Here is a 110,710-nt window from a genome sequence, read left to right on the forward strand (position 1 = left end):
ACACTTTCGGACATGGGTACTGTCGCACTGGCCGTCACCGACGGCATGCTGCACTTCGAACTGTCGATGGCGTACGAGGTGTTCGGCGCCGACCTGACGGCCATCGCCGACCCCTGGTACGAGCTCGCCGTCTGCGGGCCGGGACCCGTCCGGGTCGGCCGGTTCCGGCTGGAGCCGGACCACGGCCTCGACCGGCTCCCGTACGCCGACACGGTGATCGTCCCCGGCTGGGCCGACGTCGACGTGGACCCGCCCGCCGAACTGGTCGACGCGGTCCGCGCCGCCCACGCGGCGGGCGCCCGGGTGGCCTCGCTGTGCACGGGTGCCTTCGTCCTGGCCGCCGCCGGGCTGCTGGACGGCCGGCGCGCGACCACGCACTGGGCGCATACCGCTGCCCTGGCCGCCCGGCACCCCCGGGTGGAAGTGGACCCGGACGTCCTCTACGTGGACCACGGCAGCGTGCTCACCTCCGCGGGCAAGGCCGCCGCAATGGACCTGTGCCTGCACCTCGTCCGCCTCGACCACGGCTCCGCGGTCGCCAACACGGTCGCCCGCCGCCTGGTCGTGCCCCCGCACCGGGCGGGCGGCCAGGCACAGTTCGTGACCGCCCCCGTCCCCGCCCAGGACGACCACCCGCTGGGGGGCCTGCTGCCCTGGGCCGTGGAACGGCTCGACATGCCGCTGACCGTGGAGGATCTGGCCCGCCGGGCAAACATGAGCTCGCGCCACCTGGGCCGCCACTTCCGATCGGTCACCGGCACCACCCCGCTGCAGTGGCTGCTGACCCAGCGGATCCGGCGCGCGCAGGAACTGCTGGAAACCACCGGCGACAGCGTCGACGCGATCGCCGAGGCCACCGGGATGGGCACCGCAGCCACACTGCGCCGGCACTTCAACCGCACCATCGGCGTGCCCCCGGACAGCTACCGCCGTACGTTCCGCAGCACCCGGCCCGCACCCCCCACGGCGCCCGCCCCCCAGGCGTGAACACGAGGCGCCCTGTCACTGCCGTGGGATGGAAAACGACCCACACCACGTGGGGGATCCCTGAACAAGACATTCACGGCCGGGTCGCCACCGGAGCCGCAACGCTCCTCGGAGGAACCGGGGACGCTCCAGACCGCGGTCGGTTCGGACAGCGACGTCACCGCGCTGGACGCGTTCGGCAGCTGCTCCGTGCAGGTCGAGGCGACGGACGCCGACGGCGACCGGGCCCGCGGGTCCGGCGGCCTCGCCTACCTCCCGCGACGGCCCTCGTCGAGGACGTGCGCACGGACCGCACGAAGATCGACGCGGACCACCGGGACGTCACGGTGCAGGGCGTGCTGAAGCGCCGCCGGCCGGGTAGGGGCGAGGCCAGGCCGCTGGCGGGCTTCCCGGTGGACCTCGACGTCCGGTCCCGTGCACAGGCCACCCCGGCCACCGACGCGCAGGGCCGCTTCTCGGCGAGCGTCACCCTGGAAGGGGCAGCGGAGGTCCGTGCCGTCTACCGCTACCGCTCCGACCACACGGAGGTGCTGGACGGGGAGGCGCCGGGCACCCGGATCGATGTCAGGCAGACCCCGACGCCCTGGACGTCCGTGCGGACCTCCGCCGCCGTCGTCGACCTGGGCGGGCCGGTGACCGTCACGGCGAAGCTCGAACGCAGGACGTCCAAGGGCTGGGAGCCCTTCGTCGGCCGGCACGGTGCGACGCTGTTCGCCCGCGGGGCGGCCGGTTCCGGGCCGAGCGAGTGGCTGGGGGAGTCAGCGGGCACCTCGTGCTCATCAACCGGGCAGGGGACGAGGACCCGTTCACAGCCTTCGTCAGCGCCGGGAGCAAGCAGGTCGAAGTGCGGAACCCGGGCGCATTCTCCCGCTTCGGCGCCACCCGCACGGACACCGGGATGGTGCACGTCGAAGGGGCGTTGGAGTTCGCGTCCACCATCCCGGCGACGGCCGGCCTGGGCGGACGCGGCGACGGTTGAGGTCCAGTGGAGCGGTGCCGGGCACGCCTTCTCGGTGGACGTGGCGAAGAACGGCGCTGGCTGGTTGCGGGCCCGGTTCGCGCTGCCGGCGGGCTACCGGACGGCCACGACGGCCGCCGTCCAGATCGGCGGCTGACCACCCACCAGCCGGCCGGTACCCCGAGCGGCGGGTCTACGGCTCCTCGGGGAGGGTAGGGGCGCAGCAGCCCGTCGCCGCACCGGGGCGCGGGCCCGACGAGAGGAACCGCTGTGGGCACACCCCCCGACGATCCCGTACCTCCCCACCCCACCCCGGCGCCGGGGCCCGGCCCGGGTCCGGTCCCGGGCCCGCTGCCCGGGCCCGCACCGGGTGGACCGGACCCGGTGCCTCCGGCCCCCGCCCCGGCACCCGGACCGGGCCCCCTGCCGGGCCCCGCACCGGGCCCCGCGCCGGGCCCCGCGCCGGGGCCGGGGCCCCTGACCTGACGGCCGGCCGACCCCGGCGAGAGCCCGGCAGGGCGTGATTGTCCGGGAGCGGGAAACCCGCTCCCGGACGCTCGTCGCAGCGGCGTCAGACCTGGCCGAGGTCCGAGCTCACCCAGCGCTCCGGCCGCATGTGGATCACGACCTGCTCGCCGTGCTCCTTCCAGGCGAAATCCACGTACCCCGCGACCTTCTCCGCGGGCAGATACCGCGCCGCCAGCTCCGTGAGCAGCTCCCGGCGCGCCGGTACGGTCGACAGCACCGGGCCCTCGACGGACACGTACCGGATCGTCGGCTCCACCCGGTCCACCATGAGGCTGAAGCGGCCCGCCGCCGCGATCAGCGCGGCCTTCCGGGAGTCGCGGCCCGTCATGATCCACAGGTCCCCGCCGGGTGCGTACTGGTACCAGATCGGCACCGTCAGCGGCGCCCGCCCGCCCTCCGTGCCGGCACTCACGGCCAGCGCGGCGACATGGGGTTCGGCCAGGAACTGCTCGCGTTCGCCAGTGGACAGGGCCATCGTCGCTCCTCGGGTCGAAAAGGCCTACACCGCGTCAACTCCAGCCCCCGCCCGCCGGTTCCCGGGTTCACCCGGACGGCTCACGGGTGCGCGGAGAGACGCAGGTCACACTGACGCGTGCACGGGGCCCGTCACATTCCGTGCGGCCGTTTCGTCAACACAGTGGAACCGATCGCAACGGCAAGGAGCCCACCATGGAAGCGCGACTCAACCTCTACGGCAACGCCGTCTCCCCCCAGTTCAGCCGGTACATCAACTCGGCGGGCAAGGTCCTCACCGACTCGACGCTGCCCGCCGCGACCCAGGAACTGGTGAAGATCCGAGCCAGCCAGATCAACGGCTGCGGGTTCTGCACCGACATGCACACCAAGGACGCCGCGCACGCCGGGGAGACCTCGATACGCCTCAACCTGATCGCGGCGTGGCGCGAGGCCAAGGTGTTCACCGACGCCGAGCGGGCCGCCCTGGAGCTGACGGAGCAGGGCACGCGCATCGCCGACGCCGCGGGCGGCGTCACGGACGAGGCCTGGGCGAATGCGGCCAAGCACTACGACGAGGAGCAGCTCGCCGCCCTGGTGTGCCTGATCGCCCTGATCAACACCTACAACCGGATGAACCTGATCGTCCAGCAGCCCGCGGGTGACTACCAGCCGGGCCAGTTCGGCTGACCCGGCCCCCGGCCCCCGCCCCGGCCTCCGGCCCCCGGCGTGCGCAGCAGCCCGGCTGTACCCGCATCCGCGCCGCTGCCGCCGCGGCGTGCCCCGCAGCCGCGCCGCTGCCGCCGCGGCGTGCCCCGCAGCCGCGCCGCTGCCGCCGCGGCGTGCCCCGCAGCCGCGCCGCTGCCGCCCCGGCGCGCCCCGCAGCCGCGCCGCTGCCGGGCCCGCCCGGTGGCTCGCCCCGTGGCTCGCCGGGTGGCTCGCCGGGTGGGCCGCCGGGTGGGCCGCCCGGGCCTCGGCGGGGACCCGTAGGAGGGGTCGTCCGGCGCGGAGGGTTTCGAGGGGGCCGATCGCGGCTAGGCGCGACCCATGGTGCGAATCGGGTACACGATGATGACCGAGCAGGCCGGCCCGCGTGAGCTGGTCTCCCACGTGGTCGGGGCGGAGCGGGCGGGGTTCGACTTCTCCGTGATCTCCGACCACTCCTTCCCCTGGCTGGAGGAACAGGGGCACGCACCGTACGCCTGGAGCGTCCTGGGAGCCGCCGCACAGGCCACCTCCCGCATCCCGCTCATGACGTACGTGACCTGCCCGACCTTCCGGTACCACCCCGCGGTCGTCGCGCAGAAGGCGGCGACCATGCAGATCCTCTCCGAGGGCCGCTTCCGCCTCGGCCTCGGCTCGGGCGAGAACCTGAACGAGCACATCGTGGGCAACGGCTGGCCCGCCGCCCACGTCCGCCTGGACATGCTCGAAGAGGCCGCCGACATCATCCGGCGCATGTTCGACGGCGGGTACGTCAGCCACCACGGCACCCACTTCGACGTGGAGAACGCCAAGCTGTGGGACCTCCCCGACGAGGCGCCGCCCATCGGCATCGCCGTGTCCGGGCCCCGCTCCTGCGAGGTCGCCGGCCGGTACGCGGACCTCGTGATCGCCACCGAGCCCAAGCAGGAACTCATCCAGGAGTTCGACGCGCACGGCGGCGCCGGCAAACCGCGCATCGGCCAGCTCCCCGTCTGCTACGACACCGATCGTGACGCAGCGGTGGCCCGGGCGCACGAGCAGTTCCGCTGGTCACTGGGCGGCTGGAAGGTCAACTCCGAGCTGCGCGGCCCGGCCGGCTTCCACCAGGCGTCCGAGCACACCCGGCCCGAGGACGTCGCCGAAGCCGTCCCGTGCGGCGACGACGTCGACACCTTCGTCGAGGCGGTCCGCCCCTACGTGGAGGCGGGCTTCACCGAAGTCGCCCTCGTCCAGATCGGCGGCGACCAGCAGGAGCCCTTCCTGCAATGGGCCGAAGCCAAACTCCTGCCCGCGCTCCGGAACCTCTGAGGGCCGCCCCGTGGTCCGCGCCGCACTCTTCGACGTCGACGGCACCCTCGCCGACACCAACCACCTCCACGTCACCGCCTGGTGGGAGGCGCTGCACCAGGCCGGGCACCGCGTGCCCATGCACGCGATCCACCGGGCCGTCGGCCTGCCCGGCGAGGACCTCCTCGACCACCTGCTGGGGGAGGACCGCGACCGCAGCGGCGACGACGCGATGAGCGCCGCCCACGACACCCTCTACGCCACCTGGTTCGACCGGCTTCCCGCCCTGGACTCGGCCGCCGAACTCCTGCGGGCCCTCGCCGGGCAGGGATGGAAGGTCGTCCTCGTCACCTCCGCCAAGGACCGCGAACTCACGGCCCTGCGCGCGGCGATCGACGCCGACGACGCCATCGACGCCACGGCCACCTCCGACGACGTCGACCAGGGGAAACCGGCGCCCGACCCGGTGCGGCACGCCCTCGAACTGGTGCAGGCCGCCCCGAAGGACGCGGTGTTCGTCGGCGACACGGTCTGGGACATGGAGGCCGCCGCCCGCGCCGGTGTCACCGGTGTCGGCCTGCTCTGCGGCGGGATCCCCCGAGCGGACCTGGAGGAGGCGGGAGCCTCCGCCGTCTACCGGGATCCGGCGGACCTCCTGGCCCACCTGGACGACAGCCCGTTCGGATCGGTCCCGCCCCGATGAGCCGCCTGTGATGACGCACGCGTGATCATGACGGAACGGGGTAGCGGCACCACGTGATCACGGTTGGTGTGGAAGAAGAGTATCTGCTGGTCGACCCGGTGACGGGGCTGCCCGTACCGCTGGTGGAGGACGTGCGCCGCACCGCGGGACTGGGGCCGATCGCCGAACGCGACGAGGTCCAGGACGAGCTCCTGCAGGCCCAGATCGAGGTCGCCACCCCCGTCTGCTCCAGCCTGGAGGAGGTCGGGGGCCACCTCCTGCGCCTGCGGCACGCCGTGGCCGCCGCCGCGGAGGCCAGCGGCTGCAGGATCGCCGCCACCGGGGCGGCGCCGCTGCGCGGCACGGATCCCGTGCCCGTGACACCCACCGCGCGCTATCTGCGCATGGAGGGCGAAGCGAAGCAGCTGGTCGACGAGCACCTGATCAGCGGCATGCACGTGCACGTCGCCGTCCCCGACCGGGAGACCGGCGTGGCCGTCCTGAACCGGATCAGGCCGTGGCTCCCCACCCTGCTGGCCATGTCCGCCAACTCACCCCTGTGGGACGGCCTGGACACCGGTTTCGCCAGCTGGCGCACCATCGTCTTCAGCCGCTGGCCCGTCAGCGGCCCGCCGCCCCACTTCACCGGCGCCGTCGACTACGAGGAGCGGCTGGACGCCCTGGTGGCGTCCGAGGTGATCGCCGACCGGGGGCAGGTGTACTGGCAGGCCCGGCTCTCCGACCGCTACCCCACCGTCGAGGTGCGGTGCATGGACGTCCAGCTGCGCGCCGACGACGCCGTCATGCTCGCCGGAATCGTCCGCGCCCTGGTCACCACCGCGATCACGGAGGAGAAGGCAGGCGTCCCACAGGTGCCGTGCGCCCCCGAACTCGTCCAGGCCTCCACCTGGCACGCGGCCCGGTACGGACTGAACGGCACCCTGGTGGACCCCGGGGGACTGGCCCGCAGTAGCGGCGACGTGCTGTGCGCGCTCCTGCACCACCTCACGCCCGCCCTGGAGGACTCCGGGGACCTGCGGCAGGTCAGCGGCCTCGTCCACCGGCTCCTCCAGGAAGGCACGCCTGCCGACCGGCAGCGCCGGGCCCTGGCCGAGGACGGTCTGCCCGGACTGGTCTCCCTGATCAACGGGGCGGCCGGCCCCGCCTGAGACGCGTACGCCCGGCCCTCAGGGCCGGGCGTACGGAAGCCCACTCTCAGAGCGGGGCGCAGGCAGGCCCACCCTCAGGGCCGCTCCCCGTCGGCGAGCGGGGTGCGCAGAGCCGACCGCCCCGCCTCCCACTCCGTACGGATGTGGTCCGCCAGCCGGTCCTCCAGCAGGACGGTCGCCGCGCAGCCGAAGGCCACGTCGGCCTCCAGGTCCGGCTCGTCGGCGAGAAGGCCGCCGATGACCTCGTGGCGGACGACCTGCTCGTGCACGGCGTCCGCCTCCACGTGCTCGGCGTAGAAGTGCTCCGCGGCCGGCCCCGCCCCGCATCGGCGCATGGCCTCCGCGAGACGGCGCGAACCGGGCGAGGACGTCACCTCCACGCAGGCGAAGTGACCGACGAGGGCGCCGCGCAAGGCCCGGTGCAGCCCGAACAGGGACATCAGATTGACCACGGCGAGCAGCGGCGCGGGCGCCTGGTCCACATAGCGGCCGTACGCGGTCTCCAGGCCGAGGTCGGCCATCAGGTCGGCGAACAGCCGGGCGTGGATCCGCTCGGGGCGGCCCGCACCGAACTCGTCGTACTCGATCGCCACCATCGCGGCCTTGGCCCGCCCGGTCAGCCGCGGCACCACCCAGACGTGCGGGTCCGCCTCCTTGAGGTGGTAGAGGGAGCGCAGCGCCGCGTACTCGCGCAGGTGCCACAGCTCGCCCTCCGTGGCCAGGTGGTGGCTGAGGCTGCCGCTGAGGTCCACGGGCTCGACGAGCAGCGGGGCGAAGGCCTCCGTGACGGACCGCGGGGCGTCCGCCAGATCCGTCCGCAGGGCGTGCAGGAAGCGGGCCTCCAGACCCTGGCGCAGCCGGAGCAGGTCCGGATCCCACTCCCGGTCGTCCTCGACGCCCGCGAATCCGCGGTAGTGGAGTTCGTACAGCAGGTACAGCGCCAGCTGGAGGTCTTCGCCCCACGGATCGGCCTTCAGCACGGCGGCCGTGGCGACGTCGGGGGCCCGGCCGGTACGCAGCGCCTCGACGACGGCCCCGGACAGGTCGCCGCGGCCCGGGACCAGCTCGGGAGCGGCCACCGGGGTGGCGACGGCGGTGGCGGTGGACTGCGCGTTCATCGGCGGTTCCTGTCCTCGTGCGGTGGCGCGGAGCGCTCTCGGGGGCGGTGGCTCGTATCGCACCACGGATAGGTGCGGCTGCGCCGGCAGGTGCACACGGCGACGACGAACCGGTCGGAGCGGGCCACGGTGCCGTCGTCCAGCACGATCTCGACGGGGCCGTCCACCAGGACCGGCCCGTCGCGTTCGACGGAGACCCTGCGGGCCGCCGGGCACGGGGGCTCCGCACGGCCCGGTCCGGGGGCGGACCCGGCTGCCGGGCCGGGCATACGGTCGTCAGGGGCGTTCGGCACGGATGACCACCAGTTCCTCCAGCTCGGGGCCCTCGCCTGCGAGTCCCTGCTTGCGCAGCCACGCGGCGCGTGAGCGCAGCACGGGGCCCCACGGGACCGACACCCGGCGGACGACCTGCGGGGCCAGCCCCTGCCGGGTCAGGAGCTCCAGCGTGGTGTCCGGCCCGCACATCCCGGAGTGCACCATGAGCAGCACACCGCCGGGGGCCAGCAGGGCCGGAGCGGCCGTGCAGATCCGGTCGATGACGTGCCGCCCGTCGGTGCCGGCGTCCCAGGCCCGGCGGGCCCCGCGGATGGGCACCCGGGCGTCGGGCGAGGGCACGTACGGCGGATTGGCCAGGACGAGGTCGAAACCGCCGCCGCCGGCGTGCGCGGCGAAGTCCCCGTGCCGTACACGCAGCGGAAGGCGCTCGCGCAGCCCGTTCAGGCGGGCGGCCAGCACCGCCCGCCAGGACACGTCCACGGCGGTCACCCGGGCACCGCGGGCCGCGGCGTGCAGGGCGAGCGCGCCCGTCCCCGTGCCGATCTCCATGACCTGGGCTCCCGGCTCCAGCGGCTCCTGTGCCAGGGCGTCGGCGAGCAGCAGGGTGTCACCCTGCGGGCGGTACACCCCGGGCGGCGCGATCAGCCGCGGTATGCGGATCCCGTACGCGGAAGCGGTACTCGACACGGTGTACCTCCTGGTTCGGTGTCGTGGAGGTCGGGGTCAGGGGCGGGGGCGCTGCGGGCCCGGGGCCGTGTCGCCTTCGTCGGGGGTCTGCCAGGAGTCCTCGCGGGCGCGCGCGGGAGGACTCTGGTCCGCGGGCCGGGCGCCGGGATCGGTTCCGGCAGCGGTACGCCTGCTGCCGTACCAGAACGCGGCGATGAGCAGCCCGGCCACGACCACGCCGGCCACGATGAGGAAGAGGGACGAGGAGCCCGCGGCGGCGAGCGGGAGGGAGGTGATCATGGCCTGCGCCTACCCGCTATCGCGCCCTGCACGCACGGGACCTGTGGCGGGCGTGGGGCCCGTGCCGCAGACGGCTCAATCGCCCACCCGTTCGGGTGAGCCGGCGGCGTCCGCCCCTAGGGGGCGAGCGGGCGGTGGTACGGCCGTCCCGCAGGATTCCCCGCGCGGCGGGGCTGCGTGAGGCGCGGGATCCGGGGCAGGCGGAGTCCCAGGCGGACGCAGGGCCGCCCGGCACGACATACGGAAGAGTCACGACAGGACCAGAGGAGCGGGCGGGAGGACCGCCGCCCTCCTCGCCATACCGGAGGAGTTGTTTTCGCGTGACGGAGCATGTGTGGAGCTACACGTCGACCGCGGGCCACCTGGCCGGTACCGACCTGACAGGCTACAAGGTCGAGGCGACCGACGGCAGCATCGGCAAGGTCGACAAGCACTCCGACGAGATCGGTGACGCCTACCTGGTGGTGGACACCGGCGTGTGGATCTTCGGCAAGGAGGTCCTGCTGCCGGCCAGCACCGTCGTACGGATCGAACCCGACGAGAAGAAGATCTTCGTCGACCGCACCAAGGAGCAGATCAAGAACGCTCCCGAGTTCCACCGGGACCAGCACCTCGGCGACACCGAGTACCGGGCCCAGCTGGGCAGTTACTACGGCATCGGCGGCCCCTTCGGCGGCCCGATCATTTGATCCGGCAGCCGGTGACGGAACGCGCGGGTGGCCCCGGAACCCCACCGAGGGGTTCCGGGGCCACCCGCGCGTCGCGCCCGCCCCGCCCCGCGCGGCCCGACCCGCGGCCGGCCGTCTGAGCCGGACCGGGCGGGGTAGTCGCTGGAGACCGAAGCACACGATCGAGGAGGACACGATGGCGGAGCACAAGAAGTCCCCCACCCCGCGCGACCTGCACCAGCGCCGGACCACGCCGTCCGACGCCGAGGGCGAGAGCGGCGACCGGGAGGCCCGCAAGCAGGCGGACGAAGCCGTCGTACGCAACCCCGCGGAAGGGGACGCGGATGCGGGAGGCCACTCGGCGAAGAGCCAGCGCCCCGGCATCGGCCGCGAGGAGCAGGACCGCCCGGACCACTGAACCCCCGGCCTCGCGATGCGCCGCCCCCGGCGTGGGCAGACGGGCCCGGCCCGCTGCCCGCGCCGGGGGCGGACTGCGTACGGCCGGATCCCCGGGGGGCGGGGCGCCGCCGCGCGCAGGCACCCGCCCGTCAGGGCTCCCGGATCGCGGAGACCTCGAACTCCAGCACCACCTTGTCACCGACCAGGACGCCGCCGCCCTCCAGCGCCGCGTTCCAGGTGATGCCGAACTCCTTGCGGCTGATCGGAACCGAGCCCTCGAAGCCCACCCGCAGGTTCCCGAACGGGTCCGTGGCGCTGCCCTGGTACACGAAGTCGATGCTCAGCGGCCGGGTGACGTCCTTGATGGTGAGGTCCCCGGTCAGGCGGAAGTCCGTGTCGCCGAGCTGCTCGACGGCCGTGGACACGAAGGTGATCAACGGATAGGTCGGTGCGTCCAGGAAGTCGTTGGTGCGCAGGTGCCCGTCGCGCTGCTCGTTGCGGGTGTCGATGCTCGCGGCCTTGATGGTGAGGGACACGGAGGACTTCGACGGGTCGGCGCCGTCGAAGTGCCCGCTTCCCTCGAACTCGTTGAAGGCACCCCGGACCTTGGTGACCATGGCGTGCCGGGCCACGAACCCGATCTGGGTGTGGGCGGGATCGATGGTGTACTTCCCGGTCAGTTCGGCGAGGGGAGTGGTGGTCATGGGCCTGCTCCGTGGAGTTCGGGGGCGGACAGCGGACACGCGCGTCCACGCTAGTCAGGCCTGCCCGGCCCGCCCTCCGACCGCGCCCGTACGTCACCCGATCGGCCGGGGCGGCGCCGCCCCGGGGGCCCGTACGCGATCCGGCACACCGGCCTCCCGGACGGCGGGCCGTGGCGCTAGCCTGCCTCCGTGATGGATGACGAAGACCGGATCCTGACGGACGCCCTCGGCGCGGCCGGTTCGCTCGGCGGGGGGAGCGGCGGTCGGGCCGGCGCCCGCTTCATGGCGAAGCGCCTGCGCAAGAACGTACTCGACCTGCCCCTCACGCTGCCCGCACCCCCGGACGCGGTGGCCGTGCACGTCACCGAACTCCTGGCCGGACTCGGGAACCTGCTGCACACCGGCAGCCCGACGGCCCCGGAGGCACCGCGTACGCTCCGGGCCGTGGTCGGCGGTGGGTTCGGGGGCCTGAACCCGGTCGTGGTCACCGTGACCCTGTCCGCAGCCGGCCGGCCCGGCGAGGGGACCGCGGTCTCCGTGCGGGGCGCGGCGAAGGAAGGGCTGATCAAGCAGCGGGCGGGGGAGAAGACGGCCCGGCAGGTCGCTTCCGAGCTGGTCCGACGGGTGTCCTGAGGGCCGGACCGGCGCACGACCCCTCCGTGGTCCCGGCCGTCAGGCGTAGGTGACCGTCACCTTCTCGAACCCGAGGGACCGCAGCAGACCCTCCAGCATCGCGGTGGTGTTCTTCTCGGCGCGCTGGGTGAGCCCGCTGGCACCGGCCGCCTCGTCGATGCGCTGCACCGCGAGCTTCTGCACGGCCTGCTCGCCCCCCGGGTTGTCCGAGAACAGGTCGCCGAGCCGGTCCAGCAGCCCGCGCTGCTTCGACACGGCGTACGAGCGCCCGGGGTCCAGCGCCGTGCTGCCGAGGGCGGCGCGGGGGAGTGTGAGGACGGCCTCGGTGCGGTCCTCGTTCACCGACACCGCCTGCTCGCCGAGCCCGCCCAGGTCCACGTACGCCGAAACCGAACCGGCCGCCACGTACAGGGTGCGGGTGCCGCGGATCGCGTCCGGCAGGAACGGGGCGTCCTTCTCCAGGTCCACCACGACCTGGTAGTCGCCGGCGGCGCCCTCGAACCTGCTCATGTCGCGCAGGGACTTCAGGACGGCCGGTCCGGTCCGGTCGTGGGTCCGGGTGCCGAACAGGTCGCCCAGCCCCGGGAGGGGAAGGAAGCGGGCGACCAGGACGAACAGGGCGGCCACGCACACCAGGGCGGCGGCCACCCGGCCCGCCGTCCGCCGTCTGCGCTGCCCTGCGGCCGGCCGGGCGGACGGCGCGGTGGCGTTCTCTTGAGTCTCCATGCACAGCGGATGCCCCGTCAGACCATGGTCACCCGCGGCTCCTTGAGGCCGTCATGTCCGCGCGCGCGTGGGCGCGGCATCGGGGGGTATGCGGGCCGCCAGGAGTCGACAGGTTCCAGGAGGAGCACCCATGGACGAGCGCAAGAACCCTCCCATGCCCCCGGGGCGGGAGGAACCCCTTCGGGATGTACGGGATCCGGCGCGCCCGCCGGTACACCCCCTGGTACGCGGCCTGGCCATGGTGGCCGCCTTCGCCGGCATGGTGCTGTTCAGCATCGCACTGGCCCGCGTCACGCTGGAACCGTCCGCGGCCTCCGTCGACCTCGTGCACAGCAACGTCCATCCGGGGGCCTCGATCGAGGCCTACCTCAACGGCGGGTCCGCGCGGGACGCCGTGAAGCAGCTCGGCGGGAACCTGCTGCTGGGCGTCGCCTTCGGTGTGCTGCTCCCCGTGCTCGTGCCGCAGGCGCGCGGCCTGCTGCGGGTGGCGGTGCCGACCGCCGTGGTGATGACGCTCGTGGAACTGATCCAGGGTGCCCTGGTGGCCGGACGTGCCTTCGACGTCGACGACATCATCCTCAACACCGCCGGCGCCCTGCTCGGCTACCTCTTCCTCGGCCGTCGCATGGGCCGGGCCGTCCACCCGCGGCGCCGGCACTGGTGGCACCGCTGGACCCGCCGCGAGCGCACGGTCCGCGAGCCCGTCGCCCCGGTGGTCTCCCCGCCCGAAGCCGTCCCCGCCGGAGCGGGCGCCTCCAGCGCCCCGGCGCCGGGCCGCACCCTGACCACCCGGCTGCGCGCCCTGCGCTCCCGCGGAGCCGGCAGCCCGGTGGACTGAACGCCACTGCGGAACGGCACACGTGCTCCCCGGGCCCTGCTGCGGCGGGCACGGGGCGCAGAACATGGCGGGGCGCCGGTGGGACGCGGTTCGGTGATCATCGCGGTGGCAGGCGTCGCGGGAACCCTGGAACGCGGTGTTACGGGCCAGGTCAAGCGCCTCGAACGGAACGCCCCCGGACCCGACGAGACCCCGGAGGCGGCAGCCCGGGCCCAGCACGAGGCCTGGGGGCTGCTCCGGGCGATGAGGACCGCCATGCGCCAGGACCTCGGCGTATCGGAGGCCGGGGCGGGGTGACGTGGGTGCCGCCGGATCGTTTCAGCTGATGTGAACCACAGATTCCGCTTTTGGGCGCCCACACCATGCCACCCGACGCCGACCACCGGTGCAGCAGCGGCCGCTCCCCTGGGGAGGGCGGCATGAACGCAGGACGGTCCTTCTACTGGTGCCGGGCCTGCCGCCAGCCCCTGTACGCCTCCAGTACGGCCACCGCGACGGCCGCGGCGGCGTCGGCCCCCACCGCCTCGTCGCCCGTGACCCAGGCTGCGGCCCACCGCGACTGGGAGATCGACCACCAGGACTACGGAGACTGCGCCAACGGCCCCCTGATGCCCCTGTCCGGTACGGCCGCCACCCCCGAAGACCTGCCCCACGCCCCGAGAGTCCTGCGCCTGTTCGGTTCCTGACCCGGCAGGCGGCTCTTCTCCCTGCGGGGCACCCGCCCGGCCGCGGCGCCCCCGCCGCGGCCGGATGCGCGGCGGGGCCCGTTCAGTGGCCGGCGGCGGCCTTGACCAGGGCGACAGCCAGGCCGATCGCAGCGTCGAGGGCGCCGGCCAGCAGGGCGACAGGGGCTCCGCTGCCCATCCGGACCCCGCCGTACCAGCCCCAGCCGAACAGGCTCGCGACGCTGACCCCGGCGGCGGCGTACAACGCCGTCTGCAAGCCCATGGCCCCCAGGGCCGCAGATCCGATCAGGATCAGCGGACCCACCGCGGACAGCAGCAGGGGGCTGCTGACCCACAGCATGTGCCGCAGCTCCCTGCCCGAGGCCAGCCGGCCGTGGACCACGCGATGGGCCTGCTGGTCGGCGACGAGCGTGGCCAGCCACAGCCCGACGGCCGCGGTCAGCACCGTGGCGGCCGCCCCGGCGGGATCCGCGTGCGCGGAGACGCCGAGACCGACCACCACGGAGATCATGGTGATGGTCGCGTACAGCCGCTCCTTCAGCCGGGCGACGGCGTCCCGCGCGCCCCGGCCCGCCTCGGCGGCCGAGGCGTCCGCGCCGGCGCCGGCCCGATCCGATCCGGAGGCCGCGCCGTGGCTTTCCTGGTGGCCCATGCGGTCAGCGTAGGCCGCGTTCCGCCGCCGCACCCCCCCCGCTTCCGGACGACGGCAAGGTCGCAACGGCACGGTCGGGACGGTGTGGCGCTGCGGCCGTACGGCCGGGTGACGCGGGCCGCCTGTGCCCGCCCGACGCTCAGGACGGCTGCCGGAGCCAGGAGTCGAGCGCCGTGAAGTCGGCGGCGGTGAGACCGCGCCGGGGATCGACACGGTGCAGCAGGGCGGGGCCCGGATGGTGGGCGGCGACCCAGACGCGGTCGCGGTCGGTGATCTCGTCGTCGACCCAGGCGAAGGGGCGCCCCGCGGCGCGCTCGATCAGCAGGCGCGTCTTCGCGTGCAGACCGTTGCGCAGGTCCAGTGCCTCGTCCGCAGCCGTCGCCTCGGGCCAGGACAGCACCTCCAGCTCCGGCAGGCCCAGACGCGGCGCGACGCACGCGTTCGCGTCGTCCCCCCACGTCGTGGCCCAGACCACCTCGCAGGGGAGCGCCACGAGCCGGGCTCCGTGGGCGGGATCGATCCTGGCCAGCAGGGGATGCGCGCCGGCAGCACCCGGCCCGGCGACGGAATCCGGCCCGGCCGCATACGTCGGATGGTGCCCCGCCTCCCCGCCGAACGGGATGAGCGGTCCATCGACGTCGAGGAACAGCAGCGGACGCGGCGGCACGGATCCGGTCATGGCAGCACCCTAACGACCCGGCAGGACGGAATGCGCCCGGGCAGCCCGCCAGGCCGATGCTCCGCCCGCCCCGCGACACGCCGCCCCGCGACACGCCGCCCCGCGGGGCGGCGGCATGTCCGCCGACCGGGGGTGGCGGCGCGCGCCGCGGCGCCCACGGCGCGCGCGGCCTGCTAGGCAGGCAGGTGCACCGGCCGGTGTCGCCGACCCCGGCCGCCCCGCCGCACCCCGGGAGACACGCACGTGCTGACCCGCGCCCGCGGAAGCCGACTCCGCACCGGACTCTCCGCCGCCGCCCTGACCGCCGCCGCACTCGGCGGGCTGCTCCAGCCCGCGCAGGCGGCGGCCGACCCCGGCCCGGCCGGCGGCCGCCCGCCCCACGAACGGCGCCTCCAGCAGCAGCTTGAGCGGCTCGTGGCCCAGGACGACGGCCCGCCCGGCGCGATCGCCCTGCTGACCCGTGGCGACCGCACGGAGGTGTACACCGCCGGCGTCGGTGACATCGGGACCGGCCGCCCTCCGCGCCCGGACGACCACATGCGCATCGCCAGCATCAGCAAGGCCTTCAGCGGGGCCGTCGCCCTCCAACTGGTCGACCAGGGCGCCCTCTCCCTTGACGACACCATCGGCAAGCGCCTGCCCCAGCAGCCCGCCGCCTGGCACGCGGTGACCCTGCGTCAGCTCCTCCAGCACACCAGCGGTCTGCCCGACTACACGGCGGACCCGGAGTTCGTGGACATCCTCACCGCCGACCCCCGCCACGTCTTCGACCCGCGCGGCCTCCTCGACTTCGTGGCCGACGAACCGCTGCACTTCCGCCCCGGCTCCCTGTACGCATACTCGAACTCCGACAACATCGCCGTCGCCCTCATGACCGAAGCCGTCACCGGACGCCGCTACGAGGACCTGCTCAAGGAGCTCGTGTACCGCCCGCTGGGCCTGCGCCGCACCAGCCTGCCCCTGGGCTACCGCCTCCCGCGGCCCTACCTCCACGGCTACGACGTGGTACCGCCCGCCGCACCCGAGGACGTCAGCGAGGCCCTCGGGGCCTCCGGCGTCTGGGCCTCCGGAGGCATCATCTCCACGCCCCGGGAGCTGGGCGCCTTCATCCGCGGCTACGGCGGACCCGGTCTGCTGTCGGAGAAGACCCGCAAGGAGCAGCTCACCTTCCTTCCCGGCGGATCCTCCGAACCGGCCGGCCCCGGAACCAACGCCGCCGGCCTCGCCCTCTTCCAGTACACGACCCGCTGCGGCGTGCTCTACGGCCACACCGGAAACTTCCCCGGCTACACCCAGCTCGCCGCCACCACCCCCGACGGCACACGGTCGCTGACCTTCTCCCTCACCACCCAGACCAGCAAGAGCAACAAGCCCGCCCTGCTCGCGCGGCTGCGCACGGTCCAGGAGAACTTCGCCTGCGCCCTGCTGAAGGACCACTGACCCGCAACTCCTACGGACCCCGCCCAGGCGCCACGCAGGCGCCACGCAGGCGGACATGGCGAAAGGGCCCGATCCTGATCAGGATCGGGCCCTTCCGGTGAGTAGCGGGGACAGGATTTGAACCTGCGACCTCTGGGTTATGAGCCCAGCGAGCTACCGAGCTGCTCCACCCCGCGTCGGTGGACACCACTGTACGGCACCCGCAGTCCGCCCTTCACCACGCACGGAACCGCGGTCCCGCTCACTGCCCGGCGATGGCGATGAGCTGGATGTCGAGCTGGTCGGCCTGCGCGGAGAGGATGCGCGCGACGGTCCGCATGGTCGCGGCGTCCAGGGGCACGGCCGCTTCGCCTTCGCTGGTCCAGGTGAGGTCTCCGTCGTGGGCATGGAGGGTGATCGCGCCGGCGATGTCACGCAGCATGCCGGTGACGTCGGTCGCGGCGAAGTACAGCTGGCCGTCGACCGCCCGCCGTACGGGCATCGACTCGTTGGGTTCCCAGGGGTTCACTGCGCCCACCTCATCCCGAGCACATCCGACGGGGCGATGCGCTCACCGGTTGGCGACATCTTCCCCGCTCGGGCGGTCCGCGTCGATCACTGCGGGTTTGATCGTCGGTACTTCCCGACCTCGACGGGCGCCGCCGGCGCGCCGCGCCGCGTCCGGGGACCGCTGGAGGGCGCGCCGGGCGCACGGGGACCCGGGGCGGGGGCCCGGGTGCGGGGCACGCACCGTCGTCAGACCGTGATCACCGCCTTGCCGAGGAGCTCCCGGGATTCGATCGCCTCGTGCGCCGACGCGGCGCGGTCGAGCGGGAAGGTGCCGCCGATCACCGGCCGCAGGACGCCATGCGCCGTCGCGCGAAGGGCCTGCGCGACGAGCCCGGCATGCTCGCTGTCGGACAGCCGGACGTCTCCGATGCCGAGCAGCCGGACCCCGCGGGCCGCCGCCTGCGCCGGGTCCACCGCGGCGAAGCCGCCCGTCGGTGCCCCGTGGGCCGAGAACCGGCCGCCGTCGGCGACCAGGGAGAACGCGGCGAGGCCGACCTCGCCGCCCACCCCGTCCAGTACGACCTCCGCGCCCCCGCCACCGAGCGCCCGGCGGGCCTGCTCCACCCAGTCGGGCACGGTCGCGTCGACCACGGCGTCCGCACCCAGCTCCCGTACCAGGGCGGTCTTGCGGTCACCGCGGGCGACACCGACGACGGTGGCGCCCGCCGCCTTCGCCAGCTGGACGAGTACGGTCCCCATGCCGCCCGAAGCGCCCGTGACCAGCACCCGCTCGCCCGGCGCGAGCGCGGTGGCCCCGAGCAGCTTGGCCGCTGTCGCGCCGTCGTGCACCAGGGCCGCGGCATCGGTGAGGGAGACCTCGGGGGGTACGACGGCCAATGCCTCGACCGGCGCCACCGCCAGCTCCGCGTAGCCGCCGGTGAATCCGATGGACGCCACGACACGCCGCCCCGTCCACGCCCGGTCGACTCCCTCGCCGGTCGCACGGACCGTACCGGCCATGCCGCCGCCCGGGACGTACGGCGGGACGACCGGGAAGAACGCCCGACCCCAGCCGCTGCGCACCTGTGTCTCCACGAAGAGCGTGTCCACGGCGGCCACGGCGACCAGCACCTGGCCGGGGCCCGCCACCGGCTCGTCCACCTCGGCGGGAACCAGTACCCGAGGTCCACCGAATTCGATCACTTGTGTCGCGCGCACGCCGACCACCCCTCCGCTGCGGCTGCCGGACTCCCCGGCGGCCATGCCCTCACCCTCCGCCCTCAAGCGCGGTTGAGGTCAAGTGATCACGTCAGACCTCGGCTTCCCGGCCGGCCCGGGGCCCTGCGCCCGCGACATGCGCACCGTGCCGCATCGGCCCACACTGACCGCATGAGGTGCACCCGTACGGTCTTCCTCTCGCTTGCCGGCCTGGCGGCCGCGCTCCTGCCGGCTGCGGGGACGCCCGCGCTCACGGAATCCGCCGCCGGGCCGTCCTCGCAGACCTGCGTCAGCTCTGCCGGCCCCGCCCGGGGCCCGGCGCGGCAGGTCCTCGACATCGCCGAGCGGGCCCGCCGGGAACTCGGTCTGAACGCGGTGACCCTGCGGGTCTCCTCCCGGGGCCGGGAGGTGGTCACCGCATCCCGGGGCGAATCGATGACGGGGGTGGCGGCGGATCCCTCGATGCACTTCCGGACCGGTTCCGTGGCCATCGTCTACATGGGCGCCGTCCTGCTCCAGCTCGTCGAGGAAGGCAAGGCCTCCCTCGACGATCCGGTGTCCCGCTGGCTGCCCGAGGCGCCGCACGCCTCGGAGATCACCCTGCGGATGCTCGGCAGTTCCACCTCGGGCCTCCACGACTACGTCACCGACCCGAAGTTCCTCGCCGAGTTCGAGGCCGCACCCTTTCGCCAGTGGACACCGGACGAGGTCATCGCGATCGCCGCAGCGCACCCCCTCTGGTACGAGCCGGGCACCAACTGGAGCTATTCACACGCCAATTTCCAACTCCTCGGCGCCGCCCTGGAGAAGATCAGCGGCCTCTCCCTGAACCGGCTGCTCACCGAGCGCGTGTACCGCCCGCTCGGGCTGGACCAGACCGGCAACCAGTCCACGCCGCAGATCCCGGACCCCGTGCTGCACTCCTTCAGCAGCGACCGCGGCACCTATGAGGAGGCCACCTTCTGGAACCCCTCGTGGACCACCGCACCCGGCGCGGTGCTCGTCCAGGACATCTGCGACCTCGAACGGTCCGCCCGTGCCATCGGGACCGGTGAGCTGCTCTCGGGCCAGTCCTTCCGGACCCAGCTGAACCCGGGCACCGTCGGTCTGGGGCACGCGACGTCCACCTGTGCGGCCTCGGTCTGCCTCGCCAACACCGAGGCCCGCCACTTCGGCCTCGGGGTGATCGTCGTGGACGACTGGATCCTGACGAACCCGTCGTTCGGCGGCTACGCCGCGATCCAGGCCTACCTGCCGTCGCAGCACCTGTCGATCGCGGTGACCGTGACCAAGGGGCCCAAGAGCCCTGAGCACAATTCCGCGGAGACCATCGCCGAACGCATCAGCGCCGCCCTGGCTCCGGATCACGTCCTGACGATGCGCTGACCGTACGCTCTCCGCCGCACGTGCCGGTCGTACCCCTGCCCGTCGAACCCCTGCCGGCCTTACGCCGGCGTCCGCCTCCCCGCCGAACGGCCGGCCACCGGCGAGCGGCGGTGCGGTCAACGGGTCCGGCCGTAACGGACGTCCTTGCTCCAGATGCGTTCCAACCGGACTTTCGTCCCCGGCCGGGGGGCATGCCAGATCTTGTTGTCGCCCGCGTAGATTCCCACGTGCTCCACGGTGGAGCCCTGCGCGAAGAACACCAGGTCACCCAATGCGCGTTTGTCGCGGGACACGTGAGAAGTGTGCTCGTACTGCTGCTCGGCGGTACGGGGAAGCATTTTGCCCGCCTTCCGGAAGGAATACAGCATCAGGCCCGAGCAGTCGAACCTTCTCGGCCCGGTGGCACCGCGCGCATAAGGGGCGCCTTCCTTGGAAGCGGCCACGGCCACGGCTTTTGCCCCGAGTGAAGTGGCCGCGCCGGCCGGGGACACCGGGCCGGCCAGGGGGCCTGCCGAGAGCAGACAGAGGAGCAGAAAGAGGCGAGGGGGACGGAATCCGGTGGTGCGTCGGACAACTCGGTGAACCCGTCTGGCTGTCGGGGAGTCGCTCCTGCAGATGGACATCGCAATACCTCCGCGTTTCGGATGGAACTGTCGGCCGATCGGATACCTGGTCGGGTCCTGCTTTCTCGGGTGCCGGCAAGGGTGCGCAACGGCCGACAATTTTCCCCGACCTCGTCCCGAATTCCGTTGAGGACATGGGTCGATAGGTATCGATTCTGCAAAAAGTTCCACGCAATGCGGAAAAGCCCTGGTCGAGGCCCGTCCGCAGACGATTCCACCCCGCTCGGACTCCTGTGCTCCCGCGCCCTATGTCAGACCTTCACCCTCTGTCACTGGCCAGCCGGTGTCTGGTCGTCCGCCACCGCGGAGGAGCGGGAGGGCGGGACCGGGGTGCGCGCCCCGTCCACGTACTGCGCCGCCCGGGGCCGCCCCACCTGCGTCCATTCGGCGAACCACCAGGCGCCGGTGACCACACCCGCCCACAACAGCCCACTGAGCAGGGCCGACCGCCAGGGTGCGTGCTCACCCCAGCGCTCGACACCCGTCAATGCCACCCAACTGACCACGAGAACAACAGCCGTACGAACGCGTCGATGCCTGAACATGCGGCCCGCTTACCCCGATGGCGTGCGCTGAACGGAAGTGGCGCCCATTGATTCGGAAAGGCCGATGCATGCCGTCCCGGCCGCATACAACCGCTGATTGCGGTCAGGCGAGCGGAGAAGCATCCGGCGAAGCGAACGGAGTCACGACATGGACTGGCGTCACGCGGCCGCCTGCACGCAGGTGGACCCGGACCTGTTCTTCCCCATCGGCAGCGGAGGCCCGGGGCTGCTCCAGGTCGAGCGGGCGAAGGCGGTGTGCCGTGCGTGCCCGGTCCTGGACGACTGCCTGAAGTGGGCCCTGGAGCAGGGCAACGACATGGGCGTGTGCGGCGGCCTCACCGAGGAGGAGCGGCGCGCCGTCAAGCGCCGGACGGCCAGGACCATCCGAGCCCGCCAGGAAGCCTGAGCCGCTCCCCGGCCGACCGGCCGGCCGGCCGGCTCCCCGGCCACCGACCCCTCGACTGACCGTCTCCCCGCCTGACGCTGCCCCTCGCGGAGGTCAGAGCCGGTCGACGTCAACGACGGCGCCCCGCCCTCACCCTCCTGTGACCGGAGGATCGGCGCGGCCGGTCCGCCGGACCGCACCTGCCCCGCACCCCGGCGCATCACGGCCCGACCCCGTTCGGCCGAGTCGGCCAGGGGCCGCCGGAGACGCCCAGGGCCTCCGGCACACCTCGACGCTGTACGGAGTGGATCACTCCGGATGTCACGATGCCTGGCGGAATCGGCCCGGGCGGTGACGCGGCCGCACAGCGACGAGAGGGAGACCGTGACGTCCCATCAGGTGGTCGACGAAACAGCCCAGCCCATTCCGGGCCAGAGCAGGCCGGCCGCCGACTCGCCCCCCGCGATGGCCGGACCGTCGGGGCCCGCGGCGGCGCGGCCGGACGCCGAACTCCTGATCGCGGCCTCCGTATTGCTGGCGGACGCGGCCCTCGCCGCCAAGCAGGCCGGCGCGGAACTGACGGGAGCCCTGACCAGCTGGCGGCTCGGGCTGCGCGCCCTGCGCCGCCCCGAGTGGGCGTTCGGTGCAGCCTTGTCCTGCGCCAAGGCCCTGACCAGCCCGTCAGGACTCGGCTTCGGCCCCAACGGCGGATTCGCCGGGGAACTGGCCCGGATGGCCGGGAACATGACGTACCGGCGTCCGGCCGCCGTGGCCATGGCCGTGGACGCCTTCGCCCTGCGCATCGAAGCGGCCGCCGTCGAGCACCCGAACCTCACCTCCCCCCTGGCCCGACGTCTCACCGACGCCATGGTGGACGGAAACCGCTGGGAAGCGCTGCGGGCCCTGCACGCGCTGGTGGAGCGGCTGGGCGTGACCCGGGCCCTGACCACCGTCAGCCCCGTGATCATGGAGCTGCTGGCGTTGCTGGGGCTGCTCGACGAGAACCCCGTCAACGACAGCTTCTCCTGGGTGACCCTGGCCGGAGGGGTACCGGACACGGACCCCTTCTTCGGGCTGCCCAGTTCGGTGCTCCGCCACCTCAACCCGGGTCCGGGACGCGCGGAGCGGGTCGAACCGGACTCCATCCTGGCGAAGGTCCTGCGGTCCTCCTGCAACGACATCGTCAGCTACATCAACGACATCGGCACCCTCGGCAACCACGGGCTGGTCCTGCTGCGCCGCGTACGGGGCGCCGACGGCCTCGACCGGTACGTGCTCCTGCTGCCCGGTACGAGCTTCGGACTGCCGAGCAACAGCACCCCGCAAGACCTGATCGGCGCCTTCGACGGCTGCCTGCGCTCCGACACGACCTACACGCGCGCCGCACGGCAACTGCTGCGCCGGGCCGGGGTGCCGGCCGGTTCGGAGCTCATGTTCGTCGGCCACAGCCTGGGCGGGCTGACGGCCATGAACCTGGCGATGGACGTGGACCTCGCCTCCACCTACCGGATCACCCACGTGGTCACCCTCGGCTCTCCCATCGACAACAAGCGCCCCGCCGACCACACCACGCAGGTCATCAGCCTGGTCAACAAGCACGATGTGATCCCCATGCTCGACGGACGCGGACCGGCCTCCCCCCACGACGTCCCCGCCGACTGGGTCGAACTGACCTGGCTGGACGAGTCCTACGACTACCCGCTGTCGCACGCCCCGCAGGCCTATTCCGACACCCTGCGCGGGGAGATGGCGCACCACCGGGACCGGGTGAACGCACTGATCGCGGCCTACGACGGCGAGGTCGTCGGGAACCAGCCGTACATGCTGCGCGACAAGTGACCCGCGCCACCGGCCCGGCAGGCACACATCAGGGCCCGGTACCCGCACACCGTGACCTGTGACCACGAGGGAGACACCACCGATGACCACCCGTCACGACGGTCCATCCGCGACCGCTCTGCGCCGTGAGACGGCCTCGCCGCTGGAGAACATCCTGTTCAGCGCCGCGCTGGCGGCCCGTCGCCTGCCCTGGGCGGACCTGCCGACGCGCACGCTGGGACTGGACGCGCTGACCCGCGAAGGCCTCACCCACCGCCTGATGGCCCACCTCCAGCGTCACCGGCACGGCCGGCCGGCGCGGCTGCGCACGCCCTACGGCACCTTCCTCGTGCCGGCGGACCGGGCGGATGCCGAGAGCCTGCTGGCCGCCGCCGACGGTGCAGGCGCGCTGGGCAGCCCGTACGCCCTCGCCGCCGACGGGAGCCGCCGCGGCCTGTCCCCGCACGCACTGCCGACCACAGCGCCCGACGCGCTCACGGAGGACGAACTCGACCTCCTCGCCGCCCAGGTGACCGAGCACCTGCTGCCCGTCCTGGGAGCCCGCCGTGAGGACGGCACCCTGGACCGCGACCACTGGCACGCCGGCATGCTGCGGCTGAGCCGTCGCGTCGTGGTGGGCGCCGCAGCCACCGAGGACTCCCTCCTGAGCGAGATCGTCACGGCGGCGGCCGCCGCCGCGGGCAGCCGTACCCACGAGGAGCGGACCGCGGCCGTACGCCGGCGCCTGGCCCCCTACCTCGCCGAGCCCGACCCGGCCTCCCTGGCCGGCCGACTGGCCGCCGACGCCGAGGACGCCGAGCAGGCCGACCTGGTGGTCGCGCACGCACTGGCCCTGGTGTCGACGGCCACCAGCGTGTCGGCGCTGCAGGCCCTGGCCCTGCTCGCCGCGGGAGCCGCCCCCGCGACCCCGCCCACGGCCTCGCCGGAGGCGGCCATGGAGCTGGCGTTGACGCGCTACCCCCCGCTCGCCACGGTGGTCCACCCGGTGCGTGCAGCGTTCGGTGGGCAGGACCGGCCCCCGCTCGCCCCGGGGGACGAGATCCTCCACGACGGGCAGTTGTGGGCGCAGCACGCACCGGGTGAGCGGACCGACCCGGCGTGGGCGCTGTGCGGCAGCCCCTCCGGCTGCGGCACCGCGCGGTTCGCCGCCCTGGTCGGCCGGGAGGTCGTCCGCATGGCCACGACGGGGATGCGACCCCTCCTCGTCGCTCCGCGGTGCGCCGCGGAACGGTTGCCGGACACCCTCGACCCCCGGACCCTGACCGTCACCCTCACCGCGTCCGACGCCCCCTGCGGGGTACCGCTCGGGCACGGCGGCCCGCATACCGCGCACGGGGCGCGGGGCCAGGCCGACGCGGACCGGCTCGAACTGCACGCGCAGCGGCTGTCGGCCTGCGCCGCCGATCCCGGATGGAACGGGAACGAGACCGGCGAGCGGTTCCGCATGACCCTCCTCGCGCACGCCGACCGCTGTGCGAACGCGGCTGCCGACGTACGGCGCGCCGCGCGGCGGCTCTCCGACTGACCCGGCCGCGCACGAGGCGTCCGCTCCTGCGTCCACGGGGCGGACGCCTCGGTACGTTCCGTCCCGGCCAGCCGTGATCAACAGCCCGCGCGGGCGTTGAACCGGCAGAACCGTCCCGTCGACATATCCGTCGACATCCCGTCGAGTGACGTGCGATGCGAGAGTGAGGTCCCCGTGAGGGACAACGTGGCCGAGATCATCAGGGCGACCGGAGCCGAGTTCGGCTCTGCCCGGCGCCTGCTCGGCGAAGCCGGGGGAGTGGCATGGGACCGCCTCCTGGAATGGCTCGTCGACGACTACTTCCGGGTGGTCGCCCTCGGCCTGGAGAACATCCCCGCCGAGGGCCCGGCCGTGATCGCCGTCAACCACTCCGGCGCCTGGGGCCTCGACGCGTTCGTCCTGGACAAGGTCCTGGGCCGGGCACTGGACCGGCGCGTACGCTTCCTGGCGGCCCCCTTCGTCTTCCGCACCCCCATCCTGGGCCGCCACGCGCGCCGCCACGGCGCACTCCCGATCGGCCCCACGGCGGGCGTCGACCAGCTCAACGCGGGAAAGCTCGTCGGGGTGTACCCGGAGGGCATCGCCGGTCTGGAGAAGCCGTTCACCGAGCGGTACCGGCTGCGCTCCTTCAGCCCGGGCTTCGCGGTCGCCGCGATCCGCTCGGGCGCCCCCGTGGTGCCGGTCGGCATCGTCGGAGCGGAGGAGGCGTGCCCCAAGCTCGGCGAGGTGCCCACCCTGGCCCGGCTCCTCGGGGTCCCGTACTTCCCGGTCACCACGCCGTTCCCGCTGCCGTCGAACTGGACCATCACCGTCGGGGAGCCCATCCCGGCGCCGGCCCGGCCCGAGGGCCTGGCCGCCCGCCGGGACGCGGCACGGCAGCTCAGCGAGAGGACGCGGTACGCGGTCCAGGAGCTGATCGACCGCGAACTGGCCGAACGGGAAAGCCTCTTCGACTGACCACGGTGTCCCGCGGAGTTCGCCTGCGCCACCCCGCTCGGCCCCCTGCGGCAGGGCGCCCGACCGGCCGGCCGCCCCTCCCGCCCACCCGCCGCCCGTCCTAGGCTGGTCCGGAGTCGGGGACGGCGCTGTGGAACGCGGCGTCGAACGAGGACGCCGGCGGGTCGAAGTCGTACCGCTTGAGCGTCGCGAGCGCTTCCGGTGCGCCCGCCAGCCGGTTCATGCCGGCGTCCTCCCACTCGACCGACACCGGGCCGTCGTAGCCGATCGAGCGCAGCATCCGGAACACGTCCTCCCACGGCACGTCCCCGTGCCCGGCCGAGACGAAGTCCCAGCCGCGCCGCGGATCCCCCCAGGGGAGGTGCGAGCCGAGGCGGCCGTTGCGGCCGTCGAGCCTCTTGCGCGCCTCCTTGCAGTCCACGTGGTAGATCCGGTCCCGGAAGTCGTACAGGAAGCCGACCGGGTCGAGGTCCTGCCACACGAAATGGCTCGGATCGAAGTTCAGCCCGAATGCGGGCCGGTGCCCGACCGCCTCCAGGGCCCGCTGCGTGGTCCAGTAGTCGTACGCGATCTCGCTGGGGTGGACCTCGTGGGCGAACCGCACCCCCTCCGCGTCGAAGACGTCCAGCACGGGGTTCCACCGTTCGGCGAAGTCCTCGTAGCCGCGCTCGATCATGTGCTCGGGCACCGGCGGGAACATGGCGACCAGGTGCCAGATCGAGGATCCGGTGAACCCGACGACGGTACGGACGCCGAAGGCGGCCGCCGCCCGCGCGGTGTCCGCCAGCTCCCGGGCGGCCCGCTGCCGCACCCCCTCCGGCTCTCCGTCCCCCCACACCCGGGTGGGCACGATCGCCCGGTGCCGCTCGTCGATGGGGTGGTCGCAGACGGCCTGACCGACGAGATGGTTGGAGACCGCCCAGCACTCCAGACCGTAGGTGTCGAGCAGCTCCCGCCGCCCGCGCAGATAGGCAGGGTCGGCGAGTGCCTTGTCGACCTCGAAGTGGTCGCCCCAACAGGCGAGTTCGAGCCCGTCGTAGCCGAAGTCGCGGGCCAGTCGGCAGACCTCCTCCAGGGGCAGGTCGGCCCACTGGCCGGTGAAGAGGGTGAAAGGACGTGGCACGGCGGGAACTCCTCAGTCGGCGACGGGCGTGTAGACGGCGTTCTTCGCGGCGCTCTCCTCCACCGCCGCCAGCACCTGCTGGACCTGCAGTCCCTCGGCGAAGGAGGGGGAGGGCGCGGTGTTCCCCGCGGCGACGGCCTGTACCAGGTCGTGCGCTTGGTGCACGAAGGTGTGCTCGTAGCCGAGGGCGTGGCCGGGAGGCCACCAGGCCTGCAGGTACGGATGGCCGGGCTCGGTGACCAGGATCCGGCGGAAGCCGGCCGACACGGCGGGCTCGGTGTGGTCGTGGAAGGACAGCTCGTTGAGCCGCTCCAGATCGAAGGCGAGCGAGCCGCGCTCCCCGTTGACCTCCAGCCGCAGGGCGTTCTTACGGCCCGCCGCCATCCGCGTCGCCTCGAACGAGGCCAGCGCCCCGGACGTGAACCGCGCCGTGAACAGCGCGGCGTCGTCCACGGTGACCCGGCCCCGGCGGCCCGGCCCGTACGCCGCGGACTCCGTGGCGGCGCCGGCGGGCAGCGGACGCTCCCGGACGAAGGTCTCGGTGAGCGCGGACACCCCCACCAGCGCCTCCCCGGTCACGTACTGCGCAAGGTCCACGGCGTGCGCCCCCAGATCGCCGAGCGCCCCCGACCCCGCGTGCTCGCGTTGCAGCCGCCAGGTCAGCGGGAACTCCGGGTCGACGAGCCAGTCCTGCAGGTAGGTGACCCGTACGTGGCGCAGCGCGCCGAGCCGGCCGTCGGCGACCAGCCGCCGGGCGTACGCCATGGCGGGCAGGCGCCGGTAGTTGAAGCCGACCATCGCCACCTGCCCCCGCGCCGCGGCCGCCTCGGCCGCGGCGGCCATGGCCTCGGCCTCGGCGACCGAATTGGCCAGCGGCTTCTCGCACAGGACGTGCTTGCCCGCCGCCAACGCCGCGACGGCGATCTCCGCATGGCTGTCGCCCGGGGTGCAGATGTCGACGAGCTGCACATCGTCGCGTGCGATGAGGGCCCGCCAGTCGGTCTCCGCGGCCGCCCAGCCGTGCTGCTGCGCGGCCGCCCGGACGGCAGCCGGGTCGCGGCCGCCGATCGCGGCGAGGACCGGCCGCAGCGGCAGGTCGAAGACCCGACCCACGGTGCGCCAGCCCTGGGAGTGCGCGGCTCCCATGAACGCGTATCCGACCATGCCGACGCCGAGTGTCGGCACCGGCCGCGGGGATGCCCCGGCTGCGTCGCCGTCCGTCGGTTCCATACCGGCCATACGCTTTCCTCCTCGTCGGTTGCGCGGATGCGGACGGACCGTCAGTTGAAGCCCGTGGGCAGGTACCGGTCGACGTTGTCCTTGGTGACGACGGCCGAGTACAGGGTCACGGAGCCGGGGATCTCCAGCTCCGCCAGGCCGCCGACGCCCTTGCCCTGACCGAGGGCGCGCGCCAGGTCGATGGCGGAGGCGGCCATCGTCGGCGGGTAGAGCACGGTCGCCTTGAGCACGCTGTTGTCGGCCTTGATGGCGTCCATCGCGGACTTGGCGCCCGCCCCGCCCACCATCAGGAAATCGCTGCGGCCCGCCTGCTGGACTGCGCGCAGCGCCCCCACACCCTGGTCGTCGTCGTGGTTCCACAGTGCATCGAACTGCGGTTGCGCCTGGAGCAGTTGCGCCATCTTGGCCTGGCCGGACTCGACCGTGAACTCAGCCGCCTGGCGGGCGACCTTCTTGATGTTGGGGTAGTTCTTCAAGGCGTCGTCGAACCCCTGGGTGCGCTGCTGGGTGAGCTCCAGACTGTCCAGCCCGGCCAGCTCGACGACCTTGGCGTTCGGCTTGTCCTTGAGCCGTTCGCCGATGAACCGGCCGGCGTTGAGCCCCATGCCGTAGTTGTCGCCCCCGATCCAGCAGCGGTACGCCTGCGGGGAGGCGAAGATCCGGTCCAGATTGACCACCGGGATGCCGGCCTTCATGGCCTGGAGCCCGACCTGGGTGAGGGCCTTGCCGTCGGCCGGCAGGATCACCAGGACGTCGACCTTCTTGTTGATCAGCGTCTGGATCTGCCCGATCTGGGCGGCGGTGTCGTTGGAGCCCTCGGTGATCTCCAGGGTGACCTCGGGGTACTTAGCGGCGCGCTGCCGGGCGTTCTCGTTGATCGCATTGAGCCAGCCGTGGTCGGCCTGCGGTCCGGCGAAGCCGATGGTGACGGCCTTGCCGGGCTGCTCGGTGCCGGCGGCCGGGGCGTTGTCGGCCGCGGCGCCGCCCTTCGAAGGCTCGTTGGAGGTGCAGCCGGCGAGGAGGGCGCCGGCGGAGACGGCGGCGGTGCCGAGGAGCAGGCGTCTGCGGCTGGTGGGCGGGAGTTCGGGCATGGCGGGGAACCCCTTTCGGGTCGGACGGGGCAGGGCGGGGGTGGGAGCAGGGGCGGGGAGCGGCCCGGGTCAGGTCGCGGCGGAGCGCTCCGTACCGCGTTGGACCAGGACGGCGGCCACGATGATCGCCCCCTTGGCGATCTGCTGCACGGCGCTCTCCAGGTTGTTGAGGGCGAAGATGTTGGTGATGGTGGTGAAGACGAGGACGCCGAGGACGGAGCCGGTGATGGTGCCGCGACCGCCGCTCAGCAGGGTCCCGCCGATGATCGCGGCGGCGATGGCGTCGAGTTCGTACAGGTTGCCGTTGGTGTTCTGGCCCGAACCCGACAGGACGACCAGCAGGAAGGCGGCGATGCCGCAGCACAGCCCGGAGAGCAGGTAGAGGTGGAGCCGCTGGCGGCGTACGTCGATGCCGGCCAGCCGGGCCGCTTCCGCGTTGCCGCCGACGGCGACGGTGCGCCGGCCGAACGTCGTGCGGTTCAGCACCAGCCAGCCCGCGAGGGCGACCGCGGCGAACACCAGCACCAGCGGGGGCACCCCGAACAGGTAGGAGTCCGGCACGCCCAGGTCGAGCACGGGCTGCACGGTCACGATCTGCGTCCGGCCGTCCGTGATCTGCAGGGCGAGGCCGCGGGCCGCGGCGAACATCGCCAGGGTGGCGATGAAGGGCACCAACCCGCCGTAGGCGACGAGCAGCCCGTTCACCAGCCCGCAGCCGGCTCCGACGAGGACCGCGGTGAAGAGGATGCCCGCGAACCCGTACTCCTGGGTGGCCACGGTCGTCGCCCACACCGAGGCCAGCGCCACGATCGCCCCGACGGACAGGTCGATGCCGCCACTGGTGATGACGAAGGTCATGCCGACGGTGACGACCCCGATCACGGAGGCCTGGGTGAGCACCAGCTGGAGGTTGGAGGCGGCCAGGAAGGTGGCGGGGCTGGTGATCCCGCCGACCGCGACGAGTACGGCCAGCACCCCGAGCAGGGACAGGTTGCGGACGTCGGCGGTCCAGCCCGGGGCCGGTCTGCCGGCCGGGACGGACGGGGGCTGGGCTGCGAGGGGCGGCGGCCCCTGCGGGGCCTTGGAGGCGGGCTGCGTCATGAGCTCGGACTCCCTTCCATGACGAGGTCGAGTACGCGGTGCTCGTCCAGCTCCCCGGCGGGCGCCGTGTGCAGGACGCGGCCTTCGCGCAGGACCAGCACCCGGTCGGCGAGGCCCAGCACTTCGGGTACCTCGCTGGAGACGAGGAGGACGGCCAGTCCGTCCTCGGCGAGCTGCCGGATCACCGCGTACAGCTCGGCGCGGGCGCCCACGTCGACGCCGCGGGTCGGCTCGTCCAGCAGCAGGACGCGGCAGCCGCGCAGCAGCCAGCGGGCGAGGACGGCCTTCTGCTGGTTGCCGCCGGACAGGGTGCGGACCAGCGCGTCCGGGAGGTCCGGGCGGAGCGAGAGCGTACGGGTGGCCTGCTGTGCGGCCCGGCGTTCCGCCCCGCGGTCGAGCCAGCCGCCGCGGGAGAAGCGGGCCAGCGAGGACAGCGACACGTTGCGGGTGACGGACTGGAGCATCAGCAGGCCCTGCGCCTTGCGCTCCTCGGGCGCCAGACCGAGGCCCGCCCGGACGGCGGAACGGACGCTGCCGGGCGTGAGGGTGCGGCCGTCGACGCTGACCCGGCCCGCGGTGGGACGGCGGGCGCCGAAGACGGTCTCCAGGATCTCGGTGCGGCCCGAGCCGACCAGGCCGGCGAGGCCCACGATCTCCCCGGCGTGCAGCTCCAGGTCGAAGGGGGCGAACTCGCCGGTGCGGGCGAGCCCCTCGATCCGCAGGACGGGTGTCCCGCCGGGCGGCGCGGCCGGCCGGGCGGGGAACACGTATCCGACGTCGCGTCCGGTCATCATCGCCACCAGGTCCCGGGTGCGGGTCTCCTCGACGGGGACGGCGCCCGCCACGGCCCGGCCGTCCTTGAGGACCGTGACGCGGTCGCCGATGCGCCGGATCTCCTCCAGCCGGTGGGTGATGTAGACGACGGCGACACCGGCGGCAGTGAGGTCGGCGACGATGCGGAAGAGGTTGTCGGTCTCGTCGGGGTCCAGTGCGGCGGACGGCTCGTCCATGACGATGACGCGCACGTCGTGTGAGAGGGCCCGGGCCATGGAGACGATCTGCCGCTGGGCGGCGGACAGCCGGCCGACCGGTCGCGCGGGATCGATCTCGGGGTGGCCGAGGCGGCGCAGCAGCGCCCCGGTGGCCTTCCGGGCCTCCCGGCCGCGGACCAGGAATCCGGCGGTGGTCGGTTCGTGCCCGAGGAAGACGTTCTCGGCGACCGACAGGCCTTCGACCAGGTCGAGTTCCTGGTGGATGGTGGCGATGCCCAGGCGCATGGCGGCGACGGGCGACTTCAGGGACACGGCCCTGCCGCGCCAGGTGATGCGGCCGGCGTCGGGCTGGTGGACTCCGGCGAGCACCTTGATCAGGGTGGACTTCCCCGCACCGTTCTGGCCGAGGAGGCAGTGGACCTCGCCGGCCTGCACGTCCAGGTCGACGCCGGCGAGGGCGCGGACACCGGGGAAGGACTTGGTGATGCCGGACATGGTGAGCAGGGGTGGCGGCGGCAGGTGCGGAGCAGGTGGTTCCGGTTCCATGGCGGATCCCCTCGGCGGGTGCGGTGGCGCGTGCGCGGGCGGGTGGTGCCCTCGGCGTCCGGGGCGGGGGCCGTACCCCCGGCGCCCGGGGGAGGGGCCCGGGCGCCGGACGGGCCGGTTCAGGGCGAGGAGAACAGGTGGTCGCTGATGAGGAGGGCCGCGCCGGTGACTCCGGCGACCGGACCCAGTTCGCCCAGCACGATGGGGAGGTTGCGTGTGGCCAAGGGCAGTGACTGCCGGTAGACCTGGGTGCGCACACTGGCCAGCAGGTTGTGGCCCAGACCGGTGACGCCGCCGCCGATCACGACCAGCCCCGGGTTGAAGAAGCTGACGAGTCCGGCGATGACCTGGCCGACGCGGTTGCCGCCCTCGCGGATCAGGTCGAGCGCGGTGGAGTCGCCGGCCGCCGCCGCTGCGGCGACATCGGTGGCGGTGAGCCGGCCCGCCGCCGCCAGCCGCACGGCGAGCTCCGCAGAACGGCCGGAGCGGGCCGCCTCCTCGGCATCGCGGGCGAGCGCGGCCCCGCTGAAGTGCGCTTCCAGGCAGCCCCTGTTGCCGCAGGCGCAGGGCCGCCCTTCCGCCTCCACCTGGATGTGCCCGATGTCTCCGGCACTGCCGGTGGTGCCCCGGTACACCTCGCCGCCGACGACGATCCCGCAGCCGATCCCGGTACCGATCTTGATGCAGAGGAAGTCGCCGACGGACCGGGCGACCCCTGAGTGCTGCTCGCCCATCGCCATGAGGTTCACGTCGTTGTCGACCATGACCGGACAGCCGAGTTCCTGGCTGAGCGCTTCGCGGACGGGGAACCCGTCCCAGCCGGGCATGATCGGCGGTGCGACGGGGACGCCGTCGGGGAACCGGACCGGGCCCGGTACGCCGATGCCCGCTCCGTCGACGTGCTCGGCGAGGCCGGTGGCCCGGAGCTTGGCCGCCATGGCGAGGACCTGTTCGAAGACGGCGACCGGACCCTCGCGGACGTCCATCGGGTGGTTCAGGTGGCCGAGGACCTCCAGTTCGGCGTTGGTGACCGCCACGTCGACGGAGGTGGCCCCGATGTCCACGCCGAGGAAGCGCAGGTTCGGCGCAAGCCTGATGTTGTGCGAGCGGCGGCCGCCGCGGGAGGCGGCCAGGCCGTCCGCCACGACCAGCCCGGTCTCCAGCAGCCGGTCGACCTCGACGGCGAGCTTGGAGCGCGAGAGGTCGACCTGGTCGCCCAACTGGGCTCGGGAGCGGGGGCCTTCGTCCCGCAGCAGGCGCAGCAGTCGTGTCTGATGCGCGTTGGCCGGTCGAGCCGTCATCCGTCTCACGCGCCCCTCCGTCCCCTGACCATCCGCATGGGAACCCCAGTCAGCTGCTTGCGTCGGACTTTTCGAGGGGGAACCTAGCAGCGCTTTCACCGGCTGGGAAGAAGTTGCGCCGAGATCTGCGCCAACTTTCGCCCCTCTCAGGACAAAGTGCTGGCAGGCGGCTTTCGCAAGCCCAAGTCGGCTGGCAGAAAAGCCCGTTGGGACTTTCGTCCGAGCCGGGTAAAAGTCTGCACCTGCCCTGCCGAAGGTATTGGCGAGCCCACACAAAGCCTCTACTTTTGCGGCGGAACACCCTCCACCGGCACCGCCGCAGGTCCTGCTCCTCCCCGGCATCCGGCGCCCCACGCGCCCTGCCCGGGCCCCCGCAGTCAGGAGATAGGGGACATCCATGTCTACATCCCGCAGATTTCGCGCGCCCCGTCCGTGTCCGCGCCGCCGCAGGGCCGGCGCCCTGTGGTCCGCCCTGGTCGTGCTGGCGGCCGCAGCCGTCACGGCCGTCGTGCCGCCCAATCCCGCACGGGCCCACGAACCCGTCGACCCCACCGACTTCCAGCAGGTCCAGATGGCGCGCGGCGAGGCCACCATGGGGGAGCCCATGTCCCTTGCGGTGCTCCCCGACAGCTCGGTGCTGCACACCTCACGCGACGGGACCCTCCGGCGTACCGACGGCTCCGGGGCCACCACCGTGATCGGCACCCTGGCCGTGTACTCCCACGACGAAGAAGGCCTCCAGGGCGTCGGCGTCGACCCCGGGTTCGCCGCCAACCGGGCGATCTACCTCTACTACGCCCCGCCGCTGTCCACCCCGGCGAACAGCGACGCACCCGCAGACGGCACCGACTGGTCGGCCTGGCAGGGCGAAAGCAGGCTCTCCCGCTTCACCCTCGACGCCGACTGGAAGCTCAACCCCGGCAGCGAGCGGATCGTGCTCAGGGTCCCCGCCGACCGCGGCCTCTGCTGCCACGTCGGCGGAGACATCGACTTCGACGCCGCGGGCAACCTCTACCTCTCCACCGGCGACGACAGCAACCCCTTCGACTCCGGCGGCTTCGCCCCCCTCGACGAACGCGCCGGCCGCAACCCGGCCTTCGACGCGCAGCGCACCGCCGGCAACACCAACGACCTGCGGGGGAAGATCCTGCGGATCAAGGTGAACGCGGACGGCAGCTACTCCGTCCCCACCGGCAACCTCTTCGCACCCGGAACCGCCAGGACCCGCCCCGAGATCTACGCGATGGGCTTCCGCAACCCGTTCCGGATGAGCGTCGACAAGGGCACCGGCACCGTCTACGTCGGCGACTACGGTCCCGACGCCGGAGCGGCCTCCACCACCCGGGGACCCGGCGGCCAGGTCGAGTTCAACCGCATCACCGCCCCCGGGAACTTCGGCTGGCCGTACTGCACCGGCACCAACACGGCGGCCGAGACGTACACGGAGTACACCTTCCCGTCCGGCCCGGCCGGCGCGAGGTACGACTGCGCCGGCGGACCGGTGAACAACTCGCCCCGCAACACCGGCCTGGCCACGCTGCCCGCCGCCAAGCCCTCCTGGATCCGCTACGGCGGCGAGGCCGGCACCCCGCCGGAGTTCGGGACCGGCGGCTCGGAATCGCCGATGGGCGGTCCCGTCTACCGGTACGACGCCGCGAGCAGCTCCGAGGTGAAGTTCCCCCGGGAACTGGAGGGCCACTTCTTCGCCGGCGAGTTCGGACGCGCCTGGATCAAGACGATCGACGTCGACGCCGACGGATCACCGGGCACCATCGGAGCCTTCCCCTGGACGGGCACCCAGGTGATGGACATGGCCTTCGGCCCCAACGGCGCGCTCTACGTGCTGGACTACGGCACCGGCTACTTCAACGGCGACGACAACTCGGCCCTCTACCGCATCGAGTACGTCGGCGGCGCCAACCGCTCGCCCGTCGCCAAGGCCTCGGCCGACAGGACCTCGGGCGCGGCCCCCCTGTCCGTCGCCTTCTCCTCCGCCGGCTCCGCCGACCCCGAAGGGGGAGCGCTCACCCGCTCCTGGAACTTCGGCGACGGCTCCACCTCGACCGCAGCCAACCCCAGCCACACCTACACCGCCAACGGCCGCTACACCGCCGTCCTCACCGTCCGCGACCCCGACGGCAACACGGGAACGGCCAGCCTCCCGGTCACCGTCGGCAACACCGCCCCCACCGTCACGGTGAAACTGCCGGTCAACGGCACCCCCTTCGCCTACGGCGACAGCATGCCGTACGAGATCACCGTCACCGACCCGGAAGACGGGACGGTCGACTGCTCCAAGGTCAAGATGACCTACGTCCTCGGGCACGACAGCCACGGCCACGCGATCACCTCGAAGAACGGCTGCACCGGCGCCATCACCGTCCCCGTCGACGGCGAGCACGACGACGCCGCGAACATCTTCGGAGTCTGGGACGCCGAGTACACGGACAAGGGCGCGAACGGCCAGCCCGCGCTCACCACCCATGCGCAGAGCATCGCCCAGCCCCGCCACCGCCAGGCAGAGCACTACTCCTCGTCCTCCGGCATCGACGTCATGACCAAGCCGGCGGCCCAGGGCGGCAAGACCGTCGGCAACATCCACCACGGCGACTGGACGGCCTACACCCCCTACGCGCCGGGCGACACGAAGAAGTTCACCGCCCGGGTCTCCTCCGCCGGCGCAGGCGGCACCCTGGAAGTCCGCGCCGGATCCGTCACCGGCACCCTGCTGGGCACGGCAACCGTCCCGGTCACCGGCTCCTGGGAGACGTTCACCACCGTCACCGCCGCCCTGAACGGCGCCCCCTCCGGCACGACCACGCTCTACCTGGTCTTCAAGGGCAGCGCCACGGCGGCCCTGTTCGACCTCGACAGCTTCGACCTCGGACAGGCGGGCCCGATCACGGGCCTGGCGGGCAAGTGCGTGGACGTCCGCGATGCGGCCTCGGCGGACGGGACTGCGGTGCAGCTGTACGGGTGCAACGGGACCGGGGCGCAGAGGTGGAGCCGGGTGGGTCAGAGCCTGCAGGCGTTCGGGAAGTGTCTGGACGTCGCGGGTGGGGCCACGGCGAACCGGTCGCCGGTGCAGCTGTACACGTGCAACGGGACGGGTGCGCAGAAGTGGGAGGTGTCCACGGGCGGCACGCTGCGCAATCCGCAGTCCGGCCGGTGTCTGGACGTGCCGGGCGGCAATTCCGCCGACGGCACCCGCCTGGCCCTCTACGACTGCGTCCCCACCTCCCCCAACCAGCAGTGGGTGATCTCATGACAACCGCCAGGATCCGCACGGCAGGGATGGCACTCGCTCTCGCCGCGGCGGCGCTGACCGGCCTCGGAGGAACCGCGGCCACGGCCGCACCAGCCGCCGACACCCCCTATGACGTACTCGTCTTCAGCAGGACCTCCGGATTCCGGCACGACTCCATCCCCGCCGGCATCCAGGCCGTCAGGGACCTGGGCGCGGGCCACGACTTCACCGTCACCGCCACCGAGGACCCCGCCGCCTTCACCACCGCCCATCTCGCCGGCTACGAGGCGGTGGTGTTCCTCAACACCACCGGCGACGTCCTGGACAGCGGCCAGCAGGCCGCATTCGAGACGTACGTCCGCGGGGGCGGCGGATTCGTCGGCGTGCACGCGGCAGCCGACACCGAGTACGCCTGGCCCTTCTACGGCCAACTGGTCGGCGCCTGGTTCGACTCGCACCCCGCCATCCAGCAGGCCACGGTCCGCACCGAGGACCGGGCGCACCCGGCCACCGCACACCTCGGCCGGAACTGGGTGCGCACCGACGAGTGGTACAACTACCGCACCAACCCCCGCGCCACCGCCCACGTCCTGGCCACCCTCGACGAGTCCTCGTACAGCGGCGGCGGCATGGGCGCGGACCACCCGCACACCTGGTGCAAGACGTACGAGGGCGGCCGCTCCTTCTACACCGGCGGCGGCCACACCCAGGAGTCCTACGCCGACCCCGCGTTCCGCGCCCAACTGCTCGGCGGAATCCGGTACGCCGCCGGGCAGGCCGCCGCGGACTGCCGTCCGGAGAACGGCTACACCGCCCTCTACAACGGCTCCACGGCCGGCTGGTCGCAGGCCGGCCCCGGCTCCTTCACCGAATCCGACGCCACCCTGACCACCAACGGCGGCCTCGGGATGCTCTGGTACAGCGCCCAGGAGTACACCTCCTACTCGCTGAAGCTGGACTGGATGCTGCCCGGCGACGACAACTCCGGCGTCTTCATCGGCTTTCCGGCCAGCTCGGACCCCTGGTCGGCGGTGGACCACGGCTACGAGATCCAGATCGACGCCACCGACACGGCCGACCGGACCACCGGCGCGGTCTACGGATTCCGATCGGCCGACCTGGCCGCCCGGGACGCCGCGCTGAACCCGCCCGGTGAATGGAACACCTACGAGCTGCTCGTGGAAGGCGAGCACCTGCAGGTCCTGCTGAACGGCGTGAAGATCAACGACTTCACCAACACCGACCCGGCGCGCTCCCTCCAGCAGGGCCACATCGGCCTGCAGAACCACGGCGCCGGCGACGACGTCCGCTTCCGCAACGTCCGGATCAAGGGCCTGTCGGGCCCGATCACGGGCCTGGCGGGCAAGTGCGTGGACGTCCGCGGTGCGGTGTCGGCGGACGGGACTGCGGTGCAGCTGTACGGGTGCAACGGGACCGGGGCGCAGAGGTGGAGCCGGGTGGGTCAGAGCCTGCAGGCGTTCGGGAAGTGCCTGGACGTCGCGGGCGGGGCCACGGCGAACCGGTCGCCGGTGCAGCTGTACACGTGCAACGGGACGGGTGCGCAGAAGTGGGAGGTGTCCACGGGCGGCACGCTGCGCAATCCGCAGTCCGGCCGGTGTCTGGACGTGCCGGGCGGCAATTCCGCCGACGGCACCCGCCTGGCCCTCTACGACTGCGTCCCCACCTCCCCCAACCAGCAGTGGAGGACCACCTTCTGACCGTCGGCTGCGGTACGTCCGGGACCCGCGGGCCCCGGGCGTACCACACCCCCCGGCGCTCCGGAGCCGTGGCGTGAAAGGGATCATCGATGCTCCTGCCGGGCGCCCGATCCCTATGCTGGCGCCATGGTCGACATACCTCTCTCCGCGCTGGAAGTCGCAATGGTCCAGACCGGCACCCGGGCCCTGGACACCCTGCGCGACACCACGGCGTTCGCCCAGGGGCTGGAACGGCTCGGCTACCACCGGATCTGGTACGCCGAGCACCACCACTCGCCCGCGATCGGCGCCTTCCCACCCGTCGTGCTGACCGCGCACACCGCCGCGTCGACCTCGCACATCCGGCTCGGCTCGGGCGGCGTGCTCGCGCCCAACCACGCTCCGCTCGCCCTGGCGGAGCAGTTCGGGACCCTGGCCGCCCTGCATCCGGACCGCATCGACATCGGCATCGGCCGGGGCCCCGGCACCTTCGACGAGGGCATTGCGCGGGCCCTGCGCCGCGGCGCCGGACCGACCACCGACGCGGAGTACCGGGCCGACGTGGAAGCCGTCCTCGCCTTCCTGACCGACGAGGTCGCGCTCGGCCCCCTGCCGGAGCCCTGGCTGCTTGCCTCCAGCAGCGCCGGCGCCGCCCTGGCCGCGGCCCTCGGCCTGCCGGTCGCGATCGCCCACCACATCCGGCCGGACAACACGCGGGCCGTCGCCGCACGGTACCGGGCGGACTTCACCCCCTCCCCGTGGTGCCCCCGGCCCCGGGTGATGCTGTGCGTCGAGACGGTGTGCGCGGAGACGGAACAGGAAGCCGCGCGGCTCGTCGCCCCCATGGACGTGGTCAAGGCCGGGCTGCTCAAGGGCGTGAGCGACACGCCCTTCCCCACGCCCGCCGACGCGGCCGCCCACCCCTTCACCGGGCAGGAGCGCCAGGCACTGGCCGGCTTCCGCGCCCAGCAGGCCGTGGGGACGCCGAAGACCGTGGCGGACCGGCTCGACCGCCTGGCCGACGCGACCGGGGCGGACGAACTGATGCTCACCACGCCCGTCTACGACCTCGCGGCGCGCCTGCACTCCTACGCCCTCGTGCAGGCCGAAGTCGGGGCCGCGAGGGTGTAACGCCAGGTGTGCGCCGTTCGTGTCCGTCCCGTCCCCGTTCCGGGGCCGGAGCGGAGACGGCGGGAAGAAGGGGGAGGAGCGGTTGATGACCGTGCCCACGGGCGCTGCCGTGCGCACCGCCCGGACCTGCCTCACGTACCGGGCCGCGGCCTGATCCCTCGACCGTAGCGTCGCCCTCCGGCCGCGTCCGCCGGCAGGGGCGGCTTCCCGCACGAACGACTCCCGGAACGGATCCCTCCCTGCCATGTCCCAGACCTGGACCACGCGCGCCGAGACCGGCGCCGACATCCCCGCCGTCCGCCGCATCCACCTCGCCGCGTTCGACACCCCCCTCGAAGCCGACCTCGTGGACGCCCTCCGGACCGACCCCGCGTGGCTCGACGGCCTGTCCGTGGTCGCCGCCGACCCCGCCGGCCGGGCCGTCGGGCACGCACTGCTGACCCGCTGCCACGTCGACGAGGTCCCGGCCCTGTGCCTGGCTCCGGTGGCCGTCCTGCCCGCGTACCAGAGGACGGGCGCCGGCACCGCGGCCGTCCGCGCGGTCCTGGACGCCGCACGGGCGAGGGGAGAGCACTGCGTCGTGGTCCTAGGAGACCCCGCGTACTACCCGCGGTTCGGTTTCGGCCGCGCCCGCGCGCACGGCATCCGCATCACCCTGGACGTCCCGGACGAGGCCCTGATGGTCCTCGCCCTCGACGGGAGCCGGTCCCTGCCGCGCGGCACCGTCCGCTACGCCGCACCCTTCGGCATCTGAGCGGCCTTGCGGCCCGCTGCCCCGGGGACCGCCCGCTGCCCCGGGGACCGCCCGCTTTCGGGGCTGCGGTCCCGCGGCCTCACCCCCTCGCCGCCGCCGCGCGCGTCACCGCAGCGCCGCCGGGCAGCAGGCGGGGTCCCTGAGACGGGTGATGCATCGCTCGTGCGTGCGAGCCATCGCCCACAGGGAAAAGGCTTGGACGACGCGGGCACCACCACGGGACACTGCGGTTCCGGATCCACCGCCGACACCACAGGGTTTGCCATGGGATCGCCAGCATTACGCGGGGCTCCGCGCGGCAAGGGGCCCGTACTCCTCGCACTTCGCCACTACGGACGGGAGCTGGCGCGGCTGCGGTGGCTGACACTGCCCACCATGCTGCTGCCGGCCCTCGGCAACATCGGCATCTTCTACGTCGCGCCGCTGGTCGTCGCGAAGCTCGTCGCCCGCATCGCCGAAGGCGGCCCCCCGCCCACGATGGGCGTGATGCTCCCGTACGTCCTCGGATTCGCCGGAGTCCTGCTGCTCGCGGAAGCGGCCTGGCGCCTCGGCCTGCACTGCCTCAACCGCCTCGACGCCCTCGGCATCGAGCGGCTCTACGTGATCGGCATGGACGAGCTGTTCGCGAAGGACGCCGCCTTCTTCCACGACAACTTCGCCGGCTCGCTGACCAAACGGGTCCTCAGCTTCGCCTCCCGCTTCGAGGAGTTCGTCGACACGCTGACCTTCTCGGTCGTCGGCAGGTTCGTTCCCCTGCTGTTCGGCTCGGTCGTGCTCTGGATGTACGAACCCCTGCTCGTCGTGGCGCTGCTCACCATGATCGCGGTGACGGCGGTCTGCGTCCTGCCCCTGATCCGGCGCCGCCAGCGCCTCGTGGCCCGGCGCGAGGAGGCCATCGCCCGCGTCTCGGGACACGTCGCGGACAGCCTCACCAACATGGACACCGTCCGCGCGTTCGGTGCGGAGGAGCGCGAGGCCGCCGAGCACCGGTCCCGAGTGGCCGAGTCGCGGGGCCTCACCCTGCGGTCGTGGGACTACGGCAACCTGCGCATCGACACCGTCGTCGCACCGTTGTCGGTGCTCACCAACGCCCTCGGCCTGCTGCTCGCGGTCACGCTCGCCGCGAGCGGGAAAGGCGTCGAGGCGGTCGTGGTGGCCTTCACCTACTACTCCAACGCCACGCGGATCATGTTCGAGTTCAACCAGATCTACCGCCGTCTGGAAAGCTCGATGACGGAGGCCGCGCAGTTCACGGAGCTGCTGCTGAAGCCGCCCACCGTGGTCGACCCGGAAACCCCCGAACCGCCCCCCGCCCAAGGCGCCGACATCCGCTTCGAGCAGGTGGGCTTCGCCCACGCAGGCGGCGCCCCGCTCTTCACGGGGCTGGACCTGGCCGTGCCCGCCGGCGCGAAGATCGGGCTGGTGGGGCGGTCCGGCGGCGGCAAGACCACCCTCACCCGGCTGCTGCTGCGGATGACCGACATCGACGCCGGACGCATCCTGATCGGAGGCCGGGACATCAGCCGGCTCCGCCAGAGGGACCTGCGCGGCCTGATGGCCTACGTCCCCCAGGACCCCGCGATGTTCCACCGCACGCTGCGGGAGAACATCGCCTTCGCCCGGCCGGACGCCACCGAAGCCGAGATCCGCCGCGCGGCCGAGGCGGCGCACGTCACCGAGTTCGCGGACGCCCTGCCCTGCGGCCTGGACACCATGGTCGGTGAGCGCGGCGTCAAACTCTCCGGCGGCCAGCGCCAGCGCGTCGCCCTCGCCCGGGCGATCCTGCGCGACGCGCCGATCCTGCTGCTCGACGAGGCGACGAGCGCACTCGACTCCGAGAGCGAGATTCTCGTCCAGGAGGCCCTGTGGCGCCTGATGGAAGGGCGGACGGCCTTCGTGGTGGCGCACCGGCTGAGTACGGTGGCCCATATGGACCGCCTCATCGTCCTCGACCGCGGCCGGATCGTCGAGCAGGGCACGCACCAGGAACTCCTGGCTTCCGAGGGCGCCTACGCGAAGCTGTGGCAGCACCAGTCGGGCGGCTTCCTCGACGATGCCCCCGCACGCTCGGACCTGCACTGACCTCCGCAGGCACGGGGGCGCCCGGGGTGGGCGCCCCCGCGGGGAACGAACGGGAAGGAACGGGAGCCTTTTGCTTCACTAGTTGACTGCTCAGCCCGTGCCAATCATGCCGAATACCACCTGAGGCCCGAATTGCTCCGATGCGGACAGTGATGGCAACGTTGCCATCACGTTAACAAGTGACTCCTTGACGCTGGTGGTAACGCCCAGTTGACTGCCTCTACCTCGGCCGCAAAGGACTCGGCCTCGTCAGGGAGGTTCATATCGTGAACACACATCTGGGTCGTGCTGCCGTTGCCGTCGCCGCATCCGCCGGCATCCTCTCCCTCGCCGCGTGCGGGGCGGCCGACGAAGGCGACGGGAGACCCGGCGGTGCCAGAGGTGAGGCGATCAAGGTCGGCCTCCTGCTGCCGGAGAACCAGACGGCGCGTTACGAGAAGTTCGACAAGCCGCTCATCGAGAAGGAGATCGCCGCGATCACGCGCGGCAAGGGCGAGGTGGTGTACGCCAACGCGAAGCAGGACGCCACCACGCAGAACTCCCAGGTCGAGGCGATGATCGCCAACAAGGTGCACGTGCTGATCATCGACGCGGTGGACGCGAAGGCGATCGCCGGCGCGGTCCGGAAGGCCAAGGACGCCGGCATACCCGTGGTCGCGTACGACCGCCTGGCCGAGGGCCCGATCGACGCCTACACCTCCTTCGACAACGAGGACGTCGGCAAGGTCCAGGGCAAGGCGCTCCTGGAGGCGCTGGGCGACAAGGCCAAGGACGGCCAGATCGTCATGATGAACGGTTCGGTCACCGACCCGAACGCCAAGCTCTTCAAAGCCGGTGCGCATTTCCTGCTGGACGGCAAGGTGAATGTCGGCAAGGAGTACGACACCGTCGACTGGAAGCCGGAGAACGCCCACACGAATATGGCCGCCGCCCTGACCGCCCTCGGAAAGAACAAGATCATCGGCGTGTACTCCGCCAATGACGGCATGGCGGGCGGCATCATCACCGCCCTCAAGGCAGCGGGCGTGTCCAACCTGCCCCCGGTCACCGGGCAGGACGCCGAACTCGCCGGAGTCCAGCGGATCGTGGCGGGCGAGCAGTACATGAGCGTCTACAAGCCGTACGCCCCCGAGGCCGAAGCCGCCGCGGAGATGGCCGTGGCCCTCGCCCGGGGGGAGAAGGTCTCCGGGATCATCAACCAGATGGTCGACAGCCCCACCACCAAGGCCGTGCCCTCGGTCCTCGTTCCGGGCGTCGCGCTGACCAGGAGCAACGTCAAGTCCACCGTGGTCGATGACGGCATCTACACGGTCGAGGAGATCTGCACGGACAAGTACAGGGCCGCCTGCGAGGAGATCGGGCTCAAGTAGCCGGGCCGTGCCCCGGGCGTCCCGGTCCCGGCGGGCTCCGTCCGGCGCCGGGAGACCGGCCCGGAGCAGGGGCAGCAGGGTCGAGGCCGCCGGGCCGGCCGGGCCGTCCGTACGCCAGGCCGCCGCGACCCGGGCCCGCAGCCGGGGACGGGCGATCTCCGGCATGCGCACCCCCGCCGCCGCGGCCTCACCCGCCCCGAGGGCCGGCGCCACGGCCGCCGCGCGCGTCCTCCTGACGGGTGATCAGCCCCCGCTCCGGGCGGTCGGCGGCGAGACGGCCCGCGGCCCCGGTGACCTGGATCGCGGCGGCATGCATCATCCGGCCGGAACGGGCTAAACGCCCCCCATGAAGCGAAGATGCGGTGCAGCGGCGCGCGACGTCTGGCCCCTGCTGCTCCTTCCGGTCCAGGCAGCCGTCATGGTCGGCCTGGGACGTCTGGTGACGGGGCCTGCTGCGGGCCACTGGCCGCTCTCGGAGGAGGGACGGACCAGCCGGGAACTGGTGGAGCGCCGCGACGCGCCCGCCACCGGGATCTCGGAGTGGTTCTCCGTCCTGGCCGGCACGGAAGCCGTGATCGGCGTGACGCTGCTCTGCATCGTCGCCCTCCTCGTCCTGCCCCGCGTCGCGCACCGCGCCGAGGCGCTTTTCCTCGGCGTCTCGGTGGCCGCGCAGTCGGCGGTGTTCGTGTTCGTGACCGCCTGCGTGGACCGGCCGCGCCCGGCGGTCCCCAAGCTGGACGGAGCCCCACCGACGTCGAGTTTCCCCTCCGGCCACGTCGGAGCCTCCCTCGCGCTCTACGGAGGGCTGGCCGTCATCGCAGCCATGCGCCTGCGCGGCCCCTGGCGCTACGTCGTGACCGGCGCCCTCCTGCTGATCCCGCCCACCGTCGGCCTGTCCCGCATGTACCGCGGCATGCACTACCCCAGCGACGTGGCCGGCGGACTCCTCAACGGAACGGCCACCCTGCTCATCACGGGATTCGCCCTGCTCTACGGGCGCGGCACCACAGCCGAAGACGAACCGGCGGACAGCACCCCGGCAGGCAGGCATCCCGCCGAACACCACCCGGCGGGCAAGCCCGGGACCAGCGCGGAACCCCGCCCGGCGGATGCCACGGGCACCGGCCGTCCGGTCCTCGTGGTGCGCCACCCGCTCGCCTGCCCCGACGGACTCGCCGACCGCATCCGCGCAGTGCTCCGCAACCACGGCCACCCCGACCAGAAATGGATCCTCACCTCCGCCGAGAGTGCCTGCGGAGACCTGGCCGAGGAGACCACCGCCCACCGCCCCGCCCTCGTCGTGGTCTGCGGAGGCGACGGCACGGTGCGGGCCTGCGCCGAGGTCCTGGCCGGCACGCACATCCCGCTGGCCGTCGTGCCCTGCGGCACGGGGAACCTCCTCGCCCGCAACCTCGGCCTCCCCATCGAACCGGCCGCCGCCCTGGACGAATCCCTGGCCGGCGACAGCTTCGGCATCGACGTGGCCCGCATCCAGGGCGACGGCCTCCCGGCCAGCCGGTTCACCGTCATGGCCGGGGCGGGCTTCGACGCCGCCATGGTCCGCGACGCCTCACCGCGCCTGAAGTCCCGGATGGGCTGGGCCGCGTACGTCCTGTCGGCCCTGCGCCACCTCGGCGACCCCGAGGTGCGGCTCACCATCCGGATCGACGGGGGCCGCCGCCTGCGGCGCCGCGCCCGCATGGTCGTCATCGGCAACGTCGGCGCCCTCCAGGGCGGGCTCCCCCTCCTGCCGGACGCCCGGCCGGACAACGGCCGCCTCGAAGTGGTGTTGTTCGACCCCCGCGGCCCCTCGGGGTGGCTCGCCGCAGCCGGGCACCTCGGTGCCCGTCTCCTGCGCCGCCGCACACCCCCGCAGCCCGGCACGGCCACGGCACCCGGGGCCTCATCCCAGGCCGGGCGCAGCGAGGCCGGGGGAGCGCTGGAATACTTCACCGCCACCCGCGTCGACATCCGCTGCGCCGTCCCGCAACCGCGCGAACTGGACGGGGACACCGTGCCCGACGGAGCCCGCCTGACCGCCGAGATCGAGCCGGGCGCGCTCCGGGTGTACCTGCCCCGCGCCCCCGGCGCCCCCGCCGTCCCGCCGCAGGCGCGGGCAGCCGAGGACGACCGGGCCCGGCAGCTCCCGGCCGCACCTTCGGGCCCGGCCCGCTGAGGCCTCCGGGGCCCGCCCCGCACCGGGGCGGGCCCCGCCCCGAAGGCTTCGGCACCGCCACAGGTGCCGACACCGGCACGGCCGCAGGTGCCCACACCTGCACCGGCACAGACCCAGGCAGCCGCGGCAGGCCGCAGGCGCACCGATGGACAGGAGAACGATGGGCACCGCACGACGGGTACCGCAACGGCACGACGTGGAGGGCGAGGAGCTCTCCGCCGACGAGGCGTGGACCGCGCTGCGCCGCTACGGCAGCTGGAGCCTGGCCCGCGACTCCTTCGTCCGCTTCCGCTACGCCGACGGGTTCAGCCACGCCCGCGCACTGGCCCTGCAGACGGTCCTGTCCATCGTCCCGCTGGCCATCGCCGCCGTCGGCCTCTCCGGCGTCCTGCACACCGAGGACGTCGGCCGCATAGCCGAGCTCACGATCCGCAGCGTCACCAGCGGACCCGGCCAGGCCGTGGTGGACGACGCGCTCAGCGAGAGCCGCCGGCACGCCGGGGACGGCGGGCAGGCAGCCCTGTGGCTGGGCCTCCTGTTCTCCCTCGCCAACGTCACCACGGGCCTGTGCCAGGTGGAACGGGGCGCCAACCGCATATACGGAAACGAACGCGACCGGCCCTTCCTCGCCAAGTACACCCGAGGCCTGGTGATGGCCGCCCTCGCCGGTTTCCCGCTGGGCCTCAGCTTCACCCTCACCGTGCTGGGCACCCATCTGACCGATGCCCTTGCCGAGGTGTACCGGCTGGAGGATTCGACCGTCCAGGCCTGGGACCTGCTGCGCTGGCCCGTCGGGATCCTGCTCGCCGTCCTCGCGACCAGCGCGATCTTCCGGCTCTCGCCGCGCCGCAGCCAGCCCGGCTACACCTGGCTCGCCTTCGGCGCCGTCGTCTACCTGGTGCTGTGGAACCTGGCGACCTGGGGCCTGAGCCTGTACGTCGGCGCGAGCAGCTCCTTCACCAGCGTGTACGGGCCGCTCAGCGCCATCGTGTCGCTGCTGCTCTGGTCCTACCTCACGTCGGTGGCGCTGTTCCTCGGCCTGTCGTTCGCCGCCCAGCTGGAAGCCGTACGGGCGGGGGTGAAGGAACCCGTCATGCCCGACCCCGGGGTCTGACACCCCGCCCATCCGACCGCCGGACTGTCCGGTCGGCGGCCCGCACCGCACACGAGAGGGACCCGCCACCATGGCACGGCGCACCGAACGCCCACCGCACCGCCCGCTGAGGAGCCTGCTGTCACGGCATTCCGGACCCGATGCGACCTTCGGGACGAGACTCGTGCTCACCGCCGTCGTGACCGCCGTGGTGTCGGTGCCCTTCGCCCTGGCCCTGGTGCTCGTCGAGTCCCGGTGGCCGCCTCTGCACCGCCTGGACCGCACCACCGCCGAGCGGCTCCACGCCACGGCACTGGAACACCCGGGCTGGGTACGGTTCCTCGAGGTGCTCACCGGCTACGTGTGGGACCCCGTGACCATGCGTCTGCTCGTGGCCCTGCTGGTGGTCTGGCTCGCCGTCCGCCGGGCCTGGCGGCTCGCGGCCTGGGCGACCGTCACCGCCGTCGCCGGCGGACTCATCGGACTGCTGGCCAAGACCGTGGTCGAGCGGGCACGCCCCAGCCTGCCGGATCCGGTCTCCCATGCGCCCGGCTTCTCCTTCCCGTCGGGTCACGCGATGACGGCGATGACCTCCTGCGCCGTCCTGCTGCTGGTGCTGCTGCCGATGGTGCCGCGGGCCTGGCGTGCCCTGCCCTGGGCTCTCGCCGTGGTCACGGTGGTGGGCGTCGGTTACACCCGGGTGGCGCTCGGCGTCCACTGGGTCAGCGACGTCCTGGGCGGGTGGCTGCTGGGCCTCGTCATCGTGACGGCGACGACCCTGGTCTTCGAGGCCTGGCGGGCCGACACCGGCCGCCCGCGGACCACGGTGGCCGAGGGCCTGGAACCGGAACTCACCGACCCCGACCCCGAACCTCCGGTGCACGCAGGCGACACGCACCGTACGCACGACACGCACCGTACGGGCGGTAGCGGTACGGGACGCACGGACGGCACCTGACCCGCAGCGGCGCCCCCCTCCCACCGCCCCTTTCCCCACGGCTCTGCCCGGAAGTCAGGCGGGGACGCCCGACCGGTCCAGGACTGCGGCCAACTCGGCCGCGGGAACAGCCGGGTTGGCCCCGGCGCTGGAGGCCAGTTCAGGGATCTGGAGGACTTCGCGGAGCCGGGGGAGGGGCAGGCGCGGGTCGCCGGCCGCCGCCTGCCGCGTCCAGACCGCAGGGTCGTGGCTCAGCCGTTCGACCAGCGCGGGCGGGGCGGCCGGGTCCCGCAGCGCCAGCCGACGGTGGTTCCCGTCCGGGTGGTCCGCATAGCGCGCGGCGAGGCCCGCGCGGGGAAACCGGGGATGGGTCTCCGCCATCCAGGCGGAGAACGTCCCGCCGAGCCGTGCGTACACCCGCATCAGGACCTCCTCCGGGGTCGCGGGGTGGTGCACGCTCAAGAGGTCCTCCACCAAGGGGTCGCCGGAGCGGGCGAGCAGGCGCAGCAGGTCCGGCGGCAGGTGGGGGCTCCGGGCGGCGGCGCGCCGCAGCAGCGGGTGGGCGGAGGTCGCGGCCCGGCGCAGCACGGCGGGGTCGGCCAGGCCGTCCTCGACCCAGTCCACGTCCCCCCGGGCGAAGGGCTGCACCGTGATGTCGATCGCGGCGCGCCGCGGCTCGTCCAGGTCGGGTCTGAGGGAGACCGCCAGCCGCACGGCCTCATCGGGGTCGGTGGCGAGCGCTTCCACCAGGTCCGGGGGCAGCGAGGGGTTCGCGGCGAGGGCGGCCGGGTGCGTCCGCTCGCCGAGGCACCGTTCGGCGTCGGCGCGGGTGAGCAGTCCGTGACGCAACGCCTCGGCGGCGGACGCCGGATCGCCGAGGAGTCCGGCGGTGACCCGGGCGTCCCGTCGGCATTCCCACAGCGCGGCGGCCCGCCGTACGCCGGGATCGGGGTCGGCCAGGAGCGCCGCCCGGCCGCCCGGCGCCAGGGCCTGCCAGGCACGCACCGCCGCCCGGCGCGCCGCCGGCTCGGGGTGCGTGGCCAGCGAGGCCGTGAACGACGGTGGGAGGTAGGGCGAGTCCAGCAGGGCCGCCCGTACGACCCGGTCGGGGTCGTCGACCAGCCGGGCGCACACCGCGTCCGGCAGCGGGCGGACCGGCGTGCGCGGGTCGGGCCACTCGGGTCCGGCGGCGAGAGCGGCCCGTACCAGCGGGGATGGGTCGTCCACCAGCCGCGCCCGCTGGGCCGGTTCGGCCCCGGGGCTCCTGGCGAAACCGGCCCGGGCCCCCGGGTCGGGGTGCGCCAGGATCACCGTGACGGCCCGTTCCGGAAGTCCGGCCCGCCGGAGGGCGTGCCGGGGCGGGCCGTCGCCGCCGCCGTCGAAGGCCAGCAGGCGCACCAGCAGCGCTGTCGGCAGTGCCGGATTGCGGGCGACGCCGTCCAGTACGGACGCATGGACCGCGACCATGGGTCCCCCCGTTCCCGTGGCGGGCCTCAGGCGCCCTCGTCGTACGTCCCGGCCTGGACCTCCAGGGCGAGTTGTTGCAGCACCTCGATCGAGGAGACGTCCGTCTGCCCGCTGTCGTGCACCATCGCCAGGCTGGTGAACGCCAGGCTGAAGCCGGAGACCATCGTGTGCAGGGCGGGGCCGAGGGCCGCCGCCACCAGGCCGGCGACCTCCTGCGGGGAGGCGTCCGCGGGCACGCTGATCGACGGGAGCATCTCGTTCAGGAGCAGCGTGGCCACGCCCGCCGTCGCCGCGGACTCCTCCTCGTACCCCTCCGCGTACCCGGGCCCGCCCGGATCGTCGCCCGCCTGCGGGTCCGTGTCCGCCTCGTGCCCGGCCTCGGCGGCCCGGCGGATGTCCTGGGCCTCGGTGAGGATGCCGATGACTCGCTTGAGCACCTCTGCGCGTTCCATCCTGTGGAGCGTAGTCCCCTTCAGCGGGCCGGGGGCCGCGGCGGCATGGCCCACCGGATACCCGCCGTCAGTACGCGGCCCGCCGGGCGGACGCAGGCCCGCTCCAGCAGCGCGGGACAGGGCAGGCCGAGCAGTTCGCGGCCCCACGGCGGGAGCATCGCGACGGCGTTCGCCGCGAGTACGGCGTACGGCCCGAGGGCGGCCGCCGGCAGGGGCGGCCGCAGCAGCAGGAAACGGGCGGCCTCGCGGGCCTCGCGCGCGGCCCGCAGCTCGGGGCGGTACGCCGCCAGCCGCTCGACGAGCGCGGCCCGGTCCCGGGGCGGATCGACCACGCCGAGGGCCGCGGCGACCTCGGCGGTGTCCCGCAGGTACCCGTCGCAGCCGGCGCCGTCCAGCGGTGCGGCGCCGAACCGCTGGTGCGCCCGGAGGAAGGAGTCGACCTCGGCCGCGTGCACCCACCCCAGCAGGTGCGGATCCCCGGCCCGGTACGCCGCTCCCTCACCGGTGAACCCGGTGACCTGCTGATGGACGGCCCGCACGCGGGCGACCGCACGCTCGGCGTCCTCGGCCGTGCCGTAGGTGGTCACGGCGAGGAACGTACTGGTGCGCTGGAGCCGGCCCCAGGGGTCACCGCGGTAGCCGGAGTGCGCCGCCACGGCCGCCATGGCCAGCGGGTGCAGGGACTGCAGGAGCAGGGCGCTCAACCCGCCGATGAACATCGAGGCGTCCCCGTGCACGCGGCGGATGGGACGGTCGGGGCCGAACCAGCGGGGGCCGGGCGTGTCATGGATCCGGGCACGGTTCTCCGGCCCGGAGGGGCCGGCGACGCGACGGAACAGACTGCGGCCCACGTGCTCCCTGAGCCGTTCCACGGCGGGCGCCGACACGTCCATGCCCCCATTGTCCTCCACCGCGCCGCGCACCGGGTGCCTCGCGGTACGCGGCGGGCGGGGAAGTCAGGGCTCAGGGCTCAGCGCTCAGCGGTCAGCCGTCAGCCGTCAGCAGGAACGGACCGGCTGGTGGTTGTGGACGTAGCGGGCAGAGACCCAGCCGGCGGAGCCCTGCAGGCGGTACCAGACCGGGTTGCCGTCCACCCAGCCGCCGCGCTTCTGGCAGTTGAGGAGCACGCGCTGGCCGGGGCGGAGCACCTTGACGGTCCCGGAGGACACCGTGGCCCTCTGCCGTACGTTCAGGGGCGCGTCCGAGACCACCTCACCGACCGGGTACGCGGCGCGGGGCGCGGCGGCGGCCACCGGAGCGTGCTGCTGCGCCGCCCATCCGGAGGCGGTCATCGGGCCGAGCGCCAGGCCTGCCGCCAGCGTGCACACCCATACGGTCTTCTTCATCTTGCCTCGTTCCTCCGCAGCACCGGTCCGTCACAGGCGCACGCACCGCCACGGACAACGGCCCGGGCCGCGGCCCCGTACGGGCGCCCCGGCACGACTATCCGCGCGGCTCGGACACGGCTCCCGGGGACACGCCCGGCCGTCCACCGAATGGCCCCCGCCCCCGCCCCCGCCGCCACGGGCGTGGGAACCCCTGTGCACCGTGCGGGGGTCGTCGTGCGGTCGGCCCCGGTTCAGGCCTTGAGGACGCGGCCGCTCACGGCGAGGGCGAGACGCCGGGGCGCCAGGGCTGCCGCGACCGCGGACACCCGGTTGCCCAGTCCGGCGATGACGCTTGCGGGAGGGGCGGGCCGCTCAAGGCTCTTGCGGGCGACGGCGACGACCTGCTCCGCACCGGCGAAGCGGCCGACGGCGGCGTCCCGGCTGCCGACGACGTCGAAGAACTCGGTGCTCGTCGGCCCCGGGGACAGGGCGAGGACGCGCAGGTCCGACTTCCTCGTCTCGTAGGCGACGGCCTCCGTGAAGTGCAGCACGAAGGCCTTGGTGGCGCCGTACACGGCCATGGCCGGCGTGGGCTGGTACGCGGCGATGCTGGCCACGGTGACCAGCGCGCCGCGGCCGTCGGCGACGAGGTCGGGCAGGAAGGCCCGGGCGATGTCGACGACCGCGGCGATGTTGACCTGGACCATGCGGGCGATCTCCGCGGGGTCCTGGTCCGCGAACGGGCCGTGACTGCCGAAGCCCGCATTGTTGACGACGGTCTGCACGCTGATCTGCCGGGCGGCCAGCTCTTCCCGCAGGAGTGCGCCGGCTCCGGGCCGGGCCAGGTCGGCGGGGACCGCAGTGGCCTTGATCCCGAACCTCTTCTCCAGGTCGGCGGCCAGCTCCTCCAGCCGGTCCGCGCGCCGGGCCACGAGCACCACATCGGCTCCGCGCTCGGCCCACTGGCGGGCGAACTCCACGCCGAGGCCGGAACTGGCCCCGGTGATCAGAGCGGTGGTTCCCCGGTAGGTCATGGGCTTGGACATGGAGACTCCTCGTGTCGGCTCAGCCTGATGAATGTAGGCACTGCCATCATTGTTGTCAATGACAACATCTGCGACAGTGATCGTCATGGGCGGCGACTCGTATCACCACGGCAATCTCCGGGCCGACCTGCTGAAGCGGGCCGAGGCCGTCCTGGCCGAGTCGGGCGCCGACGGCCTGTCGCTGCGCGCGCTGGCGCGGGACCTCGGCGTCAGCCACGCCGCCCCCTCCCGCCACTTCCGCGACCGGCAGGCCCTGCTCGACGCCCTCGCCGTCAGCGGCTTCACCACCCTGAACGCGCGGATGGGGCAGGCGGCCGCCGGGCCGGAGCCGGTCGCCGACCGCCTCGCGGAACTGGGTCGTACGTACGTCCGGTTCGCGGTGGAGCATGCGCCCCTCCTGAACCTCATGTTCACGGTCAAGCACGACAGCGCGTCCACCCAGGAGCTCCGCGACCTCGGGCACGAAAGCCTGGCCATCGCGGCGCGGCTGATCGCCGAGGGCCAGGCGGCCTCCGAGGTCAGGCCCGGCGACCCGGCCGCGCTGGCCCAGGTCGCCTTCTCCAGCATGCACGGCCTGGCCGTCCTGGCCGTCGGCTCCCTGCTGGAGGACACCCCGCTGGAAGCCGCTGTCGAGCTGACCCTGGAAGTCCTCCTGGCCGGGCTCCGCTGACGGGGCCGCGTCCCGCGGGGGAGTCCCTGGCCGCCCGCCGCCCGCCCCCCGCTGCCCGCCGCGTGCGGCCTGGGGCGCCGCGTCCGTCGGGCCCGGACAAACCGGCGGCCTACGCTGGCTGTTCCGTGCCGTGGTGCGTAGAAGGCGGAACAGGGAAGGCTGATCGTGCACACTCCTCTCTCGTGGCTTGCCGGCAGATGGGCGCTCGGACCGAGGAGCCTCCGGGTGGCGGCTCTGGGGTCGGTCGTGGCGAGCATCGCGATCGTGGTGACCGGCGGGATCGTCCGGGTGACGGGTTCGGGGCTGGGCTGTACGGACTGGCCCCTGTGCACGGGCGAGACGCTGGCTCCCACGGCCGAAATGGGCATGCACGGGGCAATTGAATTCGGCAACCGGCTGCTGACCGGGGTGCTCTGTGCGGTGGTGGGCTGGGTCATCATCACGGCGCGTCTGCAGAAGGTGCCGGCGCCGGCCGCGCTGCGGGGCGGCTGGGCGCAGTTCTGGGTGGTCGTGCTGAATGCGCTGGTGGGCGGGGTGACCGTGTGGATGCGGTTGAGCCCGTACATCGTGGCGGCGCACTTCCTGGCCGCGACGCTGCTGCTGACCACGGCCGTGTACACCTGGCACGCGGCGTCCGCGGAGCCCGGTGCGGGCTCCGGCACCGAGGGGGCCGCGGCCGGGTCGGCGGCCCTGCGGGTGCCCGCGCGGTGCCGGTCGTTGTCTGCGGCCCTGGTGGCGGTGACCGCCGTGCTGGTGGTCGTGGGGACGTTGGCGACCGGTACGGGCCCGCACGCGGGTGACTCCTCCGATGTGCACCGCATGCCGTTGAACTGGACCGTGGTGACGGCGCTGCACGGGCTGCTGGCGACGACGGTGCTGGTCCTGGCGTGGTCCCTGCTGAGGGCGCTGCCGGCGGGCAGTGCGGCGCGGCGCAAGACGGCGGTCTTCCTCGGCGTGCTGCTGGCGCAGGGCGGGGTGGGACTGGCGCAGTCGCTGACGGGCCTGCCTTCCCTCGTCGTCGTCCTGCACCTGCTGGGGTCCGCACTCGTCTGGGTCGGGGTTCTCCAGGTGCACCTCACGGTGAAGAAGTCCGCCGTCGCCCGGACCCCCGAGCCGGCCGACCGCGACGCCCTTCCCGGCGCGCGAACCGAGGCAGCACGGCTCTGACCGGCCCGGGCGGACTCCGGTCCGCCCGAACCGTCTCCGGTCCGCGCGAATCGCCTCCGCCCCGGTCCGCCCGAACCGTCTCCGGTCCGCGCGAATCGCCTCCGCCCCGGTGCACCCGCGTGGCGCAGCAGCCGGGATCCCGCCGCCCGGCAGGCCCTCGGTGCGGGCGACTGCGGGTGGAACGGTCCTGCACGGTTCCGGGACCGGGAGAATGAGCCCGTGACCGATGAGGATGCCTACGTCTGGCTGGAAGACGTCGAAGGGCCGGCCGCCCTGCAGTGGGTGGCGGAGCGCAACGCCGAGACGACTGCGGCGCTGGCCGCCGGCCCGGGATTCGCGGAACTGCCGGAGCTGACGGCGCGGCTGCGCGAGGTGCTCGACGCCGCCGACCGTATCCCGTACACGCGCCGGCGGGGCCGGTACCTCTACAACTTCTGGCGCGACGCCGACCACGTCCGCGGGATCTGGCGGCGCACGACCTTGGAGGAGTACCGCAAGGAGTCCCCCGACTGGGAGGTCCTGCTCGACATCGACGCGCTCGCCGAGGCGGAGGGCCACAAGTGGGTGTGGGCCGGTGCCACAGTGCGCCGGCCCGCCTACGACCGGGCCCTGGTGCGGCTGTCCCGGGACGGCGGGGACGCCGTCGAGGTCCGCGAGTTCGACCTCGGTGACCGCGCCTTCGTCGCAGACGGCTTCCGGGTGCCGGAGGCCAAGACCGACATCGGATGGATCGACGCCGACACCGTCTTCATCGGCACCGACACCGGACCCGGCTCGCTCACGGAGTCCGGGTACCCGCGCACGGTGCGCCGCTGGCGGCGCGGCACCGCGATCGAGGACGCCGCACTCGTCTTCGCGGGGGAGCCCGGGGACGTGTCCGCGGTCGGCTGGCACGACGCGACTCCGGGGTACGAGCGCAGCTTCGTGGCCCGCTCGCTGGACTTCTTCCGTACCGAACGCCACCTCCTGGTGGAGGACGGGGCCGAGGCCGCCCACCTGGTCCGCATCGACGTGCCGGAGGACTCCCGCGCGTACGTCCACCGCGACCACCTCGTGGTCACGCCCAGGTCGCAGTGGCTCGGCCACCGGGCGGGCTCCCTGCTGCTGTTCCCCTTCGAGGCGTTCCTCGCCGGGGACCGCACGGCGCAGGTGCTGTTCACGCCGGACGAGCACACGGCGCTGGCCGGGCATGCCTGGACCCGGCACCACCTCTTGCTGCAGACGATGCACGACGTCTCCACCCGCATCGAGGTGCTCACCCCCGGTGCGGACGGCGGCGCATGGACCCGCACCCCCCTCGCGGACGTCCCCCGCCTGTCCGCCGCCACGATCGTGGACACCGACCCGGACACCGGCGACGAGTACTTCCTCGACGTCTCCGGCTTCCTCCAGCCGTCCACCCTCCACCGCGGTGAGATCGGCGCCGGTACCGAAGTCCTGAAGCAGGCACCCGCCCGTTTCGACACCGCCGGCCTCACGGTCCGGCAGTTCTTCGCGACCTCCGCCGACGGCACCAGGGTCCCGTACTTCGTGACCGGCCCCGACCCCACCCGCACCGGCCCCACGCCCACCCTCCTGTACGGCTACGGGGGCTTCGAGGTCTCCCTCACCCCCGCCTACGGCGCCGTCACCGGCCGCGCCTGGCTGGAGCAGGGCGGCACCTACGTCGTCGCCAACATCCGGGGCGGAGGCGAATACGGACCCGCCTGGCACCGGGCCGCGTCCGGCGCCGAACGGCCGCGGGCGTACGAGGACTTCGCGGCCGTCGCCGCCGACCTGGTCGCCCGCGGCATCACCACCGCGCCGCAGCTCGGCGCGGCGGGCGGCAGCAACGGCGGTCTGCTCATGGGCGCCATGCTGACCCGCCACCCCCACCTCTTCGGTGCGATCGCCGCCGAAGTGCCTCTGCTGGACATGCTGCGCTACCACCGCCTCCTGGCGGGGGCCTCCTGGGTCGCCGAGTACGGCAGCCCCGACAGCGAGGCCGACCGGGAGCATCTGCAGGCCATCTCGCCCTACCACCGGCTCACCGCCGAAGCGGAGTACCCGCCGCTGCTGCTGATCACCTCCACCCGGGACGACCGCGTCCACCCGGGGCACGCTCGCAAGATGGCCGCCCGCATGCGCGAACTCGGCCACCGGGTGCTCCTTTGGGAAAACACCGGCGGCGGTCACTCCGGCGCCGGTGACAACGGACAGGCCGCGGCCAACAAGGCGCTGCTGTACACCTTCCTGTGGCAGCATCTCGCCCGGTCGGTCCCCGCGGCCCGTTCCGGTCCGGCCCCGCTGCCATCCGGACGTTCCGTGCCTGCGGGAGCGCCGGGAGAGGGATAGCCGGGACCGGGCACCCGAACGGCGCCCGTGCGGGGTAGGCCGGGACCTGCGGCTGCACCGATGCCGCGGTCCCGTCCCCCCGGACGCCGGGCGCCTCGGCCCCACCCGGCTCGACCGCCCCGACTCCGGTGCGTTTGAATGCGTCTGACCGAGCCTCAGGGATGCGACGCAAGGAGACCGCCGTGAAATGCACCGTCCAACCGGTCACCCGGCCCCACTTCGGCCGCGACGGCGTCGGCATGGTCGAGGCCGGCGCCTGGCGGCTGGGCACCGCCCAGCGGCAGGAGGCTGCCGTCGACGCCCTTGCCAGGACGTGGGCGGGCAGGCCGTGGCCGGCCGCGGAACTGCTCTCGTACACCGTGCTCGCCGGGACCGATGGCGACAGCCTCTTCCACTACGCGCAGTGGGCCGACGAGGCGGCGTACGAGAAGTTCCTGCGGACGGGGCGGGAGGACCGCGACGCCGAGGTCGACGCGGCGGTCCCGGGTATCGTCCGGGAGGGCCTGCACCGCTACCTGCCCGACCGGACCACCGGCCGGGCCACCGCGACACCCGGCTGCGTCGTCATCGTCGAGGCCGCCTTCGACCCGGAGGCACCCCACGCGGCACGGACCTTCGTGGACCTGGTGGTGGACGCCCTCGCGACCGACCCGGCGCCGGCGGCGGGCGGGATCTCCGCCAACTTCCACCGCGACGCGCTCGGCACCCGGATGCTCAACTACGCCGAGTGGACGGACGCGCAGGCGCACGCCGAGGCGCTCGCAGCGCCCGGTACCGGCATCGGGTCCGACACCGAGGCGTGGCACCGGGTCCTGTCCTTCCCCGCCCTGAGCCACAACAGCGTCCGCCGCTACGTCCCCGCCTTCACCCTGGCCCCGCGGATCTGACCAGCCACAGGGGCACAGCCCGCGCAGCCTGCGCCGAAGCTCCGCTGCCTGCGGTGGCGGCCAAAGAGCCCGCCGGAAGGAACCCCGCGGCCCAGGCCGCCGCCGGTCCCGCGGGTCCCGCCTGACCCGCGGACCTTGCCGGTTGCGCCGCCCATGCCGGTCCCGCCTGACCAGCGGGTCCCGCGGGTCCCGCCGACCTGGCCGGTTGCGCCGCCCCTGCCGGTCCCGCCTGACCCGCGGGTCCCGCTGACCCTGCCGGTTTCGCCGACCCCGCCACCCTGCCGGTCCCGCCCGACCCGCGGGCCCGCTGCCCCCGCCGACCCCGCGACCCGGGCGGTCCCGCCGACTCTGCCGGTCCCGCCTGACCCGCGGGTCCCGCTGGCCCCGCCTGACCCGCGGGTCCCGCTGGCCCCGCCGACCCTGCCGGTTTCGCCGACCCCGCCACCCTGCCGGTCCCGCCCGACCCGCGGGTCCCGCCGACCCCGCTGGCCCCGCCGACCCTGCCGGTTCCGCCGGTCCCGCCTGACCCGTCGGTCCCGCCGGTCCTGCCGGTCCCGCCTGACCCGCCTGACCCGCGGGTCCCGCCTGACCCGCGGACCTGGCCGGTTGCGCCGTCCCTGCCGGTCCCGCCGACCCCCCGCCGCCCCTGCCGGTCCCGCCGACCCCGCCGACCCCGTCGGGTCAGGGCCGTGTGGCGTTCGGCCGCCGGGCCGGGCCGGGACCGCCGCCGGGGGCGGGCGGCCCTCCGGGTCGATCCAGCTCCGCCGTGGCGCTCGCCAGCAGCATGTCCAGCGCCGCGGGATAGGCGCTGCGGGTCATCCGCTCCGCCAGGAACCCGGCCGTCGCCGCGATGTGCGGGTACCGGTTCGCCGGGAGCCGTGCGTACGTCGACTCCCACATCTCCTCGTCCGCTTCGCGGGAGTCCGCCGCCAACGCCAGCGCACCCGCGTCAAGCGCGGCAAAGGCCAGGCTCTGGTCGATGAACACGTGGTAGATCCGCACCGCGTCGCGGTCGGGGAAGCCGGCCGACCGCAGGATGCCGAGGATCGCCTCGTCGGCCGCGATCTCGCGCGGCCGCCCCGTCACGCGGCCGGCCGTCAGCAGGGCGGCCTGCGGATGGTCGAGGTAGGCGCCGTGGATGCGCAGCCCGAGGCCTCGCAGGTCGCCCTGCCAGTCACCGGTCGGCGCCCACCCCGCCAGGGCACGGCCGATCAGCTCCTCGCCGATGGCCAGCGTCAGAGCGTCCATGCCGGCGAAGTACCGGTAGAGGGTGCTCGGGTCCGCGCCGAGCGCGGCACCCAGCCGGCGCGCCGACAGCCCGGCACTGCCGTGCTCGCGCAGCATCCGCAACGCCGTCTCCACGATGACCCGCTCCGTGAGCACGGACCCGGACCGGGTCGGCCGCCTGCGCCTGCGGGCCTCCTCCGGCACCACCTTCTTCGCCATCGCCATGCCTCCCGCGCCGGCCGGCCCTGAGCCGGTCCTTATGCCAACAGCATTGACCTTAACCCGGCGGGCCCGGTTGTATCCCCGTCCAGACCCCCCGTCCAGACCCCCCGTCCGGGCCCCCGTCCGGGCCCCCCGTCCGGACTTACCGGGCACACCCACCGGACAGCGAGAAAGGCACCGCCATGCGCGTACTCCTCGTCGGCGCAGGAGGCGTCGGCACAGCGATCACCCGGATCGCGGCCCGACGCGAGTTCTTCGAAGGCTTCGTCGTCGCCGACTACGACCCCGCCCGCGCCGAGGCGGCCGTCGCCTCGGCCGGCGATCCCCGTGGACGCTTCACCGCCCGGCAGATCGACGCCTCCGACGAGGCCGCCGTCACCGCGCTCCTCGTCGCCGAGCGGTGCGACGTCCTGCTGAACGCCACCGACCCCCGCTTCGTGATGCCGCTGTTCCGCGCCGCCCTCGCGGGCGGCGCGCACTACCTCGACATGGCCATGTCGCTGTCCCGGCCCCACCCCGAACACCCCCACCAGGAGTGCGGCACCAAACTGGGCGACGAGCAGTTCGCCCAGGTCGATGCCTGGACGGACGCGGGCCGTCTGGCGCTCGTCGGCATGGGTGTGGAACCGGGGCTCTCCGACGTCTTCGCCCGCCACGCCGCCGACGAACTCTTCGACGAGATCGAGGAGATCGGCATCCGCGACGGCGCGAACCTCACCGTCGAGGGGTACGAGTTCGCCCCGTCGTTCAACATCTGGACCACCATCGAGGAGTGCCTCAACCCGCCCGTCGTCTACGAGCGCGGGCGCGGCTGGTTCACCACCGAGCCGTTCAGCGAGCCCGAGGTCTTCGACTTCCCCGAGGGGATCGGCCCGGTCGAGTGCGTCAACGTCGAGCACGAGGAGGTCCTCCTCATCCCCCGGTGGATCCCGGCCCGCCGCGTCACCTTCAAGTACGGACTCGGCGAGGACTTCATCGGCAAGCTGCGCACCCTGCACGCCCTCGGCCTGGACTCCACCGCCCCGGTCCCGGTGCGCGGCGAGGACGGCGCCGCGGTCCGCGTCTCGCCCCGCGACGTGGTGGCGGCCTGCCTGCCGGACCCGGCGACGCTCGGCCGGAAGATGACCGGCAAGACCTGCGCCGGCACCTGGGTGAAGGGGACCAAGGACGGCCGCCCGCGCGAGGTGTACCTGTACCACGTCGTCGACAACCAGTGGTCGATGCGTGAGTACGGCTCGCAGGCCGTCGTCTGGCAGACCGCGGTCAACCCCGTCGTCGCCCTGGAACTGCTCGCCGCGGGCGTCTGGTCGGGGACCGGAGTGCTCGGCCCCGAGGCCTTGCCGGCCCGGCCCTTCCTCGACCTCCTCACCGCCTACGGCACGCCGTGGGGCCTGCGCGAAGAGGTCTGAGCCGCCGGCCGCCAACCGCCGGCCCCGCCAACCGCCGACCGCCGGACAGGGCGCCCCTTCCGACCGCCCCCGCCGGGCGGAAGAGGCGCCCGGCAGGCCCGCGGGCGCAGAGCCCCGCCCGGGGGAGGCGGCCGCGGCGTCGGCTAGCGTGAGCATGAGCGTGAAGAACAAACCCGACCGAGCCGGTCATTTCCCCGAGAGGCAACCCCGGTGCACGGTGAGTACAAGGTTCCCGGCGGCAAGCTCGTCGTCGCCGATCTGGAGCGGGAGGACGGCGCCCTGCGCGGCGTACGGGTCTCCGGCGACTTCTTCCTCGAACCGGACGAGGCCCTCGACGCGGTGAACGCCACGCTGGAGGGCGCCCCGGCGGACTCCGACTCCACCGCGCTCGCCGCGCGGATCACGGCCGCCCTGCCGCCCGGCACCCGCATGTACGGGGTGAGCGCCGAGGGCATCGCCATCGCCGTGCGCCGCGCCCTCGCCCAGGCCACCGAATGGGCCGCCCACGACTGGCGGCTCATCCACATGCCGCCGCAGGAGCCGGCCCTGCACATGGCCCTCGACGAGGTCCTCACCCGGGAGGTCGCGGTCGGCCGCCGCCCGCCGACCCTGCGCGTATGGGAGTGGGGCGCCCCCGCCGTCGTCATCGGCAGCTTCCAGTCCCTGCGCAACGAAGTGGACCCGGAAGGCGCGCGGCGCCACGGCATGACGGTCGTCCGCAGGATCTCGGGCGGCGGCGCCATGTTCATCGAGCCCGGCAACACCATCACGTACTCGCTGTCCGTACCGGAGTCCCTGGTGTCGGGGCTGCCCTTCGCCGACTCCTACGCCTACCTCGACGACTGGGTCCTCGGAGCCCTGGAGGAGATGGGGGTCACGGCGTGGTACCAGCCCCTGAACGACATCGCCACCGAGGCGGGGAAGATCGCGGGCGCCGCACAGAAGCGGATCGTGGCGGGGGAGGGGGCCGTACTGCACCACGTGACGATGGCCTACGACATCGACGCCGACAAGATGACCGAGGTCCTGCGCATCGGCCGGGAGAAACTCTCCGACAAGGGCACCAAGAGCGCCAAGAAGCGCGTCGACCCGCTCCGCCGGCAGACCGGACTGCCCCGGGAGGAGGTCATCGCCCGCATGGTCGGGGCCTTCCGCGGCCGGTACGGACTGACGGAGGACACGGTGACCGCCGAGGAGATGGCGCAGGCCCGGAACCTGGCGGCGACGAAGTTCGCCACACCCGAATGGACCGCTCGCGTCCCCTGACGCGGCCGTCCCCCATCCCCCCATCCCCCATCCCCCCATCCCCCCAGCTCCCTCGCGTCGCCGTCGGAACCGGTGCATTCCCGGCGACGCCGTGGCCGACATCACGCCCGGACGGCACAGATCAGGGCCTTTCGGCCACGGACGGCCCACCGTCTGCGCCCTAGCCTGGACAGGCAACGTGAGACCGGGGGGTCGAGGGCAAGGGAAGAGCGCAACCATGGGCACCACCACCTCCGGAAGCCGCCGCCGGGCCGGCTTCACCGTGTCGGCAGCCGTCCTCGGACTGCTGGCCGCAGCGGGCGCGCCGGCGTTCGCCGCCGCCGGCGGCTCGGCGGAGCAGCCGCCCGCCGCGTCCCACTCCGACGCGTCCCGTTCCGACGCCGGGTCCCTGCGGGCCCAGCCGAAGACGCCGCAGGCGCCGGCCGCACACGCGCCGGCCGCGCAGGCGCCGGCCGCGCACGCACCGGCCGCGCAGGCGCCGGTCGCGCAGGTCCCCGTCGGGATCTCCCGGCTCGCGCAGGGCCCCGGCCACGACATCGCCATCACCATCGACGACGGCCCCGACCCGCGCTGGACCCCGCAGGTGCTGGACGTGCTGCGGAAGAACGACGTCAAGGCCACCTTCTGCATGATCGGCACCGAGGCCCAGGCGCACCCCGACCTGGTCCGCCAGGTCGCCGCCGCCGGGCACCGGCTCTGCGACCACTCCGTCGACCACGACGTGACGATGGACCACAAGCCCGTCGCCTACCAGAGCCGGCAGATCCTCGCGGCAAAGGAAATGATCGAGAAGGCGGCCCCGGGCGTCTCCGTCGACTACTACCGGGCCCCCGGCGGAGCGTTCACCCCCGCGAGCCGGGAGATAGCGGCCGCCGGCGGCATGCGCCCCCTCGGCTGGAGCGTCGACCCCAAGGACTGGAGCAGGCCCGGCCTGCCCGCCATCCTGTCGACGGTCGAGAACGGGCTGCCCGCGCAGCCGACCGTACTGTTCCACGACGGGGGCGGCGACCGCTCCCAGACCGTCGCCGCCCTCACCCGGTACCTGCCGTGGCTCAAGGCCCAGGGCTACTCCTTCACCTTCCCGGCCCGCACCGCCTGACCCCGGGCCCCGGGCCCGTACCGCGCCCCCGGGCCCGTACCGCGCCCCCGGGCCCGTACCGTGCGCCCGGGCCCGTACCGCGCCCGTCAGGAGGCGGCCGGAGCGGTCCGGTGGGCGGTCAGCAGGAGGTACTCCCACTCCATGGCTCCGTCCCGGGTCTCCTCCTCGGCCAGCGCGTCCAGGGCCCGGTCCAGCGCCGCGGCCCGGTCGGCGTCGTCCCCGAGGGAGCGGTAGACCGCGACGGTCGGGCCGTAGCAGGTCTTGAAGAAGGTGCGGAACTCGCCGGGCCCGGGGAAGGCGTCGACCCGGACGGTCCGGCGCCGGGCCTCCACGTCCGTGACGCGGTCGCCGAGCAGTTCGTACACGTGCTCCTCGTCCCCCCAGAGGGGAGGCGGCTGGGCTCCGGGCGGCGCGGGCGGGGCGAACGGCTTCATCGTCGCGAACATCCGGCCCACGAACCCCTCGGGCGTCCAGTTCGCCAGGCCCACCGTCCCGCCGGGGCGGCAGACGCGGACCAGCTCGTCGGCGGCGGCCCGGTGATGAGGGGCGAACATGACACCGAAGCAGGACATCACGACATCGAACTCCCCGTCCGCGAAGGGCAGTTGCTCCGCGTCTGCTTCACGCCAGTCCAGCTCGGCGCCCCGTACCCCGGCCTTGTGTCGTCCGATCTCCAGGAGTTCGGGCGTCAGGTCGCTCGCCACGACGTCCGCCCCGGCGAGGGCGGCCGGGATCGCGGCATTGCCCGCTCCCGCGGCCACGTCCAGTACGCGGTCCCCGCGCCGCACCCCGCACTCCGCGACCAGCTCGGCACCGGCGTCCGGGATGACGTGGGACGCCACGGACGGGTAGTCGCCCATGGCCCACATGGCCCGGTGCCGTGCCTTCAGTGCGCGGTCCGCCGTGACCGCGTCGCTCGCCTCGGACATGACTGCCTCCAGGGTTCGGGCCGACCCCTTATCCGAGGGTAGGCGCCGCTCCCCGGCCGTGCAGGTCGACCGCCCGGCCCCCGGGTTCCCGTCCTCGCGGGCCGCGCGTTCCCGCGGACGGGCGCTACGCACGGACCGGCCGCAGCGTCGCCAGGACGGACTCCGCGGGTTGCAGGGTGAGCCCCGGGAAGACCTTCGCCGGGACGGCGCCGGTGTCCAGGTGGAAGCGCTGCCCCAGCACGGCCAGCACCAGCGCCGCCTCCACCAGGGCGAACCGGGCACCCAGGCAGGCCCGCGGGCCACCGCCGAAGGGGAACCAGGCGTGCTCCGGCACCGGCTGCGGGGCGTCCGCGTCCCACCGCTCCGGACGAAAGGCCTCCGGATCCGGGAACCACCGGGCGTCCCGGTGCACCGACCACGGGCTGGTCCACACCGCAGTACCGGCCGGCACCGCCCGCCCGCCCAGCGACGCGCCCTCACCGGCCACCGCCGAGATCAGCCAGATCGGCGGGTAGATGCGCAGCGCTTCCTTCACCACCTGCTGCGTCCAGGGAAGGCGGGCATGGTCCTCGTACGAGGGCAGCCGCCCGCCCAGCACCCGGTCGAGCTCCTCGGTCAGCCGCTCCCGCGCCCGCGGCGCCCCCGACAGGAGCTGCCAGGCCCAGGTCAGCGTGGTCGAGGTGGTCTCGTGACCCCCGATGTAGAGCGTGATCGACTCGTCCCGAAGCTCCGTACGGGACAGCGGCAGCCCCTGTTCGTCGCGGGCCGCGAGCAGTCGGCTCAGCAGGTCGTCCCGCTCCTCACCCGCCGCCCCGGCCGCCTCGTGCTCGCGTATGACAAGCTCGATCTCCCGGTCCAGGACAGCCACGGCGGCCCGCATCCGACGCCGTCCCGGAGTCTGCACCCACGGCGGCAGGAACAGCGTGACCCCGCGGAACTCCATGCCCAACTCGTGCTGGGCCGTGGCCATCGCCGCACTGATCGGAGCCTCCCGTCCGGTCGCGTCGCTGCCGAAGAGGGTGCGCACCGCGATCCGCTGGGTCAGTCCGGCCATCTCCCGGTGGACGTCGATCCGGTCACCCTGCGCCCAGCTCCGGGCCAGCACGTCCGCGCACTCCACCATCGTGGCGGCGTACGTGCGCACTTGGCGCGGCCGGACGGCAGGCTGCACCAGCGCCCGCTTGCGCCGCCAGTCGTCGCCGGTGGCCACGACCACCCCGTTGCCCAGCAACTTCCGGAAAGCCCAACCCAGTTCGGTCGGCCGGAAGGTGCTCTCGACCGCGCCCAGCAGCTCGCCCGCGTGCTCGGGCCGCGACACCAGCACGTTGCGCTGCGGCCCGAGCGCCCAGGGCACCCAGTCGCCGTACTCGTCGCGCAGGGACTCGAAGAAGGCCAGGGGATCGCGGGCGAAGGCCGGAAGGTTCCCGAGCAGGGGCCACTGGCGCGGTCCGCGCTCGGCGCCCGCGGGCGTCGGCAGGGTGGCGGTCACGCAGGCATGGTGACAGCGCGCCCGCCCCACCGCCAGACTGCACCCCCGAACTCCCGCCCCACGCCACGGGCTTCGGGGCCCGCCGGCGGCGGACCCGCGGCATCCGCGTCACGGTTCGGCTGCCCGGCGCGCCGTGCGCGCGGCTGCGGTCAGGGGCTGCGGTCGGGCCTGCCGAAGTCCGGGAGGGTGAGGGTGCCGTCCGCCGCCAGGGGGAAGGCCGGGTTGTACGCGACCTCCCAGGCGTGGCCGTCCGGATCGGCGAAGACACCGGTGTAGAAGCCGATCTCGTTGAGTGCGGCCGGCCGGGTGACGGTCGCACCGGCCCGCTCGGCGGCGCCGAGCAGCTCGTCGACCTCGTCCCGGGAGCGCACGTTGTGCGCGAGCCCGATCCCGCCGAAACCGGTACCCGCCCCGTCGGCCAGTCCGCAGTCCCGGGCGAGTTCGGCCCGCCCCCACAAGACCAGCCCCAAGCCGCCGGCCTGGAAGAAGACCGTCTCCTGCACTTCCTGGCCCCGCCAGCCCAGCGCCTCGTAGAAGGCCTTGGCCCGCGCGAGGTCGCGCACTCCCAGAGTGATCAGACTGATCCTTTGCTGCATGGACCCACCCTAGGCCGACTCTTTCGGCACGACCTCCTTGACGTACACGAGCCCGTCGGCGGCGGCCAGGTGGGCCGGGTCCAAGGGGGCGTAGCCGAACCAGGCGGACACGCGGTGCGCGGGCGCCGCCGGGCGCAGGAGGCCCGCCAGCCGTGGCGCGTCGACCAGGTAGCGGTCCTCCGGGAGGCCGTACAGGAGCCCTTCGACGGTTTCCGCCGGCGGGAGGTCCACTCCGCGGTGCCGGATCGTGCCGAGCGCCGTCGGGAGGAAGGCGTACTCCCCGCCCAGACGCGCGCTCACGAGTGCACCGGCGCTCCACCACTCCAGCGACGTCGCCCCCCACCGCATGCTGCTCTTCTCCCGCTGGAGATGGCCGTTGTGGGCGTGCACCAGGGCCGGGCCCCGCTCCGCGAGGGCGAGCAGGTTCTCCGCCATCATCTGGTCCCGCAACCCCACCAGCCGGGTCATCCGGGCCGGGGAGGTGTCTGCCATCCAGAAGTGGTAGCGCAACAGCCCCACGGCGGTCCGCCCGTACAGCCGCGCCCGGTCCACGGCGTCCCGCGAGACCACCGACAGCAGGTGAGGCGTCTGGGAGTCCAGCAGGGCGACCAGGTCGTCCGCGAGCAGCCGAAGCTCCCGGGCCTCGTCGGACTGCCCGACGGACCGGGCCGGGTCCCCCATCGCGGCGGGGTCCGTCCACCGGTCGTCCGCGCCGAGCAGGCGGTCGAGGTGCTCCGCCGTGCAGGGGAGCAGTGCTGCGTCCCCATGGGCGGCGAGGTGGTCGTGGAGGGCGATGAGGGCGCGGCGGGGGCTTGCGGCGCCGGTGATCTCCAGCGGGCCGTCGAAGCCGGCGAAGCGGAGCTGCTCGGAGACGGCGCGGCCGTCGTTGTGGACCCGCATCCGGCGCACGAGTTCCCGGTTGGCCGCCGAGGCCCCGAAACCGTGGCTGAATCCGTGCTCCATGACCTCGTCGAGGTCGCCCCGGCCGGAGGTGACGTACTCGTCCACGGCCAAGCCCCTCAGGCAGTCGCTCTCCAGGGCGATCGTCCGGTAGCCCGCCTCCTCGGCGAGCTGCAGGAACAGGTCGTTGCGCACATCGAGCAGGGCGTCCTCGCCGTGGGTGGGCTCGCCCAGGGCGAGCAGCCGCGGCCGGCCCCCGATCAACCGCATGACCGGGGAGGCCTCGACGGCGTACAGGGTCTGCGTGAGGGAGGGGGTGAGGGAAGGCGTGAGGGAGTGCGTGATGTCGTCAACCATGGCTTCAACGGTATCGTTGAACCGTCGGTGGAAACTTTTCGGCGATGAGACGGGCTCCACGGTGCAAAAGCTTCAAAGCAGGGAGCGGCTGCGGCCGATCGATCTGGCGCGCCGACACGGGCTGTCCACCCAGGCCGTCCGGAACTACGAGGAAGCCGGGATCCTTCCTCCCGCCGACCGCACACCCCACGGCTACCGCAGCTACACCCCGCTGCACGCCCGCGCGCTGACCGCGTTCCTCGCCCTGGTGCCAGGGCACGGCCATCCGGCGGCCACCGCGATCATGCGGGCCGTCAACCAGGGTGCGCAGGACGAGGCCTTCCGCCTCATCGACGAGAGCCACGCCCAGCTCCGCGAGGACCGGCGGACCCTCCAGGCCGTCGAGGACGCCCTCCGTGAGCTGGCACCCGTAGCGGCAGCCCGGCACGGCACGGCAGTGACCGTGCCCGGCAGCGGCATGTTCATCGGGCCGCTGGCGGAGGAACTCGCCCTGCGGCCCGCGACGCTGCGCAAGTGGGAGCGCGCCGGCCTGATCCGCCCGCGCCGGGACCAGACCACCGGGTACCGCGTCTACGACGAGGCCGACGTACGGGACGCCCGGCTGGCCCACCAGCTCCGACGGGGCGGCTACCCGCTGGAGCAGATCGCCCCGCTCATCGACCAGGTACGCTCCGCCGGCGGTCTGGAGCCGCTGGAGGCGGCCCTGACGGGCTGGCGCGCCCGGCTCTCCGCCCGCGGACGGGCGCTGTTGGCCGGAGCCGCCGAGCTGGAGGCGTACCTCGGCGCCTTCGGGTGAGGGCACTGCCCCGTCCGGCCCCGCCCGCGCATGACCGCTCCGATCGCGGGCATAGGGGCCACACAGGTTGACCAGCACGGCCGTCGTCGGAGGTGTCGTCCATGATGCGTACCAAGATCCTCGAATCCTTTCCCGCGGGCGGACCGCACGGCAGCTGGCCGGCCGAGGAGTACGCCGCACAGCGCACCGCCCAGGGCGAGACGGCAACCGTCGTGATGGACCTGGACCGGGACGCGTTCCTCGTCGTGGCCTGCGAGCCGGAGCACGCGGCGGCCTGAGGTTCCGTCAGGTCGCCGCAGCCCCTAGGGTCGTCTTCCATGACCGGACTCGCCCCGCACCTGCGCGCGACCGCCGAGGCCTACGACGCCGCCGCGGTCCTCTACGCCGACTTCGTCCGCAACGCGCTCGACGACCTCCCCCTGGACCGCTCGGTGCTCACGGCCTTCGCCGAACTCGTCCGGGCTGCGGGCGGCGGGCCCGTTGCCGAACTCGGCTGCGGACCCGGGCAGGTGACGGCGTACCTGCGAGACCTGCACCTCGACGTGTCCGGCGTCGACCTCTCGCCCGCCCTGATCGGCCTGGCCCGACAGGCCTACCCCGACCTGCGGTTCGAGATCGGCTCCATGGACCGCCTGGACCTGCCCGACGCCACTCTGGCCGGCATCGTCTCCTGGTACTCCGTCATCCATGCCCCACCGCGCGAACTTCCCAAGTATCTGGCGGAGTTCTGCCGCGTGTTGCAGCCGGGCGGCATTTTCCTGCTCGCCTTCTTCGAGTCCGAAGGCGGGCCGGTGACGGCATTCGACCACCGCGTGGTCACCGCCTACCGCTGGCCCGTCGACGGCCTCGCCGCACTGGCCCGCCGGGCGGGGTTCACCGAACTCGGCCGCATGCTCCGCGAACCCCAGGAGGGGGAGCGGTTCCGCCGCGGCCACCTGTGGATGCACGCCTGAGGGACGAGAACACGGGCACACACGGGAGTCGGCGGGGTCACGGCAGGTGCGGAGGAGTGCCCAAAGGCGCGGCGGACCAGCTGTGCACCGGCAGGCACTCCGTCAAGGTGGCGAAAAAGCGCTGGTCACGCCATGAGGAGAGGTTGCCGAGGTCGTCGACCTTGTGTGGGACGTTGAAGCCCGCTTATGGGCGCCATACGCAGACAGCACTGCCTAGCGCCTGGGTCCGAGATCCTCGACAAAGTCGCCGCCTACTGCCATCGAATCCCTGACGCAGGTCACTAGAGGCCGGGGTCGGGGTAGGCCGCACCGCGGTGCGCTGCGGCTCGGGATGCTGTTCGCCCCTCGGGTATCGGGGGTCGGACATCGCCCCGGTGGCAAGTTGGCCAAGGGGCGGGAGGGGTCGGCTTACGCCTCCGCAGAGGCTATATCGGTTGAGGTACGCACTCTCCGCTGCATCGGTCTACTCGAGTAACCTCGTGGGGGAGAAGAGCCCGTGCCGGACCGATACGAATGCACCGCAAGGATCGTCGAGAGCGTCATGGCCGAAGAACTCCCCGTCCCAGGCTCGGACGACCTCGTGCTCGCCGGGTTCCAGCAGCCCCCGCTCACCACGATCCGCCTCGACCTGACGCCGCCCGCGCAGGTCGCGGATGCCGTGCACGAACTGATCGAGACGGGCACGACCCCACCGGTCCCGGCGGTGGAAGCCGCCCTGGTACACCGCGGCACCTCCTGACCTACTGGCCCCCGGTTCACCTGCCCGTAGCCCGTAGCCCGTCGCTGGTTGTCGGCTGCCGGTTGCCGGTCGGCGGATGCGAGCGGCGGATACGAGCGGCGGATGCGTGCCGGAACTTCTGGCATCCCTGCTGCGTCCTCGGGGTGAGCGTGTCTCCGAACGGTGGAGCTGCGAGCAGGCCATGTCGGCGGGAGAGGGTGTCGCCGGACGGTCGGTGGGAGGGGATGACATGGGGGAATGGCTTCTCGCGGTGTGCATACCGGTGGGGCTGCTGGCGTTGGGAGTCGGCGGTTTCCTGCTCTGGGCGCGCTGGGGCACGGGTGATCCGGTGGAGCACCACAGCTCGATGCCGGAGACCTGGGATCCGCCCGAGGGCTGACCCGCGGCAGGGTCGGACGGCCGCGGTTCGCGAGCGCGGAGGGTGAGCAGGAAGCCCGCAGCCTGCGTCACCGGGTCGCCCCTTCCCCCCTGTTGAGCGTTATGTTGGCCGCGGCGCCGCCGAAGCCTGCTCTCCGGTGCGCCCGTTGTCGCGGCCCGGTACGCCCGAGGCCTGCTGCCGGTGTGCCCCTGCCCGTCTCCCCGCCGGGCGGCCGCGGCCTCAACTCTCCGGCCCGCCGGGGGCGTGTGTCCGGTCAGCCCCCGCTGCCGGTCGAGCCTCCGTGGCCCATCACCAACCACGGAGGGGGCTGCACGCGGCGTTGCACGACCAGGTCGACCTGGACGGCGGCGGGCGCGAGCGCCCGTTGCAGTTGCTGGTGGAGCGGCGTGGTGTCGGTGGTCCACGGGAGGATGGGCATGGGCCGGAGCAGGCGACCGCTCTTCAGGCAGACGTGCAGGGTGATGGTGGCGGACACCGGCTTCCGGTCCTGCTCGTGCGACTCGACGATGGAGTGGTCGATCCATACCTGCTGTACGTCGGCGAGCGGCCTCGGCCGATCGGCGCGGGAGCCCCTGACGAGGGTCATCGTGTCCGGGGCGGCCGCGGGCGAGAACCGCAGGCGGGTCACGCTTCGGAAGGCCCCGTAAAGGATCACGAACGTGTTGACGACGAGTCCCACCAATGCGGCGATCCCCACCACAGCCCAGATCCGGCCCGGACTCTGCTCCAGGACCGCCATGACCACGTAGAGCGGGGTGCCGTAGAGGGCGCCGGCTGCGAGCGATCCGAAAGCCTCCCCGGGCCAACGTTTGGCGGTGAAGGCGAGCGGCCCGACGTCCTCACGCAGCATGACGTCGACCACGTCAGGATCCGAACGGTCGATCCGTACGCTTGTCATGACTGAACGTTAGGGCGGTGTCACCGGTTGAGGAAGGGTGCGTGCGACGCCAAGCGGTCGGACGCCGGCGCCGCGCACTGGGACGGCCGCCGCCTGCACGAAGTCCCGTCGATTGCGGTGCCCGCGCTCGAACGCGGCTGTCCGCTGGAGCCGTGGGGGAGCCGAGGGGCCGAGCTGCCGGTTCTCCTGCTGTTCGTGCGCCATGAACGCAGGTCCGTTCCGTTCCCGTGCCACTACGCTGGTGCGTCTAGCACGCATGAACGAAGGACGCATATGGCTCGCCCCTACGAACCCGGACCCAGACAGTTCGTCTTCGCCGTCGGTGACGGCAACGACCAGAAGGTCTCAGTGGGCGACCCTCAGGAAGCCTACGTAGCGTTCTCTACGTTCTTCCATGGTCGCGAAGCCGGCGCCGACACCTACACCATCCGAGACGAACGGTCGGGGCAGCGCCTGGTCCTCATGCCCGGACGAGGCCTGATCTCGCGGACCCACGCCGCGGACCCGCCAAGGTCGGAATACCTTCGGATCGACCAAGCCAACCGCTGTCTTCCGAGCGCGATGCTGTTCTTCGAGAACGGCTGTGCGGGCCTCGACCGCTTCGGCCAGTGGTTCTCCGACCCCGCCGACCTCGACGCGTCACCGGAGATGCGCGGCGCCGCCCGCGCCGCCACGATGACGACGGAAGCAGCGGCAATCGATGAACTCGCACGCATCTGGGAGGATTCGGGCAGCGTGGACCCGAGTGACCGGTTCTACGTCTTCTTCGACTCACGTGGCGCTGACGAGGACCGCGCCGAACGAGCCCTCCTGCTCACGTTGATCGAGTTCCTCGGTATCGAACGGGTCGACGCCCCGGTCGGGGCCGCCGAGGGCGAGGTCTGGGTGCGCGCCGACACGCGCCTCGATGACGCATGTGCACGGCGGGCGTGAGTCCGTGAGCGACACCGCCTTCGACATCGTTTTCGCGCGGCAGGGCGGCTGGATTCCCCGCGTGGTCCGCCAGGGCGCCGAGTTGAAGCTGATGCTCGGAGCCGGGGCCGACGCCAACCGCGAGCCCCGCACGTTCACGTTCTCGATCAGCGCGGCCCACCTTGCGGTGATCCGGGAGGACCTGGCCAGACACCTGCTGTTGTGGAGTGCCGTCCTTCCGCTGTGCGACGTCGCCGGAACCCGGGGCCGGCTCGACGAGAACGCTGCCCTTGCGCTCCTGGACCCGGTCCTCCTCGGCGCGCCCGCGGACGTCGACGAACTCTTCCAGCGCATCCCGTGGGACAGGAGCCGGCTCATCGCCCACGGAGCCGACACCGGTCTACTCGAACGCGGTCAGGTCTGCGCGGCGATGCATGCCGCGACGGAAACGCCGAACGGGACACGAGCTCAGGAGTATGACGCGGAGCGCCGCCGCGCCGAGCGCGGAACCGTGCTCGGTCCGCTCGACGCCGCGATTCTCCGGTATGCGGGCCAGTATCTGCACGGCGCGACGGTGCCGCGCCGGATGTCCGATGCCGTCGACCCCGCGCTGTTGCCCCAGGTGATGCGGGTGATCACCACGGCGGAGCAGGCGTGTGCCGGAATGCGGATCGGCCGCGATCCGCGACGCGGACAGCGCGCCACGGACAGGCGCGACTGGCAGCGGATGGAGACGGCGGTCGAAGCGGCGGTACGCCGTGCACACCCCGAGCTGGTCGATGATGCGGTGCGTACCGTGGGCTTCCTGATGTGCTCGGAAGCGGCGGACCGGTCCAGGAATGCACCCGTGGAGGATGACGGGGAGACTGTGGGCCACCGCGCCGACTCCGGCGGCAGCGCGAGCAAGACGGCCCTGTCGTTCACCGACGACCAGGGCGTCGAGAAGAAGTGGCGGCGGGACAGTACCCGCAGCGCCTCCGCGCAGTTCTGGGATTTCGTCGGCGACCGCTCTGCCGCGGACAACGAAGTCTTCACCATCGAGGACGAGGAGAGGGGCGAAGGAATACAGCTCCATTTCTACGCGGACTCCATCGCCCGGATCACGACGCTGCGCGAGGGCGACGGCAGGTCCGATCCGGAGTACCGGGTCGAGTACAGCCTGGTTGACGGGATGAGCGGCTACCGGAAGCTGGTGAATGCCTTTCTCCGCGGCGGCTGCGCCGCGCTCGAACAGCACGGTCCCTGGATGTCGGATGTCGCCGACTTCGAGCGCGCGCGCCGGCGGCGCCACAGCCGGTAGGTCCAGCGGAATCCGGCGCGGCCACTAGGCTGTGCGCCGGTCGGCCCCAGACGCGGGCCCAGGGGCGGGAACAGCATGTCCGTAGAACGACACATAGCCGGAATGCTCGGGCAGATCGCCCGCCAGCAGGACATCGTCGAGATCGCCCCCCAGGGCACCGCGCCGAAGGCGGCCGCCCTGGCGCACGTGGCGGAGCAGTACGGCTACACGTACGGCATGGCGTACAGGACCGGGTTCAAGAACTCGCTCATCCAGGTCCGCATGTACCGCGACCCGCAGCCTGCCGCGCGCGTCCGCGAGGCGGCCACCATCACCGCCCATCCGCAGGCGGGCAACGGCGGCACCGCGCCGGGGCTTGCGCACGGCTCCCTGAAGCCGCTCCCCGAAGCGGTCGGTGCCGTGGCCGTACTGAAGGACCTCATCACCTTCGACGTCATGGGCCTGTACGTGGCCGACCGGAAGCGGAAGGCGTTGACCTACCTCGCCTGCGCGGCCCTGACCGTCCTCCTGCTGATCGACAAGTCGCCGGTCGAGGCGGTCGCCTCGGGCGGAGCGGCCGCGCTGCTCGTCACCGTGGCGTTCACGGTCGGCGCGATGCGCCGCCGGAAGATCGCACAGCGACTGACGGACGCCGGGTTCCTGGCGGTGCGCGACGCACAGGGCGCCCAGCGATTCCTGCGCCCGGGGCAGCAGTTGCCCGGCCATACGAACCCGTTCGCCGCCTGAGGCCCCGGCACCCCGCCGGTCTGCGGCCACGGCCACGGCCACGGCCACGGCCAGCGGACCCGATGACCGCCTTGCTGTCCGACCGACCGCGGAGCGTCCGCGAAAACCCTTGGCGAAGCCACGGCGGCCACTGCTACGGTTCCGGAGGCCGTGCAAGAGAACGAGGAGGTGGTACCCGTGAACGCAGTATCTCCATGGGTGCTCCCCTTTTTCAGGGCCACGGTAGGGCGATAGGCAGGTCGTCCGGGAGCGCCACCCAGTGCACTCCCGAAAGGCACGACCATGCACTTCACCTCCGAGCAGCGCCTCGAAGACGGCGTCCTCGAACGCGCATTCACCCTCGGTGAGATTCCCGGCCTCCTGTGGACTCCAGCGTCCGTACCCGCATCCGCAGCGGCCCCCGTACCCGTACCGGCAGCGGCCTCCGTACCCGTACCGGCAGCGTCCTCCGTACCCGTACCGGCAGCGTCCTCCGTACCCGCAGGCGCCTCCGCACCCGCATCCCCACCGGTGCCGCTGATCCTGCTCGGCCACCCTCCCCTGGGGCTGCGCAGGATGTATCCCCGACTGGTGGACCGAGCCCGGCAGTGCGCGGCGGAGGGCTTCGCCGCGGCCACCATCGAGCTCCCCGGAAGCGGCGACCGACCCCGGTGGCCCGCCGCCGACCAGGCCCGCGCCGATCTGCGCCGGGCCATCGAGGCAGGCGAGCCGGTCAGCGACGCCATCATTGATGCGCTCGTCCTCCCGCTCGTCGAAAAGGCGGTCCCGGAGTGGCAAGCCGCCCTGGACGCCCTCCTTGCGCTGCCCGAGATTGGCGGCCCGGTCGGCTACTCGGGAGGCGTGATCTCCATCGGGATCCGGTTGGCGGTGGTCGAGCCGCGTATCGCGGCCGCTGGTCTGTTCGCCGGGAGTTTCGTACCGCGCATCATGTTCGAGGAGGCACGGCAGGTGACCATCCCGCTGCACGTCCTGCTGCAGTGGGATGACGAAGGCAACGACCGGCAGGCGGCCTTGGACCTGTTCGACGCGTTCGGATCCACGGAGAAGACCCTGCACGCCAACATGGGCGGGCACACCGGCGTCCCACGGTTCGCGGGGGACGATGCGGCCCGGTTCTTCGCCCGACACCTCGTGACACCGGACCGTCAAGCCACCAGCGGACGGTAGCCGTACCAGTCGGCCGGGATGCTGCTCGGTGACGAGCAGGTCCCGGCCCGCCATCCTCAGCTCTGCACGAGAGCCCCTGTCAGACCCCTGTCAGACCGTTGTCAGACCCCCTGTCAGACCCTTGTGAGACCCGGGGAAGACCCTCGTCTGACTCTTGGCGACGCGCCGGCCCGGCGGCCCTCACCGCCGACCGTCCGCCGCCTCCGGCCCACCGCGGGTCAGGTCCTCGTCCCGCCCAGGTGGCGGGCCAGGAAGGTGACGCTCTGGGTGACGATGCTCGGCACGTCGGGCGAGCCCAGGAAGATGTGGTCGGCGTTCTCGACCGGCTGCAGGACCACCTCGCCCGCCGCCGCTGCCAGGGCCGCGGCCAGAGCCTCGCTCTGGCTGTACGGGACCAAGCCGTCCCGGGTGCCGTGGACCAGCAGGAACGGCGGCGGGGTGGCGGTCGTGTCCGCCGCGTACGTGACCGGGCTGGCGGCCCGGGCCAGCGCGGGGCGTTCCGCCGCGGTGCCGCCGAGCAGCGCCTCGTACGGGTCGGGGAACACGACGCTGGCGGGCATGGCCGGCATGGCCGGCATCGGGTGCGCGGCCAGGGCGACGAGGTCGGAGACCCCGTACCAGTCGACGACGGCGCGCACCGCGGTCTCCCCGGAGCCCATCCCTGCGCGCCCTCCAGGGCCTCGGCGTCCGTGCTGCCCGGGCCGACGAGGCCGGCCAGGGCGGCCAGGTGGTCGCCCGCGGACTCGCCCCACACGGCGATCCGGTCCGGGTCGATGCCGAGGGTCCCGGCGCAGTGGCGGACGTAGCGGATCCCGGCAGCATGACGAAGCCCGCTCCGTCAGAAGGGTCGCAATGACCTCCTCCCACCCGGCCGCACTCGACCCGGCCGCACTCGACCCGGCCGCGCTCGACCCGGCCGCGCTCGACCCGGCCGACATGACCTGGCCGCCGCCGCCCTACCGGCCCCCGGTGGCGCCTGTGACCGACGCGCACGGGGTGCGCCGCTTCGACGGCGCCACCTACGCCACCACGCCCGGCTACCGGCCGCGGCTGCTCGACGTCCAAGTCCCGGCCGGTGACGTCCCGTTCCCCGCCGTCGTCTGGATCCACGGCGGCGGCTGGCTGGACGGCGACCGCCGCTACCCGCCGCCGACCGTGCCCGCCGCCCTGCTGCACGGCGCGGTGCTGGGGGCCGGACTCGCCCTGGTCTCCATCGACTACCGGCACAGCCTTGGAGGCACCGTTCCCAGCCCAACTGCACGATGTGAAGTAGCGACGCCGTTCCGCTGACGACAAGCCCGCCGGCCGTCGCCTTCCCGGAGCCGACCGACGACCTCGCCGCCGCCGCCGGTCCGGCCCCGGGCGGGTGGGCGGATCGGCGCAGGGGTATAGGCCGCTTGTCCGCGGAGGGGAGCCACATGAGGTACGAGCTGTCGAACCGCCTGGTCGTGGGGATCGCATCCAGCGCCCTGTTCGACCTCGCCGAGGGAGACGCGGTCTTCCGGGAGCAGGGGGAGGAGGCGTACCGGGCCCACCAGGAGGCGCACGTGGACGACGCCCTGCCGCGGGGCGTCGCCTTCCCCTTCGTCCGGCGCCTGCTCTCGCTCAACGACCTTGCGGACAGGGACGATCCGCTGGTCGAGGTCATCATCCTCTCCCGCAACGATCCGGACACCGGCGTACGGGTCATGCGTTCCATCCGCGCCCACGGCCTGCCGATCAGCCGGGCGGTGTTCCGCCACGGCCGGCCGTCCCACCCGTTCATGCCGGCGCTGAACATGTCCCTCTTCCTCTCGGGCAACGGCGCGGACGTGCGTGCCGCCGTCGCCGACGGGCAACCGGCCGGCCATGTCCTCGCCACGGCACGCACCGACGACGAGGGCGACCCCGAACTCCGCATCGCCTTCGATTTCGACGGGGTGCTCGCCGATGACACCTCCGAGCGGGTCTACCAGGCCGAAGGCCTCGACGGATTCCGCGCGCACGAGGTCCGCAATGCGGCGACCCCGCACGACCCGGGCCCGCTGCGGGACTTCCTCGCGGGCCTCAACCGGCTGCAGCGGCGCGAGGAAGATGCCCGGCGCCACGATCCCGCCTACCGGCCCCGCTTGCGCGTCTCCCTGGTGACCGCCCGGGACGCACCCACGCACGAACGCGCCCTGGGGAGTCTCAAGAAATGGGGGCTGCGGGTCGACGACGCCTTCTTCCTCGGCGGCATAGACAAGGCTGCGGTCATGGGGCTCCTCGACCCGCACCTCTTCTTCGACGACCAGATCCTTCACCTCGACGGCACGGCACCCGGTACCCCCAGCGTCCACATACCGTTCGGGGCGGTCAACGCCGTGGCGCCCGAGCCCCGTTGAGCAGGCCCCGGTACGCCGCAGGCCGGCCGCCCCGGCCGGCTACCAGGGGGACGGGGCCGGCGGGGGAACCACCGTGGGGCGGTCCTCGCAGGTGAGGGTGTTCGGCAGCTCCCAGGCGGCCAGCCACGGGCCGGTCGTGCCGCCGCCGTCGTTGCCGCCCAGATCGGTGAGCGAGAACTCCGAGCCGTTGGCGGGAAAGTGGAAGGAACCGCAGTTGTTGACGCCGACGGCGCCCACATTGCGGGCGTCGACGTTCTCGAAGCTCGCGGAGCCGGCTGCCCGGGCGCTGACCACGGAGGTGCCGGTGCCGTCCACCCGCGTGTCCTTGACGTGCACGTTCTCGATGCGGAACGTGTCCTTGACGGGCCAGTCGGTGACCAGCATGACCGCGTTGTAGGTGCTGTCCAGGAAGGCGCTGCCGGTGACCTGGACGTCGGCGCGGTCGATGCTGCGGTCCAGTGCGTAGAACCAGATCGCACCGAGCCCGATGTTCCAGTTCAGCTCGTACGTGCCGGCCCGGACGGTGGTGTTGTCCGCGAAGCGCAGGGTTCCGGTGAAGGGCTCGGCGCCGAACCGGGCGCCGACGTGCAGGGCGCTTCCCTCCCGGACCGGGTCCGCGACGAGGTTGGCCGTGACGTGGGTGTCGGCCCCGCCGTACACGGCGATGCCGTTGGCCAGGGTGGGGCTCTGGACGGTGTTGTGGTCGATGGTGTTGCGGGCGTCGGCAGTCGTCTCCGACCACAGGGCGAGTCCGTCGTCGCCGGTGCCGCGTACGAAGTTGTCCCGGACCAGGGAATCGGTGACCCCGGTGTGCAGGTTGAGGCCGTCGGCGATCTGGTCCGTGATGACGTTGTCCGTGACCCGGACGCCCCGCATCGGGCCGTCGAACCAGATCCCCACCTTGGTGTGGTGGAGGTACATCCGGTCGACGGTCGAGTCGTTCATGGCTCCGCCGATGGCATTGACCTGGTCGGTGTCCACGCGTTCACGGACGTCACCCTCGATTGCGAAGCGGGAGAGGTGGACGTTGCGGGAGCCACCGTCCGCCGCGGGCTTACCGTAGAAGCCGACGCCCTTCCCCTTCACGGTGGTGTACCAGCCCCCTGCCCCGGTGATGGTCACGTCGTCCACGACGACGTGCCGGTCCACCCGGTACGTGCCCGGCGGCAGGTAGACCGGCAACCGGTGGGCGCGCGCGAAGGCGACGGCCCGGTCGAGGGCGTCCGCCGCGTCGCGCCGGCCGGTCGGGTCGGCGCCGAACAGCAGCACATTGGCCGCAGCCGTCTCCACGTGCGGTGCTCCGACCAGCTCCGAGTCCAGCAGGTCGATCACGGTCCACGCTGCGCGGGATCCGGCAGGCACCGTGAGCCGGACCGTGTCGCCCGCGCGGTACTTCCGGCCGAGCAGCAGGCGCTGCTCGTCGTACATGTGGTGGGGCCGGAAGGGCCTGGAGATGACCGGCGTCGGGGTGGTGGCAGCCGGGACGCACCCGCACTCGGTGATCCACCAATCGGGGTGCAGCAGACCGGCCTGCGGATCGTTGCTGAAGGGGTACTGGTTGTAGAGCCAGGAGAACTGCGAGGTCAGCGTCATCGTACGGCGGCTCCTGCCGTCGACGGACACATCGAGCGGCGCGGTGATCCCGCCCCCGCCGGGCGCGTCGGGGAGGCTGTAGCGCACGGTGAGGGCGTCCGCGTCGGCGGGCAGGGTGAACTCCACGTACTGGCCGGGCGCCAGTTTCACCGCTTTGCGGCCGGAGGCCTCGGCGGGCAGCGAGTAGGCGGTGCGGTCCGGGCCGATCACCGTGCCGGAGGTGACCGCGTTCTCGGCCTCCTGCTCGACGAAGCCCACCCGGGCACCGCGGCCCGCCACCAGGGCGGGGTCGAGTGCGGCCCGGGTGACGACGGAACGGGCGGCCCTGGCGGGCCGGGCCTGGGCGGGGGAGACGGCCAGGGCGCCGAGGAGCGTGGCGGCTGTCATCGCCGCCAGCGCGGCGGCCGTTCTTATAGGGGGCATGGCGGGGACAGTAGGACTGCGCGCAGGAACACGGCAAGAGGCGTGCGAAAATGTCAGCTCACTGCAAAGTTTTTGCGTTGCGGTGTGATGCGGGTGGCGTGGTGCGGGCGGGGTGGGGCCAGGGCTGATCCGTTCGGCGCGCCAGGCCTGCCGGGCGCCGTACGCCTCCGCGATCCGCCGTACGCCTCCACGCCTCCCGGTGCCTCTGTCTCCCGGTCCGTCCCGCCGTCCGGTCTTCTCTGGGCTTCCGGTCTTTCCTGCCGCCGGGCCCTCCCGCCGCTCGCTACCGCTGGCGTTCGGCGGCGAACCGGTACGGCGCCCCCTCCGCGGCGCGCTGCGCCGCGCGCCGTTCCACGTCGTACGCGGTCAGCGCCGCGGCGAGGTCGCGGGCACCGGTGGGGCAGGTGGCGTCCCGGCCGGTGAGGAGGTGCACACGGGACAACCGGTACGTCAGCGTGTTGCGGTGAATGCTGAGGGACGCGGCCGCAGCGCCCCGGTTGTGCCCTGTCGCGAGGAAGGCCCGCAGCGCGTCCAGCAGGTGCGGGTGCTGGGCCAGCGGCGCCAGCAGTCCGGCGAGGGCCGTCCGGGCCGGACCCGGCTGGGCGAGCTGGTATGCGACCGCGAGATCGCCCAGCCGGTGCAGCCCCGGCGGCCGGCCCAGGGTCTCGGCCAGGGCCAGCACGTCCAGGGCCTGCTCGTACGCCTCGGGGATCGCCGCATGGCCGGCAGCCGAGGCGGCCGCCGCGGCGCAGCGCGCCCCCGCCGCCGCGTCCATCCGCCCCAGCAACTGCTCCACGGCGAGCTCGCCCCCGCAGCCCGGCGCACGCGGCACCAGCAGCACTCCGTCACCGTCGCCCTCACCGCGGAAGGCCACCAGGACGTCGGGACAGCGGTCCAACTCGTCCTGCACGGCGCGGAAGAGCCCGGTGGCGGCGCGCTGCCCGGCATCCTGAGCCGCGCCCGCCACCGGGCCCGCCGCTAGGCCGGCAGCCGCACCCGCCGCCGGGCCGGCAGCCGCACCCGCCGCCGGGCCGGCAGCCGCGCCCGCCGCCGGGCCAGCAGTCGCGCCCGCCGCTGCCGAAGACCTCGCCGCCGCGCCCGCCGCCGAGGTCGCCGCGGGGGATCGGGCCGGCCCCGTCGACGGCAGCCGGAAGACCAGTACGTCGTACCGGTCGGCCAGGGTGCGCCCGCACCGCTCCGCCGCACGACGGGCTGCGCGCCCCTCCAGCAGTGCCCTCGCAAGGCTCTGCCGCTGCTCGCGGCGCTCCCAGGCCAGCGCGTCCCGTTCCTGCAGGTACGCCTGCGCGACCCGCGGCATCACCTCGCCGAGGAAGTCGAGCAGCCGCTCGACCAGCACCTGCGGCCGCAGGCCCGGCGGGGGAGCGGCCGAGATCAGCCGCCAGGCCTCGCAGGCGCCCAGCGGGTACATCCGCAGGACGGCCTCCAGCGGCAGCCCGTCGCGCGCCCGCTCCGCCCCGTAGCTGACCGGAAGCGCCCACTCCTGCTCGGTCGGCGCCCGCCCCTCGGCCACCGTGGTGAGGAAGAGCCGGAACAGCGTCCGGGCGTTGGCGGCGAGGTCGGCCTCAAGCACGCTCGTCGGCAGCATCCGGTAGGCCGGGATCTCCCTGGCCGACCGCGAGAGGGTGGCCGAGGCGAATGCGTCGACGTGGGGCAGCAGGGCCGCGAAGGCGGGCTCGCTCGGCTCGGTCGGATCAGTCGGCTCGGCCGGCTCAGCCGGTTCGGCCGGTTCGTCGTCCATCACGGCATTGTCATCGTGCACAAACTGCAGCGGAAGGTTTCTGCGCCGCCGGCCAAGGGACACCGGACACCGCCCGGGCGCAGTCTGGCCCTGGAACCCCCCTCCTGCGAAAGGCAGTTCCATGGCACGCACCCCACGCTGGGCCGCACGTTCGGCCCTCGCCCTGGCCTTGCTGCTGGGCGCCGCGCTGCCCGGGTCCCCCGCCCAGGCCCTCCCCGGGGCGCAGACCGCCCCGAGCGGTGGCATCAACGACTTCTCCTGCCGCCCGGACCGGGCCCATCCCCGCCCCGTCGTCCTCCTCCACGGCACCTTCGCCACCTGGTACGAGGACCTCAACTTCCTGCAGGCCGACCTCGCCGCCCGCGGCTGGTGCACCTTCGCCCTGACCTACGGGGAGTACGAGGAATTCCCGTTGCTCGGCGGCCTGAAGCCCGTCGCCGAGTCCAACGTGGAGATCAAGGAGTACGTCGAGCAGGTCCGCGCAGCCACCGGCGCCGCCAAGGTCGACGTCGTCGGCCACTCCGAGGGCGGACTCCAAGCCCTCTACCTCGCCAAGATGCAGGGCATCACCGCCCACCTGGACAAGATCGTGGCCATCGCCCCGCCGACCCACGGGACCGACGCCGCCGGACTGGTGAAGCTCGCCGACCGCCTGCTTCCGGGCGGCCGGGCCACCCTCGACACCATCGCCGCACGGCTCGGAGTCCCGGTCCTGTCCGACGAGTTCCCCGGCGGGCCGGCCGTCACCGCCCTCAACGACGGGCCCGTGGCCCAGCCGGGCCTCTCGTACACGATCATCACCTCGCGCTACGACGAGATCGTCACCCCGGCCGAGACCGCGTTCGTCCGGGAACCTGGAGTGCGCAACATCTGGGTCCAGGACTCCTGCCCCTTCGACCCGGTGGGCCACATCGGCGAGGCCTACGACCTCAACGTCTGGCACCTCGTGCGCAACGCCCTCGACCCGGACCGTGCCAGGCCCATCCTGGTGTGCGCCGTGGGCTCACCGGGCTGAGCGGCCCGCCGACCCCGCCCGAGCCGGCCGGTGGCCGGGTCGGCACGAGGCAGGTCCGCGCGCGGACGGCGCACGTGGGGCCGCCGCACGTGAGGTCGGCGCACGTGGGGTCGCCGCACGTGGGGTCGTCGCACGGGGGATCGGCGTAGGTGTGGTCGGCGTACGCAGGGCGACGGCGCACGTGTGGCCGGTGGGCGCCAACGGTCAGTGCGCGATCCCGTCGATGAGCTCCCGGGCGCCCTGCCGCAGCAGAGCGACGGCCACGGACGTCCCCAGGGTGGCGGGGTCGAGCCGGCCGGCCCACTCGTGGGCGTGCAGTGCCGTTTTGCCGTCCGGGGTGAACACGCAGGCGCGCAGTGACAGGTCACCATTGCGCTCGGTCCGCGCGTATCCGGCGACGGGGCTGTTGCAGTGCCCCTGCAGGACGTGCAGCAGCATGCGCTCGGCCGTTGCCTCGCGGTGGGTGCCGGGGTGTCCCAGGGCGCTGACGGTGTCGATGACACGGGTGTCGTCAGCCCGGCACTGGAGGGCGAGGATGCCCGCGCCGATGGGCGGCATCATCGTCTCCACCGGCAGTACCTCGGTGACCACGTCCCGGCGGCCGATGCGTTCGAGGCCGGACACGGCGAGGAGGGCCGCGTCCACCTCGCCCGCGTACAGCTTCTCCAGCCGCCGGTTGGCGTTCCCCCGGAAGGGCACGCACTCCACGTGCAGGTACCCGGCTGCGAGCTGGGCGACCCGGCGCACGGAGGACGTGCCGATGCGGGTACCGGGCGGCAGCTCGTCCAGGGTGAGGCCGCCCGGATGGACGAGCGCGTCGCGGATGTCGTCCCGCTTCAGGAAGGCGGCGAACATCGTGCCCGCGGGCAGCGGGCGGTCGCAGGGGATGTCCTTGAGGCAGTGGACGGCGAGGTCCGCTTCACCCGCCAGCAGGGCGGCGTCGACCTCCTTGGTGAAGGCGCCCTTGCCCTCCACCAGGGACAGGTCACCCATCCACCGGTCGCCGGTCGTCACGACGGGGACGACCTCGGTACGGACGGCCGGGTGGACGGCGGCCAGTTCCCTGCGCACGCGCTCCACCTGAGCCAGGGCCATGGGGGAGCTGCGGGAGACGATGCGGATCAGCTCGGCGGCGGACATGCCGCCCAGGATAGACCGCGCGGGGACCTCTCCCGACCGCAGTGCCCGACGCCCATCTCCGCCTGACAGTGGTGGAGTTGGCCCATCGGCTCCCGTGGGGCGGGTGCGGGCCCAGGTGGCCCCTGCGCTGCGGCGTCACGGGAGGGCCGTGAAGGTGGCCTCCGTGAACTCGGTGACCTCGGAGAAACCGAGCCTGCGGTAGAGCCCGACGGCCGCGGTGTTGTCCGCCCGGACGTTCAGCCCGATGTGGTCCACGGCCGTCCCCAGCCGTCGGCACAGCTCGGCGACACAGGCTCCGCCCGCGCCCCGGCCGCGCACCCGCGGGTGCGTCGCGACGTTCCCGACCGCGGCGACCCCGTAGGCGGGCGAGTAGACGTGCACGCCCGCGACGGCCACCAGCCGCCCGTCCTGCCGGGCGCCCACGTACTGCCCGGTGTCCAGCATCCGGTGGTCGAACCAGTTCCCCGGGTACGCCTCCGCGAAGAGCTCCAGCAGCTCCGGCAGGTCCTCCCGGCCCAGCGGGGCCGGGTGCCACGGGGAGGCCGGGTGCAGGGCCGCCCGTCCGGGCTCGGTGAGCACCATGCGCAGCAGCGTGCCGTGCCGCCGAACCGCGTACGCCGACTCCAGCACCTTCGCGGCCGCGCCCGTCAGGTGACCGAGGAAGCGGCGGGGGAGTACGGGCAGCAGCGCCTCGGCGAGTTCCTCCAGCTCGGCGGCCTCGCCGGGCCGGGAGAAGCCCAGGAGGGTCGGAACGTCACCGACCGCGTACAGCAGGGCGACCGGGCCGTGCTCCGACACCGCGTACCAGCTGGTGTGCGGCCACAGCAGATCGTCGAGGTCGCCGAGTTCCATCAGGTGCATCGCCGGATCCCGCCCGAGGCGGTCGGCCAGGGCGGATCGGTCGTGAAGGCTGCGCAGGGTCACCCGACCAGCGTACGGCGGTCCCCGCCCCGACCGGTCAGGGGGCGGGCGGCAGGCCCGCACACGGCGCGGCACCCGGTCGCGGACATACGTGCAGGCGGGCAGGCGGATAGGCGGATAGGCGGACACACGTGCAGGCGGGCAGGGCCCAGGCGTGCCGCAGCGCACGAGGGCGGCGCAGGCGCCGTACGCTGCACCCGGTCGTCCGCATGCGGTCGTCCGCACGCGGCACTCCGCATCGTCCGCATGCGGCGCTCCGACACTCCGAACTCCCTCCCCTCCTCCCCGGAAAGCGATGGCGCGCGATGAAGCTGGTGGTGCAGGAGTTCCTGACGCTCGACGGGGTCTCGCAAGGGCCGGGGTCCCCGGACGAGGACACCAGCGACGGGTTCACCCGCGGCGGCTGGTTCGTCCCGCACCTGGACGAGGAGTTCGAGCGGCTGGCCGGCACCTGGCTCGACCAGGCGGACGCGTTCCTGTTCGGCCGCCGCACCTACCAGAACTTCGCCCGGGACTGGCCGGCGATGCCCGAGCACCCCTTCGCCGGGACGATGAACGGCCTGCCGAAGTACGTGGCCTCGCACAGCCTCACCACGCCAGGCTGGAACCCGACGACCGTCCTGTCCGGCGACGTCCCCGCCCAGGTGGCCGAACTGAAACGGCAGCCCGGCCGGGAACTGCAGGTCCACGGCAGCGCCCGGCTGGCCCAGTCCCTGCTGGCTGCCGGACTCGTCGACACGCTGCGGCTCGTGATCGCCCCCGTCGTGGTGGGCACCGGCCGACGCCTCTTCCCGGACGGCGGCGCCCCGACCGGCCTGCGACTGGTCGGCCACCGGACGACCCCGGCGGGCCTGTCGGTGCACACCTTCGCCGCGACGGGCCTCCCGGCGTACGGGACCTACGGAGCCGGCGCGTAGAACCGGCGCATAGAGGCGGCGCATTGAGGCGGCGCGCAGGCCGTCTCCGCCGTTCGGCTCGGCGTGGACACGGAGCAGGCCACCGGCGCCCAGGGGGCCGGGGCGCCCTGTCGACCGCGGCGGGGCGGCCCCGGGTTCCCGCCCCCTTCCGGACCGGTCGGTGCGGTCGCCGCCGGGCCTCAGGCGCGGCAGCGCAGCATGGTCAGCGCCGGGTTCCCGGTGAAGTCGTCCCAGAATTCCCGGCCGTACTCGCGGACGCCGGCAGCGGAGACCTCCAGGGGCACCCAGGTGATCTCACTGAACCCCGCCGCCTGCAGGCTCTTCTCGTAGACCTCGCGGCTGGGCGGGTTCGCGACGAACGAGATCGGCGGGTCGAGCAGCGCGGTGATCCGCACCCGCGGCCCGATCGCGGTCTCCTCGCCGAGCGATTCGCACAGGAACCCGTACTTGGCCAAGGACGGTCCGTCGAAGCGGTAGTCCGGATGCTGCCCGAAGGCGAAGAACTCGGCGCCCTTCGCGAGGCTGCGGTGGATGGCGCGGCACATCCGCTCGATGGTGGCGACGTCCTCGGCGTAGTTGAACAGCTGGACCGCGACCGCGATGTCGAAGGGCTGCTCGAAGGTGCGCAGTTCGGCGACGTCGCCGACCTCGTAGTGCACGCCCAGCGGGTCCTTGTCCTCCAGCGCCCGGGACGCCTCGACCATCGCCGGGGAAATGTCCACGCCGAGGACCTGCGAGGCACCGCGGCGCTTGAACTCCCGGCTGTAGAAGCCGGTTCCGGAAGCCAGGTCGAGGACTGACCTGCCGTTCACGTCGCCGACGAGGGCCAGGAATCCGGGCACCTCTGCGTAACGGGCGAGAGGAAGGGTTTTGAAGCCTTCGAACGCCTCGCCGATCTCGTCGTACAGCTGACCGCTCATCGTGCTGTTCCCCCTGTGTCCTCGGCGACGGCCCTCGGAACAGCCCGCCGCCTCTGCCGGGAAGTCTCCCCGCACGACGCCGGGGCGCCGTACTGGCGGAACGCACGAAGATGGCGGCGCCCTTTGGTGTTCCGATCGGACGGAAGCCGCCGTCCGCGCCCGGTGTCGGTTCCGACGGTGCGTAGTACGGCGCCCGGCGGGTAGGCGGGCGCCACTGCCCGCGAGTGGAGGAGGACCCGTATGCCGGCCCGGACCGTCCCCGCGTACGGAGCACCACCCGAGCGCGACACCCTGCTGGGTGGTCGCTACCGGCTCCGAGCCCCCATCGGATCCGGCGGAACGGCGGACGTCTTCCGCGGCACCGACGAGCTGCTCGAACGCGAGGTCGCCGTCAAGGTGTTCCGCGCCGGCACGGAGACGATCACCGCCGACGGATTCTGCGACGAGGCCCGCACCCTGGCCCGGCTCTCCCACCGCGCCCTGGTCACCGTCTACGACATAGGCCGCCACGGACAGGGCGCCTTCATGGTCACCGAACTGATACGCGGGGTCACCCTGCGGACCCGGATAGATGCCGGCCCCCTCAGCACCGTCCAGGCCACACGGCTCGGCATCGAGATCGCCTCGGCGCTCGACCACGTGCACGCCCACGGCATCATCCACCACGACGTGAAGCCGTCGAACGTCCTGCTCGGCGAGGACGGATCCCCGTACCTGGCCGACTTCGGACTCTCCAGGGCCGTGGACGACCGGTCCCACAGCTCGGCCGACACCCTGGTCGGCACACTCGCCTACATGGCCCCCGAACAGCTCCTCGGCCAGGGCGCCAGCACGGCCAGCGACGTCTACGCCCTCGGGCTGACCCTCCTCGAAGCGCTCACCGGACACCGCGAATACCGGGGGACGCCCGTGGAGGTCGGCACCGCCCACCTCCTGCACCCGCCCCGGATACCCGACGGGCTGCCCGACGGACTCGGCAGGCTGCTCCGGGCCATGACCGACCAGGACCCGCAGGCGCGCCCCGACGTCGACCGCGTCCATCTGCTCCTGCGGGAGCTCGCCTCGCCGCCGCCTCTCCGGGCCGCCGCGGACCGCCCGGTACGCCGGGACGCCGCCCCGGCCGCCCCGGCCGGCGCCGCCGGCACGGACACCGCCACACACCGCGCCCCGCTGCCGCCCGCCCTCGCCGCCTGCCCGGCCGCGAGGTCCGCAGGACGGCGTACGAAGGCGGCGGGGAAGCCCGTGGCCCGCCGCCACGCGGCGGTAGTCGGCCTCGCGGCTGCGGGCGTCGCCGGGGCCTGCGCGCTCCTCGCCGGAGGCGTCCCCTCGGCGCACGACGCACCTCCCTCCGCCGCTTTCCGCGACCGGCCGACGGCCCCGAAGGAAGCCGAGGCGGCGGCGGCCCCGCAGCCCGCGGTCCCCGCTCCGTCGACGTCCGCAGCCCCGGATCGGGCGGCCGTCCTGCCGGCGTCCGCTCCGGCACCATCCCCGTCCGCCGTCCCCGCGGCCCCCGCCAACCCCGTCGTCCCCGCCTTCTCGTACGCCCGGCAACCGGCCGCCGAGAGCCCGGCGACCCCGGCGCAGACGGCCAAGACCCGGGGCAGTTCAGGCAAGGCCAAGGGCAACTCCGGCAAGGCCAAGGAGGATGCGGGCAAGGTCAAGGGCAACTCGGGCAAGGCCAAGGGGAACAAGGGCCGGTGACGGGCCGGCTGAGCAAGCCGTCGCCGCCGGGATCGCCGCACCGCCGCATCCCCGTACGCCGTCACTCCTCCGGCACGGCACGGCACGTCGCGGCACGTCGCGGCACGTCGCGGCAGGGCACGTCGCGGCACGTTACACACCAGACAGGCCAGGGGCGAGCGCGAGGGCGACGGTGTACGGCCCGAGGTGATGCCCCGCTGCCTCCCCTTCTATCTCCAACCCGTGTTGTTCGTAGAATGGACGGGTGAAGGACATCGAAGCGATTGCGGTGCTGCAGGACCCGGTGCGGCGCCGTCTGTACGAGTACGTGGTGGCGCAGGGCCGCGAGGTCGGGCGCAACGAGGCCGCCGAGGCGGCCGGAGTGGCACGCACGCTCGCCGCGCACCATCTGGACCGGCTGACCGACGCGGGGCTGCTGGAGAGCGGCAGCCGCCGCCTGACGGGTCGTACGGGGCCCGGAGCGGGCCGTCCCGCCAAGGTGTACAGGCGGGTTCCGGCCGAGCTGTCCGTCTCGTTGCCCGCCCGCGACTACCGCACCGCCGCCGAGCTGCTCGCCGAAGCCGCGGAGGAAGCCGGACTGGACGCTGGGCTCTGCGCGGGGGCGCGCCGCCGGGGAGAGGCCCTGCGCGGCTCGGCTGCGCCTTGCGCCGACCTCGACGCGGCGGTGCGCGTGCTCGCGGCCCGTGGCTACGAACCGCACGTCGAGGAGGAAGTCCGGGGCGCCGCCAAAGACGTCGGGCGCGGCGTCGAAAAGGCCAAAGACGTCGGGAGCGGCGTCGAAACGGCCGAGAGTGTCCCCGGGGAGGCGGCGGGGGTGCAGACGGTGCGGGTCGTGCGCATGCGCAACTGCCCCTTCCACGCGGTCGCCGAACGCTTCCCGCCGCTCGTCTGCGGTATGAACCTCGCCCTCCTGGAGGGGCTGCTCGGTGTGGACGGGCCCGTCCGCGCGCGGATGGACGCCCGGCCCGGAGAGTGCTGCGTCGTGGTCGAAGAATCTAAAAACAATGAGCATTGACTTAGAAATCGGGCCGTGTTGGGATGGGGTCATGACCCCACCCCCGCCCGCGCACGCCGCCCACCTCGCCCAGCTGAACGTGGCCACGCTCCGCCACCCCCTCGACGACCCCCGTACGGCGTCCTTCGTCGAGATGCTCGACCCCGTCAACGCCGCCGCCGACGCAGCACCGGGCTTCGTGTGGCGCCTCGTTGAGGAAGGGGCGGCGGATGCCACCGGCCTGCGCCCCGCCGGCGAGGGCGTCATCGTCAACCTGTCCGTGTGGGAGACCCAGGAGGCCCTCTGGGACTTCGCCTACCGCAGCGGGCACCTGGAGGTGATGCGCCGGCGCCGCGCATGGTTCGAACGGCACGTGGAGGCGCACATGGTGCTGTGGTGGGTCCCCGCCGGCCACCGGCCGACCGTCGGCGAGGCCCTGGAACGGCTCGACGGCCTGCGGACGCACGGCCCGTCCCCGCGCGGCTTCACCTTCGCCTCGTCCTACACGGCAGCCGAAGCCGCCGAGCACCTGCACCCCGTGCCCCCGACGCGACCCGAACGGGCGGTGCAGGGCGCCCGGCCCGCACCGGCCGGAGGCGCGGCAGCGGTCTGAAGCTCCCCGGCGGACCGCTTCCGCATCTCCGGCCGGGTCGGGCGGGTACGCCCGCAGCCCCGCGTACCGGCGCCGGGGGAGCGCAGCGGAAGCCGCGCCGTTTGTCGGTGACGGGGCCCCTGCGATGTCGGTACGGCGGCTGCTGCCACCGTGCTCCGCAGACGACGCGGCATCCGGGACCTTCCCGACGATCTGGCTGTCATGGCCCCCGGCACGGCGTCCTGCCGCCTCCCGGCCAGGACCCGGTGCCCGGAGGTGCGAGGGGCTGTGGCAGTCTCCAGCCAAGGCGGCGGGATACCCCGGGCCGAGGAGCGACAAGGGCGGGGTCCGGATGCGCGCGTGGAACCGAATGGCCGCCGCGGCCCTGACAGCGGCCGTGCTCGCGACCACGGCCACGGCCTGCGACGCGGACGCCCCCGCCGGACAGGCGTCCTCCGCCGCGAGGGCGTCCGGCGGCCCGAAAGGCGAAGAGGCCGAGCGGGAGGCGGCGCGCGCGGTGGTCCTGGCCGAGATGGCGGCGGCCGTCGCTTCGACGGACCTGGAGGGCGCACCCCCGTTCGACTCGGAGCATCTGCGTGCCCAACGTACGGCGGGAGGCTGGTGCCTGGCCGACTGGACCACGCAGACTCCCGCCACGGATGCGGCCGTCGACGCCGTGGCCGCCGCCCTGGTCACCCGTGGCTGGAAGGCGGGTACGTGGCGCCCCAAGGGCGCGGAACGTATCTCGGGGCTGACCAAGGGGGAGTGGATCCTCCAGATCGTGCACCGCGACACTCCGGGCGACGAGTACCTCTCGCTCCTCGCGCTCCGGGACGGGCCGCTCTGCCCGGCGGCCGACCAGCCGGGCTTCTGACACCCCCGACCCGGCCCTCGGCTGTCCGCCGACCCTGTCTCGTACGCCGTCCTGCCGGGACAGGGGCCGGAGCCGCGGACACGCGAGCGCCCCCGCGACCCGCATGAGGACGGGCGGCGGGGCAGGGCGACCGCGCACGTCATCAACAGCCGTAAGCGGGAAGCCGCAAGCTCGACGACCGCCCCCCGCCCGGCAACCGGCGCGAGCCCGCCCGGCAGCCGCCGCCCGGTGTCGACACCGCTGCGACGGCGGCGGCGACGGCATCGTGGCGCCGTGACGGCCCTGTTGCCGGAACTGTGGGCTCCGTCATAGGCGCCGGGAACAGGTCCTGATGGGGTCATCGGATGCTGTTCCTGCTGCTCCTCATCCCGGTCTTCCTGGTCCTCCCCCTGGCTCTCGCCGGCCGCGGTCTCGGCGTGCTCCTCAGGGACGGCCTCCGGCGCGGCGCCCACCCGGCGTGGCTAAGCAGCGCCGCCGCCTTCTCGGGGGCCGCTGCCACCGCGCTGTACGCGTGCGGCCTGCTGTTCATTGCCGTCGCCGTCCTGGAGGCCGAAGACGGCGGCACCGATGCGTCCCCGCTCCGCCCCTGCCGGGTTCCGGGCCGAGAGGAGCGCGCCCAGCACGTCGTCGACTACTCGGTGGACTATCTGCCCCTCCGCTTCGTCTGCGAGACGAAGGACGGCGGATCGTACTCGGCCGAAGCAGTGCCCGGATACGTCAACCCGGCCGCTCTCGCCCTCGCACTGGCAGCCGTCGTGACCGGTGGTGCAGCCGCTCTGGCAGGCCGACCGGCAGCAGACGGGACTCCCGCTGCGGACGGGACTCCCGCCGCGGACGCGACTCGCGTTGTCGGACCCGAGAGGGACGGCCGGTGAGGGGGCCCGTCCGGCGCCGGTGGGTGCTGGCGTGGGCCGCCGTCGTGCTGGCCGCAGGCGCAGCCACGCTGTACCTGCAGGGCGAGCAGAGCGGCGGTCGGGAACCCGCGCGCTGGGAACGGGGCACCCCGGCCACGGTGGAGCCCGCCCCCTGCCCCAGCCCCACCCGGAACGCCCCCGACACCCGCAGCGCCTGCACGTTCTGGAAACGCGGATAACGGCCGGAGGCGAAACGCACCGTCCGCTTGGCCCGGACACATGGCTTTCCCCTTGTTCCTCTGAGCCCGGGCATTGTTCCTCTGAGCCCGGGCACGGCCGCCTTCGCCGTATCTTCCGCCCGTAGACCCTCCAGCTCTGCAGAGAAGCCCCCTGCACGCACGCGCTGGAACTGCCGCGCCCCCTGCCGGCACCGTACGCGCGGCGTCGCGGTCGACTCCTGGAGGACCGCGCCCGGCAGCTGCCGGCCCGGGGCACGTGGTCTCGCACGACCGGGGCTTCCGCGCCCGCTTCCCGGGGAAGCGTCCGGAACTGCACCGCGGCCGGATCCGCTGACCGGACGAGCCGCGCCCTCGCCCGTTCCCGCATGCCGCCCCGGACCCGTCCCGGACCCGTCCGGGCGGCGTGCGGACGGCGTGGGGACGGCGCACGTCCCGGATGCGGGATCATACGAGGGCCGGCGCATCGGCGGAACACGGGGAGAGGGGCAGATGGTGACGAAGCCTAAAGTCGAGGGGGTCAGCATCACCGGGCTGGTCGCGGCCGCTGCGGACGACCAGGGCGGGGCGCTGTGGCGGCTGCGTCAAGCGAACAGACAGCTCGACGCCAACCTGGTACGCCTGCTGCCCGGCGCCGGAGTTGCCGCCCACACGGAGGCCGAGGTCGACGTCCTGCTCGTCGTCGTCGCGGGGTCCGGCTCCCTCACCCTCAACGGCGCCCAGCGGGACGTCGCACCCGGCGTCCTCATGCTCCTGCCGCGCGACGCGACCCGGGCCATCCTGGCCGGCCCGGAGGGGCTGGCCTTCCTCACCGCGCACCGCCGGCGGGCCGGGATGAGCATCGGGAGGAAACCGCGGTCGGGGCGGCTGCCGGAGTGCGAGGTGCACCTGGTCTGCGGGCAGTGCCGACGGCACGCGATCGAGGTCGACGCCCAGTACTGCAGCCAGTGCGGCACCCCGCTCCCGCGCCCGCCCGCGCCCGCCGGCGGCAAGACGCCGGGACACTGACAGCAGAGACCCGGTACGGCCGGGTGTGGGCGGGCCTCCCCAACCCGGGGGACTCACACCTGATCAGACGATGCGTACAGGCGTCCCCGCGGGAGGGGCTTCCCCCCTACGCTCACGGCAAGGGCCCGGTCGAAGCGGCCGGCCGGTTGCCGTGGTTGCCGTAGTGGCCGTAGTGGCCGTAGTGGACAGGACAGCAGAACCCCGTGAACTCCACGTCGATCCGCCTGATCGAGCCCTCCGACGGTCCCGCACTCGCCGGCCTGCTCGCGCGGGACCGGCAGGCGTACGCGCGCTGGCTGCCCGCGAGGCCCCCGGAGTTCTACACGCCCGCCGGGCAGGCCACCGCCATCTCCGCCCTCCTGGCCTCCCACGCCGAGGGGCTCGCGTGGCCCGGAGTCGTGCTGTCCGGCGACACCGTGATCGGGCAGGTCGCCATCAGCTCGATCCTGCGCGGTCCCTTCCAGAAGGGGTTCCTGGGCTACTGGGTGTCCTCCCGCCACCAGGGACTCGGGCACACGAGCCGCGCCGTGGGCCTCGCGGTGCGGATCGCCGAGGAGGAACTGGGCCTGCACCGCCTGGAAGCGCACACCCAGGTGGAGAACCTCGCCTCCCAGGCGGTCCTCCGCAAGCACGGATTCCGTGCCTGGGGCATCGCGCACGACCACTTCCATGCCGAGGGCGCCTGGCGCGACGAAGTGTTCTGGGAGAGGACGCTGCCCGGCCGGTCCCCTTCCTAGCGGCCCCGTCGGCGGGGCCGGGCCGGGCCCCGGCGGTGTACAGCGGAGGGGTACCCGTCCAGACTGCGCACATGGAATTCCTCTGCTACCACCGGGACCGGCGCGGCTCCCTGACCCTTCGCCACCAACTGCTGGAACAGCACTGGTCCTACATGGACGGGTTCGCAGCGGAGATGATCGCCCGCGGCCCGACGCTCACCGCCGACGGCGAAGCGCCCACGGGGAGCGTCCACCTCGTCGACCTGGCCGATCCCGCCGCAGCCCGCGCCTTCGCCTTCGACGAACCGGGCTACCAGGCCGGCATGTACCGGGACGTCCTGCTGCGCCGATGGCACAACCTGCTGGGGCGCACGATGTGGGACTTCCCCGGCGGCCGCTCCGGAGGCAACCGGTACCTGGTGCTCGGCCTCGGCCCCGACCACGCCTCATCCCCCGACCACGCCTCATCCCCCGACCAAGGCCCGGCCCCCGACCAAGGCCCGGCCCCCGACCAGGGCCCGGCCCCGGGTCAGGGCTCCGCCCTCGACCAGGGCCTCGACCCCGCGGCGTCGTTCGACCGGGACGAGCTGATTGCCTACGGCCCCCTGCTCTCCGACGACGGTGCCACCTGGCTGGGTACGGCCGCGCTGCTCCGGGCGGCCGATCCGGCCGCCGCGCGCGCGGTCCTGGCCCCGTACGCATACGCGGAAGTCGAGGTTCACCCCTGGCAGTTCGGCGGCCGCCCGTCGTGAGCGCCGCCGCCCGGCCGGTTGAGCGGTCAGGCGCGGTTCAATCGGTTGGCGAAGGTGGAGACGGTGTACGTGCCGATGCCGAGGACGACCTCCAGTGCGTTGCGCCGGGTGAAGCCGTGGGCGCGGAAGGCGTCCAGTTCCTCGTCGCTCACCGCGCCCGCGGCGGCGATGACCTGGAGCGTGAACCGGCGGACCGCCGCCAGCCTCTCGGGGTCCGGTACCGGTCCGAGGGCGGCGAACTTCGCCTCGTGCATGTCGACGCAGAGATGGCACCGGTGGTGGGCCGCGACGGTCAGGATGACGGTTTCGCGGGAGTGCGGGTCCAGCGTGGTCGACTCGAAGATCGCGCTGAGCTGGAGGAAGCCCTCCAGGGTCTGCGGGGACTCCTTCATCAGGGAGACGGCGTGGGCGGTACGGGCGGGCAGCGTGCTGACGGACACAGGGACTCCAAGCAAACGGGAAAAGGGGACTAGAATCGACAACATGGTTGACCATGTTGGTGAGAAGAAAGTAAACCAGGTTGTCGAATCAGGCAAGGGGGTTCCGGACCCCCCCGGCTTCGAGCTGCCGCTGCTGCTCTTCGGCGCCTTCCGCACCCTCATCGACCGTCTGCACGCCCGCCTCGCCGAGGAGGGCTACGCCGATCTGCGCCCCGCCCACGGATTCGCCCTCCAGGCGATCGGGCCCGACGGCTCCACCGCCAGCGACATCGGGCGCCGCCTGGGCGTGTCCAAGCAGGCCGCGGGCAAGACCGTCGACCGCCTCACGGCCCTCGGCTACGCCGAACGCACCGACGACGCCCAGGACGCGCGCCGCAAACTCGTACGGCTCACCGGGCGCGGCCGCGGCGCCCTGATCCGCTCGGCGGCCGTCTTCGGCGAGCTGCGAGCGGAGTGGGTGGCCGCGCTCGGTGCGCAGCGCGTCCGGGACATCGAAGGGGACTTGCGCGGCATCGTCCCTGCGGACACCGCCTTCCGGCTGGACGCGACCAGCTGGCTCGGCGGCATCTGAGGGCGTCTGAGGGCGTCTGAGGGCGTCTGCGCCGGCCCGCCGCGTTACCGCGGGCCGGCGTTGCGGGCGGTCAGGGCGCCCGCTCCGGGCCGCGGGCCCGCACCGGACTCCCGCGTGGCGCGCCCGGGGTGCCGCTGCTGCCAGTACGGGTTGTCGTGCGGGAGCCCGCCGGTGACCCGCCCGTACATGCCGAAGGTCATCAGCAGCAGGCCCACGATGAAGCTGAAGATGACGTTGGACATGCTGAAGTCCAGCAGGTTCGCGTCCTTCCCCACCAGGAAGAGGTGGACGAACCCGCTCACGAGGAAGGTCACGCCGACGGCCATGTTCACGGTCGACGCCGTATTGCCGCCCACGATCGCCGCTCCGATCAGCAGCAGGCCGAAGACGACGGAGATCAGGCTCAGCAGGCCGTTGCTGGACATGCCGGCGACCTTGGTGCCCTCCGTACTGAAGAAGGACAGCTGGTCGGCGAACCCGAGGCAGCCGAAGACCAGCAGGATCAGGCCGCAGAGCGCGGCGCCGACGCGGTACACCGTGTTCAGCCGGTGGTCCACCGGCAGTTCTTCACGCAGGTCCATGACATCGCTCCTTGCGGTGTGCGACCAGGAGCTTCCAGCATGGAACCGCCCGGGCACCGCCACATCTCGCGACGTTTGTGCAGCGATTTGGCCGATATCGTCACAGTATGCGTGCGGCTGCGACCGCATGGAAGCCGGACCCCGACCCATGTCCGGGTGGTCAGCCCGGCCAGTGCTCGCGGCCGAGGTGGATCAGGCGTAGCTGGGCACGGGCCGTCGCCAGGACGGGGGACCAGTCCTCGCCGCGCAGGGAGGCGGCGAGACAGGCGGAAGCCGTCATGAACATGTGGTCCACGAGCAGCCGGGACAGCATCGCCACATCGGCAGCGGCCCAGTCCGCACCGTGCGGCTCTGCGGCGAGAGCGGCGCCGATCTCCGCAGCAAACGCGTCGAGTTGACCGTCGATCGCCCCGCGCACCGCTGCGACCCCACCGTGCCGTTCCCGCACCAGGAAGCGGACGTGCGCCGGCCTGCTGCGGACGAGCTCGGCGACCAGCGATACCGCGGCCTCGGCGCGCCGCCCGGAGTCGCCGGTCGAGGCGAGGACGGCCCGTACGGTCGTGTGCAGGCTGGCCAGGGCTTCCTCGACGAGCGCCGTCCCCAGCTCGTCCATCCCGCGGAAGTGCCGGTAGAAGGCGGTGGGGGCGACGCCGGCATGCCGGGCCACCTCCCGCAGCCCGAGGCTGCCGAGGCTCTGATCCTCCAGCTGGGCCAAGGCGGCATCGAGGAGGGCGCGCCGGGTGCGGCGGCGCCGGGCCTCGCGGACCCCGGTGTTCGGACTCATGGACCGCAGTCAACCGGCCACGGTCAACGACCGCCAGCATGCATCGAATTGGACCGGGTAGTCGGTGTACAACTGTTACCTGAAAGTGGGAGGAACTCCCGTGCTCTTCCTCGTAGGTGCACTGCTCGTCCTCGGCGTCGTCCTCGGCGCCGTCGCCCACGTGCCGGTGCCGGTCAGCGTGGTCGGCGGCCTCGTGATCGCCCTCTGGCTCGCCCTGTTCGCCGCGCGCGAGCGGCTTTTCGGCCACCGCGCCGGACGCGCCGGCCACCGTCAGGGAGGTCTGCGATGACGCAGCGAACCGCCCCCCAAGCTCCGGCCGCCGACCGCACCCGCGCCCGTACCGGCCCCCGTTACCTCGATCCCGACGCGATGGCCGTCACCGCGTTCGTCCTCGGACTGGTCGGACTCCTCGTGCTGAACCTCGTACTGGGCCCGGTCGCCGTCGTCCTCGGCTCCCTCGCGCTGGGGCGGCGCACGACCCGGCCCGGGCGGGCCCGCCTCGGCATCGCCCTGGGCGTGGCCGACCTCGTGGTCCTCGCCTGGCTCGTCACCGCCGACAACACCTGGTCGTGGAGTCTGACCTGAGCCGTCGGCCGAAGCCCTCAACCCCGAGCCCTCAACCCCGAGCCCACGGCCGAAGCCTCAATCCTGAGCCCCCAACCCCGAGCCCTCGACCCCGAGCCCACGGTTCCGAGCCTCGACCCCGGCGGCCGACAGGGCACCGCGGGCCTGCTCGCCTCCGGCGGCCCAGTTCCGGCCTCTTCCGGACCGCTTCCCGGCCCATCCCGACCTCCCGTCTCGGAGCGCCTGCGCGCCGAGGGCCCGTACAACGCCCCCGAACCGGTGATCCTCTTCGGCGGTGACGCGCGCGGCTGCACGGAGTACCCGATCCGGCAGGGCGCCCTGTCGTGACGGCCGCCCACGGGCCACACTGAGGTCGTGCTGCCCGGCCGTCCCCGACGGCACGGCGGCACGGCGGCACAACGTCAGGCCGGCGCGCAGGCCCGAGCACACGCAGGCCCGAGCACGCGCAGGCCCGAGCACGTGCAGGCTTGCGGGCTTGAGGACACGCAGGTGGGGACACGGAGGCGGTGGGGTGTTGAAGGACGAGTCCGGGAGGCCCGGAGAGCCTGCGGAGCTGCCCGATCCGGGCGTGCGGCCCGCGGTCTGGGAGACGTACGGGCCGGCGGACCTCAGCGCCGTGCCGGTGTTCGCCGGAGGGTTCATCAACTTCGGCTACTGGGAGTCCGTCGACCTCGGACGGCCACTGTCGCAGGACGACCGGATCCGCAGTGAACAGGACCTCTACCGGCATGTCCTGGACGCCGCGGACCCGCGGGGCGGCCGGGCCGTGGAGGTCGGCTGCGGCCTCGGCCTCGGGTGCGCGCTCGCGCTGGAGGAGTACGGGCCGGCGCAGGTGACGGGGGTCGACGTCCACCCGCAGCAGATCCAACGGGCGTGCCAGGCCAACGCGGCCCTGCTCGCGGCCCGGCCGGACCGGCTCAGCTTCACCCGGGGCGCAGCGGAGGGCCTGCCCTCGGGCGACGGGGAGTTCGACTGCCTGTACAGCGTCGAGGCCGCCCAGCACTTCCCGGACCTGCCCGCCTTCGCGCGGGAGGCGGCGAGGGTCCTGCGCCCCGGCGGCCGGCTGGCCGTCGCCAGCTTCTTCACCGTCGAGGGAGCCGAGGCCCCCGCCGAGCGCCTCGCGGGTCTCCTCGACTCGTACGCCAGCGGCCTGGACATCGCCCGGCCCGTCTCCCACCTCACCGAGGCCCTGGGGGAGGCCGGTTTCGCCGACGTGCGGGCGGCTTCGATCGGTCCGCAGGTCTGGCCGGGCTGGGACCGCTGGCTGGCCCGTCTGTGGGAACCGGGCACCTGGCCCCGGAACTTCCTGGCCGCCTGGCAGCAGCAGATCCTGGACTACTACCTGGTCACCGCCCGCCGACCGTGACCGCAGGAGGCTCGCCGGACGTCCACCGGGCGTCCACCGGGCATCCACCGGGCATCTGCGCGGAAGGGTCCCGCGGCCCGCATCCGCCCGCCCCGGTAGTCGCCCCGGCGTTCCGGGCCGCTGCCGGACGGGGGTCCCTTCCGGGCGCGGCTGCCGCTCCCGGCAGTCGGGACGGGGTATACGTCGCCTGGGGACGACCCGGTCCCCGCGAGGGGAGTGGTGGCCGTGGAGCGGACGACCTGCTGCGTGGTGGGGGGCGGCCCGGCCGGCATGGTGCTGGCCCTGCTGCTCGCCCGGGCCGGCGTGCAGGTGACGGTTCTGGAGAAGCACGGCGACTTCCTGCGGGACTTCCGCGGCGACACCGTGCACCCCTCCACCCTGGCGCTCCTGGACGACATCGGCCTCGCCGAACGGTTCGCCCGACTGCCCCAGCGCCGGGTGACCTCCGTACAACTGCCCATCGGACCCGACCGGTCCCTCGTCACCGTCGGCGACATCGGGGCGCTGCCGGGGAAGTACAACTACATCGCGATGGTGCCCCAATGGGACCTCCTCGACCTGCTGGCCGACGAAGCGGCGCGGGAGCCGTCCTTCCACCTGCGGATGAACACCGAGGCCACGTCCTTCCTGACCGAGCGCGGACGGGTCACCGGCGTGCGCTACCGCACCGCGGAAGGCGCCACCGGGGAACTCCGGGCCACCCTCACCGTCGCCTGCGACGGCCGCGGGTCCCTGGCGAGGGCGCTGCCCGAGCTGGGGCTGGCAAGCTTCCCGTGCCCGATGGACGCCTGGTGGTTCCGGCTGCCGCGCCACGAGAACGACCCCAGCGGCCTCGTGGGCGCCCTGGGCGACCGGTTCTTCACCGCCCTCATCGACCGCGGCGACTACTGGCAGTGCGCCGCCCTCATCCCCAAGGGCACCGACACGGGGCGCCGCGCCGAAGGCCTGGAACGCTTCATGACCCGGTTCACGGCCGCCGCCCCCTGGCTGGCCGACCGGAGCGGGGCCGTCACCTCCTGGGACGAGGTGAAACTGCTCGACGTCCGACTGGAACGCCTGCGCCGCTGGCACCGGCCCGGGCTGCTGTGCATCGGCGACGCCGCCCACGCGATGTCGCCCGTCTTCGGCATCGGCATCAACCTGGCCGTGCAGGATGCCGTCGCCGCCGCCCGCCACCTCGTGACCCCGCTGCGCGCCGGAACGGTGGGGCTGCGCGACGTACGCCGCGTGCAGCGCCGCCGCCTGCCCACGACGGCCGCGACCCAGGGCCTCCAGCGCCTCGCCCACACCCGGGTCATCGAACCCCTCCTCGCAGGCAGCGTCGCCTTCGGTGACCCGCGGCGGGCCGAACGACTGACCGGACTCCTCACGCGGTCACGGTGGTTGAGCCGCGTACCGGCCTACTTCCTGGCCTACGGGGCCCTGCGCGAGCGCCCCCCGAAGGAATCCCTGCGCTGACCGCCCGCCCGCCTGACCGCCTGACCGCCCGACCGCCCGACCCCCGACCCAGACGGGCAGACGGGCTGGGCGCCAGACCGCCTGGGCGAGCCCGACGGGCCGTATGCACCGGACCCCCGGACGTCTGGACGCGGCGCGGTCCTGACCGTCCGGTGCACGCGGCGCGGCGCGGCACCGCCCGGCGTACCGTGAGAGGAAACCGGCAGGCAGGAGGCCGCCATGGGGACACCTCCACCGGGCTGGAGCCGGCCACCGGCCCCCGCCGCGCGAAAGCGGCGCCTGCGCAGGCCGCACTGGAGGCTCCTCACCTGGGTCGTGCTGCTGTTCAACGCCGTGATGCTGCTGTGGCTCGTCGTCGGCCTCGCCGGCGCGAGCGACGCAGGGGAGGAGTGCCGGGATGAGACGGCTGACCTGTCCGAAGCGTGCAGGCTGGGCAACGACATCGGCACCGCTCTCGGCGCCGGCCTGATCATCTTCCTCTGGATGGCCGGAGCCGTCATCCTCGGCGTCGTCTGGCTCGTCACGAACTCCCGCAAGCGGCCGCCCGGCGCTCCCTGAACCGGAATTCGTGAACCGGAACCCCTTACCGGAACCCCTTACCGGAACTCTTTCCGGTGGACGCGCGCCGTGGCCGGGGGCGCGGCAGGAGCGCCGCCATCCCCCTGATGGAGGAGCTTGATCGCTCCACGAGCGGGTAAGAGGCCGGTGATCGTCGCAGCCACGGTGTGCCAGGAGAGTGACCCACGATGACGGATGACGCCTACCTGTTCCTCGCGAACTCCCCCTCCGACTGGCAGGGGGCTCCGCTGGCCCTCGCCGGCGAGCTCCAGTGTCTCGACACGCCCGCCGTGCAGGCCTGGTTCACCGCCCAGGGCGTCAGCCCCGCCTCCCCGACCATCCGCGTGGCGACCCCGGAGCAGACCGGAATGATCCCCGAGGGCGCCGAACGGCTCCCGGTCCCCCTGGGTCCGGAAGAGCTCGAAACGGTCCGCCGGGCGAGCGCCACGGAGTCCGTGGCCCAGGCCGAGGAGGACCTCCTCGCCTTCCGCGACACCGAGGAGAACCGGGACGCCCTCCTGCGCCGCGCCCTGGCCGCGGGTGTGCCGGTGCACCGGATCGTGGAGCTCTCCGGCGTCGACCCCACCACCCTGTCCTCGGCCTCCCGGGCCTGAAACGGCCCCGGCCGCGGCCGGGCTCCGGCACATCGCCGCCCGGCCGCGGCGTCGGCCGACGGTGCTGCCGCCGCCGTCCCCGCACGCTTCGGTGACGCGACCCGGCCGCCGCCCAGGGGTCGGCGCCGCCCGCAGGCCCTGCGCCCGCCGGCCCGTCGCTGTCAGGAAGAGCGGCCCTTCTTGCGCAGCGCGTCCGGCTTGTGTACGGCCGAGCGTCCGGACGCTTCGCTCTCCACCTCGTACTGGGGCTCCTCGTCCGAGGCGGCGACGGTGCGGCCGGCCGCCTGCGTCCGACCGGTGATCTTCTTCTTGACCTTGCCCTTCACCGTCTGCCCGTGGCTCTTCCACGTCACCTCGTCACCCCGGCGCATCTCGTCCTTGCCCTCCACGGCGTTCTCCTTCTGCTGTCACGGCCGGCCACCGCCCCCTGACGGGACGCACCGGCCTGCGGGTCCTCGTCCCAGCCTCCGGTACGCACCCGGCGACCGCACCTCGGTGGCCGTTACGCGGCACGGGCGTTCGACCCGCCCGGCTCGGCCGCGTCACACCCCGCCCACCCCGATGCGGTTGGTTGGATGCGGCCATGAGTCCAGTGCACTGGTTGTTCGGCGACCAGCTCGGCCCGCACTTCACCTCCACGGCCGCCGGCGGCACACCGGAGGACACCCGATGGCTCCTGATCGAGTCCAAGGCCGTCCTGCGGCGTCGCCGCTTCCACCGGGCCAAGGCCCACCTGGTCCTCAGCGCCATGCGGCACCGGGCCGCCGAACTCGGCGACCAGGCCATATACGTCCGGGCCGAGACCTACCGGGAAGGCTTGGCGCGCGCCACGGGCACCGACCCCGTGTCCGTCCACCACCCCACCTCCCGCGCCGCGCTCGCCCTGCTGGCCTCGCTGCCGCAGGTCACCGTGCACCCGGCGCGGGGGTTCCTGGTCGGGCACCGCGAGTTCGCCGACTGGGCCGCACGGCAGAGCGGCCGCCGGCTGCTGCAGGAGAACCTGTACGAGCACACGCGGCGCAGCCACGGCATCCTCATGGACGCGGACGGCCCGGCAGGCGGCCGCTGGAACCTGGACCACGACAACCGCGAGCCGCCGCCCCGGGGCCGCGCCACCCTGGGCGCGCCCGCGCCGTACCGGCCCGGCGAGGACGAGATCGACGAGGAAGTCCGTCGGGACCTGGACCGCTGGGAGCGCGAGGACGGCATCAGCTTCGTGGGGCGCGACGGGCCGCGCCTCTTCCCCGCGAGCCGCCGCGAGGCCCTCGCCGCCCTCGACCACTTCATCACCCACCGCCTCGCGGGTTTCGGCGCGCACGAGGACGCCATGCTGGCCGGCGACCCCGTGATGGGCCACAGCCTGCTGTCCTCCTCCCTCAACCTCGGGCTCCTGGACCCGTGGGAGTGCGTCAGCCGGGCCGAGGAGGCATGGCGGGCCGGGCACGTTCCGCTCAACAGTGCCGAGGGGTTCATCCGGCAGGTGTGCGGCTGGCGCGAGTACGTCTGGCACCTCTACTGGCATTTCGGGGAGGACTACCGCCACCGCAACGCCCTGCACCACACGGCGTCGGTGCCCGACTGGTTCGCGGAGCTGGACGCGGACGCGGTGGAGGCCAACTGCCTCTCCACGGTGCTTGCGCAGGTGCGGGACACGGGATGGACGCACCACATCCCCCGGCTGATGGTCCTCGGCAGTCATGCCCTGCAGCGGGGCTGGGACCCGGCCGCGGTGACGGACTGGTTCCACCGGTGCTTCGTGGACGGCTACGACTGGGTGATGCTGCCGAACGTGGTGGGCATGTCGCAGTACGCGGACGGGGGAGTGGCCACCACCAAGCCCTATACCTCGGGGGGCGCGTACATCCACCGGATGAGCGACTTCTGCGGCGGCTGCTCCTACCGCCCCACGGAACGCGTCGGCGATCGGGCCTGCCCCTACACGGTCGGCTACTGGTCCTTCCTCGACCGGCACCGCTCCCGGTGGGAGTCCAACCCGCGGATGAGCCGGGCCGTCGGGGGCCTGGGCCGGCTCGGCGACCTCGCACAGGTCATCCAGGCGCACCATGACGCGGGAGACTCGCCGCCCTGAGACCGGCCGGGCCGGCCGTCCGCGAGAGGACGGCCGGCCCGGACCCTGCTCCGATCCCCGGCGTCAGGCCGCCACGGGGGCTGAAGCGGTGAGGGCGGCGACGGCCACGCCGAGGGCCTCGTGGATGTCCGGGACGTCGACCCCGCTGCCGGCCGCCACCGCACGACGGGCCTCGGGGCTGCGGGCGACCACGGCCAGCGGGATACCGCTGTCGCGGCACATCCGGTTCGCCCGTATGACGGTGCTGACCGCCGCCGGGCTGACCGGGTCGTCGGACAGTTCCAGGACGACCGGGGAGCGACGCACCACGGACAGGAGGCGGTCGAGTTCCCATGCGGTCGTGGCGCGGCTGTCGATGGCGAGGTCGGCTCGCAGACGGACGATCGTCACATCGCTGTCGGTCACCTTGATGGAAAGCACGGGTTCTCCTTCTCTGCACCGCCCAGGACTGCTGTGTACCGAACGGGTGCCCGCCCCTCGGCGTTGTATTCCCACCCGTGAAGGGCCGGTGCGGCGAACGGCGTTCCCCACGGGAACGGGGCACGGGGTGCGGGGAACGCGGTATGGCGCGACGCGGCGGCCCGGGCGGCGGGGGTAGGTTGCGGGCATGATCGATTCTCTCCGGGGCGCCCCGGTGCCCGGCAGCCTCGATGTCGTCTGGCACGCCGGCTGGCCCTCCCCGAAGCACGACCCGGCCCCGGAGATCCAGGTCCACGCGTACACCGAGCACACCGTGATCCTGCGGCAGAACAAGTCCGTGCACTACGAAGCGCCCTTCCTCTTCCTCCTCTTCGGCAATGACCGGGCTCTGCTCCTCGACACGGGCGCCTCGCCGGACGCCGCACACTTCCCGCTTCGGGCGACGGTCGACGCACTGGTCGAGGACTGGCTGGAGCGCCATCCGCGCAGCGACTACGCCCTGCTGGTCGCCCACACCCACGGGTACGGCGACCACGTCGCGGCGGACGGACTGTTCGCGGACCGTCCGCTGACCACCGTCGTGGGCGCCGGCCTGGACGAGGTCACGGCGTACTTCGGCCTGGAGCACTGGCCGCACACGCCCGGCGAACTCGACCTGGGCGGACGGGTTTTGGACCTGGTGCCCGGCCCTGGGCACCACGAGGCGGCGCTGGTCTTCCACGACCGCCACACCGGCATCCTGCTGACCGGCGACACGCTCTACCCCGGCCGGCTCTACATCCAGGACCGCGCGGCCTACGCGGCCACGGTGGAGCGGCTGTCGGACTTCTGCGCCACCCGGCCCGTCCGGCACGTCCTCGGCTGCCACATCGAGATGTCCACGACCCCGGACGAGGACTATCCGCAAGGCACCACCCACCAGCCGGACGAAGCGCCGCTCCAACTGGGCCCCATGCACCTGGACTTGCTCCGCCGGGCGCTCGCCGAGACGGCGGGCGCCCACGGCCGATGCCCCTGCGGACCGTTCGTCCTCGTCTACCGGGACTGACGCCCGCCCCGTCCGGCTCGGTCCGGTCAGCGCCCGTCGGGGAGGTGCCACCGGTACGGAGCCACGAGCGCGTCGATGCCGGCGGGCCCCCAGGACCCGGGCGCGTACGCCTCCACGGGCGGCGGCGCGTCCAGCAGCGGGGCCGCGACCTCCCACAGGCGTTCGATGCCGTCGGAGCGGGTGAACAGCGACTGGTCCCCGAGCATGGCCTCCAGCAGGAGGTGCTCGTACCCCTCCAGGGAGTTCTCCGCCGCGAAGGAGCCGCGGTACCCGAAGGTCATGGCGGCCTCCTCCAACTGCATGGCCGGGCCGGGCTCCTTGACGAGGAAGCGGGCGGTGAGGGAGCCCGGGTCGGCGAAGTCGACGACGAGCTCGTTCGGCCGGCCGTCGACCGCGGCGCGCGCATCCAGCGGGAACATGCGCAGCACGGGCTCGCGCAGGCCGAGGGTGACGACATGGCGGCCCTCGGCGAGCGCCTTGCCGGTGCGCAGCTGGAAGGGGACGCCGGCCCAGCGCCAGTTGTCGATCTCCACTTCCAGGGCGATGAAGGTCTCGGTGTCCGAGGCCGGGTCGACTCCCGGCTCGCCGCGGTAGCCGGCGTACTGCCCGCGGACCACGCGCGCCGGGTCCACCGGCCGCATGCTGTGGAACACCTTGGCCTGTTCGTCCCGCAGCGACTGCGCCTCCAGGGCCACCGGGGGCTCCATGGCGACGAAGCCGAGCAGCTGGAACAGGTGGGTGACGACCATGTCGCGGAAGGTGCCGGTGCCTTCGAAGAAGTGGGCGCGGCCCTGGATGTCGATCTGCTCGGGCACGTCGATCTGCACATGGCTGATGTGCTCGCGGTTCCACAGGGGTTCGAACAGGCCGTTGGCGAACCTGAGGGCAAGGATGTTGTCCACGGCCTCCTTGCCGAGGAAGTGGTCGATGCGGAACACCCGGGACTCGTCGAAGACCGCGTGGATGGCCGCGTTCAGCGCGCGGGCCGACGCGAGGTCGGTGCCGAAGGGCTTCTCCACGATGACCCGCGCGTCGTCGGCGAGCCCCGAGGCGCCGAGGAGCCCGATCACGGAAGTGAACGCGACGGGCGGGACCGCGAGGTGGACGAGCCGCCTGGGGGAGCCCCCAAGGGCCCGCTCGGCCTCGTGCACCGCCGTCACGAGCGGCTGCGACGCGCCGGGGTCGGCCGCGCCGAAGGTCAGGGCGGCCTCGAACTGCCGCCAGGCGGGGCCTTCGGGGCGGGCGCGGCCGAACTCGGCGACGGCCTGCCGGGCGTGGGCCCGGAAGTCCTCGTCGCTCAGTGCCTCGGCCGCCGGGGCGGAGCCCACGATGCGGTACTGCCGCGGCATCAGTCCCGCCGTGGCGAGGTGGAACAAGCCCGGCAGGAGTTTGCGCCGGGCCAGGTCCCCGGTGGCGCCGACCAGCACGATCACGTGGTCGGCCGGGCTCGGGTCGGGGGACGGTGCGGGCTGGGCCATGGCGGGCATCCTCACTGGTCCGCGCCGGAGCGCTGCACGACTGGCGCCCGGACCCGCGGGCGGCCCGGGCCCCGCGGGCAGGGGCCGGTGGGGCGGCGCTCGTACCGCCCCCGGGGCCTCACTCTGCGCGCCCGCCGGTGTTTCGGCCACCCGGAAGTCCGCCGTACGGACCGCCCGACCATCGGCCTCGGGCGGCCGTACGGACCGCCCGCCCATCCGCCTCGGGCAGCGCGCCCTGGCGCAGCCGGGCCCGCCCGGGGCATAGCGGAGGCCCGGCTGCGGTGGTGGTCTTCCCGGGGGCGGATGATGCTGGACAGGGGGCCTGTGTCTGTCTGGGCCGGTGGGCGGGGGCCGGCCGGTGAGGCGAGGTGATGTGGCGATGGAGGAACTTCCCGCCGCCGGTGGGGACGGGGGACCGGGGAGGCCGGGCGCCTCCTCCGACGCGTCCCCGGCCGTCCCCCCTTCCGCGACTGGCCCCGCGGCGCCCGGTGCGCCCGGAGCGGAACTGCTGCCGGAGTGGGTGTTCGTCCAGTCGCCGTGCCTGCAGGCCGTCTTCGACGTACGCCTCCGGCTGGTCCGGGCGAACGCCGGCATGGAGCGGGCGCTCGGCCTCTCCGAGGCCGTGATGCGGGGGCTCCGGCTGACGGAGATCGTGCCCAACCCGGTCAGTGAGGAGACCGAGCGGCGGATGCAGCGGGTGGTGGAGAGCGGCGAGTGCGGGCACGCGGACGCCTTCGTCCGGCCCGGCGCCGGCCCCGACACCGGCGCGACGGCGCCCACGCCCCCGTCCTCGGTGGTGCTGACCCCGCTGCGCGACGCCGGCGGCGTCGTCCGCGGGGTGTCCCTCGTGGTGCACGACGGGGCAGCCGAGGGCGGCGCCGGAGGCGGCCGTGAGGTGCCGCAGACGTCGGAGGTGACCGGGGCGGGCATCGGATCGACCCTGGACAGCGCACGGACGGCGCAGGAACTGGCCGATGCGGCGGTCCCGCGGCTGGCGGACTTCGCGGTCGTGGACCTGCTGGAGTCGCCCGGGCAGGGCGACGCGCCACCCCCGCCCGCCTCCTCGGATCCGACCGCGGCCCCGGTGACCGTACTGGCCGCGGGCCTGGCCCCGGTGACGGTACGCCGCGCCGCCGTCCGCTCCGCCCTGGAGGGCACCGGACAGCCCGGAGCCGCCGTGGGCCAGGAGTTCGTTTACCCGCCGTCGTCGCCGCCCGCGGAGTGCCTGGCCGCGGGACGCGGCGCCGTGTACGGGGCGGCCGACCCGGCGATCGCCCGGTGGGCGGCACTGGACCCGGGGGCGGCATGGATCGCCGCCTACGGGACCCACTCGATGATGGTGGTGCCGCTGCGGGCGGGCGGGGTGACGCTGGGCCTGGCCGTCTTCGGCCGCCACCCGCGCCGGGCCCCGTTCCAGGCCCGCGACCTGTGGCTGGCCGAGGAGCTCACCACCAGGGCCGCGGTCGGCATCCACAACGCCCACCGGCACAGCCGGGAGCACACCTCCACCATGACCCTCCAGCACAGCCTGCTCCCGCACACGCTGCCCCACCTCACGGCGCTGGAGATGGCCTCCCGGTACCTGCCCGCCGGCAGCGAGGCGGGGGTCGGCGGGGACTGGTTCGACGTGATACCGCTGTCGGGTGCCCGGGTGGCACTGGTGGTCGGCGACGTGGTCGGACACGGGATGCGGGCCGCCGCGACGATGGGGCGGCTGCGGACCGCCGTCCGCACCCTCGCCGACGTGGACCTGCCGCCGGACGAGCTCCTCACCCACCTCGACGACCTGATCATCCACCTGTCCACCGACGAGAGCGGCCCGGGCGGGGGATCGGAGAGCGCCGGCGGCATCGGGACCACCTGCCTGTACGTGGTCTACGACCCGGTCACCTGTCGGGCGACCGTGGCCCGGGCCGGTCACCCGCCGCCCGCGGTGGTCTCCCGGGAAGGCTCCGTCTACCTGCTGGACGTCCCGGCGGGACCGCCCCTCGGCCTGGGTGGCCTGCCCTTCGAGGCGGTCGAGGTGGAGCTCCCCGAGGGCAGCGTGCTGGCCCTGTACACCGACGGGCTGCTCCAGGCCCGAGATCACGACATCGACGAGGCCCTGGACGGCATGTTCGCGGCCCTGGCCCGTCCGGCAGCCACCCTGGAGACGGTCTGCGACCGGGTGCTCACCGCCCTGCTGACCCATCCCCCGGATGATGACGTGGCCCTGCTGGTGGCGCGGACGCGGGCCCTGCACGCCGACCGGGTGGCCCTCTGGGACCTCCCGAGCGACCCCTCCGTCGTGGCCCGGGCCCGGCGCGAGACCACCGAGCAGCTCACGGTCTGGGGCCTGGAAGACGCCTCTTTCGTCACCGAGCTCGTGGTCAGCGAGCTCGTCACCAACGCCATCCGCTACGGCGCCCCGCCCATCCAGCTGCGGCTGATCCACGAGAACGACACCCTGATCTGCGAGGTCTCCGACGCGAGCAACACCGCTCCGCACATGCGGCGGGCCCGGATCTTCGACGAGGGCGGCCGCGGCTTGCTGCTGGTCGCCCAGCTCGCCAAGCGCTGGGGCACTCGCCAGGGCCCCGTCGGCAAGACCATCTGGGCCGAGCAGTCCCTCACCGGGTACTGACCGCCCCCGCCGGAAGCAGACACCGGGGGAGGGGGGTCACAGGCCCATGGAGATGGCCAGGCGGGTCATTTCGGCGGTGCTGTTGATGCCGAGCTTGGCGCGGATGCGGCGCAGGTAGGCGTCGACGGTGTGCCGGGACAGGCCCATCTGGCGGGCGGTCTGCAGGTAGGTGCAGCCGGCGGCGATGTGGCGCAGGGCCTCCTGCTCGCGGGGGGCCAGTACGGGGGTCTCGGCGGGCGGGGCGGCAAGGGTGAGGCTCATGGAATGTCCTCCGACGTATCGGTACGGATACCACTGCTCACGTCCTCGGAAGCAGGAGACTTTGGGCCAAATGCGGCGTTTCGTCCCTGTTAAAGAGCATGTTCGGGCGACTTCATGACCCTGTCCGCCGACTGTCACAGGCACGTCACAGGCCCCCGCCCCGCACCCCCGCCCCGCACCCCCGGCCCCGCACCACGGGACGCGCCGCGACCGGACGCGGCCCGCCCCGCAGGGTGCGCGGCGCACCGGCGTCCCGGCCCGTCCCGTGCTTACCTTCCTCCATGGATATCTCCGCTGGACGTCCCTACCCCCTCGGCGCCACCCCGGACGGCACGGGGACGAACTTCGCCCTGTTCTCCGACTGCGCCGAGACAGTGGAACTCTGCCTGATCGGCGACGACGGCAGAGAGCAGCGGATCACCCTGCCGGAGGTCGACGGGGGCGTATGGCACGGCCGGGTCGCCGGTATCGGCCCCGGACAGCGCTACGGCTACCGCGTCCACGGCCCCTGGAACCCCGACGAGGGGCTGCGCTGCAACCCGGCCAAGCTGCTGCTGGACCCGTACGCCCGAGCCGTCGACGGCCAGATCGACGGCGACCCCTCCCTGAGCGGACACGACCCCGAGGACCCGGACCGCCCGGACGGCCGCGACAGCCTGGGCCACGTACCGCTCGGCGTGGTCACCGGGGACGCGTTCGACTGGGAAGGGGACCGTCCGCCGGGCCGCGCCTTCCACGACTCGGTCATCTACGAAGCCCACGTGAAGGGGCTGACGCGCCGCCACCCCGAGGTGCCAGAGCACCTGAGGGGCACCTACGCCGGGGTCGCCCACCCGGCCGTCGTCCGGCACCTCCAGGCCCTCGGCGTCACCGCCCTCGAACTCATGCCGGTGCACCAGTTCACCCAGGACGGGTTCCTCACCGACCGGGGCCTGTCGAACTACTGGGGCTACAACACCATCGGCTACTTCGCCCCCCACAACGCCTACGCGGCAGGCGGAAGCCTCGGCGGCCAGGTCACCGAGTTCAAGGACATGGTCAAGGCCCTGCACCGGGCAGGCATCGAGGTCATCCTCGACGTGGTCTACAACCACACGGCCGAAGGCAACGACCAGGGCCCGACCCTGTCCTTCCGGGGCATCGACAACCCCTCCTACTACCGGCTGGTCGACGACAGCCCCGCCCACTACTACGACACCACCGGCACCGGCAACAGCCTCCTGATGCGCCACCCCGCCGTCCTACAGCTGATCATGGACTCCTTGCGGTACTGGGTCACCGAGATGCACGTGGACGGGTTCAGGTTCGACCTCGCCGCCACCCTGGCCCGCCAGTTCCACGACGTCGACAAGCTCTCCGCCTTCTTCGACATCGTCCACCAGGACCCGGTCATCAGCCGCGTCAAACTCATCGCCGAACCCTGGGACATCGGCGAGGGCGGCTACCAGGTCGGCAACTTCCCCGCCCTGTGGAGCGAATGGAACGGGCGCTACCGCGACGCCGTCCGCTCCTTCTGGCGCGGGGACGCATCCTCCCTGCCGGAGTTCGCCGCCCGCATCGCCGGTTCGGCCGACCTCTACCAGCCCGACCGCAGGCGCCCCCGCGCCGGCATCAACTTCATCACCGCGCACGACGGCTTCACCCTGCGCGACCTGGTGTCGTACAACGAGCGCCACAACGAGGCCAACGGCGAGGACGGCCGCGACGGAGACGCCGACAACCGCTCATGGAACTGCGGCGCGGAAGGTGCCGACGCCGGCGCGGACGTCCTTCGCCTGCGGGCGCGGCAGCAGCGCAACCTGATGGCGACGCTGTGCCTCTCCCTGGGCGTGCCCATGATCTCCCACGGCGACGAGCTGGGCCGCACCCAGAACGGCAACAACAACGTCTACTGCCAGGACAACGAACTCGCCTGGATCGACTGGGACCTCGACGCCGCAGACACCGAACTGCTCGCCTTCACCCGGCAGGCCCTGAACCTGCGCAGCCGCCAGCCCGTCCTGCGCAGCCGCCGCTTCCCGCAGGGGGCGCCCACGGACGCGGCGGCGCCGGCCGCGGACATCGTGTGGCTCAGGCCCGACGGCGCGTCCATGGACCAGGAGGACTGGGACCGGCCCGATGCCCGCAGCATCACCGTCTACCTCTGCGGGGACCACCTCGCGGACAAGGGCGCGGAGGACGCCACCCGGCCGGACTCGCTGCTGGTGATGTACAACGCCGCCGCCGAGGACACGGAGTTCCGCCTGCCGTCCGCCGCTTTCGGGGAGAGCTGGACGCTCGCCCTGGACACCGCGCTCGCCCCGGACGACGCGCAGGACGAGACCGAGTTCAAGGCGACGGCGGCCACGGTCCTGGCCGGCCGCAGCATGAGGGTGCTGCGCCGGGCGTACCGGACGCCCTGAACGGCGCGCGAGCCCCCGTCACTCGGCGGGGCCCCCGCCCCCGGGCGGGGCCGCCCCGGCGTCCCCGCCCTTCCCGCGTTTTCCGCCCTTCCCGCCCGGCTTCCCGTCCGTGCCGCCGGGGTTCCCGACCGTCCTCCCGGCTGCGGCGCGCCGCCGCCCGTCCTCCTGCGCCGTCCAGGCCGCCGGATCGGTCTGCGGGCGGTACCCCTGCGCCGGCTCCGCCCCGTCCAGGTGCACTGTCCACGCCCACAGCACGACGGCCGCCAGCAGGAGGCAGCCCGCGAGCCCCAGCACCGCGTCGACATCGTCGGCCCGGGACTCGGGATCCGTCCCGAAGAAGGCGGGCGGGCCGCTCACCATCATGCTCACCCACCAGGCGAGCGCCGCGTTGAAGGCGAGCAGGACCAGCCAGTACAGGATCCGGAGGGCCTGCGCCGGCACGCTGTGCACGGCGCGGAGCAGGAGCAGGCGCCGCAGCCTGCCCGGACCGCCCCGCGGGCGCTTTGCCGCCGCCTCGAAACGGCGTACCGACGCGTAG

General features: G+C 73.3%; 109 protein-coding genes, 1 tRNA gene and 1 pseudogene. 65 read left to right on the forward strand and 46 right to left on the reverse strand.

Features of this window, described 5'->3' with window-relative positions; genetic code table 11:
• Positions 1-12 precede the first annotated feature (12 nt).
• The gene (locus ACLJTM_RS15190) at positions 13-987 is read left to right on the forward strand and encodes a helix-turn-helix domain-containing protein (RefSeq protein ID WP_411104076.1); all 975 of its coding nucleotides are present in this window, start codon (positions 13-15) and stop codon (positions 985-987) included.
• 278 nt (positions 988-1,265) lie between these two features.
• The gene (locus tag ACLJTM_RS15195) at positions 1,266-2,102 is read left to right on the forward strand and encodes a hypothetical protein (protein ID WP_411104077.1); all 837 of its coding nucleotides are present in this window, start codon (positions 1,266-1,268) and stop codon (positions 2,100-2,102) included.
• A 414-nt stretch (positions 2,103-2,516) separates the two neighbouring features.
• On the opposite strand, the gene ACLJTM_RS15200 is transcribed toward ACLJTM_RS15195, so the two are convergent.
• Positions 2,517-2,948 carry a pyridoxamine 5'-phosphate oxidase family protein gene (locus ACLJTM_RS15200; RefSeq protein WP_411104078.1) on the reverse strand — a complete coding sequence of 144 codons (432 nt, stop codon included), beginning with the start codon at positions 2,946-2,948 and terminating at the stop codon, positions 2,517-2,519.
• A 194-nt stretch (positions 2,949-3,142) separates the two neighbouring features.
• Here ACLJTM_RS15200 and ACLJTM_RS15205 point away from each other — a divergent pair, with 194 nt between their 5' ends.
• The 4 genes from ACLJTM_RS15205 (at position 3,143) to ACLJTM_RS15220 (ending at position 6,769) form a co-directional block, all read left to right on the forward strand.
• Positions 3,143-3,616 carry a carboxymuconolactone decarboxylase family protein gene (locus ACLJTM_RS15205; protein WP_411104079.1) on the forward strand — a complete coding sequence of 158 codons (474 nt, stop codon included), beginning with the start codon at positions 3,143-3,145 and terminating at the stop codon, positions 3,614-3,616.
• A 357-nt stretch (positions 3,617-3,973) separates the two neighbouring features.
• The gene (locus ACLJTM_RS15210; RefSeq protein ID WP_411104080.1) at positions 3,974-4,939 is read left to right on the forward strand and encodes an LLM class F420-dependent oxidoreductase; all 966 of its coding nucleotides are present in this window, start codon (positions 3,974-3,976) and stop codon (positions 4,937-4,939) included.
• 10 nt (positions 4,940-4,949) lie between these two features.
• A complete protein-coding gene (locus tag ACLJTM_RS15215) occupies positions 4,950-5,621 on the forward strand; it encodes an HAD family hydrolase (RefSeq protein WP_411104081.1) in 672 nt (223 codons plus the stop codon).
• 53 nt (positions 5,622-5,674) lie between these two features.
• Entirely contained in the window at positions 5,675-6,769 is a 1,095-nt protein-coding gene (locus ACLJTM_RS15220; protein ID WP_411104082.1) for a glutamate--cysteine ligase, read from the forward strand.
• Positions 6,770-6,843: 74 nt separating this feature from the next.
• Here ACLJTM_RS15220 and ACLJTM_RS15225 read toward each other — a convergent pair whose 3' ends face one another.
• Genes ACLJTM_RS15225 through ACLJTM_RS15240 form a run of 4 tightly spaced genes read right to left on the reverse strand, consistent with a single transcriptional unit; the run spans position 6,844 to position 9,129 of the window.
• Positions 6,844-7,887: an iron-containing redox enzyme family protein gene (locus ACLJTM_RS15225; RefSeq protein ID WP_411104083.1), complete on the reverse strand. Its 1,044-nt coding sequence runs from the start codon at positions 7,885-7,887 to the stop codon at positions 6,844-6,846.
• Complete coding sequence (locus tag ACLJTM_RS15230) at positions 7,884-8,180, reverse strand: CDGSH iron-sulfur domain-containing protein (RefSeq protein ID WP_411104084.1); 297 nt, start codon at positions 8,178-8,180, stop codon at positions 7,884-7,886. The genes ACLJTM_RS15225 and ACLJTM_RS15230 overlap by 4 nt, the downstream gene beginning before the upstream one ends.
• Complete coding sequence (locus ACLJTM_RS15235) at positions 8,164-8,850, reverse strand: HemK2/MTQ2 family protein methyltransferase (RefSeq protein ID WP_411104085.1); 687 nt, start codon at positions 8,848-8,850, stop codon at positions 8,164-8,166. Before ACLJTM_RS15235 ends, ACLJTM_RS15230 begins: the two co-directional genes overlap by 17 nt.
• A 36-nt stretch (positions 8,851-8,886) precedes the next feature.
• Entirely contained in the window at positions 8,887-9,129 is a 243-nt protein-coding gene (locus ACLJTM_RS15240) for a DUF6479 family protein (protein WP_411104086.1), read from the reverse strand.
• 320 nt (positions 9,130-9,449) lie between these two features.
• Here ACLJTM_RS15240 and ACLJTM_RS15245 point away from each other — a divergent pair, with 320 nt between their 5' ends.
• Positions 9,450-9,818, forward strand: coding sequence for a PRC-barrel domain-containing protein (locus ACLJTM_RS15245; protein WP_411104087.1), 369 nt, complete (start codon positions 9,450-9,452; stop codon positions 9,816-9,818).
• Between the two features lie 175 nt (positions 9,819-9,993).
• Positions 9,994-10,215, forward strand: coding sequence for a hypothetical protein (locus tag ACLJTM_RS15250; RefSeq protein WP_411104088.1), 222 nt, complete (start codon positions 9,994-9,996; stop codon positions 10,213-10,215).
• 130 nt (positions 10,216-10,345) lie between these two features.
• On the opposite strand, the gene ACLJTM_RS15255 is transcribed toward ACLJTM_RS15250, so the two are convergent.
• Entirely contained in the window at positions 10,346-10,900 is a 555-nt protein-coding gene (locus tag ACLJTM_RS15255; protein ID WP_411104089.1) for a YceI family protein, read from the reverse strand.
• Between the two features lie 189 nt (positions 10,901-11,089).
• Between ACLJTM_RS15255 and ACLJTM_RS15260 the strand changes: the two genes are divergently transcribed.
• Entirely contained in the window at positions 11,090-11,533 is a 444-nt protein-coding gene (locus ACLJTM_RS15260; RefSeq protein WP_411104090.1) for a hypothetical protein, read from the forward strand.
• A gap of 39 nt (positions 11,534-11,572) precedes the next feature.
• On the opposite strand, the gene ACLJTM_RS15265 is transcribed toward ACLJTM_RS15260, so the two are convergent.
• Positions 11,573-12,259 (reverse strand): DUF4230 domain-containing protein, encoded by a 687-nt coding sequence (locus tag ACLJTM_RS15265; RefSeq protein WP_411104091.1) that lies wholly within the window; start codon positions 12,257-12,259, stop codon positions 11,573-11,575.
• A gap of 154 nt (positions 12,260-12,413) precedes the next feature.
• On the opposite strand from ACLJTM_RS15265, the gene ACLJTM_RS15270 reads away from it, so the two are divergent.
• Both ACLJTM_RS15270 and ACLJTM_RS15275 read left to right on the forward strand, forming a co-directional pair.
• Positions 12,414-13,097 (forward strand): VanZ family protein, encoded by a 684-nt coding sequence (locus ACLJTM_RS15270; RefSeq protein WP_411104325.1) that lies wholly within the window; start codon positions 12,414-12,416, stop codon positions 13,095-13,097.
• 419 nt (positions 13,098-13,516) lie between these two features.
• Entirely contained in the window at positions 13,517-13,783 is a 267-nt protein-coding gene (locus ACLJTM_RS15275) for a hypothetical protein (protein WP_411104092.1), read from the forward strand.
• A gap of 82 nt (positions 13,784-13,865) precedes the next feature.
• Here ACLJTM_RS15275 and ACLJTM_RS15280 read toward each other — a convergent pair whose 3' ends face one another.
• Entirely contained in the window at positions 13,866-14,435 is a 570-nt protein-coding gene (locus tag ACLJTM_RS15280; protein WP_411104093.1) for a hypothetical protein, read from the reverse strand.
• A 139-nt stretch (positions 14,436-14,574) separates the two neighbouring features.
• Positions 14,575-15,114: an HAD domain-containing protein gene (locus ACLJTM_RS15285; RefSeq protein ID WP_411104094.1), complete on the reverse strand. Its 540-nt coding sequence runs from the start codon at positions 15,112-15,114 to the stop codon at positions 14,575-14,577.
• A 243-nt stretch (positions 15,115-15,357) separates the two neighbouring features.
• Here ACLJTM_RS15285 and ACLJTM_RS15290 point away from each other — a divergent pair, with 243 nt between their 5' ends.
• Positions 15,358-16,554 (forward strand): serine hydrolase domain-containing protein, encoded by a 1,197-nt coding sequence (locus ACLJTM_RS15290; RefSeq protein ID WP_411104095.1) that lies wholly within the window; start codon positions 15,358-15,360, stop codon positions 16,552-16,554.
• Positions 16,555-16,656: 102 nt separating this feature from the next.
• Here the strand turns inward: ACLJTM_RS15290 and ACLJTM_RS15295 are convergent.
• The 3 genes from ACLJTM_RS15295 to ACLJTM_RS15305 form a co-directional block, all read right to left on the reverse strand.
• A tRNA-Met gene (locus ACLJTM_RS15295) sits at positions 16,657-16,730 on the reverse strand.
• Between the two features lie 65 nt (positions 16,731-16,795).
• On the reverse strand, positions 16,796-17,062 hold the full coding sequence (locus ACLJTM_RS15300; protein ID WP_411104097.1) for a hypothetical protein: 267 nt from the start codon (positions 17,060-17,062) through the stop codon (positions 16,796-16,798).
• A 227-nt stretch (positions 17,063-17,289) separates the two neighbouring features.
• A complete protein-coding gene (locus ACLJTM_RS15305) occupies positions 17,290-18,306 on the reverse strand; it encodes a zinc-binding dehydrogenase (RefSeq protein ID WP_411104098.1) in 1,017 nt (338 codons plus the stop codon).
• A gap of 126 nt (positions 18,307-18,432) precedes the next feature.
• On the opposite strand from ACLJTM_RS15305, the gene ACLJTM_RS15310 reads away from it, so the two are divergent.
• Positions 18,433-19,647, forward strand: a complete 1,215-nt coding sequence (locus ACLJTM_RS15310) for a serine hydrolase domain-containing protein (RefSeq protein WP_411104099.1) — start codon at positions 18,433-18,435, stop codon at positions 19,645-19,647.
• 116 nt (positions 19,648-19,763) lie between these two features.
• Here ACLJTM_RS15310 and ACLJTM_RS15315 read toward each other — a convergent pair whose 3' ends face one another.
• Positions 19,764-20,270 (reverse strand): C40 family peptidase, encoded by a 507-nt coding sequence (locus ACLJTM_RS15315; protein ID WP_411104100.1) that lies wholly within the window; start codon positions 20,268-20,270, stop codon positions 19,764-19,766.
• A 269-nt stretch (positions 20,271-20,539) separates the two neighbouring features.
• A complete protein-coding gene (locus ACLJTM_RS15320) occupies positions 20,540-20,815 on the reverse strand; it encodes a hypothetical protein (protein WP_411104101.1) in 276 nt (91 codons plus the stop codon).
• Positions 20,816-20,963: 148 nt separating this feature from the next.
• On the opposite strand from ACLJTM_RS15320, the gene ACLJTM_RS15325 reads away from it, so the two are divergent.
• The 4 genes from ACLJTM_RS15325 to ACLJTM_RS15340 all read left to right on the forward strand — a co-directional run bounded on the left by ACLJTM_RS15325 (position 20,964) and on the right by ACLJTM_RS15340 (position 25,521).
• A complete protein-coding gene (locus tag ACLJTM_RS15325; RefSeq protein WP_411104102.1) occupies positions 20,964-21,221 on the forward strand; it encodes a WhiB family transcriptional regulator in 258 nt (85 codons plus the stop codon).
• Positions 21,222-21,584: 363 nt separating this feature from the next.
• Complete coding sequence (locus tag ACLJTM_RS15330; RefSeq protein ID WP_411104103.1) at positions 21,585-23,039, forward strand: lipase family protein; 1,455 nt, start codon at positions 21,585-21,587, stop codon at positions 23,037-23,039.
• An 82-nt stretch (positions 23,040-23,121) separates the two neighbouring features.
• Complete coding sequence (locus ACLJTM_RS15335) at positions 23,122-24,564, forward strand: hypothetical protein (protein ID WP_411104104.1); 1,443 nt, start codon at positions 23,122-23,124, stop codon at positions 24,562-24,564.
• 174 nt (positions 24,565-24,738) lie between these two features.
• A complete protein-coding gene (locus ACLJTM_RS15340) occupies positions 24,739-25,521 on the forward strand; it encodes a lysophospholipid acyltransferase family protein (RefSeq protein ID WP_411104105.1) in 783 nt (260 codons plus the stop codon).
• Between the two features lie 100 nt (positions 25,522-25,621).
• Here ACLJTM_RS15340 and ACLJTM_RS15345 read toward each other — a convergent pair whose 3' ends face one another.
• The 6 genes from ACLJTM_RS15345 to ACLJTM_RS15370 all read right to left on the reverse strand — a co-directional run bounded on the left by ACLJTM_RS15345 (position 25,622) and on the right by ACLJTM_RS15370 (position 32,914).
• Complete coding sequence (locus ACLJTM_RS15345; RefSeq protein ID WP_411104106.1) at positions 25,622-26,644, reverse strand: sugar phosphate isomerase/epimerase family protein; 1,023 nt, start codon at positions 26,642-26,644, stop codon at positions 25,622-25,624.
• A 12-nt stretch (positions 26,645-26,656) separates the two neighbouring features.
• Positions 26,657-27,883: a Gfo/Idh/MocA family protein gene (locus ACLJTM_RS15350; protein WP_411104107.1), complete on the reverse strand. Its 1,227-nt coding sequence runs from the start codon at positions 27,881-27,883 to the stop codon at positions 26,657-26,659.
• A 41-nt stretch (positions 27,884-27,924) separates the two neighbouring features.
• Positions 27,925-28,974, reverse strand: a complete 1,050-nt coding sequence (locus tag ACLJTM_RS15355) for a substrate-binding domain-containing protein (protein WP_411104108.1) — start codon at positions 28,972-28,974, stop codon at positions 27,925-27,927.
• A gap of 69 nt (positions 28,975-29,043) precedes the next feature.
• The gene (locus ACLJTM_RS15360; protein WP_411104109.1) at positions 29,044-30,075 is read right to left on the reverse strand and encodes an ABC transporter permease; all 1,032 of its coding nucleotides are present in this window, start codon (positions 30,073-30,075) and stop codon (positions 29,044-29,046) included.
• The gene (locus ACLJTM_RS15365) at positions 30,072-31,613 is read right to left on the reverse strand and encodes a sugar ABC transporter ATP-binding protein (RefSeq protein WP_411104110.1); all 1,542 of its coding nucleotides are present in this window, start codon (positions 31,611-31,613) and stop codon (positions 30,072-30,074) included. The genes ACLJTM_RS15360 and ACLJTM_RS15365 overlap by 4 nt, the downstream gene beginning before the upstream one ends.
• Before the next feature lie 119 nt (positions 31,614-31,732).
• Entirely contained in the window at positions 31,733-32,914 is a 1,182-nt protein-coding gene (locus tag ACLJTM_RS15370) for an ROK family protein (RefSeq protein ID WP_411104111.1), read from the reverse strand.
• 397 nt (positions 32,915-33,311) lie between these two features.
• Between ACLJTM_RS15370 and ACLJTM_RS15375 the strand changes: the two genes are divergently transcribed.
• The 9 genes from ACLJTM_RS15375 to ACLJTM_RS15415 all read left to right on the forward strand — a co-directional run bounded on the left by ACLJTM_RS15375 (position 33,312) and on the right by ACLJTM_RS15415 (position 47,422).
• Positions 33,312-36,182, forward strand: coding sequence for a PQQ-dependent sugar dehydrogenase (locus ACLJTM_RS15375; RefSeq protein ID WP_411104112.1), 2,871 nt, complete (start codon positions 33,312-33,314; stop codon positions 36,180-36,182).
• 26 nt (positions 36,183-36,208) lie between these two features.
• Positions 36,209-37,879: a ThuA domain-containing protein gene (locus ACLJTM_RS15380; RefSeq protein WP_411104326.1), complete on the forward strand. Its 1,671-nt coding sequence runs from the start codon at positions 36,209-36,211 to the stop codon at positions 37,877-37,879.
• Between the two features lie 126 nt (positions 37,880-38,005).
• Entirely contained in the window at positions 38,006-38,989 is a 984-nt protein-coding gene (locus ACLJTM_RS15385; RefSeq protein ID WP_411104113.1) for an MsnO8 family LLM class oxidoreductase, read from the forward strand.
• Between the two features lie 244 nt (positions 38,990-39,233).
• Positions 39,234-39,743, forward strand: coding sequence for a GNAT family N-acetyltransferase (locus ACLJTM_RS15390; RefSeq protein ID WP_411104114.1), 510 nt, complete (start codon positions 39,234-39,236; stop codon positions 39,741-39,743).
• Positions 39,744-40,007: 264 nt separating this feature from the next.
• Positions 40,008-41,825, forward strand: a complete 1,818-nt coding sequence (locus tag ACLJTM_RS15395) for an ABC transporter ATP-binding protein (protein WP_411104115.1) — start codon at positions 40,008-40,010, stop codon at positions 41,823-41,825.
• A 266-nt stretch (positions 41,826-42,091) separates the two neighbouring features.
• The gene (locus tag ACLJTM_RS15400; protein ID WP_411104116.1) at positions 42,092-43,195 is read left to right on the forward strand and encodes a sugar ABC transporter substrate-binding protein; all 1,104 of its coding nucleotides are present in this window, start codon (positions 42,092-42,094) and stop codon (positions 43,193-43,195) included.
• Positions 43,196-43,541: 346 nt separating this feature from the next.
• Positions 43,542-45,371, forward strand: a complete 1,830-nt coding sequence (locus ACLJTM_RS15405) for a diacylglycerol kinase family protein (RefSeq protein WP_411104117.1) — start codon at positions 43,542-43,544, stop codon at positions 45,369-45,371.
• A 160-nt stretch (positions 45,372-45,531) separates the two neighbouring features.
• On the forward strand, positions 45,532-46,485 hold the full coding sequence (locus tag ACLJTM_RS15410; RefSeq protein ID WP_411104118.1) for a YihY/virulence factor BrkB family protein: 954 nt from the start codon (positions 45,532-45,534) through the stop codon (positions 46,483-46,485).
• Positions 46,486-46,555: 70 nt separating this feature from the next.
• Positions 46,556-47,422 (forward strand): phosphatase PAP2 family protein, encoded by an 867-nt coding sequence (locus ACLJTM_RS15415; protein WP_411104119.1) that lies wholly within the window; start codon positions 46,556-46,558, stop codon positions 47,420-47,422.
• 54 nt (positions 47,423-47,476) lie between these two features.
• Here ACLJTM_RS15415 and ACLJTM_RS15420 read toward each other — a convergent pair whose 3' ends face one another.
• The 5 genes from ACLJTM_RS15420 to ACLJTM_RS15440 form a co-directional block, all read right to left on the reverse strand.
• A complete protein-coding gene (locus ACLJTM_RS15420) occupies positions 47,477-48,868 on the reverse strand; it encodes a Mucin-2 (protein WP_411104120.1) in 1,392 nt (463 codons plus the stop codon).
• 26 nt (positions 48,869-48,894) lie between these two features.
• Positions 48,895-49,320 carry a hypothetical protein gene (locus ACLJTM_RS15425; protein ID WP_411104121.1) on the reverse strand — a complete coding sequence of 142 codons (426 nt, stop codon included), beginning with the start codon at positions 49,318-49,320 and terminating at the stop codon, positions 48,895-48,897.
• A 20-nt stretch (positions 49,321-49,340) separates the two neighbouring features.
• A complete protein-coding gene (locus ACLJTM_RS15430; protein ID WP_411104122.1) occupies positions 49,341-50,213 on the reverse strand; it encodes an oxygenase MpaB family protein in 873 nt (290 codons plus the stop codon).
• A gap of 105 nt (positions 50,214-50,318) precedes the next feature.
• Complete coding sequence (locus ACLJTM_RS15435; RefSeq protein WP_411104123.1) at positions 50,319-50,666, reverse strand: hypothetical protein; 348 nt, start codon at positions 50,664-50,666, stop codon at positions 50,319-50,321.
• Between the two features lie 233 nt (positions 50,667-50,899).
• Entirely contained in the window at positions 50,900-51,694 is a 795-nt protein-coding gene (locus ACLJTM_RS15440) for an SDR family NAD(P)-dependent oxidoreductase (RefSeq protein ID WP_411104124.1), read from the reverse strand.
• A 58-nt stretch (positions 51,695-51,752) separates the two neighbouring features.
• Here ACLJTM_RS15440 and ACLJTM_RS15445 point away from each other — a divergent pair, with 58 nt between their 5' ends.
• The 4 genes from ACLJTM_RS15445 to ACLJTM_RS15460 all read left to right on the forward strand — a co-directional run bounded on the left by ACLJTM_RS15445 (position 51,753) and on the right by ACLJTM_RS15460 (position 56,752).
• Positions 51,753-52,364: a TetR/AcrR family transcriptional regulator gene (locus ACLJTM_RS15445; protein ID WP_411104125.1), complete on the forward strand. Its 612-nt coding sequence runs from the start codon at positions 51,753-51,755 to the stop codon at positions 52,362-52,364.
• Positions 52,365-52,589: 225 nt separating this feature from the next.
• Positions 52,590-53,531: a COX15/CtaA family protein gene (locus tag ACLJTM_RS15450; RefSeq protein WP_411104126.1), complete on the forward strand. Its 942-nt coding sequence runs from the start codon at positions 52,590-52,592 to the stop codon at positions 53,529-53,531.
• A gap of 219 nt (positions 53,532-53,750) precedes the next feature.
• Entirely contained in the window at positions 53,751-55,865 is a 2,115-nt protein-coding gene (locus ACLJTM_RS15455; protein ID WP_411104127.1) for a prolyl oligopeptidase family serine peptidase, read from the forward strand.
• 182 nt (positions 55,866-56,047) lie between these two features.
• The gene (locus tag ACLJTM_RS15460) at positions 56,048-56,752 is read left to right on the forward strand and encodes an antibiotic biosynthesis monooxygenase (RefSeq protein ID WP_411104128.1); all 705 of its coding nucleotides are present in this window, start codon (positions 56,048-56,050) and stop codon (positions 56,750-56,752) included.
• Between the two features lie 681 nt (positions 56,753-57,433).
• On the opposite strand, the gene ACLJTM_RS15465 is transcribed toward ACLJTM_RS15460, so the two are convergent.
• Positions 57,434-58,198, reverse strand: a complete 765-nt coding sequence (locus tag ACLJTM_RS15465; protein ID WP_411104129.1) for a TetR/AcrR family transcriptional regulator — start codon at positions 58,196-58,198, stop codon at positions 57,434-57,436.
• A 185-nt stretch (positions 58,199-58,383) separates the two neighbouring features.
• On the opposite strand from ACLJTM_RS15465, the gene ACLJTM_RS15470 reads away from it, so the two are divergent.
• The 3 genes from ACLJTM_RS15470 to ACLJTM_RS15480 all read left to right on the forward strand — a co-directional run bounded on the left by ACLJTM_RS15470 (position 58,384) and on the right by ACLJTM_RS15480 (position 61,975).
• Complete coding sequence (locus ACLJTM_RS15470) at positions 58,384-59,610, forward strand: saccharopine dehydrogenase family protein (protein WP_411104130.1); 1,227 nt, start codon at positions 58,384-58,386, stop codon at positions 59,608-59,610.
• 210 nt (positions 59,611-59,820) lie between these two features.
• On the forward strand, positions 59,821-60,876 hold the full coding sequence (locus tag ACLJTM_RS15475) for a biotin/lipoate A/B protein ligase family protein (RefSeq protein WP_411104131.1): 1,056 nt from the start codon (positions 59,821-59,823) through the stop codon (positions 60,874-60,876).
• A 217-nt stretch (positions 60,877-61,093) separates the two neighbouring features.
• On the forward strand, positions 61,094-61,975 hold the full coding sequence (locus ACLJTM_RS15480) for a polysaccharide deacetylase family protein (protein WP_411104132.1): 882 nt from the start codon (positions 61,094-61,096) through the stop codon (positions 61,973-61,975).
• Positions 61,976-62,061: 86 nt separating this feature from the next.
• Here ACLJTM_RS15480 and ACLJTM_RS15485 read toward each other — a convergent pair whose 3' ends face one another.
• From ACLJTM_RS15485 to ACLJTM_RS15500, 4 genes are all read right to left on the reverse strand, one after another.
• On the reverse strand, positions 62,062-62,904 hold the full coding sequence (locus ACLJTM_RS15485; RefSeq protein ID WP_411104133.1) for a class I SAM-dependent methyltransferase: 843 nt from the start codon (positions 62,902-62,904) through the stop codon (positions 62,062-62,064).
• 124 nt (positions 62,905-63,028) lie between these two features.
• Complete coding sequence (locus ACLJTM_RS15490) at positions 63,029-64,393, reverse strand: cytochrome P450 (RefSeq protein WP_411104134.1); 1,365 nt, start codon at positions 64,391-64,393, stop codon at positions 63,029-63,031.
• A gap of 149 nt (positions 64,394-64,542) precedes the next feature.
• Positions 64,543-64,989 (reverse strand): VOC family protein, encoded by a 447-nt coding sequence (locus tag ACLJTM_RS15495; protein ID WP_411104135.1) that lies wholly within the window; start codon positions 64,987-64,989, stop codon positions 64,543-64,545.
• 9 nt (positions 64,990-64,998) lie between these two features.
• Entirely contained in the window at positions 64,999-66,246 is a 1,248-nt protein-coding gene (locus ACLJTM_RS15500; RefSeq protein ID WP_411104136.1) for an erythromycin esterase family protein, read from the reverse strand.
• Between the two features lie 61 nt (positions 66,247-66,307).
• Between ACLJTM_RS15500 and ACLJTM_RS15505 the strand changes: the two genes are divergently transcribed.
• From ACLJTM_RS15505 to ACLJTM_RS15525, 5 genes are all read left to right on the forward strand, one after another.
• Positions 66,308-67,042, forward strand: a complete 735-nt coding sequence (locus tag ACLJTM_RS15505) for a TioE family transcriptional regulator (protein ID WP_411104137.1) — start codon at positions 66,308-66,310, stop codon at positions 67,040-67,042.
• A gap of 101 nt (positions 67,043-67,143) precedes the next feature.
• Positions 67,144-67,320, forward strand: coding sequence for a hypothetical protein (locus ACLJTM_RS15510; RefSeq protein ID WP_411104335.1), 177 nt, complete (start codon positions 67,144-67,146; stop codon positions 67,318-67,320).
• Between the two features lie 39 nt (positions 67,321-67,359).
• On the forward strand, positions 67,360-67,995 hold the full coding sequence (locus ACLJTM_RS15515) for a class I SAM-dependent methyltransferase (RefSeq protein WP_411104138.1): 636 nt from the start codon (positions 67,360-67,362) through the stop codon (positions 67,993-67,995).
• Positions 67,996-68,491: 496 nt separating this feature from the next.
• A complete protein-coding gene (locus ACLJTM_RS15520; protein ID WP_411104139.1) occupies positions 68,492-68,734 on the forward strand; it encodes a hypothetical protein in 243 nt (80 codons plus the stop codon).
• 229 nt (positions 68,735-68,963) lie between these two features.
• A complete protein-coding gene (locus tag ACLJTM_RS15525; RefSeq protein ID WP_411104140.1) occupies positions 68,964-69,113 on the forward strand; it encodes a hypothetical protein in 150 nt (49 codons plus the stop codon).
• Between the two features lie 253 nt (positions 69,114-69,366).
• Here ACLJTM_RS15525 and ACLJTM_RS15530 read toward each other — a convergent pair whose 3' ends face one another.
• Positions 69,367-70,011, reverse strand: a complete 645-nt coding sequence (locus ACLJTM_RS15530; protein ID WP_411104141.1) for a hypothetical protein — start codon at positions 70,009-70,011, stop codon at positions 69,367-69,369.
• Positions 70,012-70,284: 273 nt separating this feature from the next.
• Here ACLJTM_RS15530 and ACLJTM_RS15535 point away from each other — a divergent pair, with 273 nt between their 5' ends.
• The 4 genes from ACLJTM_RS15535 (at position 70,285) to ACLJTM_RS15550 (ending at position 74,116) form a co-directional block, all read left to right on the forward strand.
• On the forward strand, positions 70,285-70,944 hold the full coding sequence (locus ACLJTM_RS15535; protein ID WP_411104142.1) for a DUF6357 family protein: 660 nt from the start codon (positions 70,285-70,287) through the stop codon (positions 70,942-70,944).
• 4 nt (positions 70,945-70,948) lie between these two features.
• Entirely contained in the window at positions 70,949-72,223 is a 1,275-nt protein-coding gene (locus ACLJTM_RS15540) for a DUF6357 family protein (protein ID WP_411104143.1), read from the forward strand.
• Positions 72,224-72,298: 75 nt separating this feature from the next.
• Complete coding sequence (locus ACLJTM_RS15545; protein ID WP_411104144.1) at positions 72,299-72,949, forward strand: hypothetical protein; 651 nt, start codon at positions 72,299-72,301, stop codon at positions 72,947-72,949.
• Positions 72,950-73,231: 282 nt separating this feature from the next.
• Positions 73,232-74,116 (forward strand): alpha/beta hydrolase, encoded by an 885-nt coding sequence (locus ACLJTM_RS15550; protein WP_411104145.1) that lies wholly within the window; start codon positions 73,232-73,234, stop codon positions 74,114-74,116.
• A 218-nt stretch (positions 74,117-74,334) separates the two neighbouring features.
• On the opposite strand, the gene ACLJTM_RS15555 is transcribed toward ACLJTM_RS15550, so the two are convergent.
• Both ACLJTM_RS15555 and ACLJTM_RS15560 read right to left on the reverse strand, forming a co-directional pair.
• Positions 74,335-74,775 (reverse strand): prolyl oligopeptidase family serine peptidase, encoded by a 441-nt coding sequence (locus ACLJTM_RS15555; protein WP_411104146.1) that lies wholly within the window; start codon positions 74,773-74,775, stop codon positions 74,335-74,337.
• Positions 74,776-74,870: 95 nt separating this feature from the next.
• A pseudogene (locus ACLJTM_RS15560) lies at positions 74,871-74,927 on the reverse strand (hypothetical protein); the annotation flags it as partial.
• 41 nt (positions 74,928-74,968) lie between these two features.
• Here ACLJTM_RS15560 and ACLJTM_RS15565 point away from each other — a divergent pair.
• Entirely contained in the window at positions 74,969-75,406 is a 438-nt protein-coding gene (locus ACLJTM_RS15565; RefSeq protein WP_411104147.1) for a hypothetical protein, read from the forward strand.
• Between the two features lie 128 nt (positions 75,407-75,534).
• Positions 75,535-76,479: a 5'-nucleotidase gene (locus ACLJTM_RS15570; protein ID WP_411104148.1), complete on the forward strand. Its 945-nt coding sequence runs from the start codon at positions 75,535-75,537 to the stop codon at positions 76,477-76,479.
• Positions 76,480-76,518: 39 nt separating this feature from the next.
• On the opposite strand, the gene ACLJTM_RS15575 is transcribed toward ACLJTM_RS15570, so the two are convergent.
• Positions 76,519-78,495: a glycosyl hydrolase family 28-related protein gene (locus ACLJTM_RS15575; RefSeq protein WP_411104149.1), complete on the reverse strand. Its 1,977-nt coding sequence runs from the start codon at positions 78,493-78,495 to the stop codon at positions 76,519-76,521.
• 283 nt (positions 78,496-78,778) lie between these two features.
• Positions 78,779-80,254, reverse strand: a complete 1,476-nt coding sequence (locus tag ACLJTM_RS15580; RefSeq protein ID WP_411104150.1) for a PucR family transcriptional regulator — start codon at positions 80,252-80,254, stop codon at positions 78,779-78,781.
• 121 nt (positions 80,255-80,375) lie between these two features.
• Here ACLJTM_RS15580 and ACLJTM_RS15585 point away from each other — a divergent pair, with 121 nt between their 5' ends.
• Complete coding sequence (locus tag ACLJTM_RS15585; RefSeq protein ID WP_411104151.1) at positions 80,376-81,269, forward strand: esterase/lipase family protein; 894 nt, start codon at positions 80,376-80,378, stop codon at positions 81,267-81,269.
• Between the two features lie 204 nt (positions 81,270-81,473).
• Here the strand turns inward: ACLJTM_RS15585 and hemC are convergent, their stop codons facing one another.
• Positions 81,474-82,409 carry a hydroxymethylbilane synthase gene (hemC, locus tag ACLJTM_RS15590; protein WP_411104152.1) on the reverse strand — a complete coding sequence of 312 codons (936 nt, stop codon included), beginning with the start codon at positions 82,407-82,409 and terminating at the stop codon, positions 81,474-81,476.
• Between the two features lie 135 nt (positions 82,410-82,544).
• Entirely contained in the window at positions 82,545-83,333 is a 789-nt protein-coding gene (locus ACLJTM_RS15595) for a GNAT family N-acetyltransferase (protein ID WP_411104153.1), read from the reverse strand.
• A gap of 302 nt (positions 83,334-83,635) precedes the next feature.
• Here ACLJTM_RS15595 and ACLJTM_RS15600 point away from each other — a divergent pair, with 302 nt between their 5' ends.
• A complete protein-coding gene (locus tag ACLJTM_RS15600; protein ID WP_411104154.1) occupies positions 83,636-84,247 on the forward strand; it encodes a dihydrofolate reductase family protein in 612 nt (203 codons plus the stop codon).
• A 179-nt stretch (positions 84,248-84,426) separates the two neighbouring features.
• On the opposite strand, the gene ACLJTM_RS15605 is transcribed toward ACLJTM_RS15600, so the two are convergent.
• Positions 84,427-85,167, reverse strand: a complete 741-nt coding sequence (locus ACLJTM_RS15605) for a class I SAM-dependent methyltransferase (protein ID WP_411104155.1) — start codon at positions 85,165-85,167, stop codon at positions 84,427-84,429.
• Positions 85,168-85,407: 240 nt separating this feature from the next.
• On the opposite strand from ACLJTM_RS15605, the gene ACLJTM_RS15610 reads away from it, so the two are divergent.
• The 8 genes from ACLJTM_RS15610 to ACLJTM_RS15645 all read left to right on the forward strand — a co-directional run bounded on the left by ACLJTM_RS15610 (position 85,408) and on the right by ACLJTM_RS15645 (position 92,894).
• Positions 85,408-86,868 (forward strand): serine/threonine-protein kinase, encoded by a 1,461-nt coding sequence (locus ACLJTM_RS15610; protein ID WP_411104156.1) that lies wholly within the window; start codon positions 85,408-85,410, stop codon positions 86,866-86,868.
• 244 nt (positions 86,869-87,112) lie between these two features.
• Positions 87,113-87,883 (forward strand): helix-turn-helix transcriptional regulator, encoded by a 771-nt coding sequence (locus tag ACLJTM_RS15615; protein ID WP_411104157.1) that lies wholly within the window; start codon positions 87,113-87,115, stop codon positions 87,881-87,883.
• Positions 87,884-87,914: 31 nt separating this feature from the next.
• Positions 87,915-88,475 carry a DUF3291 domain-containing protein gene (locus tag ACLJTM_RS15620; protein ID WP_411104158.1) on the forward strand — a complete coding sequence of 187 codons (561 nt, stop codon included), beginning with the start codon at positions 87,915-87,917 and terminating at the stop codon, positions 88,473-88,475.
• A 349-nt stretch (positions 88,476-88,824) separates the two neighbouring features.
• On the forward strand, positions 88,825-89,328 hold the full coding sequence (locus ACLJTM_RS15625; RefSeq protein ID WP_411104159.1) for a hypothetical protein: 504 nt from the start codon (positions 88,825-88,827) through the stop codon (positions 89,326-89,328).
• A gap of 344 nt (positions 89,329-89,672) precedes the next feature.
• The gene (locus ACLJTM_RS15630) at positions 89,673-90,203 is read left to right on the forward strand and encodes a hypothetical protein (RefSeq protein ID WP_411104160.1); all 531 of its coding nucleotides are present in this window, start codon (positions 89,673-89,675) and stop codon (positions 90,201-90,203) included.
• Between the two features lie 707 nt (positions 90,204-90,910).
• Complete coding sequence (locus tag ACLJTM_RS15635) at positions 90,911-91,426, forward strand: hypothetical protein (RefSeq protein WP_411104161.1); 516 nt, start codon at positions 90,911-90,913, stop codon at positions 91,424-91,426.
• A 203-nt stretch (positions 91,427-91,629) separates the two neighbouring features.
• The gene (locus ACLJTM_RS15640) at positions 91,630-92,163 is read left to right on the forward strand and encodes a GNAT family N-acetyltransferase (protein ID WP_411104162.1); all 534 of its coding nucleotides are present in this window, start codon (positions 91,630-91,632) and stop codon (positions 92,161-92,163) included.
• Between the two features lie 71 nt (positions 92,164-92,234).
• Entirely contained in the window at positions 92,235-92,894 is a 660-nt protein-coding gene (locus ACLJTM_RS15645) for a YciI family protein (RefSeq protein ID WP_411104163.1), read from the forward strand.
• 26 nt (positions 92,895-92,920) lie between these two features.
• On the opposite strand, the gene ACLJTM_RS15650 is transcribed toward ACLJTM_RS15645, so the two are convergent.
• Positions 92,921-93,286: a carboxymuconolactone decarboxylase family protein gene (locus tag ACLJTM_RS15650; protein WP_411104327.1), complete on the reverse strand. Its 366-nt coding sequence runs from the start codon at positions 93,284-93,286 to the stop codon at positions 92,921-92,923.
• 91 nt (positions 93,287-93,377) lie between these two features.
• Here ACLJTM_RS15650 and ACLJTM_RS15655 point away from each other — a divergent pair, with 91 nt between their 5' ends.
• Positions 93,378-93,905 carry a MarR family winged helix-turn-helix transcriptional regulator gene (locus ACLJTM_RS15655; RefSeq protein ID WP_411104164.1) on the forward strand — a complete coding sequence of 176 codons (528 nt, stop codon included), beginning with the start codon at positions 93,378-93,380 and terminating at the stop codon, positions 93,903-93,905.
• Positions 93,906-93,949: 44 nt separating this feature from the next.
• On the opposite strand, the gene ACLJTM_RS15660 is transcribed toward ACLJTM_RS15655, so the two are convergent.
• Positions 93,950-94,486, reverse strand: a complete 537-nt coding sequence (locus ACLJTM_RS15660; RefSeq protein ID WP_411104165.1) for a DUF4383 domain-containing protein — start codon at positions 94,484-94,486, stop codon at positions 93,950-93,952.
• A 160-nt stretch (positions 94,487-94,646) separates the two neighbouring features.
• Complete coding sequence (locus ACLJTM_RS15665; protein WP_411104166.1) at positions 94,647-95,270, reverse strand: TetR family transcriptional regulator; 624 nt, start codon at positions 95,268-95,270, stop codon at positions 94,647-94,649.
• A gap of 100 nt (positions 95,271-95,370) precedes the next feature.
• Between ACLJTM_RS15665 and ACLJTM_RS15670 the strand changes: the two genes are divergently transcribed.
• From ACLJTM_RS15670 to ACLJTM_RS15695, 6 genes are all read left to right on the forward strand, one after another.
• Complete coding sequence (locus tag ACLJTM_RS15670; protein WP_411104167.1) at positions 95,371-95,559, forward strand: hypothetical protein; 189 nt, start codon at positions 95,371-95,373, stop codon at positions 95,557-95,559.
• Positions 95,556-95,855 (forward strand): DUF4190 domain-containing protein, encoded by a 300-nt coding sequence (locus ACLJTM_RS15675; RefSeq protein WP_411104168.1) that lies wholly within the window; start codon positions 95,556-95,558, stop codon positions 95,853-95,855. The genes ACLJTM_RS15670 and ACLJTM_RS15675 overlap by 4 nt, the downstream gene beginning before the upstream one ends.
• Before the next feature lie 511 nt (positions 95,856-96,366).
• Complete coding sequence (locus tag ACLJTM_RS15680) at positions 96,367-97,221, forward strand: class I SAM-dependent methyltransferase (RefSeq protein WP_411104169.1); 855 nt, start codon at positions 96,367-96,369, stop codon at positions 97,219-97,221.
• Between the two features lie 225 nt (positions 97,222-97,446).
• The gene (locus ACLJTM_RS15685) at positions 97,447-98,679 is read left to right on the forward strand and encodes an FAD-dependent oxidoreductase (protein WP_411104170.1); all 1,233 of its coding nucleotides are present in this window, start codon (positions 97,447-97,449) and stop codon (positions 98,677-98,679) included.
• Between the two features lie 219 nt (positions 98,680-98,898).
• Complete coding sequence (locus ACLJTM_RS15690) at positions 98,899-99,237, forward strand: hypothetical protein (RefSeq protein ID WP_411104171.1); 339 nt, start codon at positions 98,899-98,901, stop codon at positions 99,235-99,237.
• A gap of 188 nt (positions 99,238-99,425) precedes the next feature.
• A complete protein-coding gene (locus ACLJTM_RS15695; protein WP_411104172.1) occupies positions 99,426-99,851 on the forward strand; it encodes a DUF6003 family protein in 426 nt (141 codons plus the stop codon).
• 161 nt (positions 99,852-100,012) lie between these two features.
• Here ACLJTM_RS15695 and ACLJTM_RS15700 read toward each other — a convergent pair whose 3' ends face one another.
• Complete coding sequence (locus ACLJTM_RS15700; RefSeq protein ID WP_411104328.1) at positions 100,013-100,222, reverse strand: DUF2945 domain-containing protein; 210 nt, start codon at positions 100,220-100,222, stop codon at positions 100,013-100,015.
• A gap of 212 nt (positions 100,223-100,434) precedes the next feature.
• Here ACLJTM_RS15700 and ACLJTM_RS15705 point away from each other — a divergent pair, with 212 nt between their 5' ends.
• Positions 100,435-101,940: a cryptochrome/photolyase family protein gene (locus ACLJTM_RS15705; RefSeq protein WP_411104173.1), complete on the forward strand. Its 1,506-nt coding sequence runs from the start codon at positions 100,435-100,437 to the stop codon at positions 101,938-101,940.
• A gap of 63 nt (positions 101,941-102,003) precedes the next feature.
• Here the strand turns inward: ACLJTM_RS15705 and ACLJTM_RS15710 are convergent, their stop codons facing one another.
• On the reverse strand, positions 102,004-102,360 hold the full coding sequence (locus ACLJTM_RS15710) for a hypothetical protein (RefSeq protein WP_411104174.1): 357 nt from the start codon (positions 102,358-102,360) through the stop codon (positions 102,004-102,006).
• A gap of 187 nt (positions 102,361-102,547) precedes the next feature.
• Between ACLJTM_RS15710 and ACLJTM_RS15715 the strand changes: the two genes are divergently transcribed.
• Positions 102,548-103,408, forward strand: a complete 861-nt coding sequence (locus ACLJTM_RS15715) for an MBL fold metallo-hydrolase (RefSeq protein WP_411104175.1) — start codon at positions 102,548-102,550, stop codon at positions 103,406-103,408.
• A 26-nt stretch (positions 103,409-103,434) separates the two neighbouring features.
• Here ACLJTM_RS15715 and zwf read toward each other — a convergent pair whose 3' ends face one another.
• Positions 103,435-104,886: a glucose-6-phosphate dehydrogenase gene (gene zwf, locus ACLJTM_RS15720; RefSeq protein WP_411104176.1), complete on the reverse strand. Its 1,452-nt coding sequence runs from the start codon at positions 104,884-104,886 to the stop codon at positions 103,435-103,437.
• 379 nt (positions 104,887-105,265) lie between these two features.
• Between zwf and ACLJTM_RS15725 the strand changes: the two genes are divergently transcribed.
• Positions 105,266-107,509, forward strand: a complete 2,244-nt coding sequence (locus tag ACLJTM_RS15725) for a SpoIIE family protein phosphatase (RefSeq protein WP_411104177.1) — start codon at positions 105,266-105,268, stop codon at positions 107,507-107,509.
• A 36-nt stretch (positions 107,510-107,545) separates the two neighbouring features.
• Here the strand turns inward: ACLJTM_RS15725 and ACLJTM_RS15730 are convergent, their stop codons facing one another.
• Positions 107,546-107,770 (reverse strand): response regulator transcription factor, encoded by a 225-nt coding sequence (locus ACLJTM_RS15730; protein ID WP_411104178.1) that lies wholly within the window; start codon positions 107,768-107,770, stop codon positions 107,546-107,548.
• 281 nt (positions 107,771-108,051) lie between these two features.
• Here ACLJTM_RS15730 and glgX point away from each other — a divergent pair, with 281 nt between their 5' ends.
• Entirely contained in the window at positions 108,052-110,172 is a 2,121-nt protein-coding gene (gene glgX, locus ACLJTM_RS15735) for a glycogen debranching protein GlgX (protein ID WP_411104179.1), read from the forward strand.
• Positions 110,173-110,190: 18 nt separating this feature from the next.
• Here the strand turns inward: glgX and ACLJTM_RS15740 are convergent, their stop codons facing one another.
• Positions 110,191-110,622, reverse strand: a complete 432-nt coding sequence (locus tag ACLJTM_RS15740) for a hypothetical protein (protein ID WP_411104180.1) — start codon at positions 110,620-110,622, stop codon at positions 110,191-110,193.
• Positions 110,623-110,710: the final 88 nt, after the last annotated feature.

It is taken from the genome of Streptomyces sp. cmx-4-9, assembly GCF_046548835.1.
Classification (GTDB): domain Bacteria; phylum Actinomycetota; class Actinomycetes; order Streptomycetales; family Streptomycetaceae; genus Streptomyces.

What these genes read in the sequence shown, in the direction of transcription:
- ACLJTM_RS15190 (WP_411104076.1), top strand. Translation starts at nt 13, where the DNA reads ATGGGTACTGTCGCACTGGCCGTCACCGACGGCATGCTGCACTTCGAA.
- ACLJTM_RS15200 (WP_411104078.1), bottom strand. Translation starts at nt 2,948, where the DNA reads ATGGCCCTGTCCACTGGCGAACGCGAGCAGTTCCTGGCCGAACCCCAT.
- ACLJTM_RS15205 (WP_411104079.1), top strand. Translation starts at nt 3,143, where the DNA reads ATGGAAGCGCGACTCAACCTCTACGGCAACGCCGTCTCCCCCCAGTTC.
- ACLJTM_RS15210 (WP_411104080.1), top strand. Translation starts at nt 3,974, where the DNA reads ATGGTGCGAATCGGGTACACGATGATGACCGAGCAGGCCGGCCCGCGT.
- ACLJTM_RS15225 (WP_411104083.1), bottom strand. Translation starts at nt 7,887, where the DNA reads ATGAACGCGCAGTCCACCGCCACCGCCGTCGCCACCCCGGTGGCCGCT.
- ACLJTM_RS15240 (WP_411104086.1), bottom strand. Translation starts at nt 9,129, where the DNA reads ATGATCACCTCCCTCCCGCTCGCCGCCGCGGGCTCCTCGTCCCTCTTC.
- ACLJTM_RS15250 (WP_411104088.1), top strand. Translation starts at nt 9,994, where the DNA reads ATGGCGGAGCACAAGAAGTCCCCCACCCCGCGCGACCTGCACCAGCGC.
- ACLJTM_RS15255 (WP_411104089.1), bottom strand. Translation starts at nt 10,900, where the DNA reads ATGACCACCACTCCCCTCGCCGAACTGACCGGGAAGTACACCATCGAT.
- ACLJTM_RS15265 (WP_411104091.1), bottom strand. Translation starts at nt 12,259, where the DNA reads ATGGAGACTCAAGAGAACGCCACCGCGCCGTCCGCCCGGCCGGCCGCA.
- ACLJTM_RS15270 (WP_411104325.1), top strand. Translation starts at nt 12,414, where the DNA reads ATGCCCCCGGGGCGGGAGGAACCCCTTCGGGATGTACGGGATCCGGCG.
- ACLJTM_RS15275 (WP_411104092.1), top strand. Translation starts at nt 13,517, where the DNA reads ATGAACGCAGGACGGTCCTTCTACTGGTGCCGGGCCTGCCGCCAGCCC.
- ACLJTM_RS15280 (WP_411104093.1), bottom strand. Translation starts at nt 14,435, where the DNA reads ATGGGCCACCAGGAAAGCCACGGCGCGGCCTCCGGATCGGATCGGGCC.
- ACLJTM_RS15285 (WP_411104094.1), bottom strand. Translation starts at nt 15,114, where the DNA reads ATGACCGGATCCGTGCCGCCGCGTCCGCTGCTGTTCCTCGACGTCGAT.
- ACLJTM_RS15305 (WP_411104098.1), bottom strand. Translation starts at nt 18,306, where the DNA reads ATGGCCGCCGGGGAGTCCGGCAGCCGCAGCGGAGGGGTGGTCGGCGTG.
- ACLJTM_RS15310 (WP_411104099.1), top strand. Translation starts at nt 18,433, where the DNA reads ATGAGGTGCACCCGTACGGTCTTCCTCTCGCTTGCCGGCCTGGCGGCC.
- ACLJTM_RS15315 (WP_411104100.1), bottom strand. Translation starts at nt 20,270, where the DNA reads ATGTCCATCTGCAGGAGCGACTCCCCGACAGCCAGACGGGTTCACCGA.
- ACLJTM_RS15320 (WP_411104101.1), bottom strand. Translation starts at nt 20,815, where the DNA reads ATGTTCAGGCATCGACGCGTTCGTACGGCTGTTGTTCTCGTGGTCAGT.
- ACLJTM_RS15325 (WP_411104102.1), top strand. Translation starts at nt 20,964, where the DNA reads ATGGACTGGCGTCACGCGGCCGCCTGCACGCAGGTGGACCCGGACCTG.
- ACLJTM_RS15335 (WP_411104104.1), top strand. Translation starts at nt 23,122, where the DNA reads ATGACCACCCGTCACGACGGTCCATCCGCGACCGCTCTGCGCCGTGAG.
- ACLJTM_RS15350 (WP_411104107.1), bottom strand. Translation starts at nt 27,883, where the DNA reads ATGGCCGGTATGGAACCGACGGACGGCGACGCAGCCGGGGCATCCCCG.
- ACLJTM_RS15355 (WP_411104108.1), bottom strand. Translation starts at nt 28,974, where the DNA reads ATGCCCGAACTCCCGCCCACCAGCCGCAGACGCCTGCTCCTCGGCACC.
- ACLJTM_RS15360 (WP_411104109.1), bottom strand. Translation starts at nt 30,075, where the DNA reads ATGACGCAGCCCGCCTCCAAGGCCCCGCAGGGGCCGCCGCCCCTCGCA.
- ACLJTM_RS15365 (WP_411104110.1), bottom strand. Translation starts at nt 31,613, where the DNA reads ATGGAACCGGAACCACCTGCTCCGCACCTGCCGCCGCCACCCCTGCTC.
- ACLJTM_RS15370 (WP_411104111.1), bottom strand. Translation starts at nt 32,914, where the DNA reads ATGACGGCTCGACCGGCCAACGCGCATCAGACACGACTGCTGCGCCTG.
- ACLJTM_RS15375 (WP_411104112.1), top strand. Translation starts at nt 33,312, where the DNA reads ATGTCTACATCCCGCAGATTTCGCGCGCCCCGTCCGTGTCCGCGCCGC.
- ACLJTM_RS15380 (WP_411104326.1), top strand. Translation starts at nt 36,209, where the DNA reads ATGGCACTCGCTCTCGCCGCGGCGGCGCTGACCGGCCTCGGAGGAACC.
- ACLJTM_RS15385 (WP_411104113.1), top strand. Translation starts at nt 38,006, where the DNA reads ATGGTCGACATACCTCTCTCCGCGCTGGAAGTCGCAATGGTCCAGACC.
- ACLJTM_RS15390 (WP_411104114.1), top strand. Translation starts at nt 39,234, where the DNA reads ATGTCCCAGACCTGGACCACGCGCGCCGAGACCGGCGCCGACATCCCC.
- ACLJTM_RS15395 (WP_411104115.1), top strand. Translation starts at nt 40,008, where the DNA reads ATGGGATCGCCAGCATTACGCGGGGCTCCGCGCGGCAAGGGGCCCGTA.
- ACLJTM_RS15405 (WP_411104117.1), top strand. Translation starts at nt 43,542, where the DNA reads ATGAAGCGAAGATGCGGTGCAGCGGCGCGCGACGTCTGGCCCCTGCTG.
- ACLJTM_RS15410 (WP_411104118.1), top strand. Translation starts at nt 45,532, where the DNA reads ATGGGCACCGCACGACGGGTACCGCAACGGCACGACGTGGAGGGCGAG.
- ACLJTM_RS15415 (WP_411104119.1), top strand. Translation starts at nt 46,556, where the DNA reads ATGGCACGGCGCACCGAACGCCCACCGCACCGCCCGCTGAGGAGCCTG.
- ACLJTM_RS15420 (WP_411104120.1), bottom strand. Translation starts at nt 48,868, where the DNA reads ATGGTCGCGGTCCATGCGTCCGTACTGGACGGCGTCGCCCGCAATCCG.
- ACLJTM_RS15425 (WP_411104121.1), bottom strand. Translation starts at nt 49,320, where the DNA reads ATGGAACGCGCAGAGGTGCTCAAGCGAGTCATCGGCATCCTCACCGAG.
- ACLJTM_RS15430 (WP_411104122.1), bottom strand. Translation starts at nt 50,213, where the DNA reads ATGGACGTGTCGGCGCCCGCCGTGGAACGGCTCAGGGAGCACGTGGGC.
- ACLJTM_RS15435 (WP_411104123.1), bottom strand. Translation starts at nt 50,666, where the DNA reads ATGAAGAAGACCGTATGGGTGTGCACGCTGGCGGCAGGCCTGGCGCTC.
- ACLJTM_RS15440 (WP_411104124.1), bottom strand. Translation starts at nt 51,694, where the DNA reads ATGTCCAAGCCCATGACCTACCGGGGAACCACCGCTCTGATCACCGGG.
- ACLJTM_RS15445 (WP_411104125.1), top strand. Translation starts at nt 51,753, where the DNA reads ATGACAACATCTGCGACAGTGATCGTCATGGGCGGCGACTCGTATCAC.
- ACLJTM_RS15465 (WP_411104129.1), bottom strand. Translation starts at nt 58,198, where the DNA reads ATGGCGAAGAAGGTGGTGCCGGAGGAGGCCCGCAGGCGCAGGCGGCCG.
- ACLJTM_RS15470 (WP_411104130.1), top strand. Translation starts at nt 58,384, where the DNA reads ATGCGCGTACTCCTCGTCGGCGCAGGAGGCGTCGGCACAGCGATCACC.
- ACLJTM_RS15480 (WP_411104132.1), top strand. Translation starts at nt 61,094, where the DNA reads ATGGGCACCACCACCTCCGGAAGCCGCCGCCGGGCCGGCTTCACCGTG.
- ACLJTM_RS15485 (WP_411104133.1), bottom strand. Translation starts at nt 62,904, where the DNA reads ATGTCCGAGGCGAGCGACGCGGTCACGGCGGACCGCGCACTGAAGGCA.
- ACLJTM_RS15495 (WP_411104135.1), bottom strand. Translation starts at nt 64,989, where the DNA reads ATGCAGCAAAGGATCAGTCTGATCACTCTGGGAGTGCGCGACCTCGCG.
- ACLJTM_RS15500 (WP_411104136.1), bottom strand. Translation starts at nt 66,246, where the DNA reads ATGGTTGACGACATCACGCACTCCCTCACGCCTTCCCTCACCCCCTCC.
- ACLJTM_RS15510 (WP_411104335.1), top strand. Translation starts at nt 67,144, where the DNA reads ATGATGCGTACCAAGATCCTCGAATCCTTTCCCGCGGGCGGACCGCAC.
- ACLJTM_RS15515 (WP_411104138.1), top strand. Translation starts at nt 67,360, where the DNA reads ATGACCGGACTCGCCCCGCACCTGCGCGCGACCGCCGAGGCCTACGAC.
- ACLJTM_RS15525 (WP_411104140.1), top strand. Translation starts at nt 68,964, where the DNA reads ATGGGGGAATGGCTTCTCGCGGTGTGCATACCGGTGGGGCTGCTGGCG.
- ACLJTM_RS15530 (WP_411104141.1), bottom strand. Translation starts at nt 70,011, where the DNA reads ATGACAAGCGTACGGATCGACCGTTCGGATCCTGACGTGGTCGACGTC.
- ACLJTM_RS15535 (WP_411104142.1), top strand. Translation starts at nt 70,285, where the DNA reads ATGGCTCGCCCCTACGAACCCGGACCCAGACAGTTCGTCTTCGCCGTC.
- ACLJTM_RS15545 (WP_411104144.1), top strand. Translation starts at nt 72,299, where the DNA reads ATGTCCGTAGAACGACACATAGCCGGAATGCTCGGGCAGATCGCCCGC.
- ACLJTM_RS15550 (WP_411104145.1), top strand. Translation starts at nt 73,232, where the DNA reads ATGCACTTCACCTCCGAGCAGCGCCTCGAAGACGGCGTCCTCGAACGC.
- ACLJTM_RS15555 (WP_411104146.1), bottom strand. Translation starts at nt 74,775, where the DNA reads ATGGGCTCCGGGGAGACCGCGGTGCGCGCCGTCGTCGACTGGTACGGG.
- ACLJTM_RS15565 (WP_411104147.1), top strand. Translation starts at nt 74,969, where the DNA reads ATGACCTCCTCCCACCCGGCCGCACTCGACCCGGCCGCACTCGACCCG.
- ACLJTM_RS15570 (WP_411104148.1), top strand. Translation starts at nt 75,535, where the DNA reads ATGAGGTACGAGCTGTCGAACCGCCTGGTCGTGGGGATCGCATCCAGC.
- ACLJTM_RS15575 (WP_411104149.1), bottom strand. Translation starts at nt 78,495, where the DNA reads ATGCCCCCTATAAGAACGGCCGCCGCGCTGGCGGCGATGACAGCCGCC.
- ACLJTM_RS15580 (WP_411104150.1), bottom strand. Translation starts at nt 80,254, where the DNA reads ATGGACGACGAACCGGCCGAACCGGCTGAGCCGGCCGAGCCGACTGAT.
- ACLJTM_RS15585 (WP_411104151.1), top strand. Translation starts at nt 80,376, where the DNA reads ATGGCACGCACCCCACGCTGGGCCGCACGTTCGGCCCTCGCCCTGGCC.
- hemC (WP_411104152.1), bottom strand. Translation starts at nt 82,409, where the DNA reads ATGTCCGCCGCCGAGCTGATCCGCATCGTCTCCCGCAGCTCCCCCATG.
- ACLJTM_RS15600 (WP_411104154.1), top strand. Translation starts at nt 83,636, where the DNA reads ATGAAGCTGGTGGTGCAGGAGTTCCTGACGCTCGACGGGGTCTCGCAA.
- ACLJTM_RS15605 (WP_411104155.1), bottom strand. Translation starts at nt 85,167, where the DNA reads ATGAGCGGTCAGCTGTACGACGAGATCGGCGAGGCGTTCGAAGGCTTC.
- ACLJTM_RS15610 (WP_411104156.1), top strand. Translation starts at nt 85,408, where the DNA reads ATGCCGGCCCGGACCGTCCCCGCGTACGGAGCACCACCCGAGCGCGAC.
- ACLJTM_RS15620 (WP_411104158.1), top strand. Translation starts at nt 87,915, where the DNA reads ATGACCCCACCCCCGCCCGCGCACGCCGCCCACCTCGCCCAGCTGAAC.
- ACLJTM_RS15625 (WP_411104159.1), top strand. Translation starts at nt 88,825, where the DNA reads ATGGCCGCCGCGGCCCTGACAGCGGCCGTGCTCGCGACCACGGCCACG.
- ACLJTM_RS15630 (WP_411104160.1), top strand. Translation starts at nt 89,673, where the DNA reads ATGCTGTTCCTGCTGCTCCTCATCCCGGTCTTCCTGGTCCTCCCCCTG.
- ACLJTM_RS15635 (WP_411104161.1), top strand. Translation starts at nt 90,911, where the DNA reads ATGGTGACGAAGCCTAAAGTCGAGGGGGTCAGCATCACCGGGCTGGTC.
- ACLJTM_RS15645 (WP_411104163.1), top strand. Translation starts at nt 92,235, where the DNA reads ATGGAATTCCTCTGCTACCACCGGGACCGGCGCGGCTCCCTGACCCTT.
- ACLJTM_RS15650 (WP_411104327.1), bottom strand. Translation starts at nt 93,286, where the DNA reads ATGAAGGAGTCCCCGCAGACCCTGGAGGGCTTCCTCCAGCTCAGCGCG.
- ACLJTM_RS15655 (WP_411104164.1), top strand. Translation starts at nt 93,378, where the DNA reads ATGGTTGACCATGTTGGTGAGAAGAAAGTAAACCAGGTTGTCGAATCA.
- ACLJTM_RS15660 (WP_411104165.1), bottom strand. Translation starts at nt 94,486, where the DNA reads ATGGACCTGCGTGAAGAACTGCCGGTGGACCACCGGCTGAACACGGTG.
- ACLJTM_RS15665 (WP_411104166.1), bottom strand. Translation starts at nt 95,270, where the DNA reads ATGAGTCCGAACACCGGGGTCCGCGAGGCCCGGCGCCGCCGCACCCGG.
- ACLJTM_RS15675 (WP_411104168.1), top strand. Translation starts at nt 95,556, where the DNA reads ATGACGCAGCGAACCGCCCCCCAAGCTCCGGCCGCCGACCGCACCCGC.
- ACLJTM_RS15690 (WP_411104171.1), top strand. Translation starts at nt 98,899, where the DNA reads ATGGGGACACCTCCACCGGGCTGGAGCCGGCCACCGGCCCCCGCCGCG.
- ACLJTM_RS15695 (WP_411104172.1), top strand. Translation starts at nt 99,426, where the DNA reads ATGACGGATGACGCCTACCTGTTCCTCGCGAACTCCCCCTCCGACTGG.
- ACLJTM_RS15700 (WP_411104328.1), bottom strand. Translation starts at nt 100,222, where the DNA reads ATGCGCCGGGGTGACGAGGTGACGTGGAAGAGCCACGGGCAGACGGTG.
- ACLJTM_RS15705 (WP_411104173.1), top strand. Translation starts at nt 100,435, where the DNA reads ATGAGTCCAGTGCACTGGTTGTTCGGCGACCAGCTCGGCCCGCACTTC.
- ACLJTM_RS15715 (WP_411104175.1), top strand. Translation starts at nt 102,548, where the DNA reads ATGATCGATTCTCTCCGGGGCGCCCCGGTGCCCGGCAGCCTCGATGTC.
- zwf (WP_411104176.1), bottom strand. Translation starts at nt 104,886, where the DNA reads ATGGCCCAGCCCGCACCGTCCCCCGACCCGAGCCCGGCCGACCACGTG.
- ACLJTM_RS15725 (WP_411104177.1), top strand. Translation starts at nt 105,266, where the DNA reads ATGGAGGAACTTCCCGCCGCCGGTGGGGACGGGGGACCGGGGAGGCCG.
- ACLJTM_RS15730 (WP_411104178.1), bottom strand. Translation starts at nt 107,770, where the DNA reads ATGAGCCTCACCCTTGCCGCCCCGCCCGCCGAGACCCCCGTACTGGCC.
- glgX (WP_411104179.1), top strand. Translation starts at nt 108,052, where the DNA reads ATGGATATCTCCGCTGGACGTCCCTACCCCCTCGGCGCCACCCCGGAC.